This window comes from Arthrobacter sp. MYb23 (assembly GCF_002979775.1).
Classification (GTDB): domain Bacteria; phylum Actinomycetota; class Actinomycetes; order Actinomycetales; family Micrococcaceae; genus Arthrobacter.
Window position 1 is genome coordinate 173,015 of record NZ_PCPR01000003.1, and the last position, 115,343, is coordinate 288,357.

Genomic DNA, 115,343 nt, shown 5'->3' on the forward strand with positions numbered 1-115,343 from the left:
TCCGCGCAGCCAAGGAAGCCGGGATCGCCGAACCAACGTTGCTCCGGGTTCCGGGCAGCTTTGAGCTTCCGGTTGCCGCGGCCAGGCTCGCGCCGCACTTTGACGCCGTCGTAGCCCTCGGTGTGGTCATCCGTGGTGGAACGCCTCACTTCGACTACGTCTGCCAGGCTGCGACGTCGGGCCTTACCGACGTTAGCGTCCGCACCGGCGTGCCGGTTGGTTTCGGCGTCCTCACTTGCGACACCGAACAGCAGGGGATTGACCGGGCCGGCCTTCCGGGTTCCAAAGAAGACAAGGGCCACGAAGCAGTGACCGCTGCCCTTGCCACAGCTGTGACACTCAAGCACTTCAGCTAGACGCCCTTGGTGTCCAAGGGGATGTGAGTGTGTCTTCACTCACATCCCCTTCGTCATGCAACGCCCCAACAAGCGGTGGTCGCCCCGGAGCAAGTAGTCTGGAGGGCGTGAAGAATTTCGAGACGCTGTTCGCAGAACTGAGTGAGAAAGCAGCGACCCGCCCGGCAGGTTCGCGCACGGTTGCCGAACTGGACTCCGGAATCCATGGCATCGGCAAGAAGGTGGTCGAAGAGGCCGCCGAAGTCTGGATGGCCGCGGAGTACGAATCGGACGAAGCCGCCGCTGAGGAGATCTCCCAGTTGCTGTACCACCTGCAGGTCCTCATGCTCGCCAAGGGCCTCACCCTGGAAGACGTTTACAAGCATCTTTAGCCACGCCACTCCGCATGCCTGTTGCGGAGCCCCCTGCGTGGCCAAGGTGCCTGAAAACTTCCATTCCAACAAGAAAGTCTCCCAATGCTCCGTGTAGCAGTCCCCAACAAGGGATCCCTGTCCGAAGCCGCCTCGGCAATGTTGTCCGAGGCCGGTTACCGCCAGCGCCGCGACACCCGCGAACTGGTCATGGTTGATCCGGACAATGAAATTGAGTTCTTCTTCCTCCGTCCCCGCGACATCGCCGTCTATGTAGGCCAGGGCACCCTGGACGTAGGCATCACCGGCCGCGACCTCTTGCTGGACGCAAAGGTGGAAGCCGAAGAACTGCTTCCCCTGGGCTTCGCGCCCTCCACGTTCCGTTTCGCAGGCCCCGTAGGTGACTTCACCGGCGTCGAGCAGCTCGAAGGCAAGCGCCTCGCCACCAGTTACGACGGACTTCTTCGGGACTACCTTTCCGAGCGGGGCGTGAACGCCACAGTGGTCCGCTTGGACGGTGCCGTGGAATCTTCGGTCCGTCTCGGCGTGGCGGATGCAATCGCCGACGTCGTTGAAACGGGTAACACCCTCAAGGCTGCCGGTATGGAGATCTTTGGCGATCCCATCCTGAAGTCCGAGGCCGTGCTGATCCGGCGCTCCGGCTCAGGTGGAGCCGCCAACGGAACTGCCAAGGAAATTGAGATTCTCATCCGACGCCTGCAGGGTGTCCTCGTGGCACGCCAGTACGTCCTGATGGACTATGACATCCGCAAGGACCTGGTGGAAGACGCGGCAGCACTGACTCCGGGCCTTGAATCGCCCACGGTTTCACCGCTGCGGGATTCCGAGTGGGTTGCCGTGCGGTCCATGGTTCCCAAGAAGGAAACCAACCGCATCATGGACGAGCTGTACGATCTCGGTGCGCGCGCCATCCTGGTCAGCAGCATCCACGCCTGCCGTATCTGATCCGGCGCAGCACCTTCACGCCGCGCATCAAACTGCAGAGTTCAGAAATGTTTAGGAGCAGCACATGGCCGTAGCCGTACGCGTCATCCCTTGCCTGGATGTCGATGCAGGCCGCGTCGTCAAGGGCGTCAACTTTGAAGGCCTCCGCGACGCCGGTGATCCGGTGGAACTGGCGCACCGGTACGACAATGGCGGGGCCGACGAACTGACGTTCCTGGACGTCACTGCGTCGTCCGGTAACCGGGAAACCACGTTCGACGTCGTTCGCCGCACCGCGGAGGAAGTATTCATTCCCCTCACCGTGGGCGGAGGCGTCCGAGGTGTTGCCGAGGTGGACAAGCTCCTGCGTTTCGGTGCGGACAAGGCGTCCATCAATACCGCAGCCGTTGCCCGGCCTGATGTCATTGATGAGATCACCCGTCACTTTGGCTCGCAGGTGCTGGTGCTCTCCGTGGATGCGCGCCGGACCCGCGAAGGTGACGTCCCGACGTCGTCCGGTTTTGAAGTCACCACCCATGGTGGCCGCACAGGGACCGGGATCGATGCCATCGCCTGGGCCAAAGAAGCCGCCGACCGGGGCGTGGGAGAAATCCTGCTCAACTCCATTGATGCCGACGGCACCAAGGACGGGTTCGATCTCGAGCTGATCCGCCTGGTTCGTGCCGCCGTGAACATTCCGATCATCGCTTCAGGCGGGGCCGGGGTGCCTGCGCATTTCCCGCCCGCCGTACAGGCAGGCGCAGATGCCGTACTGGCGGCGTCGGTGTTCCACTTCGGGCCGGACGACATGATCGCCCAGGTCAAGACCGCGATCCGCGAGGCGGGCTTCGAGGTTCGCTAGCAACTACGCCTTTAAAGCAGTAATGGAGGGTCACCGCGCGGTGGCTCTCCATTACTGATTAAAGGCATCTGAAAGAGTTACAGCCCGATGTCCGCTGACTGCAACAGCGCGACGGCGTCCGGCTGGCCTTCGAAGGTGACGAGGGCCTGGCTGGTGCGGCCATGCGCGTGCATGAGCAGCTCGCCGGGCTCACCGACGATTGCCACTGAAACGGGGGCGCGCTTGGCTACGTGCCGAGGGCCTGTGGGCCGCACAAGCACTATGCCGAGGTCCACGCCACGGTAAAGGAAGGCAGCTCGTTTGATGAGTTCGTCCCAGAGGGCGTCCGAATAGGCCTCATCCAGGGCGCGGGGCGCCCAACGGTCACCTGCGCGGCGAATGTCCTCGGTGTGCACGAAGTACTCAATGAGGTTTGACGTCTCATCCAAGGCTTTGATCTTCAAGGGGGACAGGGCCGGTGGGCCGCCGCGGAAGGTTCTGACGAGCTCCGCGTAGGCGTCCGAGCTCTTCAGCTTCTCTGCCAGCTTGGCGGTGGCCTTTTCGGAGGCCTTGCCCAAACTGGGAATCAGGAGGCCCAAGCCCACCGCGATCTTCCGTTCCCGCAGGTATAAGTGCGCGGCAAGATCCCGGGTCAACCACCCTTCGCAGAGCGTGGGGGAGTCAGGCCCGGCCGCCAAGAGGGTTTCGGCCAGTACTTCTCGGGAAGGATCGACGAAATGCATCACTTGTGAAACTAGCACGATCGGAGCACTCTTGCGCACTGGAACCGCCGCAGAATCCGGCTCCCGTCAAAGGCACTAGACTTGATCTGATGTCAGAGCAGTCCGCCCCCAGCCCAACTCCTGCCGCGGAGCTCTCAAGCGACCCCGCGAGCCCCTTGCCGCAGGAGATCGCCAGCGCCCTGAAGCGGGATTCTTCCGGCCTCGTTGCAGCTATCGTGCAACAACACGATACCAACGAGGTCCTCATGCTCGGCTGGATGGATGACGAGGCGCTCCACCGCACCATGACATCCGGCAGGGTCACGTTCTACTCCCGCTCCCGCCAGGAGTACTGGCGCAAGGGCGACACCTCCGGACACGTACAGTTCGTGAAGTCTGTTGCCCTTGACTGCGACGGCGATGCCCTTTTGATCCGTGTGGACCAGATTGGCGCAGCCTGCCACACCGGAACCCGGACCTGCTTCGATGGTCGCGACTTCGCCGTCGTCACGGGTCACCGCGACTAAGGCACCCACTACTTTCCACTGACGCACCACCTCAGACAATAAGGCGGAGAACATAGCCATGCAGGACCTTGGAATCATCAGCCCGGGCCTGGAAGAGTTCCGCGAACTCGCCGTCCACAGCCGTGTCATCCCTGTCCGACTCAAGGTTTTGGCGGACGCCGAGACTCCTATCGGCTTGTACCGGAAGCTGGCCAAAGGACAACCGGGCACCTTCCTCCTGGAATCAGCAGCGGTTGGCGGTGCCTGGTCCCGCTATTCCTTCATTGGTTCGAAGTCCCGCGCAACGCTGACCACCAAGGACGGGGAAGCTCACTGGATTGGTGAGCCGCCCGTGGGGGTTCCCGTCTCGGGTAACCCCGTTGACGCGGTGCGGGACACCATTGCGGCACTCCAAACTGACCGCTTTGATGGGTTGCCGCCGTTCACGTCCGGCTTGGTTGGTTTCCTTGGCTGGGAAGCGGTCCGTCACTGGGAGCGGCTGACGTCCCCGCCAGAGGATGATCTGCAGCTGCCCGAAATGGCACTGAACCTGGTCACGGACATGGCCGTGCACGACAACATGGACGGCACGGTCCTCCTCATCGCCAATGCCATCAACTTTGATGACAGCTCTGAGCGCGTGGACGATGCCTGGCACGACGCCGTGGCCCGCGTGAAGGGCTTGCTGGACCAGATCAGCACACCGGTTGCCCAACCCGTGTCCGTACTTGAAACGGCTGCCCTGGACTTCGCCTCCAGCGTCCAGGAACGCTGGGACGAGGCCAAGTACTTGGAGGCAATCGACCGCGGCAAGGAAGCCATTGTTGACGGCGAAGTTTTCCAGGTAGTCATCTCCCGGCGATTCGAGATGGAGTGCGCCGCGGACCCCTTGGATGTTTACCGCGTCCTGCGCAACACCAACCCCAGCCCGTACATGTACCTCTTCAGCCTGGAGGACGCAGACGGCCGCGAGTACTCGATCGTAGGCTCTTCGCCGGAAGCTCTGGTCACCGTCACCGGTGAGGAAGTCATCACCCACCCCATTGCCGGTTCGCGGCCCCGTGGCAAGACCGTGGAGGGGGATAAGGCGTTGGCAACCGAGCTGCTGGCCGACCAGAAAGAACGCGCAGAGCACCTGATGCTGGTGGATCTTTCACGCAACGACCTCTCCAAGGTCTGCGTGGCCGGAACCGTGGACGTTACACAGTTCATGGAAGTGGAGAGGTTTAGCCACATCATGCACCTGGTGTCCACCGTGGTCGGCGAGCTGGCACCCCACGCCAAGGCCTATGACGTCCTCAAAGCCACGTTCCCGGCAGGCACCCTATCCGGTGCGCCCAAGCCGCGTGCGCTGAGGCTGCTCGATGAACTCGAACCGCACAGGCGCGGCATCTACGGTGGCGTGGTTGGCTACCTGGACTTCGCCGGAGACATGGACATGGCTATTGCCATCCGGTCCGCACTTCTCCGCGAGGGACGCGCCTACGTACAGGCCGGCGGTGGAATTGTGGCTGATTCCCATAAGCCCTCGGAAGCTCTGGAGACGGTGAACAAGGCCGCTGCGCCCCTCCGTGCCGTGCACACAGCCGGGTCGCTGCAGAACATTTCCGCGAACGCCCTGCGGAACGTGGACGGATCCGACGACGGGACGTCGGCCTCATGAGCACGCCATCATCAGCGCCTTCCGTCAGGCAGTCGCCGCGTTGGGCACGAAAGTCCACTCTTGTCCTGGCCACCACCATCCTTGCCCTGGCAGTTTTTGGAGCGACCACTCAGACCTGGATCGAGGTCCGGCTGGACCCCACGGGTGCCTCGAACAGCGACCTCCATGTCCAAGGAAGCAAAGCGGCCACTGCGGTCACGGCACTGGCCGTCGTCGCTCTGGCGGGCGGCTTGGCTGCATCCATCGCCGGAAAGATAGCGCGCTGGATCATCGCAGTGCTCATCGTTTTGTCCGCTGCGGGGATCATCCTCGCGGCCGTCACCGTTTTGCTTGATCCTCTGGGAGCCGCACAAGGTTCCATCGCTGCCGCCACGGGAGTCTCGGGCGGGCAGGCTGATGCAGCAGTAACTGCGTTCCCGGTGATTGCCATCATTGCCGGGTCACTCTTGGCCGTCTGTGCTGTTGTTTTGCCGTTGGCGGGGCGTCATTGGACCTCGCGAACCAAGTATGACGCCGGCTCGCGGGGCAGGAAGAGCAGCAACGAACCGGTTGACGAGATCGACAGCTGGGACAGCCTCTCGCGCGGTGAAGACCCCACGTAAGCAGTCATGGCGGACTTTTGGGTGGGCCCGGTGCAAGAAACCCGGTGCAAGAAAGCCGGACACCACGTGTCCTGAGGTCCGGCGATGTCCCGGCCGTCGTCAATAAATGGCAGAATGTAAGCAGTATTCATCCTGAGGAGATTTCACATGAGCAAAACCACAGTGTCCGCAAACCAAACTGAATCCACCATGGCCAGCCACGCTGACGCCATTGGCCACGGAAACAGCCCGGCTGCCTGGACCTGCGTACTTGTGATGCTGGTCGGCGCCCTGATTTCCTCCATTGCTTTTGTCATCGCCAGCACCCCGATCTTCGTCGGTGGACTGGTGGTCATGGTTATCGGCCTGATCGTGGGCTTCGTCATGCGCAAGGCAGGCTACGGAGTTGGCGGCAGCAAGCTGCAGAACAACGGTCACTAATCGTGACCGTTCTTGATGACATTATTGTTGGCGTCAAGGAGGACATGGAGGTCCGCCGCGGCCTCGTGTCCCTCGCGGAGCTGAAGGAGCGCGCCGCAAACGCTGCTCCTGCTCGTGATGCATGGGCAGCCCTTGGTGGCCCGTCATCCATCCGCAACGACCTCAAAGTCATCGCCGAAATCAAGCGTCGCAGCCCTTCGAAGGGTGATCTCGCGTCCATCGCCGATCCCGCATCGCTTGCGGTGCAGTATTCCGACGGCGGGGCTTCCGTCATCAGCGTCCTCACCGAACAGCGCCGTTTCGGCGGTTCGTTGGCGGACCTCGACGCCGTGCGTGCCGCCGTCGAAACGCCGTTGTTGCGCAAGGACTTCACTGTTGACGAGTACCAGATCTGGGAAGCCCGTGCGCATGGTGCTGACCTCATTCTGTTGATCGTCGCGGCGCTTTCCGACTCGGAGCTTGCTGACTTCAGTGCATTGAGCCACGAGCTCGGCATGAACGTCCTGGTGGAAACGCACACTGAAGAAGAAATCGAACGCGCAGTGGCAGCGCAGGCCAAGATCATTGGCATTAACGTCCGCAACCTCAAAACGCTCGACGTCGATCGCTCCGTTTTCGGATCATTGGCCGGTTTGATTCCGGCTGAGTCCGTGATCGTGGCCGAATCCGGCGTCAGGGGTCCCGCGGACGTCTCGCATTACGCCGAGGGCGGCGCCAACGCCATCCTGGTGGGGGAGGCGCTGGTCAGCGACTCCACGCCGCGCGAACGCATCACTGAATTCAAGGCAGCCGGAGCTGCCGCCATCGCCGTCAGGAACTGAGGCAGTCACTGAATCACGGCGAATAGTTGCAAGGCAGCCCAGGCATTGGCCTGCGGCTGCCTTGTGGCACGTGGAACTACCCAAATGAACTAACTGGAACAGGACGGTGAGACTGATGGTCGACGCGCCAACAGCCGGCTCAGAAGAGAATGCGGCGGACGCATTCCTCCAAGGTGGCCCTTCGCTGCGGAATGCATCGGGGCCCTACTTTGGCAGCTATGGCGGACGCTGGATGCCCGAGTCGCTCATTGCCGCCCTTGACGAAGTCCAGGACACCTTTGAGAAAGCCAAAGCTGATCCCGATTTCATCGCGCAGCTCAAGGATCTCAACAAGAACTACTCCGGCAGGCCTTCCCTGCTGACCGAAGCCAAGCGCTTCTCGGAGCATGCCGGCGGGGCGCGCATCTTCCTCAAGCGCGAGGACCTCAACCACACTGGCTCCCACAAGATCAATAACGTCCTTGGCCAGGCACTCCTCGCCAAGCGCATGGGCAAGACCCGCGTCATCGCTGAGACTGGTGCCGGACAGCATGGCGTAGCCAGCGCCACGGCCGCAGCCCTGCTGGGCCTCGAGTGCGTGGTCTACATGGGTGCCGAGGACTGCCGGCGGCAGGCCTTGAACGTGGCCCGCATGCAGCTGCTGGGTGCAACGGTGGTTCCCGTGACCAATGGCAGCCAGACACTTAAGGACGCCATCAACGATGCCCTTCGGGATTGGGTCTCCAATGTGGAGCACACCCACTACCTGCTGGGTACCGCAGCCGGGGCGCATCCGTTCCCTGCCATGGTGCGCTACTTCCACGAAGTGATCGGTGCAGAGGCCCGCAGCCAGATCCTCGAGCAAACCGGTAAGCTCCCGGACGCCATTGCTGCCTGTATCGGTGGCGGTTCCAACGCGATCGGCCTCTTCCACGCTTTCCTCGATGACGCGTCAGTGAAGATCTACGGCTTTGAAGCCGGAGGCGAAGGCGTCGAAACCGGCCGCCACGCCGCCGCCATCTCCCTGGGCCGCCCCGGCGTGCTTCACGGAGCCCGTTCGTACCTGATGCAGGACGAAGACGGCCAGACCATCGAGTCCCACTCCATCTCGGCGGGGCTGGACTACCCAAGCGTCGGTCCGGAGCACTCCTACCTGGCAGACATTGGGCGTGTTACCTACGAGGCCGTGACGGACACCGAGGCCATGGACGCGTTCAGCCTCCTGTGCCGGACTGAAGGCATCATCCCCGCCATTGAGTCCTCTCACGCCTTGGCCGGTGCCATCAAGATCGGTAAGCGGCTCACGGAGGGCAAGGAAAACCCTTCGGACGTCACAGTGATCGTCAACCTGTCCGGACGCGGCGATAAAGACGTGGAGACTGCTGCCGCCTGGTTCAACATGTTGGACGAGGAAGGGCACGTCAAGGGCACCACGCTGTCCACACGGAAGCCGAAGGGGCCCACCGAGCGTACGTCTGAAGCAGCCGTGGATGTCAACGAGGACCAGAACTGATGACTGAAGAATTTGCCAGCAAATCCGCTGCCGCCATTGACCGCGCCAAAGCAGAAGGCCGCGCCGCCCTGGTGGGCTACCTTCCCGCGGGTTACCCCACGGTCCAGGAGAGCATCGAGGCCGGCATAGCCCTGGCCCGCAACGGCGCTGACCTCATCGAAATCGGAATCCCGTACTCGGATCCCGTGATGGACGGCCCGGTCATCCAAGCCGCCACCACCGAAGCGATTTCCAACGGATTCCGCGTTGCCAACGTGTTTGACGTGGTTGCCGGTATCACTGCCGCCACTGATGCGGCAGTCCTGGTCATGACGTACTGGAACCCTGTCATGCGCATGGGTGTGGATGAATTCGCGCGCCGCCTGGCAGAAGCCGGGGGAGCAGGCCTCATTACACCGGACCTGGTTCCTGACGAGGCTCATGAGTGGTTCGAAGCTTCGGATAGGTACGGCTTGGATCGAGTGTTCCTTGTGGCGCCTTCCTCCACCCCGGAGCGGCTGGACATGACAGTCAAGGCAAGCCGTGGATTCGTCTACGCTGTCTCCATCATGGGCGTCACCGGAACACGCACCTCCGTCAGCAGCAGTGCTGAGGACGTGGTGGCCAGGGCACATGCCGCCGGTGCCGAGCGTGTATGTGTCGGATTGGGTGTGTCCAACCCGGATCACGTCCGTGAAATCGCTGCCTATGCGGACGGCGTGATCGTCGGCACTGCTTTGGTGGCGGCCCTCCGCGATGGCGGCGTGGACGCCGTCGGACAACTCACCAAGAACCTCAGCGCCGGCCTGGGCCGCGCAGCTGCAGAAGCCTAGGAAAAGGAAACAGCGAAGCGAATGCAGACCGTCCTCCACGCTGCGGCAATGGTCCCCTTGAGTATCCCGAGCCCATCGTGGTCCGGTTTCGACATTCCGCTGCCGTGGGGGACGTTGCGCATCCACGCTTACGCCCTCTGCATCCTGGCGGGCATCATCGTTGGCCTGTGGCTGACCTCGGCACGTTGGAAGCGCCGCGGGGCGCCTGAAGGCAGTCTGTGGGACATCGCCATCTGGGCGATTCCGTTCGGCATCATCGGTGGCCGCCTCTACCACGTGTTCTCTTCCCCGGATGCGTACTTCGGCCCCGGTTTTGACGGCACCGGGGACTTGTCGCTGATTCCGCAGATCCAGCGTGGCGGCTTGGGTATTTGGGGTGCCGTGATCCTCGGCGCCGTGGGTGCGTGGATTGGTTGCCGCCGTGCTGGCCTGAAGCTGACAGCCTTCCTCGACGCAGCTGCCCCCGGGCTCTTGCTGGCCCAGGCCATTGGGCGCCTGGGAAACTGGTTCAACCAGGAACTTTTCGGGGCACCCACCACGTTGCCTTGGGGACTCGAAATCGATCCCGCCAACGCCAATTTCCCCCCGGACATGGCTGCGGGCACGCTCTTCCACCCGACGTTCCTCTACGAGATGCTGTGGAACCTGGTTGGTGTGGCCATCCTCCTGCTGCTGGATAAGAAGTTCGCTTTCCGCTGGGGCCGGCTCTTCTGGCTGTACGCCGTGTACTACACCCTGGGCCGCGTCTGGATTGAGGCGCTGCGCATCGATGACGCCGAGCAGATCAACCTGTTTGGCATCACCACCAGACTCAATGTTTGGACCAGTATTTTCGTCTTCATTGCGGCGCTGGCTATCTTCCTCCTCCTCGGCATGAAGGGTCGCCCAGTCCCTGACACCCCTTATTTGGCGGGGCGTGAGCCGGAAGAAACCAAGGAAAAAGTGCCTGCTTCGGTGACCAGCGTCACCAGTCATGATGTGGACGCATCTGTCTCAGATAGTGGTTCGCGTGGTAATCTCCCTGATAACCAAAGCGATTCGGGCCACGTTGACGAGCCGCGGGAAACAGCAGGGAAACCGGAAAAGGACAGCGTGTCCTCCACGGATTCAACTTCTGCTGAACCTGCCGCAAGGAAGGCCCCCGAATCCACACCGAAGGCAGACGACACCAAGTAGTCGCCTTCGGTAAAGGGGCAACAGAGTCACCGCTCGTAGGGCCCAGTCCACAGCGTCGTGGCACCCCGGAAACCGGACCGCAGCATACCGATGTTCACTGGTCAAGCCGGGGCCAGAGGTCTGCGTAACTGTTCGTTGCGCTGGATCGGCTGGCCTACAATTCCAATTACTAGCGCTTTGTTGTGCCCGTCACAGGGCAGGCAAGGTGGGGCCAACGTTGTCCCTTCCATACGCACGATTCCGAGGAAGGACGTCTCCCATGACCCATCTTCATAACCCCGGTTGGTCCGAAAATATCGAACCTCAGGGTGCCATGTCTCCATTCAAGCGCTTTGCCGCGCTCCCGGAGGCTCAGGGTCTTTACAACCCTGACAAGGAGAAGGACGCCTGCGGCCTGGCCATTATTGCCACGCTCCGCGGGGAACCGGGATACGACATCGTGGAAGCGGCCTTGACCGCCCTCCGCAATCTCGAACACCGCGGCGCCGTGGGCGCCGACGAAGGAACCGGCGACGGTGCGGGCCTGCTCATGCAGGTTCCGGACGAGTTCTTCCGGGCCGTCACCGAATTCGAACTCCCTGCTCCGGGCCAGTATGTGGTGGGCACCGCCTTCCTTCCCGCTGAGTCCCGCGAAGCAGAGACGGCCAAGGCCGGCATTGAAGCGCTTGCAGCTGACGAGGGCCTGACGGTTCTTGGCTGGCGTGAGGTTCCCGTGGTCGCAGACCTCGTGGGTGCCATGGCCCGGGCGTGCATGCCGTACTTCTCCCAGCCGTTCTTTGCCTCCGCTACCGGTGAGCAGCTTGAGCACAACGAGCTGGACTCCCGCGCCTGGCGCATCCGCAAGCGCGCCCAGAACAAGTTCGGCGTGTACTTCCCGTCGCTGTCCTCCCGCACCATTGTGTACAAGGGCATGCTGACCACCGCTCAGTTGGAGCCGTTCTACCCGGACCTCTCGGACAAGCGCTTCAAGACGAAGCTCGCAATCGTCCACTCCCGCTTCTCCACCAATACGTTCCCGTCCTGGCCGTTGGCGCAGCCTTTCCGCACCATCGCCCACAACGGTGAGATCAACACGGTCAAGGGCAACCGCAACTGGATGCGTGCCCGTCAGTCGCAGCTGGCCAGCCCGCTGCTGGGCCCAGTCCCCGAAGAGCTGTACCCCATCTGCACCCCTGGTGCCTCGGACTCAGCTTCCTTCGACGAAGTAGCTGAGCTCCTTTGGCTCTCCGGCCGGCCCATCACGCACTCCATCATGATGATGATCCCGGAAGCGTGGGAGAACCACGCCACCATGGATCCCGCACGCCGCGCGTTCTACGAATACCACTCCCTGCTCATGGAGCCGTGGGATGGTCCTGCAGCTGTTTCCTTCACTGACGGCAACCTCGTTGGCGCCACGCTGGACCGCAACGGCCTGCGCCCTGGACGTTACTGGATCACCGAAGACGGCCTCATCATCTTCGCCTCCGAAGTTGGCGTGATCGAGGTTGAGCCTTCCAACGTGGTCAAGAAGGGCCGCGTTGCCCCGGGCAAGATGTTCCTGGTGGACACCGAAGCGGGCCGCATCATTGACGACGCCGAGGTCAAGGCCGAGGTGGCTGCTGCCAATCCCTGGGCTGAATGGCTCAAAGAGAACCTGATCGACATCAACGAGCTCCCCGAGCGCGAGCACGTGGTTCACACGGCAGCATCGGTGAACATCCGTCAGCGCACGTTTGGTTACACCACTGAAGAACTGAAGATCCTGCTGGGGCCGATGTCCCGCACAGGTGCCGAGCCTCTGGGCGCTATGGGATCGGATACTCCGGTGGCTGTGCTCTCCAAGCGCCCGCGTCTCTTGTTCGACTACTTCGTGCAGTCCTTCGCGCAGGTCACCAACCCGCCGCTGGACGCTATCCGCGAAGAGCTGGTCACTTCGCTGACGTGTGCCATCGGTCCCAACGGCAACCTCCTGGATGGCAAGCAGGTCCGCCAGCCGCAGATCTCCCTGCCGTTCCCGGTGATCAACAACGATCAGCTCGCCAAGATCGCCAACATCGAAACGCCCGACGGCGATCGCATCGCCATGAAGGTCCGTGGCCTTTACCGCCCCGAAGGTGGAGAAGCGGCACTGCGTGCACGCCTGACCGAGATCTGCGAGCAGGTCTCCGGTGCGATCAACCGCGGCGTGCAGTACGTTGTGCTGTCAGACCGTGACTCGAACGCGCAGTGGGCTCCCATTCCGTCGCTCCTGCTGGTCAGCGCAGTCCACCACCACCTGCTCCGCAGTGCCAACCGCACCAAGACAGCCCTCGTGGTTGAAGCCGGCGACGTCCGCGAGACGCACCACGTCGCAGTGCTCATCGGTTACGGTGCATCTGCCGTCAACCCGTACCTGGCCATGGAATCGGTGGAACAGCTGATCTCCAACGGCGACGTCACAGGCGTTACCGCTGAAGACGGCGTGTACAACCTCATCAAGGGCCTCGGCAAGGGTGTCCTGAAGATCATGTCCAAGATGGGCATTTCCACTGTGGCTTCCTACACAGGCGCCCAGACCTTCGAGGCCCTTGGCTTGTCCCAGGAGCTCGTGGACGAATTCTTCTCCGGCACGCACTCCCAGTTGGGCGGCGTAGGCCTGGATGTCATCGCGGCCGAGGTTTCGGCACGCCACCAGATGGCGTACCCGGAAGGCGGCATCGAGCATCCGCACCAGCCGTTGCTCGGTGGCGGCGAGTACCAATGGCGCCGCGATGGCGAACCGCACCTCTTCAACCCGGAGACGGTGTTCCGCCTGCAGCACGCCACGCGTGAACGCCGCTACGACATCTTCAAGTCCTACACCAAGGGCATTGACGATCAGTCCGAGAACCTGATGACCCTCCGCGGGCTCCTCAAGTTCAAGGACGGCGTCCGTCCGGCCGTTCCGCTTGAAGAAGTGGAACCCGTCTCCAGCATCGTCAAGCGTTTCTCCACGGGTGCCATGAGCTATGGCTCCATCTCCAAGGAAGCCCACGAGACCCTCGCAATCGCCATGAACCGGCTGGGCGCCAAGTCCAACACAGGTGAAGGTGGCGAGGACGTTGACCGCCTGCTGGATCCGGAGCGCCGCTCTGCCATCAAGCAGATCGCATCCGGCCGCTTCGGTGTCACCAGCTTGTACCTGACCAACGCCGACGACATCCAGATCAAGATGGCCCAAGGTGCCAAGCCCGGCGAGGGTGGCCAGCTGATGGCGCAGAAGGTCTACCCCTGGGTAGCCCGGACACGGCACTCGACCCCCGGCGTCGGACTTATTTCGCCGCCTCCGCACCACGACATCTACTCGATCGAAGACCTTGCGCAGCTCATCTATGATGCCAAGCGCGCCAACCCTTCGGCCCGTGTTCATGTGAAGCTGGTTTCGGAAGTCGGGATCGGCACGGTGGCGTCCGGCGTCACCAAGGCGAAGGCCGACGTCGTGCTTGTTTCAGGTCACGACGGCGGTACCGGCGCCTCGCCGCTGAACTCCCTCAAGCATGCGGGTGTGCCGTGGGAACTTGGCCTCGCCGAGACCCAGCAGACCCTGATGCTCAATGGTCTCCGCGACCGTGTGGTGGTTCAGGTTGATGGCCAGCTCAAGACCGGCCGCGACGTTGTCATTGCTGCCCTCCTGGGTGGCGAGGAATACGGTTTCGCTACTGCTCCGCTGGTGGTTTCGGGCTGCATCATGATGCGCGTCTGCCACCTGGACACCTGTCCGGTGGGTGTTGCAACGCAGAACCCTGAACTCCGCTCACGGTTCAACGGCAAGCCCGAGTTCGTGGTCAACTTCTTCGAGTTCCTGGCAGAAGAAGTCCGCGAAATCCTGGCCGAGCTTGGCTTCCGCACCTTGGAAGAGGCAATCGGTCACGCTGAGGTTCTGGACACCCGCGAAGCGATCAATCACTGGAAGGCCGAAGGGCTGGACCTGGACCCCATCCTGCACGGGCTGGAGTTCGACGACGACGTGCCGCTGCGCAACATGACCGGCCAGAACCACGAGCTGGACAAGCACTTCGACCAGCGCCTGATCACCATGGCACAGGAAGCGCTCAGCGACCGCATGCCGGTCAAGATCACCCTGGACGTCATCAACACGGACCGTTCCGTGGGTACGATGCTCGGCCACGTGGTGACCAAGACCTTTGGCATCGATGTTCTGGCCACAGACACCATCGATGTCACCCTCAATGGCACCGCGGGCCAGTCCCTGGGCGCGTTCCTGCCTGCCGGCATTACGCTGCGCATGTTCGGCGATTCCAACGACTACGTTGGCAAGGGTCTCTCCGGCGGACGCATCATCGTCCGCCCGGACCGCACCAACGTGTTCCAGGCTGAGCGCAACGTCATAGCCGGCAACGTCATTGGGTACGGCGCCACCAGCGGTGAAATGTTCCTGCGTGGGCAGGTGGGCGAACGCTTCCTGGTCCGTAACTCCGGTGCGACCGCCGTCGTCGAAGGTATTGGCGATCACGGTTGCGAGTACATGACAGGTGGCCAGACGCTGATCATCGGCCGCACCGGCCGCAACTTCGGTGCCGGCATGTCCGGTGGAACCGCTTACGTGCTGGACCTGCAGCCTGAGCGCGTCAACAAGATGGCCCTTGATACCGGTGAACTCCAGCTCCTGGAGCTCGACGCCGAGGACCGCGACATTGTTCACGGCCTGCTCACCAAGCACGTCGAGGAAACCGAATCCGTCCTGGCCGGCCGTCTGCTCGAGAACTTCGACGACACCGCCGCCCGCATCACCAAAGTACTGCCGCGCGATTACGCCGCAGTCCTGCAAACCCGTCTCGACGCCATCGAAGAGGGCCTTGACCCCGATGGCGAAGAAGTATGGTCTCGAATCCTGGAGGTAACCGGTGGCTGATCCACGCGGATTTTTGAAAGTCCGGCAGCGCGAGACGCAGCCACGCCGTCCCGTTCCCGTCCGCATCATGGACTGGAAAGAAGTTTACGAAGCCCAGGAAAAGGGCGTCCTGAAGAGCCAGGCCGGTCGCTGCATGGATTGCGGCGTTCCGTTCTGTCACCAGGGCTGCCCGCTGGGTAACCTGATTCCCGAGTGGAACGACCTCGTGTGGCGGGACAAGGGTGAAGAAGCGATTGAGCGCCTTCACGCTACAAACAACTTCCCGGAGTTCACAGGGCGCCTGTGCCCTGCACCCTGCGAGGCGTCCTGCGTGCTGGGCATCAACCAGCCTGCCGTGACCATCAAGCAGGTTGAAGTTTCGATCATCGACCAAGCCTTTGACAACGACTGGGTCCAGCCTCTGCCTCCGACGCGCCTCACCGGCAAGACGGTAGCTGTAGTGGGTTCCGGTCCCGCAGGCCTGGCCGTGGCACAGCAGTTGACCCGTGTGGGCCACACCGTTGCCGTGTACGAGCGCGACGACAAGATTGGCGGACTGCTCCGCTACGGCATCCCCGACTTCAAGATGGAGAAGGAACAGGTTGACCGCCGCCTCGAGCAGATGAAGGCCGAAGGCACCCGCTTCCGGACCGGCGTCGCTGTTGGTACGGATGTCACCTGGGAGCAGCTGCGTCGCCGTTACGACGCCGTTGTTGTCGCCACCGGAGCCACCGTACCGCGCGACCTGCCCATCCCGGGCCGTGATCTTGAGGGCGTCCATTTCGCCATGGATTACCTGGTGCCTTCAAACCGTATGGTGGCGGGGGAGAACCCCGAAAACCACATTGATGCCCGCGGTAAGCACGTGGTTATCCTCGGTGGTGGCGATACCGGTGCTGACTGCATCGGCACCGCACACCGCCACCAGGCCGCGTCAGTGACCACGCTCGCGATCGGCCAGCAGCCGCCCGCCGAACGTGCCACCCACCAGCCGTGGCCGACGTTCCCCACCTTGTTCGAGGTCGCCAGCGCCCACGAAGAAGGCGGCGAGCGTACCTACCTTGCATCAACGGTTGAGTTCGTTGGAGAAAACGGCAAACTCACCGGCGTCAAAGTTGCTGAAACCGAGTTCGTGGACGGCAAACGCCTGCCCAAGGCCGGTACAGAACGAATCATTCCAGCTGACCTTGTGTTCTTGAGCCTTGGCTTTACCGGTGCTGAGCCGGCGGGTATCACGGAGCAGGTCAGTGCAGAATTCGACGGTCGGGGCAACGTTGCCCGCGACGGCTACTACATGACAAACACTGAGGGAGTGTTTGTTGCCGGTGATGCCGGGCGTGGCCAGTCACTGATTGTGTGGGCCATTGCGGAAGGCCGTGCTTGCGCGGCTGCAGTGGACAGGTTCCTGATGGGAAGCACCATCCTCCCGGCACCGGTCGCCCCCACCGACCGGGCGATAGCGGTCTTATAGCGCCGGCAGGAACACTTCTTTTACTCAATCAGCATGACTACTTAGGGTAGGTATATGAGACGCGCGAAAATTGTGGCAACTTTCGGCCCGGCTATCTCCAGCTTCGAGAACACCCTCGCGGTGCTGGAGGCCGGCGTCGACGTTGCTCGCATGAACATGAGCCACGGCGACTACTCCGTGCATGACATCACCTACGAAAATGTCCGCAAGGCTGCCGCCCAGCTCGGCAAGCCTGTGGCCATCATGGCCGACCTCCAGGGACCCAAGATCCGTCTTGGCCGTTTTGTTGACGGACCCCACGAGTTGGCCGTCGGTGACACCTTCACCATCACCACCGAAGATGTCCCCGGCACCAAGGACATCTGCTCCACCACACTCAAGAGCCTTACCGAAGACGTCAACGTGGGCGACGCCCTGCTCATTGATGACGGCAAGGTGGCACTGCGTGCCGTAGAAGTAGACGACGTCAAGGTGGTCACTGTCGTGACCGTCGGCGGCAAGGTCTCCAACAACAAGGGCATCAACCTGCCCGGTGTTGCCGTCAACGTCCCCGCCTTGAGCGAAAAGGATGAGGACGACCTCCGTTGGGCCCTCAAGCGTGGCGCTGACCTCATCGCCCTCTCGTTCGTGCGTGATGCTTCAGACATCAAGCGCGTCCACGAGATCATGGATGAAGAAGGCCGCCGCGTACCGGTGATCGCCAAGATCGAGAAGCCACAGGCCGTGGAGCAGCTCCACGAAATCATCGACGCCTTCGATGCCATCATGGTTGCCCGTGGCGACCTCGGTGTGGAACTGCCGCTTGAAGAGGTCCCGATCGTCCAGAAGCGCGCCATTGAACTGGCACGCCGCTGGGCCAAGCCCGTCATCGTGGCCACCCAGGTCCTCGAATCCATGATCGACAACCCGCGTCCGACACGCGCCGAGGCTTCCGACTGCGCCAACGCAGTCCTCGACGGCGCCGACGCAGTCATGCTGTCCGGCGAAACCTCTGTGGGCCAGTACCCCATTGAGACCGTCAAGGTCATGGCCAGGATCATCGAGTCCACCGAAGTGCACGGTCTTGAGCGCGTACCCCCGCTGGGCACCAAGCCCAAGACCCGTGGTGGCGCCATCACCCGTGCCGCCGTCGAAATCGCCGACCAGCTGGACGCGAAGTACATCTGTACTTTCACCCAGTCCGGCGACTCGGCACGACGCCTCTCGCGTCTGCGTCCCGTCAAGCCCGTCTTCGCCTTCACTCCGGTGGAGCACGTCTGGAACCAGCTGGCACTCACCTGGGGCATTCAGCCGGTACTGGTCCCCACCGTGGGCCACACCGACGAAATGACCGCGCAGGTTGACCGCAGCCTTCTGGACATGAAGCTTGTGGAGGAAGGCGACCTGGTGGTCATCGCAGCCGGTTCGCCTCCAGGACAGGCCGGTTCCACCAACTCGCTGAAGGTCCACAAGGTAGGCGACCTCGCCGACACGTCCACCGTGGACTCGTCGCGCAAGGAGCCTGTTGGCCCGTGGCCTGAAAAGAAGTCCAAGACCAAGGCATAGTCTTCCGGTCTTAAACGGAACGGGTCCCGCCGGTTGGTGGGGCCCGTTTTGCTTTGTTCAGTTTTTGAGTGAGTACGACGGCGGCCGCCCACCTCGCGTGAGGTGAGCGGCCGCCGTCGTTTGTTGCTTGGTGTCAGTTGACCTGGTTGATGATGGTTTCGGCAACCTCACGCATGCTGAGGCGACGGTCCATGGAGGTCTTCTGGATCCAGCGGAAAGCCTCAGGCTCCGTCAGGCCCATCTTGGTGGTCAGGAGGCTCTTGGCGCGCTCTACAAGCTTGCGCGTAGCGAACTGCTCCTGAAGATCGGAAACCTCGTTCTCAAGAGCCTTGATTTCCTCGTGGCGGGACAACGCGATCTCAATGGCCGGGATCAGGTCCGCGGGGGAGAACGGCTTGACGACGTAAGCCATGGCACCGGCGTCGCGTGCGCGCTCCACCAATTCCTTCTGGCTGAAAGCGGTCAGCAGGACAACAGGTGCAATGCGTGCTTTGACGATCTTCTCAGCCGCCGAGATGCCGTCCATGACGGGCATCTTCACATCCATGAGGACAAGGTCAGGCTTGAGCTCTTCAGCCAGCTGCACAGCTTTCTCGCCGTTGTCTGCCTCGCCGACGACGTCGTACCCCTCGCCCTTCAAAATCTCGATAATGTCCAGGCGGATGAGGGTCTCATCCTCGGCTACGACAACGCGTCGGGCCGGCTGGGCTGTGGACGTGGACTCCGTCTGTTCGGTCACGGGATCTCCTTGAAAAGGTTCGGCGGGTTCATGTCCATCTTAGTGTGGACTCTTTGATGGCTGGTTTTTGTTGCATCAGCGTGCCCGGTTCTTTGAATCAGCCTATCTGCATGTAGAGTAGTTTCGCGTGCTGGGAAAGGATCGCGTTGCTCACAGAAATGAGAGCAGTCAGCGAGAATTAACTTCCCGGTAATCCGCGCCCGAGTGGCGGAATTGGCAGACGCGCTGCACTCAAAATGCAGTATCGAAAGGTGTGTGGGTTCGAGTCCCACCTCGGGCACCGTGTTGTCGCAGGTCAGGGGCCTATATGGCCCCTGACTGTTGACAAAACCCCCAAATCTGTTGACACGGAACTAGCATTTTTATGTGGCTAGTATCCGGAAACGCGTCAAAAAGGACGGCTCTTCGTCCTTCATGGTGGTCTGGCGCGACCCCAAGATCCGGAAGCAGCAGGGCATCACTGTCGACTCCGCGCATGAGGCTGAAACGCTCAAGCGGTTACTCGATGCGAACGGCCAATCATTCGAGATTGCCCAGCAGGCGCTTCTGGACAATAGGGCGAAGATACCCACGGTTGGCGAAGTCATTCAGGAGCACATCGACCTCCTGATCCGGCCGTCGAGCGGGACCGTCAAGACATATCAGACAATGCTTGATCTTCATGTGAAGAAGGTCATCGGGCACGTCCCTGTCGACAAGCTGGATTACCGGATGATTGCCTATTGGGTGAAGTCGATGATGGCCAAGGGCCGCTCACCGAAGACGATCAAGAACGTGCACGGCCTGATTTCCGCGTCGATGAACACTGCCGAGATGCTCGGCTACATCACGCGCAATCCATGCCGCGGCGTGCAGCTGCCGAGCGTCGAGAAGGCTGAGGATGAAATGATGTTCCTCACCCATGCTGAGTTTGGGTTGATCATGGACGGCATGGGGGAGCGGTACAAGGACTTCACTAACTTCCTGGTCATGACCGGGACCCGCTTTGGGGAAGCCACGGCGCTGACCGTCGCGGACATTGATCTGCTGGGCAAACCGGCGACCGCTCGGATCAATAAGGCGTGGAAACGGGACGGGCAGAACCAGTTCTACATAGGGCCGACGAAGACCGGCGCAGGCAAGAGGACTATTGGGCTGAACCCTGGACTGGTGGACCTCTTGATTCCCTTGGTAGCTGGCCGCCTTGGTGGTGACTTGCTTTTCACAACACCCAAAGGTGAGCGGATTGTTCACAAGCTGTACTGGCACCACTACTGGATGCCGGCGGTCAAAGCTGCCCAGGAACGCGGCCTGAGGAAGAATCCACGAATTCACGATCTACGGCACACGCATGCCTCGTGGTTGATTCAGGACGGCGTCCCTATCTTCACGATCTCGCGTCGGCTGGGGCACGCTTCGACGAGGACTACAGAGGGCGTTTATGGCCACCTGATGCCGGAAGCGCTGCAGGCTGGTGCGGATGCGACCGAGCGCTCGGTGTCGGCGTTTATGCGGTGAGCGGCTTGGCTTCTCGTGGTGCCTACGATGCCATGCGGTTGCGGGCTCTAGTCCCAATGATCCGAGTGTTGGTGCTGCTTCGCTCACGGACATCGGGTGCCTGGTGGCACCCGGGCAATATCTCGCTAATCCTGGCGATCTCCGCGATGTGCTCGGACGTAAAGACGATCTTCCCCTTGCCCCAGCAGGCGTGTGGGAAGCGCCCCGCAGCAGCGCCGTCACGAAGCCACCCTTCGCTACAGCGCATCAGCGCCGCAGCTTCAGCAGGTTCGAAAAATTCCAAGTCCATGGTCTGTCCGATCGTGGTCGTTCGGGCTTTCTATTTCATGCAATGGCATGTCCTTGGGGACATGACAGATGCTCTTTTCGCGATCGCCAGATTTCGAGCAAACTTGCTGCTTTCACGACGGGGCGGCTGATTAATCCAGCATCCACAAAACCTCTGAAACCGCATCTTCCCCAACGGCCGGCCTCGGCTACGGGCCGATGAGACTCTACTCGGTGGAGACATCCTCACTCAGCCTCAGCGGAACGCGGAGGACGATGCACATCTCAGTCTGGGGCAAGGCGCGGATGTATCCACCGCGTTTGCGTGTGGAAACTAGAGTCTGGCACCAGCGCGTTTCGAGACATTCTGATCGCTCATGTGACACCCGTTGGCGACCTAGGTAAAGGCACCATCCCAATTCAGCTCGTACGCGCCGTGGAGGTTGCACCGAGCGCATGGATCTTCCCGGCCACCCACCCTCCAGCCTAGAACGGTCCGTCCGACTGGAGATACGCCAGCAGGGTAATCTGCACTTCTACTGGCCTGGGGCGGATCGCCAGAGGCGCGGGATAACGCGGCGTCTACCGAGCGATGCGGAACAATAGAGTGGAAGATGACCCGAGACTTTATTCGCGCGTCGGGGGGCGAACGGTGCAGTGTGATCTGGGGCAGGCTTCGGGCTTGGAATCCCGTCACCCTGAGGGCTGGAAGGAGGAAAATAGTGTCGCTAGCGGCTACGTCACCGATTCTTCGGGAACTGCAGTCCCGCGGGGGATTCGGCCCTGAGGCACTCAAGCTCCTTCTTCGCCTGGCCGGTGAAGAACTTCAGCGATTTCCTGCGCTGCGAGCGGACCGCGCGATGTCCGAGGAGGACTATGCTTTGGAGTTCTTCGCTGACCGCGGCAATGCCCTCACAGCTAAACTGGTCGCCACCGCCGCATCGGATGAATCAGTGGGGAAGATCGTTAGGCAGTGGCTGAGGAACTGGCTGATCAATGCTAATGACCAGACCGCTATGGGTGCCCTCCGTGACCGGGTGGAAAAGCGTCTCCAGCGGGACAAGCGTTTTGAAAAGTGCTCCCCAGCCCATTTCTGGAAGCTCACGCACGGCCCTTCCGAAGCTGCGGGTGTTGACGTAAATGAACTCAAGCGGGTCGCCAATAAGGTCTACGTTACGTTCTTTGTTGCGACGAACAGTACTGTGAAACGAGTTCAGCTTGGAAGGGCCGGCGAACTTGAGCTCCTTCTTGAGGAACTCTTCCTCGCCGCAGGCGGCGGCTTACATGTCAGCGTGATTGTGCAGGTACTGGCGCATCGTTTTCCGCACATTCTCGACCCTCAACGTGTGGAGCCGCCTGACTCAGACGAGGTTCAATATGATGATGAGGCCTTTTCGGTTCCCTCCGACATGCTTCTGCCCGAGGAGCAGATTGAGCAACGCCAAACCATGATGGATCATTCGCGGCTGGCAGCCGAGATCTACGGATCGCTCTCGTCGGTCGATCGGCGATTGCTGCTAGTGCTGGACGATCCCCCTGCCGCCGCGGCAATTCTCGGGTGTGGCCGCAGCTCCGCTTATGTGCGGCTTCGGGAACTGAGGGTCAAGCTCCTTGAAAGGGCAGGGAATGAGCCGGAAGCACGTTTAGTGCTTGCTGAAGTTCTGGACTTGAGCGGCATACATGAAGGCACCAGCGTGGACGACGAGGGGCTTGTCCTGTCTGACTCAGATGGAGGTCAAAGTACATGAACGTGGATAGAAACACATGGGACCGATTGCTCGCACTGGCGGGGGAAGCAACAGCACCCGAGAGTCTCAGGCGAGTGCGTGGAAATGCGCCAGACATCGATTCGGATGATTTTGAGGTTAGATCCGGTCAGATTTGGTCGGCTGAGTGGGCCGGGGAAGTTACATGCGTTCTCATTCTCCCGTCTGAGTTCCCTTCCCGGTGGGTATCGGTGGTACCTGTCTTGTTCGAACCGGAAGCCCGTGAAGAATCGGGAATCTTCCTTGGCACTGCGGAAACTTCTCTTGGTGTCCCATTGACCGTCTGGCCAGATATGGTGATGGAGCTCCCCTTGAAGACACTTGATCGTCCGTTGGGATCGGCGGTGAATGACGTCCTGGAATCAATACTGAGTTGTGGGCAGGGCCATCAGACCGGACTTGCTCCTATGGACACCGGACAAGATCCGAACGATTTCATCTCTCCGACGGCAAGGGATTGGTTACGGGCCGAAGTCCAAGATTCGCTGGAGACCCTAAAAAGTGCCGTGCAGGCGACACATGAAAAATCCACTGAACAAGCAAAAGGCCCAGTCGGCGAGACGCCCTTGAGCTTCAAAGTTGTCATGCAGGCCCTTGGCATTTCCCAGCAGCAGGCAATGGCCATAGTTCGAGGTAAACACCCGATCGGGCCCGACGAAGCAAAGCTGATCGCAGATCACACGGGCAACAGCATTGAACAGGTACAGTCCATAGCCTCGCCCCTTCCTGAGGATTTGATGGTGGAGCTCGATCAGCCTCGATGGCGGGCACTGATCCGTGACGAAGTGAGGAAGCAACACCTAGATGACGACGCCGCACGGCTATCCCTTGGATATGAAGCTTTCGGCTTGGCTGCCCGTCAAAAAGGAAATGGCCCGGACGTCTGGCGACATCGGTTCCGCACGATAGCCCGTGGCAGACAGCAACTTGGCAGGGAAGGCGACTGATTTAGTGTCCCGAATATTCGAGAAGACCGAGACCCACGTTCAGAACATGCTGCACGTGCTGGAGTCGCGTCGCCCCGGTTCTGTCGAGGTCCTTGCTCACGATGCATTCGCAGAGATCGATTCCTGGGACGAGGTACAGATTAGAAGGGTATCCGAAGCTGCCAGGGTACCGGACGAAGCTATCTTGGGCTGTTCACTCGCTGGTGGTTATCTCTGGAAGTCCGCACCGCCGACACTGGTTGTGGCTGAGTCCGTTTCCGTCCGCAGGCAACACTTCACCTTGCTGCATGAACTTGGTCACCATTTGCAGCAGACCGACCCCGACCTTGGCGAGGCAGTTTTTTCGGCTGAGGATACGGAAGCTTTCGAAGACGCAGCCTGCGATGCGTTTGCTGCTCGGGTCCTCATACCCGAGGACCTGGTCACCGAGTCGATTGATTCGGAAGGTCTTACCGTCCGGAGTGCCTTGGCCTTGCATCGCCAGACCAAGGCCTCCCGTGCAGCCATTTGTGTGCGGTTGGCTGCCGAACTTTCGGCCCCGGGCGTATTTATGGTGCTTGCCCCGGATGGAACGGTTAACTTCGCTGCTTCCCGCGGCGGTATTTTTCCCCCAGCCCGAGGATCGGACCAGTCTCGGAACCCTCTCATAACTGCAGCGCTCGAGGCCCCGGGGTCGGATCAGGTCATCGCCCGAGACAATACGACGATATGGTACTCAACCGGGCATTCCTCGAATCGGCTATATGGGCAGGCTGCGTGGTGCGATGGGTTACTTCTAGCACTAGCGGTCGAACACGGTGCCGCATGGAAGAAATTTTCCCCGCCCCAGGCCAACACCAGCCACCGTGCCACCGATGCCTGGGACCGATGCGAGGAATGCAATCTCGGATTTCGGGCCAAGGTCATCTGCCAAAAATGCGGGGAGGCGCGCTGTCCGAACGGCCATTGTCAATGTAGGTTCGCCAAGGACAGGTTGTGCCAGGAATGTTTCTTGCTCAAGGCCAGATCTCAGTTTGAGAGCGAGAACTCAGTCTGTAGGGATTGTGCCGAATAATCTACTGACGAGAAGTTTGGACAGTTTCCCTGTTGTCCTGTCAGCCCCCAATGAAGGCGGTGAAGAGACCGCTTTGAAAGGGAACTACTGACAGGAGCTTTCCCGTGGGAATTACAGCAGATGTCCTCAATGACGTCAGAACACAGATCGATGCCGACCCGGAAGCGCTAGGTGAAGCACGGAACCGCCTAAGGCTCGTCCGCGATGCGGCGGCGGGTCTTTACGGCAGCCTACGCACCTACGCAAGCGGCTCGTTGGCTGCCCACACTATGATCAATCCCGTCTCTGATGGAGACGGTGGTGTTGTTCTCGACCGCCGTTTCTATCCGGCTCTTGGCCCGGAAGGCGGCAACGAACCGCCGTTCGAGATCGTCGAAGACTTGTGTGAACTAATTGGTCCCCGTATTCGCGTACAGTATCCAAACGCACGCATCTACACCTCCAAACGGGGTCCAAAGGTCACGTTCGGGGCGCCGGTATGCGATCAGAATCCTACTGTCGACCTGGTTGTTGCCTTAACCCGTAAAGAAGGCAGCGGGCTCTGGATTCCTAACCTGAAAAAGAACACTTGGGAGCCTTCTGACCCTGAGGGACATGTCGCCCTGCTCAACTCCATTGATCCGTCGCCACGGTCCATTCGCAGGAAAGTCATCCGTCTGGCCAAGGCCTGGAATATGCAATTTGTGTTCCCGGGCGTTTCTTCATTCCAGTTGAGTGTATGGGCGCACCAATTCGTCAATCCGGGCATGGGAGTGGCCGTCGGCCTCCACTCCCTTTTCAGTGGCGCAGCGAGCATGCTGGAATCCCACCAGGCCACGCCGGATCCTCTCGGTGTCTCTGCCAACCTCAAACTTCTCCGTCCCGTCGACGACGTTCGGCGGCGCCTGCGGAAAGCCGCTGATGGGCTTGCAGCGGCGCTCGAAAACGACACGAGTGCAACCGAGGTGCGTGCAGCCCTGAACCGGGTCTTTTGGAACTACGTCGACGCGGAAGAGTCGCGGGGGTTGGCGGCGGCCGCCCAGTCACTCGCTCGGCGCCAACCAGTTGCGGCAGCAACACTCGGCCTTATCGGCAGCACTGCCGTCATTCCTGCCACCCGCTCCTATGGGGAACAACCACGATGACCGCCAAGCAGCCTTGGCGTCAGCCGCCGTGGTTTGCAGCACCGGCTAAAAGGATTAGTTTTCTCCGTGCGATTAGCCGAATCGACCCCACAGCGCGTAGCATCCGGCCGCAATACCCCTACCGAGGCGGGTTTGGCCTTCAGCTGTCGATCCAACCGCCAGATCTACCCTTGACGCGTGTAGAAATCTTCTTTTCTCCCGCATCACCCGGCGTGCCCAGGGTATTCGCCGATGGCCCGCAAGAATCCCCTCACCGATATGCGGATCAAAGTTTGTGTATGTGGTATCCCTACGATCCGCCAGGTGCGCGATGGTGGCCAACGGACGGCGCGGAAATTCTCCTCGGCCACATCGCCGCCCATCTCGTCAAAGAGGAATGGTGTCGACGCACCGGGGAATGGCCTGGTGATGGAATCACGCACGCCCCGTTCTAGGCAGGAACTAACAGAAAGTATCAAACCGGCTCCCATGTTTAGCATTAGCCCTTCCCTCCTTCTCACCAGTGCAGTCATCGCCGCTCTCCTGACGGCAACGATCAACATCGTCCTCGCCCGTCGCAGGAGCCGGGAAGAAGAAAGAGCGCGTGTGCGCACAGTCTTCGCGGAAGCCTTTGCCGCGTATGCGCAGTACAAGGAGTACCCCTACGTCATCCGTCGGCGGAATGCCGATAAGCCGGCCGAGGAACGGGTGCGGATTTCCGAACAGATCCGCGCAACCCAGGAGAAGCTCAGCTACTACCTTGCCTGGACGGCAGCGGAATCATCTGTGGTGGGGAGTAAGTACGCCGACCTGGTACACCAGATGCGCGCTGTGGCGGGTACAGCTATGAAGGACGCTTGGCGAGTAGCCCCGATCACCGAAGATTCGAGCATGGTGATCCCAACCTCCGAAGTAAACCTCTCTGGGCTAAAGGGTGCCGAAGAAGCCTATAGGGCCGCGGTCGCGGTGCACCTTGCTAAACTTAGTCCTTGGTGGGCACATTAGATGAACAGCGCTCGGCGTTTTGAAGCCCGCAGCCACTTCGGGATGGCAAGGCGCAGCGGCTGTGGGCTACAGGAGTCAATGGCGTGGTCCGTCAGTGACGATCGCAATGAAAGGCCAACCTTAGGCTCAGCACTCGCCGACGTCCTACAAGCACTTCCCGCCAAATGGTTCCTGCCCGCCGAAGCTCCACGGCCTCGCAGAGTTCTCATGGCTCTTAGCGTCTCCGTAGCCGTATCTGAGTCAGTTGGAACACACGATGTGTGTCCCGGAGGGTGTACTCGTTCCAGCCACCGATGATTCGTCTTCCCTCGCCAGATAGCAGGCTCCATCTTCGCTCTGGACATGTCCAGAGCGAAGGCGTTCAATGGAATTGAGGGCTCGTGAGACGCATAAGGCCATTGTGCTGGGTCACCACGAGCCGAGGTTGAACGCATCACTGGGGATGCTCATGGACGACTACACATATTCCTCAGGCCAGTCGCCGGCAGAACGCGCCGCTAACGCCTTTGACTCTTTGGCGCTCCCGAACCATCTGAACCTGGAACGACTCGTCGAAGTGGTCGAAGGTGTCAGGCGTCGGCCCATACAGATCGAAGCTGCCGGAGTACTGAATGGTGGATCGGTCTGTGGTTTGTGGCTGTCCACGGACGACGTCGACATAATCTTGCACGCCGTCAGTCCATCTGGGCTGCACCGGCAACAGTTTGTCCTGCACGAACTCGGGCACATGGTCTTGAGGCACGACGAGCTAGTCGTGCCAGCCGACTACATGAAAGTTCTGTTCCCGAACCTTTCCGTGGGTCTCGTCTCACGCGTCCTTGCCAGGAGCAGCTTCGCTGATGACTTGGAAGCCGCTGCGGAATCGCTCGCGGATCTCTTCGCAGCAGCAATCAGGAACAGCGCTATGGAACCAAGATCGTTCGAGGCGGTTTTCGAATGATCCAGGTTGCGGCCGCAATTTTGATTTGGCTGCTCGTCATTTGTCTACTCCCTGGAATCCGGGTTCGCCGCGATCAGAGCGTGCTGACGGCCGCGATCACGATTTCAGTCGCGCTGACGCTGAATATCGATCAGGTCTATGTAGGCGTCGATTCCTTATTGGGCGGTCGAAACTTCGTTGACCTCGCCGCGAATGTATCCATGGTCGTTGGAATCTACTTCCTCTCGAGAGCAATCATTCGGGCGGCAACGCCCGACGGAACGGCCGAGAAACGAGACGGTGGCGGCATGATTCTCTTGGCCGGGGTGATCGTTGGCCTTGCAGCCAGTTTCAGTGCCATCGTCACTCAGGGTAGTTCCACTCGTTTCATGGCGGATTACGGGGATCAGTGGCCTGCCGCCTTCTATTCATCCGTCCAGTTCCTGTACATCGGCTTCGTGGTAAGTGTTACCGGCATTACATGTTTCCGGTTCCGCGGCGACATGTTTAGGCCGTACTTCCGCGCATCGTTCACTCTCATCGGAGTTGGCTGTGTCTTTGCCGTTTTCCTGGTAATCCTGGTTCTGGTGATGGACGTTCTGCACCTGCAGGGCCGCTTGAATGCTATGCGTTCTGTCTCGACTATTTATGATGCGGCATTCGTTGCTGCCATGGTTTTCTTGTGCGTAGGTCTGGCCATCCCGCCTGTGGCGCGTCGAGTTCTCCGCCGTCAGCAATCCGCGACCGAAGTGGAGCTCGTTAGCGACCTCACGAGAATCTGGGAAAAGACGACCAAGAAACGGCAAGACGTTCGGCTCGTGCGAGGCACTGAGATGATCACGCAACTGGACCGGGCCCAAAGACTCCATAGGATGCTTGTTGAAGTACAGGACGCACTCTTAATTGAGCCCGGATTAGGCAGCTCCTTGGACATTCACGACCTCAAGGTCTTGAACGCTGTTGAGAACTATCTGGCGGGACCTTTCATGCGTCAAGGTTCCGTTCGCAGGCGGAAGGGGGAACGCGCGATATGACGGATGATGACGGTTCGTCCGAAACCCCTCAGATCAGATTGGCAAGAAAGCTCAACCTCCTTCTTGACCTCTATGAGGCTGAGGGATCGGAAGCATTGACTTACCCCGAGATCAACAGGCACATGACCAAGCGTGGAACGCCACTTTCCCGCTCCCGGTGGGCCTACATGCGAAGCGGAGATAGCTCCCTGGCAACCGATCCCGTGCTGCTTCGTAACCTGGCAGAGTTCTTTGGAGTGGACCGTCACTACCTCTTGGATGATGCCGGCGAGATACCAAAGCTTGTAGAGGCTCAGCTGGAACTTCTTCGTGCCCTGCGTGAGTCACGTGTGCGGAACTTCGCCGCTCGTCAGTTGCAGGGTATCTCTCCGGAAACCCTGGTGAAGCTCCGCCAAGTGATCGACGAACGCCTGAGAGCCCAGGAGGCGGACGATGCCGACAGCAACCAGTCGTAGGACTTTAGGAGTTGGAGTTATTGCTTCCGCTGTAGCTTTGCTTGCAGGCGTCGCCGGTGCAGCGTACTTCGCTCGTCAAGTTGTAGTGCCTAAAGACAGCCGTCGTGAGTATCTGGATGTTCTGGCCGTGCACACCAATGGAGACGGATCGCTGGAAATCGAACTTCCCGCTTCGGAACAAACGAGAGCGGCGGGACGATACAGCTTTTGGTTTCAGCAGGGGACAGGCCACGCATGCCTCGGTCCGGTCGTTGAGTCCCACCCCGAGCGAAGGGCTGTAATCCGCGTGGTTGAACGAGTGGACTCTGGGGACATCCAACAAGCCGCGGCAGGTATCTGGAGTGGGTACGTTTACTCGAAACCGGAGCAACTTGGTCTGCCTTACCAAGACGTAGAGATTCCAGTCGCCAATGGTGTCGCCCCGGCCTGGAGATTTGACCCGTCCGCCGCTGCCACAGTTCCTGGAACGTGGGCTGTCCATATACACGGTATGGGCGGTAAGCGGGCAGGCACTCTTCGCGGAATACCGGTCGCGAGACGTCTCGGACTGACGTCGCTGGTAGTCTCGTTCCGCAACGACGGCGACGCCCCGCCGTCGTACGATGGCCGCTACAACCTCGGTCAAGGCGAGTGGCACGACGTCGAGGCCGGCATCAACTATGCCATCTCAAATGGCGCCGAACGTATCGTCCTTTTTGGGTGGTCGGTCGGGGCTGCCATCGCCCTTCAAGCGGCGGCCCTGTCGCAGGGTTCGTCACGAATAGCCGGGATGGTTCTCGACGCGCCAGTCTTCGACTGGCGAACAACCCTGGCAGCGAATGCCAAGGCGGCGGGACTTCCTAGGCCACTTGTGCACCTGGGCTTCACCATTCTTGGATCCAAAACCCTCCGGTGGGTGACTGGTCTTGCTGAACCCATATGTCTCGATTCCCTGGATTGGCTGGCGCGAGCAACTGAATTGAACAAACCGATTCTCGTACTCCATGGAGAGAAGGACGACACAACGCCCTTCGAAGCATCCAGCAAAGCTGCCAGTCTGAGGCCGGACCTAGTCAGATTGGTGGAGTTTGGATCTGAGGGCCACTCTCTGGAGTGGAATGTCGACCCAGAAAAGTGGGAGCGATCGGTCGAGGAGTGGTTCTACGGTCTCCCGCTGACTGGCTCTAGTCCTGAACAAGCGGGAGCGCAGTCGTAGGAGGCATTTGCACTGAGTACTGGGCCGCTAGGTCAATGAGCTGACACTCGACGAGTGAAGCGTGAGCGGAGTAACGCTCGTCGGCCAAAGCCTGGATGAAACCAGCCGACTCTAGGACGAGGAGATGGCGCCGAACCGTCGCGCGGGAAGCCCGTAGTCCTGACGCCAAGACGCCAGGGGTCGATGGCCCACTTCTGATAAGGAAGCGAAGGATCTGGCTCCGTGTTCGGTTCATCAAGATGGATGTCGACATTCAAACCACGGCTCAGGTTTGTGGGGGATAGTTGCTGTAGACGGGTCTACAGCAACAGGATACGCCTTATGTAGATCGCGGAAAAGATTCAATGCAGCTGATTGTCTAGCCTCGGCGCTCGCGGAATACTGGTGGCAACGCAGCAGTATCTCAAATCGAACGAGGCAGTCGAAAGGTGGAGCATGTCGGCAAAAGACGCTAGCCGCAACGACGACTTGTCACCGCAGGCGACCCTTGCCCGCCGACTTAACCTGCTGCTCGATGTCGTTGTAGCCGAGAGGGGTTCGCCGGTCACTTTTAGAGAGATTGAGGCCGGCCTCCGAGCTCGGGGAATCAAGATCTCCCGAGCGAGATGGTTTTACATGAAGGATGGAACAGGGCGACTGGTTAGTGATCCGCACCTGCTTGGCGCTATCTGCGAGATGTTCGACGTCGACCCGTCCTATTTGCTGAACGGCGTCGAAGGTGACGTTCCCGAACGTATCGACTCACAGCTGGAGTTTGTGAAGTCTCTGAGGGCAGCCCGGGTGAAGTCATTCGCCGCTAGGACGCTAGGGGACGTGTCGCCGGAAACGCTGCGCGCGATCTCCGAGTATCTGAACAAAGACATCGACTTGCACCCTAACGGCGAGCGTGCCGCAGCTACTCCTCCAAGACATACCGGAGATGGGCGTCCAGCAACTCCTTGATGCGGGCAGGATTCGCTGAGTAGCGAGGGGAACGGCCGTGGCGCCGTCCTGCTTCCACATCGACCTCAATCGCGCCGACCTGTTCCAACGCGATGAGGTGTTTGGCGACGCTGGGCTCGCCGGCGCTGACCGCCGCGACGATGTCCCCTCTGGACGCAGGACCATTTGCCGTCAGGAACCTCAGAATTTCATTGCGGGAGCGGTTGCCGAAGGTTGCCACGGCGTCTTCAACGTCAGGCGACCAGGCGTCGTCGTGAGGCTGCGTGATCCGTGGCATGGCTCCATTCTTGCTGAACCACATGCAAAAAGTAAGAACTAGGGTCTTGACGATACTTTAATTATCTTTGACAATAATTTTTAGAAGCTTGTGTTGTGGTCGTTCGTTACCAGCCACGTTGAGTCGCCACATCTGGTGGCGCTGGAGATATAAGAATCCGTTAGTCGAAGCGGTGAGAGCCATGAGCCTGGAACACCTGACGGGCAACGCTGAAACAGAGAACTCAACCCCGTCCCCGGTGGATATTTCGCTGCTGAGTCCGGTGGCGCCGACGCTGACTGTACCCGTTGACCAAATGATGGGAGCAGTCGAAGGCGTGCGCCGCTACGTCATCTCGCACTTGGCTCGAATCGGCCGCTCGTGCGATGTGGATGATGTCATGCAAGACATCAGGATGGCTGCCTGGGACGGGGTGGCACGCGGTAACTACCGGCAGATCCCTGGAGTTCCATTTGAGGCGTGGGTGCAAGGAGTAGCGGGAAATGTCTGTGCTGCGCACGTCCGTAAGGAACTCGGCCACAAGACCTTGCCCCTGCTTGTAGATCCGGGTGAGGGGGAGAGCTCGGAATTTCTGCAGAAGCTAACGGTGCTAGTCGTGTCCCGTGACTACCGCGATGCCGACGAGATCATCGATCAAGAATGGGCGCATATGGTTCTTGGGCTGACTCGGGCCGCTGTGGCAGCTCCGGTATGGCACCTCGCAGTGGGAAGCCTCACCGAGCCGCGACGTCACGCCCCTCCATCGCCGCAAGACCGTCGCCGCTGGAATGCAGTCACCGCGGTTCGGCAGACTGCAAAGACAATAAGCCAAGCGTTGGATGTAGATCCTGAAGCTGTACACGACATGCCCGGTCTGTGCCGGCACGCCGTTGGTTGTCTGCCAAGTCCGCTTCTGCGGGGAGTGGCCGAAGCAATCGTTTTGCCCGAACATCACGGCGTCCAACGGCAGGTTGCCATCACCGCGGTTGCCGAGGAGTTCGAAGTCACTGATCGATACGTGGCGGTTCAAATCGGCACGGCTCGTCGGCTGTATCAAACGGCATGGAGAGTCATTCGCAGTTCCATGACTTCGGCTGTCTGAGTCGTGTTGCACATTGGCGAGGTGAGTCATGAATAGGCTTGGAGGCAAACATGATGGGATCATTTTGGCGCGGGCGAACAACTCGACGGTGGGTGTTCGGCCTAGCACTGGCGGCCATTCTAGGCGCCCTCATCCTCGTTCTGGTCGCGCCGAGGGAGTCTCCTTCTACGAATGGGACGAGTGCCCCGTCGGCTGATTCTTCGACGCCGCGGACTCTGCCGAGCGTTTCCCCGACGCCTACGCCGAAGCCAACGAAGTCAGCTCCACTCTCTAAAGTGCCGGCGTCTGTTCCGCCTGTCACGGCCGATTTTCGGGCGCTTGCTTCCGCAGCCGCCGTGGCTATCTATAGCTGGGACACACGAAGTTCGTCCTATTCGGATGTGTACGCTCGAATTCGGGGTTGGTGGTTTGTCCTCCCTGACGGATCAAATCCGTTGGCCGTCCTCGTTCAGGAGTTTGAGGCAACGGGCGTAAACGCGGGGACCTTCGCTTCGCTTGCGGGCCAAGGTGCCTACAGGGCAGCAACGTTTGAATCCATGGCATGCGACAACGAACTCGTAAAAGTTCGCGAACGCCCCGCTCCGTGGGTGGGGCTTCATGTCTGCACGGTTCGACTCAAGGTCGTTGACCAAACAGTCAGTAGCAGCAACTCATACACAGCGCCGGTCAGCGTGATGGCCAATTGCCCGCCGGCAGCTACCGCCCCGCCTGATCGATGCCAAATGGTCGGCTTTTATGCGTCGACTAGCCGGATCGTCTACTGATGCCGCATCCGGCATTGGCGAAGGCCGTAGTCAGGCGCCGAGCCCTAGTACGGGCTGCAACCGCCGTCGTTCTCGTCATCGTGCTTTCTTTGGGTGTTATCCTCAGTGCCGTCGCTTTAGCCTTCTCGGGCGAGAAGCCGGAATCCCCTGTCGGGTGTGTGTCCCGCAGCGTTGCGGTCACACAGGGCGCCCTCGAGAACAGCGGATCGCTGCCGGACGGACAAGCCGTTGGACTCTCCGCAGGGCAGATTGCTGTGGCACAGGGGTACATTTCCGTTGGGAAGCAACTTGGCGTTCCTCGGGAGGCGATGGTAATCGCCGTAATGATGTCTCTCCAGGAGTCGACCCTCCGGATGCTCGCCAACGCGAATGTCCCTGCGTCATTTCAGTTTCCACATGACGGGGTTGGGAGTGACCACGACTCAGTAGGTTCGGCACAGCAGCGTCCAGCGGCGGGATGGGGATCTGTTGCAGAGCTGATGGATCTTTCTTACAACGCACGGGCATTCTATGGAGGGCCGTCTGGACCGAATCAGGGTAGTCCTCGAGGTCTGCTGGATGTGCCAGGCTGGTCTGCCATGAGCAAAGGGCAGGCGGCCCAAGCAGTCCAAGTCTCGGCGTTTCCCGAGCTCTATGCTCGATGGGAACCACAGGCCACAGCCATCGTGGACCTGCTCCAAGGTGTCACCACCGTCCCGACGTGCCGCGCGGGGGAGAGCGAACGGTTAGATCCGGTCTTGGCGAAAGGTTTGTCGCAAATCCGACAAGACATTTTGCACTACACGCAGATGGGTGTGGGTGGTGCCTACGTCTGGGGTGGGACGGCTTTCAAGGCCTGGGACTGCTCGGGATTCGTGCAGTGGATCTATCGGCAGGTTGGGATCGACCTGCCGCGTGTGGAGCAGTGGCGGGTCGGGCGAATGACCGACAGCCCACAGATTGGAGACCTTGTCGTGCAGAACCCGCAAGGTCCATACAACTGGGGGCATGTGGGGATCTACGCTGGGGACGGAATGATGTATAGCGCGCTCAACCCGTCCGCTGGGACGCTGCTGCATCCAATTGAATGGAACCCTGGCGCCGCCTACTTCAACTTGCTTGAATAGTGCCTACGCGTTCGTTCTGAGTAGAAATTTGGCCGCCTCAATGTTCCGCCCGAGTGACAGAGGCATCTAGTCAGGGCGCACTTCAGAGGAAAGATCTGATGGTCGAATCAAGTTCAAGGCAAAGACAGACAGCTCGCCTGTCGGGGACGAGTTAGAGATGCGTCGATGACAACAACTTCTACGCGACGACCCGCTTGCATCTGTAGCACGGACTTCTCCTGAAGAACGGACAGCAGGGCTTCGCGGCTTCCGAACGCTGCGGCCTTCCGTCGCCGGTGGTCCTGATTCGTCCAACTTTCGAGACCGAACCAAACTGCAATGTAGATGCCGTAATTTGTGTTCAGGTCGGCCATGTACCGGTCAACTAGTTGGCTCTGGAGGGAGTCTTCTATCTGAGGGTTCCAGCAACCTTTTACTTCCGCAACGATAGTGAACAAATTGGGAGTGTTTGACTCGGTCACGTCAACTGCATCTACACGTATATCTGTGCGCTCGCCGACACCAGTGTTGACCCTTCGAACCTGAACCTCACGGTTCACAACAGCACCGCGAGCGAGGAGCACGCTGAGTAGTTCAGTTCTGAGGTAGTCTGACACGTCGTCTTCTGACTTCGGCCTCTTCGAATAGGTGTCCCAGAGCAATGGCGACGACGGAGTGTCCCCCTGCAGTCTGTCCTGAATCGTTTGCAGAGCCTCCAAACAGGCCGCAAACAACTCGGCTTCAGAACGAACAAGTCTTGACCCGTTGCCTGCGGCCAATTGGTCAATCTGTGCCGGTTTCAGCGGCCCCCAGCTTCGGTCCAGATAAGCCTGCTCGGCACGGACTAGTGCATATCTAAGAGCTGGTAGTTCCGGGTGAGCAGTTGCGATGCGCTGAACACTAGACACTGAGTCTGCGCTTCCTCGCATCACGAGGGCATCGAGCACGCTCTCACGCCAAGTCGCCACTGTTTCCATGGGACCAACCAAGCCGTTTCCTTGGTTCCACGAATCCGATTCTGGTGGAAAGTTATTGACTAGCCACTCGTAGAGAGCGACCATTTCGGCATCGCCAAGGTGGGGAGCTTTGCGTCTGCCTGTCGGGCTCATTGCAAGAAGGACTTCTTTGAAGAAGTCCGGAACGTTTTGCATAAGTTCAGAAATTATTGGCCAGGAGACGGCGGCATCAGCGAATAGCAACCGTAGCCCCGCTTCGCGGGCGCGTTCAGGGTTCTCGGCGCGCTGTTCTGGCAGCAGCCACTGGACCAGTAGCGGAAAAACCAAGTCAGAATGGTTGATCAGCAAAGCATCAACTAGATCTGTAAGTGGACTAGTTGGAACTTCCGTCGTCTCGAGCGTGTTTATGAGGGCCGCCGCCAATTCATTGCTGAGGAGAAGTCTCATCTCTTCTCTGAGGAAGATGCTCGAGCCTTCTGTGATTGCAACGTTGACTAGCTGTAGCAGCGTTTGGGTGAGCTCTGCCCGGGCGTTGGGCAACGCGAACCCCATGATCACTCGCTTGTCTTCGTCGCCTTCAGCATCGGCCATCGGCCCCCAATCTAGAATGATTGGAGCCCATTCTCGCCACACGTACGGATCTAGCTCCGAAAGCAGTTGCGGCATCTTCCGTAGTAGAAGTATCAAGCTGCAGTAGCCAGCTGTCGCCGGGTAGTACCGGAGCCTCTTTCCGACCCAATCATTCGATGAGCACTGGCCATGTCGAACGTAAATGGCTGCCGCCGCGACAATTTCCGCCTGTGTTCCGGAGTCAAGAGCTTGCCAGCGAGGGTGCTTGGTCAGATCGGGTTGATGCTCGTTCCGATAGTGATCGTCTTCTGGTGGGACTGTGAGGTAACGCGTTAACTTCCAAAACGCGGTTGTATCACCAGCCCTTGCCAGGGGGATCAGCTTCGAAATTTCTGATTGTACTTGCGCATCAGCTGCATCGATCTTCTGCTTTCGCTCTGCTCGCTTTTTCTCAAGCTTTCTTGTGAGCCGAAGGATTTCCCGCTCGGCATCGGCCTTTGGGGAATCGAGTTCAACCGGCTCTCGCCACGCGGCAAAGACCTGGGCCACGGGATGTTCGCCCGGCAGATCAAGCACCCGATCCACCTGTGCGCGGTCCGCGGAGTTGACTACGAGTTGCAAGGCCCTCCCGAGATTTTCCCTAAGCGCCCCGGTCGAGACTACGTACTTATCCATCAACCAATCAAAGTCTTCAGCAGAGAGCAGAACAGGTCCGTTGATTCCCAATCTGTCGGTTATTGCGGCAGGAATGGTCGGATCGTCATCGTCCAACACCGAGAGGACGAGTGAGAGGCGAGTCGCGCGTGGCAACTCCAAGTGTTCTATGTCACTCTCCCTGAATAGGGGCTCAAATTCTCGTGCTCGATGTCTGACCACGAGCGTTGCCGCCGCGAGAGCGGAGCTTTGATCTAACTGCAACAAACACATAGCAAGAATTGCTTCGACAACTGGTGCAAACGCTGAGTCTCCAATTACGTGGGGTTTCGAAAGCAGCCAATCGCAAGCTATTTGCAAATCGATTGAGCTAAGAGAGTGTGCGATCTCAGTGATGGCCACGGCATACATGCCAAAGGACTTCTTCGTGTACTGCAAGTCAAGAATCCCGAAAACCTCTGCGGTGCTCACCGCGTGGGGCCAGGAAGTCATCAGGGCCGCAGCTAGCAGCTCCTGAGTTTGGCTAGGATCGCGCTCGCCCTTGAGGGGTGCCCTTAGGATGGGCAGAAGCATGTTGGTGCGGGCTTCCTTGCACAAATCATGGATCGCCCAAGCCGCTGGCACGCGAAGAGTCAGCTCGGCATCTTCATTGAGCGCAATTGCTTCCAACTCTGGCAAGGATGCTCGGAGCCTACATTGGCGGGCGACCTCAATTGCCAAACGGCGTAGATCATGCGAGTCCGATAAGAATGCTTCTCGAATTTGGTGAGTTAGTTTCGGATGGTCTAGCCCGGAGAGGTCGCGTTGATAATCATACTGAATTCGGCCAGATCGAGCTTCTACTAGGAGTGCTGCGACGACGCGCTCTTTAAGAGAGTCCTCCGACACTCTGACATTCAATAGAAATGCTTCGGGATCTGCTTCGATTAGCCACGCATATTCCGCGGATGTTGCAACGAGCCATGCCGCCAGCTGCCTGACCTGCGTATGGATTCTTCCAGAAGGTGACCTTAAGAGCGAGGTAATCTGTGAATGGTTGAGCTTAGAACTTGATATCCATTGTGCAGCCAAATAGTCCGCAAAGGTCGCATGAGCCCACGTTAGACGACCGCTGCCGCCCCCTGTGAAAATGCCGGACTGAAGGGCATCATGATTGACCTCAGCGGAGAATTTAGTCTTTGTAGTTTCGGGATGGAATAGCTCCGCAGTGCACTCCTCCACCGTTAGGTCCTCAACTTCTGCCTCACTTGCAGGGCCTAGCCAGAAGCTCGGTCGACCTCCGAAAATAGACAAGGCCGCTAAGCGACTCGCAGCTTCGTAGCGAGAGGTGCCGTTGTAAAGCGATCCGCCGAAGGAATCACGTCGACCATGATTCCTTTCTTCGCACAAAGCAAGCAGACCGCTTCTGTAGAGCTCGGTCGGTTTGATGGCCAGGCTACCCTCCTTCTTGAACGTAGTCGCAAGCAGCCTGAGCGTAAGGGGCCGAGAAGCAAGCGGCACCGCATGAGCATTTTCAATTGCCGACAGAAATGTTTCAGAGTCGACACCGTATGAGTTGGCCAAACCGGCAGCATCAAGCCTGCGCAAGGGAAGCAGCTCGTAAGGCACGACGCCCGGATAGTGCTTTCTCAGGCGCTGCTCTAGGGAGATCGGCCACTCCGCTGTTCTGCTGACTATTCTTAAAATAAGTCGAGAGCAATCCCAAGAGTCCAGATATTCAGCAATGAGTAGATGAAGAGCCTCGATGCGGGTGTGTGCTTCGTCGAAACTGTCCAACGTTAGACAGAGCATGTGGTCGCCATCCAACCAGGCTGTTATCTCTTTGCCTTCCAATACCTTGCGTACCAGCCGATCTTCACTTGAATAGGAAGCTAGGTCGACCCTGAGTGCATGGGAGGCTCCTCGAGTCACTAGTGGCGAGTCCTTTGATATCGCAGTCGACTTGCCAATGCCGGGCTCACCCAGCAAGATCAGACACCGGTTCCCCGCCAGATCTTCGGTTGCGAGCATGTCAGAGTTCGTAGTGATATAAGGGCCGTCGCGTCGCTCCAAGAGCCAGCCCGACCTATCCGTCGAGTAGGCGCGGTTCGTGGGCAGCCAGAAGCGTTCAATGCGAGCTGTGGGTGCGTCGACGCTACCTGGAACCATAGGTTCATCCTAGGCGGACTATTCCGCACCGCCACCGCGCGAACATTGATCCTGCGATGGTCCGGTCAAACACGCCACCTGGTGGATGACGTTGGTGTGTTTGCAAGCTTTTGACTGTCTAAGGGCAAAAGGGTCGGTGCGATCCTTTAAAGCCCTCCAGGCACAAACATAATCTGTGGCAGGGAATGGTGGCTGTCGTACGTCTAGAAGTGCGCACCATAGAATACTGGGCTAGGGAGTCCGGTGGGGGCTCGTCATCGTAGGTCCGTCGAAGCAGAGAAGAAAGATCATATGAAGCCAGGTATAGCCGAAGTAAAGAGAGGTCAAAGTCTGCTTCGACATAGCCGGCATCTTGGGCTCGAATCGGGGGCAGATCTCGCCCTTTCCCTGATTTTTCTGCGGTGGGAGCTAGCTGCCAAGCCTGGTGAGTGGGGCCAGTTGATGCAATACCTAGACACAGGAACTTCGCCCCAAACGCTGAGCGAAGTCGATCTGAATGGACGGTTTCGCGAGCAGCTGGGATCTGCTCTTGACGCTAGAAACCTTTCCGACATGTACCACGTATTTGACTACCTAGCGTATGAAATACCCCAGTCCGAGGAACTTCGTGTGGAACTGCATGCGTTGTTCGAAACGGTTCTGGCTTTGAAAGCGGAATCCGTAAGTAGGGCTGGCCAGGAATTCTCGACGCAAAGGGACGCAGCTGCTCTGATGGCCCGGCTCGTTGCGGGTGCAGAATCAGTTCTTGATCCTGCGTGCGGGGAGGCATCGGTTCTAACCCAAGCTGTGGCAAATGGCGTTACGCGAGTGCACGGTGTCGAAATCGAGCCAAGTGTCGCCCGACTGGCCATGATGCGCCTAGCCTTGGCGGGCGGCAAGGCGAGAATAGAAGTCCGTGACTCATTCCAAGATGGGATACACGACTATGACGTCGATGCCGTCGTTCTCGAACCCCCATTTGGCGTGGATTTGGCTAGTGAATCCCGGCGACGCTCCGGGACCCCAGGTGCGGACGCATTCGGGCCCCCATCCGAGCAGTCTTGGATGCATAGGGCTCTCCACTCGTTTACTCGCCCGGGGATAGCAGTTGTTCTGATGCCAATCTCAAGTACGTATGGCAAGCAGGGAGAATTCAATCTGAGGACTCTGCATTCTGCAGGACATGTCGTCGCTGTTATCAAGCTTCCACCAGGATTATTGCGACATACGGGTATCTCAACTTGTATCTGGGTACTTTCGAATCGGCCTACACGGGATGGCAGTGTGCTGATGATAGACACTTCGCCTGCCGCAGGAAGAGCTAACGACGGTGGAACGGTTCTGGAGGAGTCGTTTATTGCCGACGTGGCCGATTGCGTCCGCGACTGGCGAATATCAGGTGCAACACCGCAGTTACCGGAATACGTAGCCAAAGTCGCTGTAGAACGTGATATCCGTGCGGCAAAGCTCCTTGAGCCGTCCAGCTTTCTCAGTTCTCCACCGACGGACGAGGAGTTACGCCCCCAGGCACCGGTGCACCTCCTCTCTGAAGTTCGACTGAAGAACTACAAATCCTTCGGTCCATCCCAATCGGTGCCCCTCGCACCGTTAACCCTCATTTATGGAAAAAATTCTTCCGGTAAATCGTCAATAATTCAATCACTGCTTTTGCTAAAGCAGTCGCAGTCGGGTAGTCAGCTTGTTACTCAAGGTGCATGGACAGATGCGGGTAGTTTTGCTACGGCGGTTCACCGCCACGACACGATGAGGTCTATTGACATTGGGGTATCCTTTGGAAGCCCTCCAGGGGCGGTTCCGCCGCCTCTCGCCGCTTCTAGCGCTCTATTGCGAAGGGTTGACTTTTCATTCGTCGAGGATGAAATCAGCCATGATCTCGGCTGCATTACCGGTGTCGGATTTGGGAGACACTATGCCGCCTTTTCTTCTACAGGTGACCACACATCAAAGGATCAGGGCTTTAGCCTCCGACTCGACGGCCTCACGGCATTACTCGAGGCTGCGGCCGAGCCCGGAGTGCACTACCCTCCAACCAAAAAACCCATAACCAAAGCAAGCCTATCGGTGGTCAATCTGGCATTGAAGCGGAATAGGAAGAGCTCAGTATTAGTGAGGGGAAGGGGCATATTTCCTACTGGCGAAATGCTTACCGTCCTTGATCATCCAGAAAGCCGACTGCAAGGTATTGCTAAGACCTACGTTCAACGAGGGCTAACCCTAACATCATCGGTAACAGATGAGCTCAGTCATATCCTTGAGAATATGTCATACCTTGGGCCTTTGCGGCAGCCACCCATGCGGTATTATGCAAGGTCGACGGCACTTAAGCAGGCTACCGAACTGAATGTTGCTATAACTTTGTTTGATAATATTTCCGAGCAAAAGCACATCTCTTATTGGCTAAAGCGCCTTGGGATTCAGTATGAACTTGACGTGATCGCAGTGAGTTCTGGTGCCAGTCGTGAGATTGTTGGAGACCTAGTTGCTATCTCACTTACCGACATTAGATCAGGCGTCCGATCGAGCCCTGCCGACGTGGGATTCGGTATCAGTCAGGTGCTGCCGATTCTGGTTGAACTTTCAGCTCGTCAACAAAGCATTGTTTGCATCGAGCAGCCAGAAATCCATCTTCACCCCGCGCTACAAGCTGAGATAGCAGATGTCCTGATTGAGTCCGCGGACCCTGCGGGACGAGGCAACCAAGTCATAGTTGAAACCCACAGTGAGCACCTCATCTTGAGAATCCAAAGGAGGGTCAGGGAGGGCTCGCTGGATCCAAACCAGGTCGCTGTAGTCTATGTGGATCAGACTCCGAGTGGCGAGGCGACAGTCCAACGACTCAGGATTGATTCCAACGGAGACTTCCTTGATGAGTGGCCAAACGGTTTCTTTGATGATCGCCTTGAAGAAATATTTGGCGGCATGTAGTGATAACAAGATTGGGAATTTGCGGCTCTGCTGTTGAAGAGATTTCAGTTCAAGCAGGAGGCCCCTATGCAAACATCATCCACAAAGCGCTAGCGGAATTTTTGGCCGCTCACGGCCATCTAGTTATGGGCAACTCTAGGGAAATGCTAGAGCTGGTGAGAGTTGCCAACAGATCTCCGTTGGTTGATCAACGCGCACGTCAAATTTGGAGTATCCTGATACAGGAGATGCGCAAGCAGCGGCGTATTCAGGTTCTAGAACCCGGCTCTGATCATACCTTGAGTGAAATTAGTACCGCTGTTCAATTAGCTAACAGTTGGCCCGATCAAGAAGCACCAGAAATTGCCATGATTCCCAGCGCAATTATTCGTCTTCTTTTTCCTGCTGAGGAAAGTGGAATTACTGATCCGGGCACTGGTGTGTTACTCACGAGTCCGGCGGAATTCCTAGAAAGTGAGCCAGTCCAACGCTTGAAGACCCTGCGCCATGATTCTAGGCTCTCCTTCGGGGAAACGCGGATTTCTTTTTGGCAGCGAGTTCTGAAGCCATTAGTAGCATCGTCACGTGAGATTAATATCTATGATCGCTATCTCTTTTCGGAGCTAATGCGACGGAGTCAGTTGCCTCCGAGTCCCACACAGGCCCCTGAGGCATTGGTGTGGCTATTGAGACAGTTGGATGCCGAGGCTCCAGACGGTCTTGTCGTGCGATTGTTTGGTGGGACCGCAGCGCCGCCTCAATACGGTAGTGCTCAGCATCCCGATTCAGCCGAGTGTGCGCACCGAATTTTAGTAAATTCCTGGGTTCGCTCGACGCATGGCGCAGTAGCGCGTGTGGAAATTCTGGCCGGTGACTGGAAGCAGAGGGGGGTGCTGATGCCGCACGACAGACATATTAGGTTTAGTGAGAGTCGTGCGATCTCAATCCCAGCGGGTTTGGACCGCCTCAAAGCCCCTACTGTTACGGAGACAGCGGGAATGGCCTGGCGGTATCACTGGACATCTTCGACGGTCGCGCCGTTTGTCGCGAGCGAAAAGGAACTCGAAGCAGGTTCCCTTACGAACCAGGTTGTCTTGTAGGCAATGTCTTTGCGTGGAGAGGCTGGCGATCTTTCCGGCGGGTCTCTGCCGTATACATACTTCGCTCGAACCCGTCGTTGCATGTCGTAAGCGGAGCAGTCGCTTTGGGAGGCTTTACTGTGGTGACTACGGTTGCCAACGTCTGCAGCGGCTCGTCACCCTGCTACATCGGGAGTCATGTCGTACCCGCCCACCACATCCATGAAGTCGTGAGCTCAATCAGCTCATTCCATTGGAAGACGACTGGATGGAGCACCAGATGGAACTGGCAGCGGTGGATCCTGGGATCACACCAAACGCGAACTTTCCTTTTCTTGAGTCACTCAAGCAGATTGGCGGCGGCATCCTCGTCGGCGCTTTCATCGTCATAGCGATCGTGGCGATCATTGGAGCTGCGATGTTGTTGGCCGGCAAGTTGAGCCAATCGTCGCGGCTTGCCTCAGGGGGCGGGGTGATCCTGCTGTGGACGGGCCCAGTTGCAGCAATCCTTGGCGGCATCAACGGCTACATATTGTGGTCGCAGACGGCATTTCCGTTGGGCTTCTAGCCGCCCGCGATCATGCCTATCGAGTGTGACCTCAATGGTTGGTGGCCGCCGGGCTGCGGACTGGTTTCCCAAGCCAACGACGGCGTCCAAGGTCAAATTACTTCAATCTTCGCCAACGTCCTTCAGAACATCGCGTCGTGGATGTGGGGGTTCATCACTGGTGCTTTCAGCGTTTCCGAAGTCGACGATTCGCAGTGGGCTGCCATCGGCGGACTGACCAATTGGTGGGTCATTGTGATGATGACTCCGCTGGTGGTTGTGATGATCCTTCAACTCCTCTCCGGACTGATTAGCCAGCAGCCTCGCCGACTGATTAGAGCGTTGGTCGGGGGAGCAGCCGCGGTGCCTTTGGTTGCCGCGGCGGTCTACCTTGTCCAACAGCTCACGCGAGTAACGGACTCTGCGTCGACCGCTCTCCTGGAGTCGATCGGGACCGACCCGTACGTCGTGTTCATGCGGCTCTTCGGCTTCGAACGAGCTCCCGAAGGCTCTGAGCGCGAATGGAACGTCATCTCCCTGGCGCCCGGCAACCAAGGCGGAGCCGTCGGCGGCGCGATAGTGACAGTAATGGCAGTCATCGTCGTGTGGATCCTGGCGTTCATCCTCATGTGCTCCATGATCTTCAGAACGTTCGCCCTCGCCGTCCTCGCGGCTGTCGCACCGGTCGCCCTCATGATGATGCCCTGGGAGAAGTCAAAGGCCTGGGCCGGGCGGTGGTGCGAAGTCGTCGTGGCGCTCTTGCTGGCGAAACCTCTGGCCGCGACGGTTCTTGCAGCGGCGATCAAACTATTCGCGGACTCGACGTCCTTTGCAGGGCTGGCCGCCGGCACTGTCGGAATGGTTCTGGCCTGCGGTGCACCATTGATGGCGCTGAGGCTGGTGAGCTTTGCGGGTGGCGAACTGGCAGCTGCGGCTCAAACCGCTGGCGGCGGCCACGTTCTTGCTCGCAGCAGCAGCGTTGCCTCCAGGCAGTTCAGCCGGCAACTCGGTGGCCGCATGACGATTGCATCAATGCTGGGGAGATCGTCACTGGCTCGACCAATTCCCTCAAGTCGCAGAGACACCCCCACGCGCACGCTGGCACCTTCGCTGCCCCTGCCGCGTAGCCTGACGAGCACGACGCCGATACTCACCTCAGGTGAAAACGCTTCGGCATCGTATGGAGCAAACTCTGCCCGCGGAGTCGCCGCCAGGCAGGACGACGTGGTGAGTGGAGAAGTCGTCACCGAGCAGAGCAAACAAGCTTCGTCTGCGACGCCCTCGCCGATAGCCCGGAACCCGGCCGCCGGACCGCCAAAGTCAAACCACACCAGCACCATTCGGCTGCCCGACGTGCGAAGTCCCGGCAGCACGCTGCCCGCGTCCCAATTGCCGCCCATCAGGCCCAAGGCTTCTGAGGGGCATTTCCCTCCGGAGAAACCCCATGACTGAAGATTCCCGGGCCCTTGAGGCCGTCAAATTTCCCCGATACGAGCGCCGCGGCATTTTTATGGGGTTTAAATGGTACCAGCTTGTGTTGCTGGCCCTCGGCATCCTGACGGCGATTATCGCCTCTGCAACGGGAGGCCCGGTCGGACTGACGACGATGAGTCCCATCTGGCTGCTGCTCATGCTCTTGGGGGTGCTCCAACACGCTCGTATCCCGTATCCCATATGGGTCAGCCTCATCACGCTGTTCTTCGTTCGAGTGATCCTGGGGCAAACCCGATACCTCGCCCGCCCTGAGAAGGCATTGAAAGCAGGGAAGCTTGCGCTGCCAGGTGGACTCGGCAGTCTCAAGCTTCAGATGACCCGACGTGGAGAGTGCTTCATCGTCGACCCTCAGGGTAAGGAAGCGACAGTCGTCTTGCGTTGTACCACCAGGTCCTTCGCTCTCCTCGACGACGATGACAAAGCGTGGGCTGCCCAGGCATGGTCACGGGTACAAGCCGGGCTCGCGCAACGATCGGACATAGCAAGAATCGCCGTTCAGGATTACACGGTTCCGTACCCTTCGTCGGCACTCCAAGACTTCTACGACCACACCATCGTGCAAATTGGCGGCCGACCCGGTGGCAAATCTTGGGGTGAGGTGGCTTACCAGGACTTGATAGCCGCAGCTGGATCCGCCATGAGTCACGACGTGTTGTTGTCCGTTGTGGTGGATACGGCCAAGTCGAGGAGGCGCATCAAGGAATCTGGCGGAGGCACAGGCGGACTGGAGCGTGTTCTGCGCTTGGAGGTGCAGGCCATCACTACATCCCTGGCAACTCATGGAGTCCGGGTGGACGAGTGGCTTTCGGAATCCCGACTACTTGAGGTATTCAGGGGTTCCTTTGATCCTGAAACGGTCTCCCGCGGGTCGGTGAAGAATGACAGTGAGCCGCAGGATTCCCAACCGAGCAAGCAACGGCGACTGAGTTCAAGTCCAATGGCCCTCGAGGAACACTGGACGTACCTCCGCACAGACTCCGGATTCCACCAGACTTTCTGGGTCGCAGAATGGCCGCGGCAAAAGGTGTATCCCGGCTTCCTGCACCCGCTGGTTTACGTCGGGGACTTCCGGCATACAGTCACGCAGGTGATTCGCGCTGTGCCGACCCTGGAGGCGCTGCGCGACATCCGATCAGCCCAGGAAGCCCACGAAACGCGCCGAAGGATCAACGCCCGCTTCGATCGACCCACCACGAGGGAGCAGCGAGCCGAGGAAGAAGAAGTATCGCAACGGGAAGAAGAGATCGTTGCCGGACATGGCGATGTACGTCCGACCGCCTTCGTGACCATTACCGCAGCGTCCTTGGAGGATCTGGCCCGACACCGCCACGAACTCGAGTCCGCAGCAGCCGGCGCGTTCGTCGAACTTCGATTGCTGGCGGGGCAGCAGTGGGCAGCCTTCATTGCCGGTGGGTTGCCTCTCGGGAGGGGATTGCGATGAGCCTCAAGAACCAAGAGGTGACCTATACGCCGTCGGGCACTCGCGCCGAACGCAAGAGTCTCAGAAAGGCGGCAACCGCTGAGTCGTTGCCGCAGCGGCGCAAACTCGGCCAGCGGATCGACGAAGCCTTGGAGCGACGCGGCGACCGCGAGCGCCTTGTCGGTGACTGGGGGAGCAGGGAACCGCAGTCACTATGGGGACCGCATAGACTGCGGCCGGCACCTCACCGCGCCTCGACAATGACCTTCGCTGCGGCCTACCCCTTCATCACGGAGTCAGGACTTGGCCACGAGGGAACCTACATAGGAACTGACGTCTTCGGTTCGGGAGCCTTTTCTTACGATCCGTGGATCCTCTACGACAAGGGAATTATCAGCGGTCCTTCGATCGTAGTGATTGGCACAGTTGGCACCGGTAAATCCATGTGTGGGAAGTCCCTGGTTGCCCGCTCCATCACGTTGGGACGGAAAGCGGCTGTGGCGTCGGATCCAAAGGGTGAATGGGTTTCAGTGGCCAATGCCGTCGGCGGCAAGGTCATTTCCGTCGGCCCAGGGCGCACGGCACGTGTCAATCCTCTGGATGCAGGTCCACGGCCGAGCTCGCTATCGGACACTCAGTGGAAGGCTGTCGTCCGGCAGCGGCGTCGGCAACTGATTGTGGCCCTGGTGTCTCTCATGCGTCAGGGCACTCCGTTGCATCCCGTTGAGCACACCGCTCTGGACATGGCGCTTATGGAAACCACCGCGGAAAACTCGACGCCGACCCTCCCTATGGTGCTGGACCACCTCCTGAGCCCTTCCGCGGAAACGCTCGCCCTTGTCGGTAAAGATGGCGGAGCATCGGTCAGTCACTCGCTGCGGCGCACAGTATCAGGCGACTTGGAGGGCATGTTCGATGCGCCGTCCACGGTGGCCTTCGACGCCGACGCGCCAATGATGGTCATGGACACTTCCGCGCTCATCGGTGCGTCCGAGCAAGCGTTGTCGCTCGCCGCGGCTTGCAGTGCCACCTGGTTGGAAGCTGCAGTGACAAACCCCGACGGCGGCAAGCGGCTTGTGGTGTACGACGAGGGTTGGCGGATGCTCGCCGATCCTTACATGTTGGCCAAGATGAGCGAGCAATGGCGTCTTGCTCGAACCTACGGGATTGCGAACCTCCTCATCATGCACAAAGTGGCTGACCTCAATGAGATTGGAGACAGCACCAGCGGTCACCGTCAGAAAGCCTTAGGGCTGCTGACGGAAGCCGACACACGCATTATCTATCGCCAGAAGCATGATGCCATGCGCCTGACCAAGGAAGCCCTGGGCCTTACTGAAGCTGAGTGCGAGCACGTTGAGAACCTTCCCAAGGGCGTTGGGCTATGGAAGGTGGGAAACCGCTCGTTCATAGTCGCGAACAGAGTGACCACGGACGAGCTAGAAGTCTTTGGCACTGACGACCGGATGCACCTGTGAGGACGAGATCGGGTAACAGTAGTCCTTTGGTCTCGGCCGGACTATGGGCGTTGACCGGATACATGGCTTTCTGCCTCTTGGTCCAAGCAGCCGCGCAGCTTGCCGGCGCCGGGCGCTGTGGCGGGAGGCCGCAGTCGTACTTCAACCCCGCTGCCGGCGTAGGTCTGATCGCCGGCCGACAGGACTGGATTCTAGGTACCTCCCGAAACTGCACCTTGGACATGGCTGCAGTCTGGTGGATTGTGGGAGTCGTCCTCACGTTGCTTGCGGCGCTCGCAGCCACCGCGGCCTTCGTATGGAGAACCTGGAAACAGTCCGGCGCATGGCTACGCCAGGACATCCTGAGCAGGGACGGCGTGGCCGGTCGGGCAGAGATACTTCGGGATTTCGGAGCCAGGGCGGTTCGCAAGCGTGGGCAATTCACTCGGCCAGGCCTCAGCAAGCCGAGCATTCACGATGTGTCATGGACACTTGGGCGTTCCCGTGGAGTGACCATCCATGTTTCCACCGAAGAGTCGATGGTCATTCAAGGGGCTCCTCGCTCGGGCAAGGGGCTATACGTGGTCATCAACGCGATTCTCGACGCGCCCGGTGCTGTTGTCACCACATCCACGCGAGCCGACAACCTGGTGGTCACTATGCGAGCGCGGATGTCTGATGGGCGGCCGGTCACAGTCTTTGATCCTCAGGGAATGTCGGGTCTGCCGTCGACTCTGCGCTGGTCACCGGTACGTGGTTGCGGTGACCCGGATATCGCAACCCGAAGGGCTCTTGTCATCACCGCAGATACAGAGATGAAGGGTGAGAATGCCGCGTGGCAAAAGCGCTCGCTGATCGTGCTGCAGTGCCTGCTCCATGCGGCTGCGCTATCCGGGGAAGGAATCGCAGCATTCCGTCGATGGTCGTCCAGTCCGGTGTTGGCCAGAGAGGCGCTGGATATTCTGGGGCGTCCCGGTGCTGCGCTGGGCTGGCAGGCAGATCTGATGGGGATCTTGGAAGACGACCCACGGAACACCTCCAACTCCTGGATTGGGGTCTCAGCCGCAGTGGCTCCACTCTCGTCTCCGAGGGTATTAGCGGCGCTGAACCCACAAGACGAAGCTCAAGAGTTTGATCCCAAAGCCTTCATCAGGCAACGGGGGACGCTCTACCTTATTGGCACACGCTCTGGGGCGGCGGCCGCTGGCCCCTACCTGTCCGCTCTAATCGACGACATCGACAACGCCGCGCGAGAGCTGGCCTTCGTCGCACCTGGAGGCCGACTCGATCCACCGCTTTCCCTCATCCTCGACGAAATAGCGAATCTGTCGCCGTGGCCCGGTCTGCCTGTGGTGCTCTCTGATGGTGGCGGTATTGGCATCTCCACTCTTGTGGTTCTGCAATCCCTTTCACAGGCACGGAGTGGATGGTCCATCGAGGAGGCAGCCACCATCTGGGATTCCGCGATCATCAAGGTGATCTTCGGCGGAGGTTCGGATGAGCGTGACCTGCGCTCGTTGGAGGGTCTGCTGGGGGAGCGGAGCCTGATCCTCAACACTCGTTCCTGGTCTTCTCAAGGACGCCAGGACGGCGAACAGATTCGAGAGAGTCCGGTGATCCGTCTGGATGAGATCCGGCGCCTTCCTGTTGGTACGGCGCTCATGCTCGGCCGACGAACTCGTCCGATCCTCTTGGACTTGCGTGACTGGCATAGACGCAAGGACGCCGCTGAGCTAGGGCGATCGAAGCTGGAGACCGAGCGAGAGCTGGCTGCTGGCCACCTGAGTCGGCAGGAAGCGAACAGCGAGGCTGATTCATGAGTACCCAGGCCGACGATTCTGACTTCGAGGTTGGGCGGGTATCAGACTTAGATGACGAACTAACCGCAGAACTGTTCCGGTCTTCATTCCAGTCGTCGCCGCACAGCGTCGGCGTGACCCATCGATGGCGGGACATGTCATCGGCGCAGGCAGAGGTGGTGTGGCAGAGCCTCTTCGACTGGGTTCGCTGGTTCGTTGCGACGTATCAGCTGACGACGTCGGTGGTACCGGACTGTTGGTGGCGGCACTCGGAGATCGTGGCCGAACTGTATGCGCTTCAGCGTGCGGAAGCGGCTTCCTTCACGTCAGATGACTCGGGATTCGGTCCGCTGGCGTTCCACGAGAGGCTGCCCCACGGCGTCGAACGTCTCCGAACCCACACGCGGACGGCCGGGTGCGTCGGGTTGCAGAGTCACAAGGAACCCGTCGTGAGGCTCGTGCCGGCAGTGCCGGACTTCGAGGACTGGAAGCTGGGCACCCACCAGGCCCGCAGCTGATTTCGTCATGCCGTTGCTACGTTCGCTCGACATGAATAGGTGATCCCTTTTTAGGGCTGTCTAGAAGCACGAAGGATGGCTGTCGTGGCCTCTGCATCTGAACTGAATCCTGACTCAAGCGGGGCTGAAGAAGCCGCCGCGCCGCCGTCGAACGTTCGCCTGTCACCTGAGGAGCGCATAGCCGACCTGACCAGGGGACTTCACACAGCCCTTGAGGAAGCCATTGAGTCGCCCATGCGCTGGCAGGTTCTACTCGACGCCTCAGCAACCCTGTGGCGCTATTCAGGAGGTAACGTCGCCCTGCTGATGATGCAGATGGCGCAGCGCGGTACCCAAGAGCCGACTCTAGTGGCGGGCTACAAAGAGTGGGCCCGGCATGGGCGAACGGTTCTACGAGGAGAGCACGCGCTCTGGGTGATCGCGCCGCGGACGGCCTCGATGCAGGAGCTGATTCTGGCCGACGGGCAGCGCAAGCTCGTGCCAGCGAATCAGACTGCACCTGATGATGCTGTCAGCAGAGGTAAGAAGAACGTGATCACAGGGTGGCGCGGGCAGGCTGTCTTCGATGTCACCCAAACGGAGGGCACGCCGCTGCTGGTGCCTCGCGCGGATGCTCAAGGTGGGGCGGACGTGGGTGATCTGTGGAGTTCCCTGCGAGACGTTGCGAAGGAACACGACTTCCGGGTTGAGGTGTCGGGATTTCAGCAGGGCTACACCAGTGGCTTTACCGACTTTGATGCCCGTCGAATTCAAGTTGGTGCCTGGATGAACGACGAGGAGCGGGTAGCGGTTCTTGCCCACGAACTCGGACACGTCCTTTTGCACGGACCAGACGACCGCTTGGGACGGCTGTATGGAAGCAGCGCCAACCATCGCGGCTTGGCGGAAGTGGAAGCCGAATCGGTTGCTTATACCGTCCTGCGGGCCCACGGCATCGATCGTGGACCGCAATCAGCGTCCTATCTTGCTGGCTGGGCAGACGCTGTGATCCGTGCGGAGAAGGACTTGAAGCACGATTCCTCGGAAGGCTGGATGCCGACGTCGCGTGTTGACATAGCCAAATCAGTGCTGGGCCGGGTGACCGCGGCAACCAAGGGGATCCTGGCAGTCTCGGATCCTCCGGGGTTCGGAGGGAAGTTCGCTACCGCCAGTGCTGACCGGTCCGTTGCGCACAATCCGACGTACGCCGGCGTCCCTGGACCGAATGCTTCATTGAACGGTCCTGAGATAGCTGGTCCCTGAAAGCGCAGATGTCCGTCGGGAGAGGCCCGTCGACTAAGGAAGGTAACCCATCATGAATACAAAGATCCCGATCACTATCGCGGGGAACCTGGTCGCAGATCCCGAACTGACCATCGGGGAATCCGGTACTCCGCACGCGAAACTCCGCGTTGCCGTGAACCAGCGGATTCAGAATCCTGACGGTACCTGGCGCGACGGCGAACCGGTCTTTCACAACGTGTCTGCGTTCCGGATGCTCGCGGAGAACGCTTCTACTTCTCTGAAGAAGGGCGACCCAGTGACTGTATCGGGGGAGCTTGAGTTCCGTTCGTACGACAAGGACGGCGAACGGCGCGAAGCCCGGCGGATCATCGCTGACACTATCGGTCCCGACCTACGCTTTGGCACGGCGACGTATCAACGCTCCGCACGGACAGTTGCCGAGCCCGAGGCGGCCGTAGAGGCTACAGGGCCACAAGCGACGACGGCGACTGGCTGGCCCGCGTACAACGTGACCACGAAGGGGCCGGTGGTGGCGTCCCCTTTAGGCGGAGCTCCGGTGAATGACATGACGGTCTGACCGGTTTTCGCGGTTTCTGGCCCACGTCTCGATTGTTGAGACGTGGGCTCCTACTTGTGCTCAGGATGCGCGTTCGAATATATGTTCTAGTCTTGTTGCTATGAGACCGAAGCAAGACTCCACCGCTTTCGCCCGGATGATGGCGCAGATTGACGCCGACAATAGCCACCCCAAGCCTGACGACGGCAAGATCACTGAGCTGGAGCCTGGAAGGCAGCCGCTGGTTCGGGTGGGGGAGATCTATGGTCGGGCCATCAAATACACGAGGACCTTTGGGCTGGTCGAGTGGGTGGACGACAGGCGCGTCTATCACGTTGAGTGGTTCCCGGCTGGGCAGGTGAGGCGCGTGGACCAAGAGTCTTGGCGGGGACGGCCGCTGTAGGAGAATGCGACGATGCTGCCTTAAGCCGGCCCTGCCTTAGACTAACGCCGCACCGATAAGGGGCTAAGTGAGTCGTGTGCATGTCCGACGAGGCTCCCCTCCCAACCTGCCATCCGGGCAAGGAAACAAACTGACTTAGAAGATCAGTCTCGTTCCTGGATTTCCCTTGAACGAGCGATTGAAGCAGCCTGCCGAAGAAGGGTGGCATTGCCGCCCGTGTGGGCCGGAAACAAGTGGTTGCTTCATTTAGCCTCTCCTGCCGCGGTTCAGTTTGAGGTTTTGATGCGCGTCTATTAGTGCTTCTTTTTCACGATTTCGGACAGGAAGCTCGCGTCTTGTAGCGGGAAGGCCCCGACAGCAACCTTCAGGTTCGGGTCGAGCACTGCCCAAAGTTCTGACACTATGGACTCCCACCCGGACTCGACCCTTACCACCACGGGGTTTCCATTTGGTTGGGGAGAGTCCAAATCGCCGACGTAGGTGGTGACGAGCTGCCCTTGCCCTGGGGCCGGGCTCTCGATGTGTAAGGTCCTGTGCTGGGTGATGCGTGGCCAGTGCGGGTCTGATACAGCGCCGGCCGTCACGAAACCTTGAGCGCCCTTGCGAGTCAAGGCCGCTGTTGCTGAGATGCGTGGGGTGTAAATCCGGGGATCGGGTTCGTAGTCGATTTTTCGATGGGCCTCTTCAAAGGTGGTGTCCGTCTGAACGTCATCCCAGATTTCTTCAACGTGGCTTCCGTTTCCCAGTATCACCGCGTGAGAGTCCCGAACGGCCGCTGTGTAGTGCCGAAGCTCGTCCGTCGGACCGCCAGTTAGATCCTGGACGACGACTGAGCTCTCGTTCAGCTGGATCCGCCGCTGTTGGGATGCAGAGCTCCTGCCTGTCAGCCAGTAGAGTCCGAACGCTACGCCTTGAACATCGAGCCCGAGGACGAGACCCCGACCTGGGTATTTACGCGCAGAACATATTGCTTGTTAACTGCACTTTGTGTTGGTCTTTTGGCCATCAATGGCAGGGAAGCTGGATCCATGACAGGTCACTTGGGTAGGGTCATCAAATCGAAATCTGGCTTGCCGTACCGTGTGATTTTCCCGGAGACGGAACACGAAGTCGCTTCGTCATTTCTGCGCGATCTGTTGGCCTCTGATTGTTCGCAGGCAACGTTGCGCAGTTACGCCTACGACTTGCTTCGTTGGTTCAGGTTTCTTCATGAAAGGTATGTGGCGTGGGAGAGGGCTGAGCGGCTGGATGTCCGGGCGCTTGTGGAGTACATGAGGTCTTCCCCGACAGCCAACGCGCTGCGCAGGGGTACTGAGAATCCTGCTGCGATGAATTCTGTGACGCGGAAACGAGGAGTTGGGATGACGTTCTCGGCGAACTCGATTAACCATCAGCTCACGGTTCTGTCGAGTTTCTACGACTTCGCCCTGGAGATGAATCTCGGGCCGTTGGTGAATCCCGTGCCCCGACGGAAAAGTGCCCGGTCACGGCCCTACTCTCATCACAATCCCATGGATCAGTTCCGCCAGTCCAGACGGGGGACCTATCGGCAGCGCGTGCCGAAGCCGGCTTGGCGTGGGATCCCTGAGGATGCTGCTGCCTCGATTTTCGGCGGGCTGAAACACCACCGTGACCGGGCTCTGCTGTCATTTTGGTTGAGCAGCGGAGTCAGGGCCGAAGAACTCCTGGGCCTGCGCCACGGTGACTATGACTTTGGTGAGCACACCTTTGTTGTAACGAGTAAAGGCACCCGGAACCGCGATGTTGTCCCTGCCAGTTCAGATTCGTTCGTGTGGCTTGCGCTGTATATGCAGGAAGGCCAGCCGGCTTCACCGGGAGAACCTGTCTGGTGGACCTTGCATCCGAAGAACCGCAGGCCACTGACCTATGGTGCTGCACGCCGGATGTTCGCCCGGGCCCAAGAAGGACTCGGCTCAAATTGGACGTTGCACGACCTGCGACACACAGCAGCTGAGCGAATGATCGCGGACCCGGCCTTCACACTGGTGGACGTTCAAACTGTGCTGAGGCACGTCAACGTAACCACCACAACGATCTACACTCAGCCACGGATGGAGGACGTGTTGCAAAAGGTTCTCGAACACTACGCCCGACCTAAACCCACATCGCCGGGCATCGAGCCCGAGTACGACAGCGCGGCTCTGCGCGAACTGCTGGGACTGGCCGAATGACCGGTTCCGGCACAGTCAAGGATTCCCGATCCCCGGCCCAAATCGCTGCCACCCAAACATACAACACTGCAAAAGGACTCCGGGTGGCCGCCGATAACCCCTTCAGGAAGGACAACCGGATACGGGCACGCCAAGCATTCGACGGCGGAACACTTGGCCCGCAGGACCAACAATGGCAATTTCGAGAGCTGCAGACACTCGCCGCCAACGACGCATTTGCCTGGGTTGTGAGCACAAGTATGAACTACGGCAAGAGCCCGGCCTTCAAGAAGAAATGCCGGCAGGCCGCCAAATCCTTACTGAACTGGCTCTTAGACTTCCCTGGTGAAACCTGGGACGAACGATGGTTCGCCTCAGGGCTGGATGAGGCGCCAAAGACTGGCCTTGACGAACTGAGCAAGCGCCTACGGCTGCGCCGACAGCTCATCAGTCTGGGCATGACAAGCCTTGTCCGAGCGCGACTCGTCCGCCCCTCCTATGAATGGTTGTTCTCAGCGCAGCAGTGGCAAAACAGCCGCGGCGCAGGCACGTTCCTCGACGTTGCCGAACCTGAGCAAACAGCCCGGATGCGGGCCCTGCCCCAGTACCGCGCCGCTCACGAACTGGTCCGCCGCAACGCTGAAAACGCCATAGCTCGAATTCTGGTGAGGACTGGAAAGAGGATCGGTCAGCTCACAGGGGAGGACATACTGGCCTATTCGCATACGGCTCGGATGAATCAGCGTCATGCCAAGGAGCACCTGGCATGGGAACTATTGGTTGCGCTCGGACCCTTGGCCGGGGAGCTACCCACCTTGCGGGCGGCTTGGCATGCCAACGTCGCCAACCGCCGTCATACCGTGGAAACCTTGGTCGGGCGGTATGGGATCCCAGAGTCAGGGGTTCGGAAATTATTGATCGACTACCTCGAAGAACTCAAACCCAACATGGACTACAGCTCCTTGGAAGGCCTTGCCTACCGGCTCGTCAGGCTGTTCTGGGCCGAAGTTCTCGCGATCAACCCCGCCCAGGAAAACCTTCGCTTGACTCCGCAGGTCGCCGCCGAGTGGCGTGAGCGTGTGAAAGTCACCTTGGAGGGGTTGCCACGACGCGAAACCGACTCAACGTACTTTGCTGTCCGGGCCCTCTATAGAGATCTTGCCGAATGGTCCCATGAGCAACCGGAACGCTGGGCGGTTTGGGTCGCTCCCATCCCACTTCCGCGGGCGGACTCAAAAGCAGCGTCTAAGCAAAGACGGCAAGTTGTGGCGCGCATGCAACAACGCACCAGGGCTCTGACACCGTTGCTGCCAGCCTTCATGCGTTCGGCCGAAGACCTCCGCGAGAAAGGCGCCAAACTGCTGGAACGCGCGCTTTCTGCGACCCACGGTGAAGTCTTTACCGTTGATGGTGTGACTTACCGCCGTCATGACCCTCCGGTGCGCACGAAAATCGACGTCAGAGTACGAACTTGGGCTGAGGTGCTTGCAGCGGATGACGAGGCCACACCTCCGGTTCCTGTCGGAAAACGTGCCGACATCACGGCGGTGGAAGCTGACGGTTTTTGGGGGTGGGCTGTGGCTGCGACGTTCAAAGAGACGGGGTGCGGATCGAAGAGTTACTCGAACTCACGCAGTTGTCCCTGCATCATTATGTGGCTCCGACCACCAACACCATAGTGCCGCTCCTGCACATCGTCCCGTCCAAGAACGACCAGGAACGCCTGATCCCTATGTCACCGGAACTCGTGAAAATCTTGGTTGAGGCTCAACGCCGAGCCCGCGGAACAAGCAAGGCGGTTCCCCTGTCCAGCCGCTACGACCCCAATGACAAGACCTTCAGTGAAATGCTGCCCCACTTATTCGCCAGACTCGTTGGACCGACCCAGAACGTCCTGTCCTATCAATATGTCCGGAGGTTGCTCGTCGACATTGCATCCCATGCCTGACTAAACGATGGCGGGTCGCCCATAACGTTCACCCCCCACGATTTCAGGCGATTGTTCGCCACCGAAATGGTCGGGTCCGGTCTGCCGCTGCACATCGTGTCAACCCTGCTAGGGCACCTCAACCTGGAAACCACCCGTGGCTATACAGCGGTCTTTCCCGAACACGTCATCCAAGCCCATCACGCCTTTATTGAACGGCGACGGCAGACGCGGCCTGGGCACGAAATCAGGCACGCCTCCGTGAACGAATGGGAAGAGTTCGAGCAACACTTCCTCCTGCGACGCGTTGCTCTGGGCACCTGTCACCGACCCTATGCCACGCCCTGCGTGCACGAACATGCCTGCGTCAAATGCCGCTTCCTGCAAGTCGATCCTGCCCAGGCCGGCCGTCTGGAGGACATGACCAACAACGCCCAAGAGCGCCTCGTCGAAGCTCGCGATCATCACTGGCTCGGGGAAGTCAGTGCGCTAGAGGAAAGCCTCGTCCACCTTCGCCGTCGCCGGGACGAGGCGAAAGCCAAAATCGCTGAAGGAAGCCAAGCCCACAGCTAGGCGCCGCATCGTCCCAGGACGGCAACTGAGAAGCGCCATCGTCCGTCCGCCGCGAGACGCAGCACATCGCCGACATAGAAGGACGAATGCCGGAGCTTACCCCTTTGCATCCATTGGACTTCGTGCGTGGCGCTGACGAATGAGCCCGGCAGGTACGTCACGATCGGCCTGTACGACGTATTTGCCTACGTCCACACGGGTTACCATGACTCCCGTTCTGTATTCCGTGGCGGCTTCGAGTACAAGCGCAACGGCATCATTGAGCGCATCGTCCAATTCCGCTGCATTGTCGACGCACACTTCAACCACCCCGGAAGGGTCGTTTGTATTGTCGCTCTGACGTAAGGGGGTTCGCCTCCCTGGCGGTCCGGAGTCCAACGCAGTTTTCATCATTTCTTACCTTCCACTCTTGTCGCTGGGACGCCCCGGGCGGCATGCATCGGCCCGAGAAGGCTCTTGCCAGATGAGGCATCTCGCGGTATGCGTGGACCGCGCTCAGTCTTTCGTTGCGGACCCAGCCCGATTTCCGTTCAGCCTGTTGCTCCCAGAACGAGTGCCTGAATAGGAGTCAAGGTCTTCAGCGATGCGGTCCCAAACCTTGAAGAGATCATCAGAATGCTCCCGACCGGGCAATTGAACGATTCTGTGCGGATCAAACTCTGGAATTCCTTCCCACCTCGCCGTCGCCGACAGCATGGAGATCCGAGGGTGGTCGTGGCGGATGTCGCTATTCACTTTGACGAGCAATCCTAGTTCGCTCGACAAGGTTTGCTGCTGTACGTTGCCGGCCCCCCGCATTCTGGAACCAGCGGCATCAGTCGAGGCAGTCGGGCCAGATGTGGCAGTCCCATTTCTGGACTACCACATCTGTCATTTCTGCTCTACGGGTGGAGGCCCGTCGCCAGGGTGCCGGTGCCGTGAGGAGGCGTTGGACTTCTGGGCTCCGGCCAGCCATCTTTCTGCCCATTTCCTTGCCGTCCAACCTGCCGATACTTTGAGATGCTGCTATCCGCTTCATTGCTGGGCCTGATCTCTGGAAAATTGACTAACGTTTGTTTGGCTAACAGACGTTAGCCTACTCTTGAAGATCCGGAAGTCAAGGCTTTCTTCAGAGGCGCCCGACGCTAGCCCAATACGCTGATCCTGCGGTCCGGGGCTACCTTGGCCAAAAGTGTCCTTTCGGTGAGTTCAGCAATTCGCCGCGCTGCAGGCGACAGATAGGAGGACTCCCGCTGGATCAGGGCCAGAGTGTCGTAAAGCGGCTCAGAAAAGGGCACGGTTTTGAGGTTTTTTGGGAACGCCGGACCCTCGGCTATTGTGCGGCACACGATGGTGTCCGCAGCCCCGGACCCGGCCAAGGCCAGGGCTGTCTCTACATGCTCGACCTCGATGGCAGGATCGATCTTTAGCCCGCGTAACTGTGCCCGCTCCTGGATCTGCTTGCGGGTCGGATCGTTCCATCCGGCGTAGGCGTCGTATAAAACAATCTTCGACTGTGAGAATTCGTCGATGGTCATTGCCCCGCGCCTCGGGCTTCGGCTAGAGGACACGTAAAGGACTTCGTCACGAAACAGGGGCTTTACGATCAGACCCTTCTCGGCGACTGGCAACACAACCAATCCCGCCTCGATCTCCCCATTCGCTACGGACTCCGCGACCAGCGAGGAGTTCAGGCCCACAAGCCGAACCTTTACTTTGGGGTACCGCTTGTGGAACCGCTGCACCAGATCTGACAGGTCATAGTAGCCGGCGTTCCGAAGAACGCCGAACGTACAGACTCCTCCCTCCAGAGAAGAGATGGAATTCAAAGCCTGCAACCCGTTGTCGAATGACGTGACGGTTTGTCGGGCATGGTCCCGCAGTTCTATCGCGGCATTCGTCGGAATCAGGCGGCGTCCGCCTCTGGTAAACAGGCTAAGCCCTATCTCCTGTTCCAAGCGGCTCATGAGCTCCGAGACCGACGCCTGGGACGTTTCCAGCAGCGCCGCAGCGGCGGTGAAGGATCCAAGATCGTAGGCAGCTAGAAATGCCCGAAGTTGAGTAAGAGTCATAAGGGAAGCCTATGACTCAGCCTTTACATATGGGGTCCGCGAGAGAAAGTTCTTGAAAAATCTCACGTCCGCTTGTAGATAGCGACTCAGCTAGCGGCAGCCAAGTGATGCCAGAATTTCGCTAGAGATCAAGGATGAAGGCCCTAAAGCTGATTCAGACACATAGGGCCCTCCTATGCCTCTGATCGTAGAATATAAGGTTGCGCGATATGCGGCGGCTCCCTAACGTTTGTTCAATGCAGATCAACGAGGCCGACAAGGCCTACATCCACGGAACTTTCACAGCCCTCAAGGAACCGGCCGTTGGAGGGGTGCCGGCACAGCGTCTTCCCGCTGTCATTGAAACGGTTTCGACCATGCTCAGCGACATCGAGAAGAACGGCGTTGACGCCGTCATTAAGTACTCCCAGAAGCTGGACGGCTGGGAAGGATCGGACATCGAGATCAGCGGTGCTGATCTAGCCAAGACCGGAGACAAGCTATCCCCGGGGCTCCGTGAGGCACTCGCTGCGGGCGCTGAGCGTACCCGCCTTTTCGCCATCGAACAGCGTGAGCACCTCACCGATTTTGACACGGAGATCCTTCCCGGCGTTTTCGCCGGCCAGCGGTACATTCCGGTGCCCCGCGTTGGGGCCTACCTGCCCGCCGGCCAGTTCCCCATCCTGGCCAGCGCCTTTATGACCGTTGGAGTAGCGAAAGCAGCAGGCGTTCCCACGGTTATCGCCTGCACCCCGCCGACCAGCGCCACGGCCGGTCACCCCGCCGTTCTCCACGCCGCATACCTCTCTGGCGTCGACCGTGCCTTCGCAGTCGGGGGCGTTCAGGCCTTGGCCGCGATGGCCTTCGGTCTTCTGGGCGAGCAGCCCGTTGACATCCTCGTCGGAGCGGGGAACGCGTACGTCACCGAAGCCAAGCGCCAGCTCTTTGGCCGCGTCGGGATCGATCTCCTCGCTGGCCCCTCGGAAGTTGCCGTCATCGCTGACGAAACCGCGGATCCGGAGATTGTCGCCGCCGACCTTCTCGGCCAGGCCGAACACGGTCCCCTGTCCCCGGCCTCCCTGGTAACCACGTCACGCTCCTTCGGTGAGGACGTCATCCGTCACATCGACAAGCAGTTGGAGACGCTGGCGACCAAGCACATCGCAGGTCCAGCGTGGAGGGACTACGGCACCGTCTATGTTGCCGAGAACCGCGAAACCGCCATCGAAATCATGGACACCTTGGCGCCTGAACATCTGGAAATCCAGACCAAGGAAGACAGCTACTACCACGAAAACCTGAAGAACTACGGTTCCATCTTCATCGGCCCCTGGTCCACCGTGGCCTACTCGGACAAGGGTATCGCGGGAACCAACCACGTCCTGCCCACCGGGGGAGGCGCACGTTCATCGGCCGGATTGTCTGTTTCGCGCTTCCTTAAGCCGCTCACCTACCAGCGTATTGAGAAGGAAGCTACGCCGCGGCTTGCGAACTACGTTGCTACGATCTCCGAGTTCGAAGGCATGGAGGCGCATCGGGCAACAGCTACGTTGCGCTTGGACCGCTTTAACCGCTAACGCCCGCTAGAAAAAAGGCACCGAGGTGGTGCTCTTTACGAGCACACCCCGGCACTTGATCCTGAACTGTTGGTGAAGTCCCTGTGTGTCGAAGGATTGGACAGCGGGAAAACAACGCTGCTGATCGGCACTCATGACACTTAGCTCACGCGTGAAACCGCTAACGATATCGGCGGGATGGACCAAGGGCATCATCGTCGATCAGGTTCGGCCCGCGACAATCCTTAACCACCCGCTACACGCCGCATGGGCCCCGTCGAGGCTGCTCCGGATCAATCCGCTCGCCTGAACCTACAGAGGCGGCCAGGACCTCTAACAGGAGAGAACACCATGCAGCCATGGAGCGTTCGCGACTTCCACGCTGACGATCTCGACCAGGTCATCAGCGTCTGGCAGGCGTCACGCACGGACAGCGTTCATCCCGTTTACACCCTCTCCGAGATCATCCGTACATGTTCCGATGATCTGGCCGTCGTCGCGGTTGTTCGCGACGAAGTTATCGGCGCTGTCACCTGCATGATACAAGAGGATCGGGCCTGGATACTGATGTTGGCCCAAGCGTCGGCCTGGCGCGGGCAGGGCCTGGGAAGTGCCCTGCTCGCAGGCCTCGAACGCCGCCTTGCAGACCAAGGAATCCGGAGGATTTCGGCATTGCTGCCCGCTTCCGAAACCCGGGTCAAGGCGTTCCGCAACAGCGAATACCGCTTTGAAGAAGACCTGCACTACTTTGAACGGATTCTTCCCGTCCAACCTCAGGAAATGCCGCCACTGACGCATTTGGGTGGCCGGATCCTTCCCCGCGGGTTGTGGGACGGACTGGCCGGGATGCAACACGAGAAAGAACTGATAGAGCAAAGGCTCATCCTTCCTCTGGCGCGCCCGGACCTTGCAAACTCGCTCGGTGTCGTTCCTCCGCAGGCGGTCGTCCTCTTCGGTCCCCCCGGAACAGGCAAAACGACTTTTGCCAAGGCTGTGGCGTCCCGCCTCGACTGGCCCTTTGTCGAAGTCTTTCCTTCGCGGCTGGCAGCAGACCCCCAGGGTCTGGCCGCCGCGCTGCGTCAAACATTCTTGGATATTTCCGGCCTCGACCATGTCGTTGTCTTCATCGATGAAGTAGAAGAAATTGCCTCCGCAAGAAACGGAGAAAGAGCATCGGTGCTGCAGGGAGTGACAAACGAACTGCTCAAAATCATTCCGGCTTTCCGCGAGCAGCCGGGGGGCATCCTCATTTGTGCCACGAATTTCATCAGATCCCTGGACCTGGCATTCCTCCGTCATGGGCGGTTCGACTACGTCATTCCCATCGGCGCCCCCGACGCGGCGGCACGGGCAGCCATCTGGCGCCGCTACATACCTGGCACCGCCACGGAAGTGGACATAGACCTGCTGGCCGCGGCCTCCGAGCGTTTCTCCCCCGCAGATATCGAGTTTGCCGCACGGAAGACCTCGCAAAACGCTTTCGAGCAAGCCGTCCTGCCCTGCCGTCAGGAGCAACCTGAAGCGGAGCTTTCCACCGATGCGTACCTCACCGCAATCACCGAAACCAGGGCGACAGTAACAGAAGCCACCGTTAAGGAATTCCTTGAGGACATCGAAAGAATTGCCAGAATTTAGCATGCCTAGCCGACGGGCCGCGAAGGTGAACAGGACGATAAACATGAAGAAACGTATCGGGAACAAGCACGCCCACAACCGCGATCTTGCTCTGGGTGAAGGGCCCAAAACAGGGGACCACTGTCCACACAACGGCTGGTGGTCCCCGGGCTACGGTGCCGAAGTGTGCTTCATCACCGAGGGCAGTCTGATGCCAACCCACGAAGGGGTCGCAGTAACCTGGGCCCTGGTTAGCAAAGATCCAGCACGCCCGCCCAGGCATGACCACCCCGCGTTAGAGGTCTCCCTTGACAGCCTCTAACACGACTCGCAAACCCAAAGGATTACAAACAGGGGAGCGTTCCGGCCGGAACAGCAGCAAACTGGAGGATAGCCGGACCCCGGCCTCCCCTTTCGTTATTTCCCCGTCACTTGGGAAACCGGACGCCTGTGAGGACGGCTGCCACTACTGCGACGGTCCGGAAACGGACTAGGATCCCGGTTCCGCAACGGCCACTGCACGGCCGGGCGGACAATCCAAATGAAAGGAAACCGTGGCAACCTAGCGATGCGATGACTGGAGTCAACTTCTTGGCTCCAGAGTCGAGATCCGGCAGCATCGGAAGATGATCCGAACGGGCGTCATCGCTGACGTTATGCCGGATTCTTCCATGCTTTGGCTCGCGGCCGACCAGAATGAACGACGGACAATCTACGAAGCGGCCGAAGGCTACGAGATCTGGATTGATCCCGTTGATATGCCGGATAGGGTTTATCTGAAAATGATATGCAACATGCCCCATATGCCGCTCTAGGCTTAGGAACTACGGGTAGGCCGGAAAGACGTGTCAAACGAGCCCCGTGATGAGTGAGTAGGGCAACCGAACTGCGCCGATTACCGCGACCTGTCGGCACCGCTGGACCAGTTTGATCAAGCTGAATCTCCCCCGTTGGGCGTACCTGTCATCAAGTCCCCAGTTTGCAGAAGGTTACCTCCGGGCGCCGTTCAATTTCGCCCCGTCATTGCCCGAGGGCGAATGGGGTTGGCTTTTGGCAATTGCCATGCAGACGTTGAATGCGAACTGGTCAAGCTCTTCACGCTTCGTTCCGGAAGGAACGTGCCCGGCCAATGTGATGGCCTCGTTGAGGAAGTTAATGACGCCCCATGCCCTGGCGGTGTCGAAGCCATCTCCTTCGATTTCCGTCACAATCGCCCGAACGTAGTTCAGGTACAGCTCCCTGCGGCGCCGAACCTGCTCCCGAGTGGCCTCCGAAAGGAAGTTGCCTGCCCTGTCTGCGGCGATGAGGGTCTCGAAAAGATTCTGCCAGGACGAGGAGAGCTGAAAGTCGATGTGTCCGCGAACGACTCCGCGAAGCTGCTCTTCCGGGGTTCCGCCCTCGGGCAGTGCCCGAAGAATTGAAAGGAAAAACTCGTTGTAATTCCAGCGAAGTGTCTCCCCGATCAGTTCGTCCTTCCCACCCTCGAAATGTGAGTACAGGCTTCCCGCCTTGATGTCCACCTCCTTGGCAATGCCCCTCATGGTAACTCCAGAGATGCCCTTGCCCACGGCGACCGCCAAAACGGCCTGCATAATTTTCCGACGTCCTTCGGTCTCGGCCTCCAAGTTCTGGGCCTCAAGGTAATCACGGATAGCGTCAAGAGCCGCCGTCGATCGCGTTGTACTTTGCATAGGGACACCCTATACGCGGAACGGCAGACTTACTAACAGTTGTTATCTGCAGGTTTCCCAAGGTTTCCGGGAGGAAAAACATTCGGGAAACTCTTGATTCCGCGCCCTCGGCACGCCACACTGAATCTCAGCCTAACTAACAACTGTTAGCCAAGCCACGACCGTCTGTTTGTGGACCCCATGGAGGATCTAAATGCGTAAATTCATCGCCGGCACCGCGGCCGGCCTTATTGCTCTTTCGCTGGCCGCCTGTTCGGGGGGAACAGCTGCCTCGTCCGGGAATGGTGAGGCCGTGGACGTTGCCAAGTACCAGACCGCCGCCGAGCAGGCAATGAATCCAGAGTCTGTCTGGAAGGGGCCCGCCACAGGGCCTGCCGCTAAGGCAGGTGCGAAGGTCATGTTCATTTCCTGCGGCTTTGCAGCAGAAGGGTGTAAAGGACCCGCTGACGCAGCAAGAGAGGCTGGTACAGCCATTGGCTGGGATGTGACGGTGGTTGACGGCAAGTTCGATCCCCAGATCTATTCCCGGTCCATCAGCCAGGCAATCGACCAGAAGTACGATGCCATTATCCTCAATGCCATCTCGGCAGACGCTGTCGCTGAACCGCTGAAGGCTGCGCGGGCGGCAGGCATTGTGGTCGGAAGCTGGGACGGGGCCAACAAGCCCAGCGATACCGGAGTGAGCTTCGAAGTTGACGAACCGCTGGAACAGCAGGGCATCAACATGGCCAACTACATGATCTGGAAAACGGGTGGCAAGGCCAACGTCAGCCTTCTGAACGCACCGGAATTCAATGTCGTCAACACCTGGGTAACAGCCGCGAAGAAAACGTTCGAGGAATGCGGAACCTGCACGATTGCCAAGGATGACCAGTTCGTCTCAAGCGACGCCGCTACACGCATCCCGACGCTCATCAGCTCCAACCTTCGGCAGAACCCGAACATCAACGTCGTTATCGGAGGCTACGATGCCGCGCTGATCTCCGCAGTCCCTACCCTGACTCCTACACCCGAGAAGCCCGTCATGATCGGGGGGTTCAATGGCATCAGCGCCATGCTCCAGTTCATCCGTGACGGAAAAGCTTCCGCTACGTCGGCCGTAGCGATCAAATGGGGCACCTGGGCAGCTTTTGACAACGTCAATCGCCTCCTCCAGGACCAGCCGATCGTAGAACAGAAAATCCCCACCCGCCTGATCACGACCGAAAATGTCAAGGACATCACCCCTGGTTCCCAATGGGACGGAGACGCCGACTACAAGAGCACCTTCAAGACCATCTGGGCCGGCAAGTGACCGACATTGCCCATCCACGGCCGGCGCTGAAACTAACCAACGTCACCAAAAGGTTCGGCGCCAATACCGCCCTGAACGGTGCCAGTCTCACGCTGTATGCCGGTCAGATCCACGCCTTGGTAGGCATGAACGGTTCCGGCAAATCCACGATGGTAAAGCTGCTGTCCGGATTCCACACAGCCGATGAAGGAACCATCGAGCTGCTCGGCGCCAACCCCGGGGTCGGCTTTGTTCACCAGGACCTGGCCCTGATTGACAACATGACCGTCCTGGAGAACATGACCCTAGGCCGGAAACCCAACATGAAGCGCGGTGTTATTGACTGGAGACAAGAATCCACCCGGGCAGAAGGGCTGCTCAGGAGGTTCGGCATCCAGCACCTCCTCTACAGCCCGGTCGGCGAGATCACCAAAGCCGAGGCCACGATCGTGGCCATTGCACGAGCGTTGGGAGAGCACGACGGGAACACCACCGTCCTTGTCCTTGATGAGCCAACGTCGACACTGCCCGCAGCCCAGACCGAACAACTCCTGAAAGTCATGCAGGCCTGCGCGGAGGACGGAATCGCTGTCTTGTTCATCTCGCACAGGCTTCAGGAAGTCCTGTCCATTGCCCCGGACGTCACCGTCCTCTACAACGGCAAGGTCGTCTACAGCGGATCAACGACGGGTATGGACGTCGCCTCACTTGCAGCCCGAATCGGCAGCGTCTCGGCCTCTTCAGAAATTGGGCCGGCCGGGACGCAATCAGCTCCAGCACACGGGATACTGGCTGATGCGGACGCAAAAGTCATCCTGAGCGCTGAGTCAGTGAGCGGGCTGATCCTCACTGACTGCTGGTTCAACGTCCGACGGGGTGAAGTCCTCGGCATCATTGGCATGCTCGGCAGCGGAGTCGAAGAAATTGGACGCTATATCAGCGGCCGTTCGGCACCCTTATCGGGCACAGTCCGCCTGGCATCGTCCCCCACGGGGCGTATTGACCTCCAAAAGGTCGGTTATGTCCCCTCCGACCGTGCGCGCAATGCTGTCCTGAGTGGTCTTTCCGCACGCGAAAACGCGTCGATCACCGGCCTGAAGCGGTTCCTCCGGACCGGCGCCATCAACGTCCGCGCAGAACGGGAAGCGATGAAGGCCTCGTTTGAAGCCATGACTGTCTACCCTCCGGACACCGAGGCACCGATGCTGAGCTTCAGCGGTGGGAACCAGCAGAAAATCCTCTTTGCCCGTTGGCTACATACAGAACCGGAGGTTCTTGTGGCCGAGGAACCAACCCAAGGAGTTGACGTCCACGCGAAGGCCCAGATCCTGGAGAACCTTCACGAGTACGCCCGCAGCGGACGAAGCGTTGTCCTCATTACCGGGGAGCCTGAAGAGATCTACGCCTACTGTGACCGGATCATCGTTGTCGACGGTGGACGGATCATCAGCGAACTTGGGGCGCCTATCACCGGTGCCGAAATCCTAAAAGCAATGCACGAAAGGGAAGTTCATGTTGACTGACGAAGCACGCGGCAGCAATCTCGCCGCCCAAAGGGCCCAAGAAGGAGGTGTTGTCCAGCGTCCGAAAAGGACCTACGGCGGCTACGCCATGCTTGCACTGCTCCTGGGCCTGTTCGCCCTCTTCTCAGCCATCCTCCCCGGCACCTTCGCCACCTCAGCCAACACGTCAACCATTCTGGCCGAAAACGCCATCCTGGGGTTGCTGGCACTGTCAGTGATGCTGCCACTGATCGTCAACGAATACGATTTGTCCCTGGCATCCGTCATGGGTTTTTGCGCCATGCTCGCAGCGGGGCTGCCAGCGCGCCAAGGCATGCCCTGGACCGTCACAGCCCTGGTCGTACTGGCCGTCGGACTCACTGTGGGCATCACCCACGCTGTCCTGGTCATCCGGTTCAAGCTGCCCTCGTTCGTTGTTTCCCTCGGCACCAACTCAGTTCTCACCGGCCTGATCCTGCTGTACTCCAACGGTTCAGTGATTTATGACGCCATCGCCCCGGAGTTCACCTTCATCGGCACCACCCGGATCTTCGGAATCGGGCTGCCCGTCTACATCCTCGCCTTCGTCACCGCTGTTCTCTGGTTTGTCTTGGAAAAACGGCCCCTGGGACGAAAGTTCTACGCAATTGGGGCCAACGAAACCGCTGCCAAACTGGCAGGTATTCCCACAGGCAGGCTCCGTGCAGCACTTATCATCGCCGCCCCGGTCCTGGCGTCCCTGGCCGGAATCATCATCGTTGGACGGGTGGGGTCCGCAAGCCCCACCTCGTTCTCCGCATATTTCCTTCCCGCGTTTGCCGCAGCGTTCCTGAGCCTTGCCGGGTACAAGCTCGGCCACTACAACGCCCTGGGCGTCATCACTGCCGTGTATCTGATCGCTGTCGGAGTGTCCGGACTGAGCCTTCTCGGAGCACCTTCCTGGGTCGAACCCATCTTTAACGGCATCGCCCTTGTTGTCGCCATTGGACTGGCCCATCTCCTCACCAGACCCCGCAAAACCAAACACAAAGTGACGTCTTAAACCATTAGCCCCTAGCTAGGAGATTTACCTGTGAGTTACAGAATCGCCGTCGACACTGGCGGCACCTTCACCGACGTTGTTGTCGCAGACGAAGAAGGACGGTTGGTCTTCAACAAGGCACTCACCACGTTGGATCGAATGTTCGACGGTGCACGCGAAGCCCTGCGCTTTATCGCAGCCGATATGGGGATTACGTTTGAACACCTCATGTCCAACTCGAGCCTGTTCATCTATGGAACGACCCGCGCCACCAACGCCATAGTTGAGAAAAAGACCGCACCGACAGCGTTCTTCACCACCGAGGGCCACCCTGACATCCTGCGGCTCAAGGAAGGGGGCAAGCACGAGCCCTTTAATTTCCGCATGGCCTACCCGGAACCCTATATTCCAGCACGCCTGACATTTGAAATCCCGGGGCGCATCGGCTCCGAGGGCCAAGAAATACGTCCCCTGGACGAGTCGGCTGTACGCTCCGCCGTCCGAGCTGCCCGCGACGGCCAGGCAGAAGCAATCGCAGTGTGCCTACTGTGGTCCATCGCCAACAGCGACCACGAGCTGCGCATCCGGGAGATCATTCTTGACGAATGGCCCGGCGTTCCCGTAACGCTCTCCCACGAGCTGAACCCAACCATCCGGGAATACCGACGAGCCTCATCCGCCGCAATTGACGCCTCATTGAAGCCCCTGATGCAGTCACACCTTGGCGCCATCCGGACCGACCTCGCAGACGCCGGCTTCGGCGGGGAACTGGTCATCGTAACTTCCTTCGGAGGAGCCCTTCACGTTGAAGAAGTCTTCAAACGGCCCATCTACACCGTAGGATCCGGGCCCTCCATGGCACCTGTCGCAGCCGACGCCTACGGGTCCCAGGAAGTCGACCACGGTAATTTCATCGTCGGCGACTCCGGCGGAACCACCTTCGACGTCAGCCTCGTCGAAGGCAGACAAATCAAGAAAACCCGTGAAACCTGGCTTGGGCCGCAATGGACCGGCGACATCACAGGACTGTCATCGGTTGAGGTCACCAGCATCGGCGCAGGCGGAGGGTCAATCGCCTGGATCGACAAAGGCGGACTGCTGCGCGTAGGCCCGCACAGCTCCGGGTCCACCCCCGGCCCGGCATGCTACGGCCGGGGCGGTGACAAACCGACCGTGACAGATGCCGCCGCCGTACTCGGATACTTCAACCCCGACTACTTCCTCGGCGGGCGAATGACCCTCGATCTTGAATCAGCCCAGGAAGCCATCCGTTCCCAGGTCGCCGAACCCCTCGGCATCGAACTCCGCCCTGCCGCATGGGCAATCCTCGCGGTAGCAAACGAAGCGATGGTCAGCGCGGTCCGCGAGATCACCATCAACCAGGGCGTTGACCCCCGGGAATCCATATTCGTAGCTGGCGGCGGCGCCGGCGGACTCAACGCCGTCATGCTCGCCAAGGAACTAGGCTGCAAGCAGGTACTGGTGCCCAAAACGGCTGGCGCACTCAGCGCAGCCGGCGCCCAATTCGCCGACATCGTCGCCGAAGTACAGGCGACAAAGTACATGACAACAGCGCTTTTTGATGCAGACGCCTCTGCCAAGACTCTGGCGAAACTGGACGCTGACCTGGACAAGTTCGCCGCCAACCTTCCTCCCGCACTGTCCGCTCAGCAGAGCCGGGATTACTCAGTCGAGGCACGGTACCCGAACCAGGTCTGGGACCTACCCATCCCGATCGCAGAGGGTCACCTCAAAACACCCGATGCGGTAGCAATCCTTCAGGAGACTTTCCACGCCGCCCACGAACGCAGCTTCGCTGTGAAGGAAGAGGGACAAGACGTGGAGTGGGATCTTTGGGCCGCCCGCATGACTGTGCCACTCTCCCCGCCGGACCTGGCCGCGCAGCGAGAGGACCAAAGCGGGGCAACCCTGCGTGCCGTCAACACAAGGAGCGCCTACTTTGGCGCGACCCAAGATGTAAATGTTCCTTGTTATGACGGGGACTCCCTTGGCATCGGCGCCATCATCGAAGGACCGGCAATCATCGAGGAACGGACCACCACCATCGTCCTTCCACCCGGCTCCCGTGCATGTGTGACTCCGCTCCGCAGCCTGTTGATAGACCTTGACGAGAACTGAATCGAGAAAGCCATGACCATCACCGAAACCCCCGCCGACGAAGTCCGAAACGATTTCGACCCGGTGCTTCTCGCTGTTCTCGCCAACAGGCTCGACGGGATCGTCCGGGAAATGACCAACACGCTGCTGAGGACAGGCCGCTCGGCAATCCTCAACACCGCCCGGGACTTCTCATGCTCCATCGTCACAGCCGACAACGAGCTCCTCTCAGCCGCCGAAGGGCTTCCGATTCACGTCATCGGAAGCCAGCTCCTGACGAGATCCATGGAACGGCACCATCCCGTCATAAACGAGGGCGACGCCTTCCTGCACAATGACCCCTATGACGGCAACACCCATCATGCCGATCACTCAATCCTGGTACCGGTGTTCTTCGACGGAGAGCACCTCTTCACAGCCGTCGCCAAAGCCCACCAGGCTGACTGCGGCAACAGCCGCCCCACAACCTACGCAGGGTACGCCAAGGACATCTACGACGAGGGTGCCATCAACTACCCCTGCGTAAAAATTCAAAGCAACTACGACGATGTTCAAGACATCATCCGCATGAGCAAGAGGAGGATCCGTGTGCCCGAACAATGGTACGGCGACTACCTTGCCTCACTCGGAGCCGCACGTATTGGCGAACGGCGACTGAAGGAAGTCGTCGCCAAGTACGGCGTCGACACCATCAAGACGTTCATCACGGAATGGTTCAACTATTCCGAGCGGCTGATGATTGAACAGATCCGCCAATGGCCGGCAGCGACCCTGACTGCTACCACCAACCACGACCCCATCCCCCAGCTGGATCAGGAGATCCCGCTGAACGTAACAGTGACCATCGATCCCAAAGAAGCCCGGGTACTGGTGGATCTGCGCGACAACATCGACTGCGTGCCGGCCGGTTACAACATGTCTGAAGCAACCGCTCTAGCTAGCGGAATGACCGGCATCTTTAACCAGCTGACCGAATCCATTCCATACAACGAAGGCAGCTTCCGGCGGGTCACGGTGGCCCTACGTCAGAACAGCATCGCTGGCATACCCGCCCACCCCTCATCAGCATCAGTCGCCACGACCAACGTCGCAGACCGGGTCATTAACATGACCCAGGCTGCCTTTGCAGGGCTCGGCGAAGGCTACGGCATCGCTGAAGGGGCCATCGGCCAAGGACCTGGTATGGGAGTCATCTCCGGCCACGACAACCGCCGTGGGAACTCGGAGTACATCAACCAGCTATACCTTGCTTCCTCCGGCGGTCCTGCGAGCCCCACAACAGACGGGTGGGGCTTCTTCGGTATCCCCGTCACCGCTGGCATCATGTACCGGGACTCCGTAGAGATTGACGAACGGAAGTACCCCGTCCTGATCGATGAGTGCAGGATGCTGCCTGACTCCGAAGGCGCGGGCAAATTCCGTGGAGCACCGGCCGGACGGGTGACGTACGGTCCAACAGACACCCCAATGAACGTCATCTATGTCGCAGACGGATCGGTCTACCCGCCGCAAGGTGTGCGTGGCGGCCTCCCAGGGCATGCCCAGACCGTGGAAAAGCTCGGCATCGACGGATCCGTTGAATCACTCCAGTCTGCTGGAAACGTCATCCTGCAGCCAGGAGAGAGAATCGTGAATATCACCAACGGAGGCGGAGGCTACGGTGACCCCAAGTCGCGCGACCCCGAAAAAGTCCGCCTAGACGTCGAAGATGGGCTCGTTTCCTTGGAACGGGCAAAATTCGTTTACGGATTGGACATCGAGATTAACTCCTCCGGCCGCGCGGCGTTGAAGTCCGACTAACACAAACCGAAAAGCTCGGAGACAAAAAGGAAGGCTCGCCAGTCAAGTGACTGGCGGGCCTTCGTTGTCTTCCGCCAAACCAGAGCGCAGTGCTTCTAAAGAGCGACACAAACGCAAGACCTCTGCCGAAAGTTTCTGGCCATCTGCACCCGAAGGGATCACCAGAGTGAATTCATGACCTATCGGAAGCCTGGCAGGCGAATGTTCCAGGAACCCGGCAGCTCTCCAGATCCCTGAAAAACCAAGGGTGGCCTTGGCTATTGGATTTTCGCGAAGGGTCCACAACGGTGAGCGAAACCTGTCGTGCGGCATTTCCCGCCAAGGAAATATCCGGTCGAGTCCCTTACCCTGACAGAACCAAAGAGTCCTGTCATCGCGGAAAATAACTAGCCGACAGCCATCAATTTTGGTTCAAAGAGCATCGTCCCGGCAATGCAGCTCCGCAGAAATGTCTTTGACGGCCCTCGTCAAGGCAGCCTCTACCGGCTTCCTGAGAATACCGCGGCACCTCAGCAAACCTGGGCTGCCCCAAGAGTCGGCCCGGCACATCATTGACTGAGCGACCTTGACAAAGTCCAGTGAAGGAAAGAAGTGAACTCGAGCCAGACATGGCTCAATAGTTGCACGCGCAAGCAGCATCCCTAATTTCACCATCGACAGATGAATCCGAGTGACGAATCGTGGCAAAACAAAGTCCTTACGTTCCTGCGGACTACACAGCGCCCCGCTTCATAGTGAGCCCAGATAAGCACGCTCGCCGGGGCCAGAAAGCTTGAGATAGGCAATCCTCGGGGGCTGGGCGCAGGTTCTAGCGATCGACCAGCGGCGCCCACGCCAGGACATGTTCGCCGCTGATCCGGTACGTCCCGGGCCACGGAACTCCCGGTCGAACCTGCGTTGGATCCGGCCGGATCAGCAGAACAGCCCCAGGCCAGATGGGCTCCGGGAGTGCTTCTATCCATGCTGGATGGATGTAATTGAAGCGATTCCACCTGATGGTGACCCACGCGCCTGTCGGCTCAGGGGCGTCGACGGTTAGCACCGTGATTTCAGTTGTAGTCCCGCTGGCCTCTTTTAGACCCTCGAGACGCTTCCATTGAGCGTCGGTCTCCGATTGCCACCGCTGTAGACCGCGAAGGCGCCGACTCCAGACGACAATGAGTAGGACGCTTAGGGCGGCGATGGTCAGCAGTAGCCAAGTGGTACCGGTAACCGTAAAGGCCAGGGCGGCCAGAATTGGGGCAAGCACCAGCGTCATTGCGCTCGCAATGATAAGAGCGGGTGTTGATACTCTCGGCTTGAGGACTGGGTTCATCTGCATACTTGCTCCAGCTTCCAGTTTAAAGCTGCCACCCCGCGCTTGTCAGGCTTATTGGGGAGTCGAACCCATACAAGTTGCTGACATCTGTTAGCCCTGGCTCTGGTGTGGCAGCTTGGGTGATTTCTTGCCGTAGGTGGTCCCACTGCGCTCGCTGTTCCCATTCCCAGTCCGCCGGAGTCGGACCAAGGGCGAGTGCCGCGCTATTGAGGCCCCACCGATCTCGATACACGGCCACCTCGCGAATCAACGCAGCCCACTCGAAAGGATCTGTCCTTACCCCGATGTCCTGGCTCAATTCTGTGGTCCATTCAGGCTCCTCAAGTAGTGCCGCATTGGCGACGCGTTCGGCACGGTTCCCAATGCGCCGTCGTACTTGGTCCAGCGATTCTGCGAGGTCTTGTCGGTCCATCGTCAGCCTCTCAATCAACGGATCGAGGGGCGTTTGGGGCATCGCCGAGCAGAACCTGCATAGCCGGGCGTGGGCTACTGCGGTTAGGTCCCGTGCATTGGCTTCTGAGCCCAGAGCCTCATTCAAGGTCCGCAGGGCTCCGGGGCGATTGACGTTGCTGGCTCGTCGCCAGGCAGCGACGGCGGCGCCCCAAGCTGGAGATTCGCGCATCTCCTCAGAACAGCCGGGCATTACACGGTCGATAGCCTTTATGAGATCCAACCCCGCAGCGATTTGAGCCAAGTAGTCGTACTCGCGACTCAGACGCTCGAGGCTGTCGGCGTGCTGCCGTTCGAAGTCCCGTACCTCGTGAGCCGTTCGCTCCGCACCTTCGGCAGCAAGGACCTCGCCAAGGATCACCCGCCAGCTCGAGCGGGCAGTCGGGTCCAGGATTTCGTCCTCGTCCGGGTCGTTCTCGCTGACGTAGGCCGTGTTGGAGTGCCGGCCCCGCGTCATGCTGACGTACAGCAGTTCCCGCGTAAGGCGGCCGGGGGTCACGACGGTGTGGCCAGTGTCGACGGTGAGGCCTTGACTGCGATGGGCCGTTGTGGCGTAGCCCAGCTCCAGGGATGACTCCACATAACTGCTCGGCAAGAGTAGGGCAGCTCCGGTGTCTTTGCGTATTGCGTTTAGAACGCCGTGGCGTCTATCGAATCCCGTGACTTCGAGGAGCGTCCCATTGCGAAGGAACTCACCTCGATCGTCGCGAATGGATCGGTCATTCCGACGGGCGATAACGATGTCGCCACGACCGGCTCGAAGCCCGTCCCGAAGGAGCAAGGCACGTTCCGCGTCCACATCGCCCAGACTTACCCTGTCGGCTTGAGCACGTTCATTGAGCATTTGCACGGTCTCGTTATCAGGAGCTATCAAGACCGAAAGTCGACCAGCCAAGACATCCGAGTGCCACGCGGAGTAGGCACGGTCGACCATGTCCGAGTAGTGGCCATGCCTGATACGACCGTGGTCCTCATACTCTGCGAGCACAGACGGACGTCCCTCACGCAGCCCGAGGGAGGCTGACCGTTCCCACGGATCCATGAAGCGCCAGATCGTGCTCAACCGAGCTGCCTTCCCTTGCCGATCAAGCCAACCAAGCACACCGCCGGCATCGATCGAATCGAGCTGGGCTGGATCGCCAACGAGGAGGATCTTGGCACCCGTTTCGTTGGCTTGGCGGACCAGTGCTGCGAGCTGGAATGTTGAGACCATGGAGGCTTCATCCACTATTACCAGCTGGTTTTGCCGGAACAGCCATTGGTTCTCCTCGGCGGCCAGACGAGCGACCTCTTGTTGAAGGCGACAAACGATGGGGCGGCTGGGCGTGGCGGCCGTGCGGAGTCGATTGTCCGCACGGAAGAATCGCGCTGCCCGTTCGGCTGCACCAGACCCAACAGATTCATGCAGCCACTTAGCGATGTTCTCAGTGACCATTCGCAGCTCCGAGCCGAGAACCTCGGCGCTCGCAGCGGCCGGCGCCAGACCGACAACACTGCCCATCCCATACGCTGCCTCCCAAGCTGCTTTGACCGCGCCAAGGGTCGTCGTCTTCCCGGTCCCAGCCGGCCCGACGATGGCGTTGAGCCGGCTGGAGCTCAGCAGGACATCCGACGCTGCCGTCAGTTGGTCATCGTGCAGGGATGACCCTCCGCGGTTTCTGTATGAGGTGAGCGTCTGGAAGGCGAGCTCGACCGGCACGGCCGGGCCGCCGTCGTCGTTCTTCGCCGCCATGACTTGGTGCTCAAAGGTAAGTGTCGACTCATCCGTGTAGAGGCGCGATCCAGGGAAATCGAAGACACTGCGCCCGGCGAATCGCAGGTCATCAGCAGCATCCGCGGGGACGCTGTACCTGTACTCGTTGAGCGGCACGGATTGGCGCTCTGCAGAGGAAGCTACCGCTTCAATCAACGCGTTGCGGTCGGCAGGGGAAGCGCAACGGATCTCAGCGCACACACGCTCACCCTCGGCGATCAGGTTCCAGCGATTCCACGTTGAGCGCTTGGCCGCCACACGCTGCCGGGTGATAAGCCCGACGGCGGCAATCCAGCCCGGGGCGAAGTCGCCAATGCGGAACGGACGTGAGAGGGAGCGCCGAATGGTGGAAGCGACGACGGATTCGGGATCAAAACCCCTGGCCGTTGCTCTGTCTCGCCACTGTGCGGACAGTGTTCGTAACGGGGACGGCTCGACATTCTTGGGAGTTCGAGTCGAGAGAGTGGCTTGCTGGCGCAATCTCACGATGGTCGTCGCTGTCGGGCGAGCTCCGTGGTCTGTGGTCCAGTGTTCGACCAGGCGATCGGTTTCGACGTCGATGAGCCTTGAACGATTGGAGAATTCACGGACAAGGGCTTCAGCGATGCCAGTCAGTTGTTGGCTCGGGTTATGAGTGTTTTGCGCTGGGGCTCGGATGTCAGTGTCCGTGCCGAGGCTCGTGTGCAATGCATCAAAGAGGAGGCCGTTGTAGTGTTCGCTGGCCGCGACAACGGCTTTGTATAGCGAACGAGAGTCCAAAGTGACCCATGCGCCGTCCGTGACGCGCTGGACGCGGTTCGCGATGACAAGGTGGGTGTGGAGCTGAGGGTCGCCAGCGCGGGATTCCCAGTGGTCGAATGCTGCGGCGATGGCGCCTCTAGTGCCGACGTGTGCAACTCCGTTCCGACCGGACCTGGTGTTGATGACCTGCTCTTCCATCCAGGCCAGTGTTGCTTCGATGGCCTCGTGGTGGGTGTCTAGTATTTGCTCTTGGACAGGGCGGGGGCTGAGGGCCCACAGCGTGGAGACGGACTTCGGGACGCTGAACGTGAGGTCGAACCCGGCGACGGCGTGCTTCGCCGCATTGTGGTTACTGGCCTCTTGGCCGATCGGTAGCTGCCCGTGGGCCCTCCCCAGCGGCTCGTTGCTGTCAGGGTGGGTCGCGTCTTGGAAGATGGAACGTGCATCGGATTCCGTGACCTTATCTCCGGCTTCTCTGGCGATCCCTTGGAGGCCGTTGCCCAACCAACGACCTTGGGGCGTTCCCGTCTTCATGTAATAGCTGATGGTGTCTGGGGGAGTAGGGGAGAAGTCGTCCAACATCGTTGACTTGAACAGGTACTTGAGGCCTGACCGTACTGAGAGCCTGGCGATGGACATCGTCATGGCCGTGCTCCCGTGCGGTTTCTCGCCGGGAGCCAGCCGCGCCGGCGGAGGATGTCGAGCGTCACTGGGTCGAGGGCGATGCCTTTAGCGCGCGAAATCTGGAGCAAAATGGCTGCTACACGGGCGAGGTCTTGGACGTTCGTTCGCTGAGCGCGCTTCAGCCGCAAAACTTCGTTGTGGAGGAGGCCGTTTCTGGTTTCCAGTTCGCCGTAGATGGCATGGAGCCGTTCGAGCTCGGAGGACTGCGACCGCAGCTCGGTCAGGAGTCGGTCCACAGGATGGGCGCCATCTTCAGGTTCGGTGTGTGCCTGCTGACCAGAGCTGTGCTTGTTCACACCAGTTCATGCGTTCCGCCCGCACCGCCCGCATGATTTCCCGGCTGATGGCCCTTGGATGCCAGAGGTGTGAAGGAAGTGGGGCGGAGCCGCCGGTGGGGGCAGCGGCTCCGAGAGAATCTGAGTGATGGCAATGGGTACGGGTGGCTGTCGGTAGCGCGGCCTGCGGACAGGAATGCAGGCAGGAAAACAGCAACAGATGCAATCCGTTTTGGCGGCACAGTTGGCTGAGGTCAGGTACGGGCCAAATGGGCCACAGGCTGCGGCCCATTTGGGTATCGGACATTACTTCCAAGCTCTCAATGGTCAACTGCTTTCTACGCCCGATCGTCCAGACGCGCTCTGGACGATCGGGCAACAAAGAGAGCCGTTCGTACAAGGAACCGTGGCTCCTTGTCCCGGGATCCAGTCTGGACGGTTAGCCCATCAGATGGTGGCGCAAGGATTCGAGGGTCAGCATCAGAGGACGTTCGCGGCGAATGATCTCCTGAGTAGGGTGCGCAACAAGTTGTTGCGCAATCGCATAAATACCCACGGCTTCGAAAGGGCGGAAGCGTGCCCAGCCGGTTGAAACCTCAAGCGAACTAGGCCAAACGCCGATAATGCACCATATGTCGTCCTGCGAGGTTTTTACGTACTGACAAAGGTGCAAAGACCTGGCTGGTTTCCTCGCTAGGACGTGGCCGAGAGAGCGGCACTCATGTACTCAATGATTACTTTTTGAGAAATTGCCGCGTCAAGCACGAATACACCGTCTTCATCCCGGGCTAGCCAGTCAACGAGAACCTTCAGGTCTGCAAGTGAGTGCGCTTTGGTTCCGTGTGCACCCATCGCCCGGCCGAGTGCTGAGAAATCTACTTCATCGATCAGCATCGCAGTGGCGTCGAGCCCTTTGGACGCGTACTGGTGTAATTCGGCACCGTATGCCGAGTCGTTCAAAACGATGATCACTCCTCGTTTTGTTACCCGGAGGAAAGTCTCCATGTCAGCCAGGCCCATGAGTCCGCCGCCATCCCCTGTGACAAAGACTGTCAGTCGGTCCGGTTTCGCGACCGAAACACCGGAGGCCGAGCCAAATCCCAGGCCAATCGACTGGAATGCGGTGCCCACCAGGATCATTGCGTGGGGGTCTTGGGCTGACAGGTACATCGGGGCCCACCCCATGAAGTGGCCACCGTCCATGACGATGGAGCGGTCGGCAGGAAGGATATTTTCAAGTGCGGCCACCACGGCCCGCGGATTCAGGCGTCCGTCAGGACCGAACTCCAGTGGATCCTCGACAGGTGCTGCATCCCGGAATCCATTGGTGGTAACTAACTGCGCTGAGGAGCGCCATGTCTCTTCTGCGCGGGGTTGGGGTATGCGTTGGGTTAGTTCCTCCAGCCCCTGGCGTAGCTCGGTTCGTAGGTATTCGGATACCTGTGGGTGTGTTGTCTCGGGTTCGTTGTCGAGCCTGATTACTTGTGTATTGGCACCGAACAGAGTCCCGTAGCGTGTTTGGAATGAGTTGAGCGAAGCACCGGCGACCAGCACGACATCGGCTTCCTGGGCCACTGCCAGGCGGTGGGTTCGTGTGAAGCCGCCAGCAATGCCCAGATTCCAAGGGGAGTCAATGACGTTAGTGGCCATCACAGAAGTCATGAACAGAGCCCCGAGCCGGTCTCCCAGATCGGTGAGCGCTTGCGCGGCGTCGTCCAGCAGGACCCCCCGGCCTGCCAGGATGAGAGGTCTTTTCGCTGTAGACAAAGTCGCCGCCGCGCGGTCGAGCTCATCGGGGGAGGGACTCCAGCGAGGCTTTATTGGCAATTCGATGGGTGCAGCGGCGTTGACGGCCAGCCCGCTATTTGCCAGGTCGTAGGGAATCGCGAGGACAACGGGCTGGAAGTTGCGCAGTGCCAGATCAAACGCATGGTGCGTCATTGCTGCTGCGTTGGTGTCGGAGACCGTCAGGGTTGTGACACCAGCGGCCGCAGAGGCAGCGGTTTGGTCAATATCAAAGACTCGTCGCCCGGTGGTGGGCGCGTCCCCGACAATCAGAACGAGTGGAATCCTTGCGAGCCGGGCTTCAGTGAGGGCTGTATATGCATTGGCGAATCCAGCCCCATAGGTCGTTGTTGCTGCAGCGGCAATACCGGTGGCCCTGTAGTAGGCGTCTGCCATGGCGACAGTGGCGGTCTCGTGGCGTGCGCTCGTGAAACCTATGCCTGCTTCGGTGAGGTGGCTGACCAGATGGGCGTTTCCGTTGCCCATTAGCCCGAAGACGTGACCGGCCCGTGAAGCGACGATTGCTGCCACTGTGGAAGAGACGGTTGTCTGCGGGATGAGTGTCGGGGATTCGAGGTATGTCATGGTGGTCCCTAAGTCTTTGAAAGGAAGATTGGTTTGGTCATCGTTTGTCGAAGGTGGCCCGGTCTCCCAGCACTTCGAGGACACGGTCATTAGTTGTAGCGTCGGCGAGGGTAACGCGCACCCCATCTTCGACGTAGCCGCGAACAAGGATGTCGGCACGGTCGAAAGCGTCCAACAGTTGCTTCTTCAGTTCTTCATCCGCGCGGAGCCAGATGAAGTTGGCCTGGCTGTCGGGTAGGTGCCAACCCACTGACCGGAGGTGCTGGATTACTCGGGAGCGTTCTTCAATGACGGCGGCGGCTCGTTCTTGTATTTCCCGGGTCGCATTGAGGGAGGCAATCGCGGCGGTTTGGGCAAGGGTGCTAACGCCAAAAGGCAAAGCGACACGACGAAGACCTTGGGCCAGGGTTTTGTGCGCGGCAGCATAACCCACACGCAATCCGGCCAAACCGTAGGCCTTGGAGAAAGTCCTGAGAACGCACACGTTTGCGTGAGTGCGGAATATCCCCAGGCTGTCGATTCCGTGAGGTCCGACGTATTCCACGTATGCCTCATCAATCACGACGAGCACGTGCGAGGGCACTGCCGCGACGAAGCGTTCGAGCTGGCTTTGGCCCACAGTTGTGCCGGTCGGATTATTGGGCGTGCAGATGATGACGACCCGTGTTCGGTCATTGATGGCTGCCAGCATCCCGTCGAGGTCATGGTTCTCGTCCTGGTCCAAGGGCACTGGAACAGGAGTGGCCCCGGTCAGAGTCACCAGGATGGGGTATGCCTCGAAAGAACGCCATGCAAAGACGACTTCATCTCCGGGACCACACGTGGCGGCCATGATTTGTTGGAGCACACCGACACTGCCTGGTCCAACAGCAACTTCTTCCGGGGAGACTTTGAGGAACAGCGCCAAACGCTCCCGCAGTGCGGATGCTGCCATGTCGGGGTACCGGTTGATCCGGCTGATGCTCTCACGCACCACCCTCTCCACTGAAGGCAGCGGGACTTCGTGACTCTCATTCGAGGCCAGAGCGGCGACCTTGGCATCGGTGGCCCGCCGACCGGCCACATAGTCGGGCAGCCCTTCAACAGTCGCACGCAGCGATGGTCCAGCGGTCTGTCCTGAGATGCGTGGGGCTGTGGATGACACTGATTTTCCTTTTGTTTGAAAGGGGGTCCTCGGACCCCGGAGGTCCGGTCGGGGCCAACTGATTGAGGCTGCCAGCACCCATAGTGGCCACGCGCTTTTATTAATGGCAATAGAATCCAAAAAGATTGAGACAAATGCTCTGATAACCATAAAATCCATGTCAAAATGCTCAATATGCATGCACTCGACCCTTTGGACGCGCAGATCATCCTGGCGTTGGATCAGGACCCGTCAGCGACCATACTGTCCCTGTCACAGCGTCTTGGGGTAGCCAGAAACACCATTCACAGCAGGATCCGGCGGTTGGAAGCCGAAGCCCTGGGGGCTTTCAGTCGCCGCCTTAACGCCCGCGCATTAGGCTTGGATCTCATGGCATTTGTTGAGCTTTCCATTCGCCAAGGCGCAGGTGGGGAAGCGTTGTCTGCCCTTGCTGACATTCCGGAGATCATCGAAATACACTCCACCACAGGCAATGCAGACGTTCTTCTAAAGGTTGTAGCTAAGGACACCGCTGATCTTCACCGGATCACAAACCTCATATTGGAGACTGCCGGCGTGCTGAGGACCAACACATCCATAGCCTTGCTGGAAGTCATGCCGCTGCGCCTTGAGTCGCTGCTGCGACGGGTGGCAGATGGGGCGCTGCCGTAGCTTCAGCGGGTCTGCGAGAAGAACCTGCGCACGCTACCGGCTTGGAGCGGCGTGACACGTTCTCTGTGCTTCGCCGCTCCGCCGGGAACTTAGCTGCGGACGTGGTCAGGGATCCGCGGAGCCGTTGCGAAGGGCTTTATGCCCATGTCCTGGTAAATCCGCTCGGGAGCAAACAGCGCCCCTGAGACCGCGACCAAGGCAACCTGGCGCACGGCCGAGATGTCCTGGAGTGGATCTCCGTCGACCAGGATGACATCCGCGTCGTAGCCTTCCTTGATGCGGCCTCGGGTTAGACCGTGCCCGAGATGGTCGGCGCAGTCCGCGGTGGCCCGGCGGAGGACTTCCTGTGGCGACATTCCTGCTTGCACGTATAGTTCGAGTTCCCGGTGCAGGGGAAAACCTGTTCCGTCGTCCGTTCCGGGCCACAGCTTTATGCCTTCGCGATGCATCAAGCCCATGATTTCCAAGAGCCTCAAGAACGCTTTCCGATATGTCTCCAGCTCTTCAGGGCCGGAGGCGGGTACATAGGTGCGGCGCCGATCACGCTGGTATGCGAGGGGCATATGGTCAAGGAACGGGGCATCTGCTTCGATGGTCTCCCGGGAGCGGCTCATCATGAGACGTTCGATGATGAAGGCGGTGGTGTCAACGCCGATGCTTCGGGACTTGAACAGCTCGAGGGTACGACATATTCGCGGATCATCGAGCTCCAGCTCCGATGCTCGTTTCAGAGCAGTGAGACGAAGTGGGGTTCTGCTGTCTTCGCCCGGTTCGAGCAGCCAGCCAAGGGCCAGCTGGTTCAAGTGGGTTATTTCGTCGTAGCCATCAAGTACTGACTGCTCCGCGGTTGAGAATGCCGGTACATGGCCGAGAACCCGCATCCCCAGGGAATGCGCGGCTTGTGCTGTCTCCGCGACCCACTCGGGATGCATCGAGTTATAGAGCTTGATCATGATGTACCCATGATCCGCGTACCAGTGAACAGCTTCGATGGCTTCGTCTTGGCTGGAAACGATGCGTCCGATCTTCGCTGAATAGGGGCTCCTGCCCTCGATCAGTCCGGCTGGTGTAATGGCAGGTCCGAGCAGCTCTCCTGATTTTATGGCGGCGGTCAGGTCAGCGAGCCGCTGGGGGTGGTTTCCCATGTCACGGACGTTCGTGACACCGGCAGCGATGTTGAGTAGGGCGTCGGGCCCGAAAACATGTGAGTGCATATCGTGCAGACCCGGCATCAAGGTCTTTCCTTGGCAATCAATTTCCACGGCCTCTGGGGAGTCGGTGCTGGCGCCGATCGAGGAAATCTTGCCGTGGCTGATCAGGATGTGCGTGCTCGGAAGCAGTGTCCCTGCTTCGACGTCGAGTATCCGCACGTTTGCCAGGCGCACCACCGGGGCGTCAGTTAGCCGGGCCCGGTCGCTGATTTTGGTTAGTCTTTCCAGTGCCAGCCGCTCTCGGATTTCGCTAAGCCGCTGTGCTGCGTCTTCGAGCCGTGGCGAGACCAGCAGCATGTGCTCGTCCATCAGCCCGTCAAGGGACCCATCATCATGCTGGAGTATGTATTTGGGGTTCAAGGTGACCCCGCTGAGCTCGATGATGCGGACGCCGTCTTCCTTCAGGGTGTCCACGATCGTCGTGGTTGCCTGTCCAGAAGGCAAAAGCGGCAGGTGGCCGCCGTTGTGGACGGTTGCCTGGGCAAGCAAAATCCAGGACCACCCAGTTCCATCCGAGGGAACATAGGCAGTGTGCCCGTCCCACGGGATGTCCCCATTGTCAGCCTGACTGGTCCATATTGCCCGTCCAGCGGTGGTCTGGAGGGATTCGTTGACGCTTCCTCCCATCAGGGAGGTGCCATGGATAGTCCAGCGCCGAGGTATCCACGCAGCGTCGACGCTGACCTGCTCCTCCAGTCGGGCCCCGCGTCCGTTGTCGTCGACGTGCCAGCGCACTGTGAAGTCCTTGTCACTTCCACGGTCTTCGGCCGTGACTGTCATCCACCCGATCTTTTCAGTGGCGGCGAAGAGGGAAAACTCCTGGGTCATGCGAATGATCCTTTCAAAATGCCTGTTTTCGATGCGATCCCGGAGATGGCATCGATGAGTTGGTCTGCCTGAAGACTGGTCGTGTTGAACGACGGTGATATGCGGACGCGGCCCGCTCGTTCGGCGACTACGACATTCCCCTCAGCAAGGACAGTGACGATTGCCTCCGCGTTTGCGGCGCCGACACTGATGATCCCCGCGCCTTCGGTCAGGTTGGTCAGCCCGATCAACCGAAGCTCGGTGCCCAGCTGATGCACCATTGACTGAAGCTGGGAGTAAGTCTCCCTGAAGCCGATCGCCATCCGGACTTTACTGGCGGCTTCAAGGGCCGCAGCCCCGGCCAGGTTCCGGTGGCCTGTCCGCAGTCCTGCGTCTAGGTTTGCATATCCCCGGAGCCGGCCGGCGGAATTGTCGTCAAAGCGTTCCGAACGGGACACAGCCGCAATTCCGAAGCCGGCCAGCAACCACTTATAGCCGGTGGCGACGTAGATGTCAGCGCGGGAGGCGTCGACTTCGATTGCTCCAGCAGCTTGGGAGCCATCGACCACCAGGTAGGATCCGTTCTCGGCGCAGGCAGAACCCAAGCGGTCCAGATCGATCGTGGCTCCAGTGTTTGCATGCACGTGAGTCAGGCTGACAACACTTATAGCCGGGTCCAGAGCACTTATGAAGTCTTCTGTGCGGTCGCATCCCGGCTTTGTCTGCGGAATTCTCACCACCTCGATGTGGGGGATCGATTCGAAGGGTAGGACGCTCTGCGGGAAATCCTCGTCCTCTACAAGGACGCGGGATCCTGCTGGCAAACTTAGCGCACGAGCCGCGGCGTTGAGCGCTTCTCCGGCACTGGCCATCAGATCGATCTGGTGCGCTTTGACCGACCATTCAGCGGCGATCAAATCAGCGGCTTGGGCTCCAATTTCCTCGGCGGCGCGGAACCCGCGGGTTCCGAGGGCAAGATGCCGCAGTACGTCGTCGACTGCTGTCCGTACGGGAGTCGGCACGGTGCCGATAGAGGCGTGATCGAAGTAGGCGAAGTCGAGCGAGGTGAACTGGTCCGCGGTTGATGACGCCATCAACGGCTCCTCACCCTTCCAGGAACTCGCGCAGATCCCGGGCCAATTCCTCGCGCGCATCATCCCCGATATAGGGCATGTGTCCCGACTCGTATGAACGCAGTATCGCCCGCTTCGAGTCGTCGGAGATCTGAGCAATGGCATAGGAAGCAGAGCCAATGGGAGTGACGAGGTCATAGAGGCCGGCAGCGACGAAAAGACGGAAGGTTGAGTCGATTTCCATTGCACGGCGCAGCGGGGCAATGGTGCTCACCGGGTACATCTTGCCCGCACCGTGACCCCAATCGAAGCGGCCGTTGACGGTCGCGAAGTCGATGAGGCGATAATCTGACAAATCGTCCACGCCGGCACGCCGAAGCAGTTCCCGTGAGGCCCATGCAAATGCAGGGGAGTACTGCCCCATGGCGCTGTCATCTGCAACCGGATCCGCAGGAGGTGCAAGAGGTGCTCGTTGATAGGCCGGTGCTACAAACCGAGAGTCGTACGCACCCACGGTGTGACCGTTGGTTGATAACAGTGTGGATGCGTAGAAACCCGAATCGATCCGGAAATTCTTATCAAGAATGATCTCCGGGCTGAGTCCGATGAGCTTAGACATCTTTGCAGCCGCAGTTTGCTTCTCGCCTGGGCTCAAACGCTGGCCTTTGTACAGCAGGGATGGCATCTCGTTGACCGCGAATTCGTCTGCTGCCTCCACATGGCGGGACAGTGTCGTATCCTGCCCGGCCTTCTTGTGGTGCCAAGCCGTGGCCGCGTGGGCGGTGAAGGCGTAAAGGAACTGGTTCTCGCCAAAGAAGACTGCGCTCATGTCAAATGATCCACCGAGAATGATCGCGCCGGCAAAGGACATTCCATGCATCTCACCCACCTTGGTTGGCCCGCCCAGCGCGCGGGAAAGAATGGAGGCGAGCCGGACTGCCCCAAAACTTTCGCCGAGAAGATACGTCGGTGCGCCGTCCCGTGCGTGCCGCTGCAACCAGGCCCGGATGACCACTAGCGCAGTGTCGGCGTCCTGGTTGATGCCTAGGAAGTCGGCCACGGCGGAGTCTTCCACCCGGTTCATCCCCGTGCCTGGAGGATCGATGAGGACCACATCAGCTTCGGCGAGGAGGCTTTCGTTGTTGTCTACGAGCCTAAAGGGTCCGTGCACCGGTGGCTTGGTCGCTTCAGGAAGGTCGATGCGCCATGGAGCCAGCAGCCCCGAACCCAGGAATCCGGACGAGGATCCCGGACCGCCATTGAACGCCATAATGACAGGACGCCGCCCAATCCCGGTATCAGGGCGGGTATAGCTGGTGGTGGTGACATCAGTCGTAGCGCCCGAGGGGCCGCTTACAGTCCATTGCTCGATTGTGGTGTCGACGGGACCGCTTGGTGCGTCGGCATCCGAACGTGTCCCGAGGACTTTGGAATCTTTTATTCTGTAGGCCACTTGTTATTCCCTTCAGTGCAGAGTGTCGACGGACCAGGGCTCGGCGTCGACGGGTGGCACGGCGTCGATGCCGTCACCGTCAATGTTGTGTTGCACCCGTCCTCGGACCAGTGACTTGACGTCTTGTGAAAGCAGCCGGGCGCTTTCAGGGTCTGTGTACATCATGTGACCTCCGGGGTAGGTGCGGCGAAGGACCCGGCCGATGGGAAGGTTGGCGGTCGCGAGCAGAATGTCGGCAGCACCGATGGTGGTGAGCGTGTCGTACAAGCCGGTGCCGATCAGCAGGCGGGACGTGTTCCCGCGGTGCATCCATTTGATGAGGGAGCCCACGTGGTCAAAGCGTGCGAAGGGCCCGCCTGTGGCATCCAGGGGTTCCAAGGACCAGTCCCATTTTCCTGCGAGACCCTCGTCGTGCCTGAGATATTCGCGGTCTGTTTCGACTCCAACGATCTCTGTAAGTACTTGTTCCAGGCATGCCTGGAAGATCGGTGCGAAGGTTTCTGTGTCCGGGTCAAGAGGCAGGTCACCCCGGTCCGCGTCCCAGCTGGCCGTTGCATAGCGGGCGTCATACTTTCCTAGGCGCAGCCCCTTGGAACGAAGGAGTTCATCACGGAACAGTTCCTTGGTGATGCGGAGCTTCCGCCTGAGCCACTCTGCCGCAGCAAGCCCTGTCACTACTTCCAGTTTGCTGGCAAGTTCTTCTCGCTGTTGGTCCGTGGTCTGATGCCAGTTCAGTAGCGTGTGTGCGTACTGACCTCGTCCGAGTTCAGCAGCGGCTGATACGGCGTCCTCTACAGTGGGCGCGTCGACGAGGCCGTGGTGCCAGCCGGCGGCTGCCAGGAGTTCCATGTTGGCAATGTATCCGAGCGGGTTGCCGGGCCGCTGGGCGGTGTCCATGACATTCAATGCCTGGCCGAGCAGACCGACGCCTTCGACCATGATTGATTCCTCGGATCGCAGCAAGTCAGCAAGAACAGCGGCGCGCAACGTCCCATAGCTCTCGCCCAGAAGGTGCACAGGGCATCCGAGTCGCTTTGAGGCCAGGAGCCAGGCCCGGATTATCGCTGCGAACGATTTGGAATCGGCTGAAGTGCCGGCAGTTTCCTTAAGGTCTGTATCTTCGGCGCGGCGCCCGTAGCCTGCGCCGAGAGGATCAATGAAGACAATGTCCGCCACATCCAAGACGGAGTTTTCCGTAGCCTGCACCCGAGGGTTAAGTGGGGCAGCAATGTCTGCAGGATCTCCTACGGGCGCGGTGAAGGCCGCCAGTCCACTCAGGTGAAGCCACATGGACGAAGATCCCGGCCCTCCATTGAAAACGAAGAGCACCGGGCGCTCGGACGCTTGGGTTTCACTGGAATTGGCCACGTACGAGAAAACAGAGGCGTCTCCGAGAATTTCTGTGGCGCTTGAGACCTCGAAAAGGTCCACGGCGAGGGTGACGGGCAGGGCGTCCTGGGTTTCGGTCCGGACTGTGAGATCTGTCCGGCCCAGGCATTGGGTGTGGCGGGAATGCATTCTGTGATGGGCCTTTCGGGATGACGGGATGACCGGATGACGGGAGGACGGTGCCAGGCACCGTCCTCCCGTCCGTCTAGCGGGATTCGAGCGAAGTGGCGATGAGGCTGGCGGCGACGGTTGAATCGCCCAGGTTCCAGGTTGGGGAAACGAAAACCAGAGATGAGGTCGTCAGCGGGTTCAGATCAGCTTGGTCAAGCAAGGCCTGCTCGGCGGCATTCCACAAGGAACAATCCCCGCCCGTTCCGGTGGTGATGGCCTTGGTCACAGCATCATCGAATTTTTGGTTCTTGATGGCACCGAAGTTTGAACCCTTCGGAGGGATGAGCCCCTGAAGCAGAGTCAGCGGTGGAGTGCTCGATCCCGTTGACATGAGAACGCCCTCCCACTCCTCTCCGGACCGCAGAGCGGCTACGGCTTCTGCTCCGGATCGCGTATCCAGCTTTGCGTCGATGCCGAATTCGGAAAGGACGGTGGAAAGGTATTGCGCTCCGGCCGGCGGCTCGCCGGCGTTGAGAAGACGGAAGGTCAACGGTTTGCCGTCTTTCATCCATTTTCCATCGGTTTTCGTCCAACCGGCCTTCTCGAGAGTTTTCGTCGCTGCCTCGGCCCCGCCTTCGGCAAGCTTCGCGACGTCAGCCGCGGAGCATTGCCCGCCTGCGGCGGTGAGGGATGTCGACGGTTTCCCGACGCCGTTGGCACTGGTCTGGAGGTACCCATTTCGGTCGATGAGTTGGGACACGGCTATGCGGACATCCGTGGATTCCGCTTGAGAGCTTGGCCGGTGGTTATAGAGGAGATAGGTGTTGCCGGTTTCGGCGACGACGGTGGATTTCACGTCGGAGACCCTTTTTGCGGCGCTTTCGGATGTCAGGAGAGCATCCGCGCGGCCGCTGTTGATCAGGTTGATGGCGGTGTCATTGTCCTTGAGCAACCGTACGGTGATCTTCTTGGGCATTTTGTCAGTGATCTTGGCGCCGTTCACCCCCCAGGTATATGCGCTGGCATCGTCGCGGAGACGAAGCTGGTAGGTGTCGGCCGCCGTGGCTGATTCCAGGACGTATGGTCCGGTGCCGAAGGAGCTCTTTTCCAAAGCTGCGGGGTCGGCCAAGCCTGCATCACAGACCATGGTTATGTAGTCCGAAACCCGACGTTCCGGGAACGGGATCGGCTTCGCAAAGGTCAGCTTGACGGAGTTGCCCTCAGCGCTTGCTTCGTAGGCGGTCCCGGAGAACGCGGAATTGGACTTGGGTGAGGGCTTCGCCGGGTCTTTCATGCGCTCAAAGTTCTTCAGGGCTGTCTGCGCAGTGAAGCTGCTGCCGTCTGCGCACTTGGCGTCCTTGGCGATATCAAACCGGGCTGAGGTTGGCGTGATCTCCCAGGAACTGGCCAGCTGCGGTTGGATCTTGCCGCTCTTGTTATCTACGGCGACCAGGCGGTCGTACATCAGGTCGACGATCACCTTCGTCGAGGAGTCATTTACGAAGGCGGGGTCAAGGCTGGTGAAGGTGTTTGGGACCAGCAGTGTCAGCGAATCGCTGGCAGTAGACGAAGGAGCGCTGGAACCGCCTCCACAGCCGGCAACAGCGAGGGCCATGGTCGCGGCCAAGGCCGTGGTCGCCAAGTGTTTCTTAGTGTTTTTCATTTGGGTTCTCCGGTGGGTGCTACTCGGATCCAAGAGGTGGGATCCGATGCGTGGTCTTGAACGGAATTACACGCTTTTCAACTCTTTTGAAGCAACTTCAACAGTGATACTATCCTTCTTAGTGCTGTACGTCACTACCTGAAGTGGGAAGATTTCGCTTCATCTGGCTCCAACTCACCCTGGATATTCCCAAAGATTGTGGCGACGGAGTCTCTTTCAACCCGGCAGTACCGCGGAACTCTACTCATAACTTCCGCATAAAAATATCTACATCGATTGGCAGGAAGTTGATGACTTCAACAACTACTGAAGTCGCGGTTCGAGAACCGGGACGAGGGGCCAGCAATGGCATTAGTCCTTGGGTGCCCTTCATCGGACGGCGCCTGGCATCATTCGTTGTATCTCTGTGGATGATCGTCACGCTGGTGTTTCTCATGGCCCGGTCATTGAGCGGGGACGCGGTGACGGCCTCCCTTGGCCTGGACGCTTCGCCGGAGATGATCGCAGCCCGGAGAGCGGAGCTCGGACTCGATGCTCCGCTCTGGAACCAATATCTGACGTTTCTTGGCCAGCTCCCCACGCTGAACTTCGGCGAGTCCATAACGTTGCGCGCGGACCCCCTCCAGGTAATTGCCGAACGCCTGCCCAACACAGTACAACTGGGCCTGACAGCCTTCATCCTGTCCGTAGTCCTGGCGCTGCCTCTGGGTGTTTTTGTTGCTGTCAGGGCCAACGGCCGACCCGGCAGGGGCTCATCGGTCTTCCACGGCGTCACAGGGTTTATCGTCGCTGTTCCGGACTTCCTGCTCGCCGTGGGTCTCATCACAGTGTTTGCGATCACGCTGAAGTGGTTGCCGCCCGCTGGTGGTAGCGGTTTCGAAGCATTCATCTTGCCTGTTATTACACTGACGACCGGCATCACGGCCACGCTCAGCCGGCTTGTGGCTACGGAAACGGGACGCGTGCTCAATGAGGAGTACATTCGGACAGCGCAATCCATGCGGCTCTCACCGGCTGTGCTCTACCTGCGCCATGTGCTGCCGAATGTTCTGACGTCCGTCATCACATCAGCTGGATTGATTCTGGCGTCCCTATTAGGCGGAACACTGATTACTGAGACCGTCTTCGCGTGGCCCGGTGTCGGCGCACTGACGATTGATTCCATCCTTCAGCGTGACTATCCGATGCTGCAATCTGCCGTAGCGGTGATAGCTGCAGTGTCGCTTCTGGTGACCTTGATGGTGGATGTCCTCGTCGCCAAACTAGATCCTCGTTCCCTCATCGTGAAGAGCTGACATGACCATTAATCTTCAAGCAACCGTGGACCAGCCACGAACCAAGTCCAAGAGTTGGGGCTCACCCACCCTCATCATTGCCGTTCTGATAATTGTGTTCTTCGTACTCTCAGCACTTCTGGGCCCTTGGCTTTTCGCACAACAAGCGGGAACCGTGAACCCAGCCGTCGGGCGCCAAGGCCCGAGCGCAGCACATCTTCTCGGAACAGACCAACTCGGACGCGACATCCTGGCACGAACCATCGTCGGCTCCCGGGCATCTCTTGGCTACGCCTTCGGCGCCACCGCTCTGACAGCGCTAATTGGCGTCGGTTTAGGCCTGTTGGCAGCCGCCCTGGGAAGCCGGGCGCGCCAAGTGATGTTCCAGCTCTCGGCGACCGCCACGGCCTTTCCCGCCATTCTGCTGGCCGTTATCCTTGCAACTCTCTTTGGTCGTTCAGGCACTGCCGCGATGCTGGGGCTTGCGATAGCAGCCGTGCCAACAACCGCACGAATAACAATGACTCTGGCAGTCGGAGCTGCAGGTAGCGACCAAGTCGCGGCTGCCCGCGTTGTCGGTGTTGGCACGCTGCGGATCCTGCTGCGCTATATTCTTCCCCAGATATCGCAGCCACTGGCCACTTTCACCATTCTTGCCGCTGCATCAAACCTCGTCGCCCTGTCAGCCCTTAGCTTCGTCGGGTTGGGGGTACAGCCACCAGAATGGGACTGGGGGGCGATGCTCAACAGCGCTTTGAAGGAGATCTACACCAGCCCCTTCGGTGTTGTGGGCCCAGGCGTTGCCATTGTGCTCGCAGGCATTGTTCTTAACATCGCAGGGGAACACCTGGCCCGCCTGCTGGACCCCCGGAACCGCGTACTCCGCGCAGCGTCTGCGGCCCCCACAGCTGGCTCCCGACCTGTGACCGATCCGGCTTCCCCAGAAGCATTGCGTCCCGTTGACATCGCCGATCCCGTCCTCAGAGTGCAGGACCTGAGAGTGGCAACGAGCACAGAACCACACCTCGAACTCGTTCATGGTGTCGATATCACCGTGGGCCGCGGTCAACGAGTAGGCATCGTTGGCGAGTCCGGATCCGGCAAGAGTCTGACTCTTTCCGCCATGGCGCATCTGATGCCCCCGGGCCTTGGCAGCACCGCTGCCCACCACCAATTCAACGGAACAGAACTGGCCGACAAAGACGCCCGCACCCGCCGTCGTGTCTTGGGGGACCAGGTCGCCCTGGTCTTCCAAGACCCTATGTCGTCGCTGAATCCCTCCCTCACCATCGGATCGATCTTGTCCGACAAGCTCAAAGCCCACTCCAATCTGAGCCGTTCGGAGGTCCGGCGTCGAGTGGTCGCCGCGTTGGACGAAGTCAGCATCCCTGATCCCTCACGCACAGTTGACCGCTTCCCCCACCAGCTCTCCGGCGGTCAGCGGCAGCGCGTCATGATTGCCTTGGCTTTGCTGGGACGGACCGAACTTCTGCTCGCCGACGAGCCGACCACTGCCCTGGACGTCTCCGTTCAGCGACAAATCGCGAACCTCCTGGTGAGGGTGAATGAGGAACGAGGTATCAGCGTCGTTCTGGTCTCACACGACATCGCGCTAGTCAGCGAAATTTGCGACCGGATAATCGTCATGCGCAACGGATGGGTGGTCGAACAAGGAACCACCGTGGAAGTCCTGACCGATCCCCGACACCCCTATACGCGTGCGTTGCTGGCGGCGCTGCCCCAGACGCTTACCGCAGTCTCATCGGGACACGGTGCGGACAAACAAACAAGGAGTCTGGCATGACCCGCATAGAAGCGCTCGGAATCAAAGTGACCTACGGCTACGGCCGGCATGCCGTGGACGCTCTAAAGGGTATTGACATCGACTTTGACGATGTACGGTCCCTTGGCATCGCAGGTGAATCCGGAAGCGGAAAATCGACTCTGGCCAAGGTGCTGTTGGGAATGGTCACTCCCAATGAAGGCCGCGTCCTTATTGACGGCCGCCCCATGGAATCCCTTCCCAAAAAGGGCGCGGGATCCCGTTCCCGGCAAGTGCAGATGGTCTTCCAGGACCCGACCAGTTCATTGAACCCCCGCACTAACGTCGGGTCAACGATCGCCGAAGCCATCATCGTGAACGACATAGACTGCGACCGTCCCAAGGAAGTACGCCGACTTCTGGGCCTTGTCGGTCTTGATGAAGCCTTCGCGGTCCGATACCCGTATCAACTCTCGGGTGGACAAAAACAGCGTGTCGCCATCGCCAGGGCGTTGGCCTGCCGGCCATCGGTACTGGTGTGCGATGAACCAACCAGTGCTCTTGATGTCTCTGTCCAAGGAGCAATGCTTGAGCTGCTTGCCAAGGTTCGGGATGAGGAAAACCTGGCATTGGCTGTTATTACCCACAATCTCGACGTAGTACGAGCTCTCTGTGACGACGTCGTTGTGCTCAACGCCGGGGACATTGTGGAGAGAGGCTCGACGGCCGCAGTGTTTGACAATCCACAACACCCCTACACACGGACCCTCCTCGATGCTGTGCCTCGACTGCGCTATCAGCCCTTCAGCGCCCAGCCACGACCCCTCCCTGACGCCTTGTTGAAGTGACTCGAAGCGCAGAAACTACCAACGAAAGGAACGCGAAAGTTGACGACGATCGAAAACCCCTCCGCAAAACCTGAATTAATCCAGCCCCGGGGACCTTACTCAAGCGCCATCCATGCAGGAAACGTCATTTATCTCTCCGGGCAGGGCGGACTTGATTCGGCGGGGCAGGTGGTAACCGGAGGAATCGCCGCGGAAACCACACAGACACTCGCCAACATCGAGGCCAACCTCAAGGCATGCGGGGCAGGCCTCGGAGACCTGGTTAACGCCACCTGCTTCCTCACCGACATAGGGGACTTGGATGCATTCAACTCGGCTTGGCGTGATTATTTTGGGGAAGTTCGGTCGCCGGCCCGGACAACCGTTGCCGTCGCTTCCTTACCTTTCGGGTTGAACCTCGAGATCTCCTGCCAAGCTGCTCTCGAGCAACCATGAGCTCCTACATCGAAAACCAGCAAACTCACCCAGCTACACGAAATCTTGGAGCGATCGATCACAATGGAGCCATGAGTTCTAACTATTTGGGATCAGCGTTACGGTTCACCGACGAGGACCGCGCTTATGCCAAGACGGCCTCTTCCGTCTTGAGCCAAGTGATTCCCACGCTGGCCCAGACTCTAGGCCCACGCACGGAAGTGCTGGTCCACGACCTGACCCTCGCTCCCGCCAGCATCGTCGCCATTGCCCAGCCCATAACTGGTCGTGATGTCGGTGGGCCTCCAACGGACCTAAGCCTGCTGATGCTCGCCAGTCAACGAGGAGAAGGTCTGGTTGGATACGCATCAAGATTCAATGGTCAGACCCTCCGTTCCACAAGCGCTTTTATTCGCACCCCTTCCGGGCAAGCGGTAGTGGCCCTCTGCATCAACTCCGACGTCGACGACCTCACTAAAGCGCGGGAGGCATTGGAACACTTGACGTCCATGAGTCCGTTGTTCTTCGAGGGCGCCGATCAGCCGCTGCCCACTGAGACGTTCCCTTCGTCTGTCGAGTCACTAACCGACGGCATGATTCGTGAACAAATAGTGGCGGCCGGCGTTCCTGTGGAACTGATGAAGAAGAAGCACAAGCTGGACGTCGTTAGACGCTTGCGCGCCAGGGGATTCTTTGAGCTCAAGGAATCCGTTGACTTATGTGCCAAGGCCTTGGACGTAACCCGCTACACGATCTATAACTACCTAAACCAAATTAGTCAGGAAGAAGAGGCCCTGAATGCTGATGCGGAACTCGGGCGAAACGTTGGATAAGACCGCGAGCACGGTCCCGTTCTCAGCGTTCCGGTACGCAACTGAGGGTCCTCTCCTTCGAAGGCAAGTGATGGGCCCCCTTGGCCGAGCCGGTGTTCACGCTCATCGTCTAGACCCCGGTGCGCCTGCGGCACCGGCTCCACCAGGAGCCTGAGATAGGGCTGGACCTGCCGCACACGCAGGAAAAGGTCCTCCAGGCGTTGGATGGGCTGCCGTACGAGATCACCCTAGGCAAAAACACGACGTCAATTACTGCCGTGTTCCATGGCACCGCCCCGGATTCCGGAGCCACCACTGCCCGGCGGCCGGTCGTGTTGCTGCGGTGACATGGACGGACTTCCGGTCCAGAAAGCCACCATCCCGGACTACATTCACGTATTGACGGCGCGATGCACACCGCCGCCACGACCTGCACACAGCAATGCTCGCTGGAGCCGCAACGCTCTTGGCCGAGCGTCGCCATCAACTCGCCGGGGGACGTCTGACGTCGGCGACGGAGCCGAACGGGATGGTCTTCACCAAGCCAGGCATCCTTGTGTCCGCCTCGGAAGGCTCGTGGTCACGGTCCACGGAGCAGACGGGCACGGATCAGCACCAGCCAAGGACCCGTAACGGCCATCTCCGAGATCATCACCACCTTTCAGGTAATGATTACCCGCCAGTTCAATATGTTCGATCCCGTCATGCCCAGCGTGGGCCTGCTGCAGGCAGGGACCAAACACAACACAATCCCAAACTCAGCCCGCTTCGAAGCCACCATACGAACCTTCTCCGAAGCCAGCCGCGAGAAGATGATGACTGTAACGCCGTGGCTGCTCAAAGGCATCGCCGCTGCCCACGGGTTGGAGGCCGCGGTGGACTAGTAAACCGAATACCCGATGACCGTTACCAACGACGCTGAAACGGAGATCGCAGAACGAGTCATCACTGAACTCTTCGACGGATGCCGCTATACCCGCCTCGGACAACCCATCCGTGGACTCTTAACAGGTAATGTGCAATTACTGCGCCCAACTGTCAGCGGCATTCCTCAGACGCGCAGCAGCAAGAGAGTGTCTCGTTCCAAGGAAATGGGACGTTGCCGTGCAACGCTTGGCCGCCTTCATGGGTGTTTGGTAGGCGGGCCTTTAGGGGATGTGGTGGCCCCGCAATGTTGGGGGTTGATGATCGCTCCGTAGGAGTGAACAGCGGGCGGTGGAAGATCGGCGAGCGGGGCGGGGCGGTCTCGAAACGGAAGCCTCAGGGCTCAGCGGAACGGCCAATACGTTGTGTGACCTCTACAGGAGGGGACCAGAGCCGATGCTGCAACATGCCGCTCCCTGAACCGCCGAAGTGTCGGGGAAGTGCAAAGTCTTCTGCAACCATGCAACCAGGCCCCCATAGCGATCATGGAAGGGCCTGGTGGTTTGATGCAGGTGGTTCGTGTCCTTTTTTGCCTCACCTGATCCGGCGGAACATCGGTCAGGCCTCTACTCCTCGTAGTTCACGAATGCTTTCCTCAGGCGTTCATGTACGGTTCAGGTGCTGACCCGTCCATTGGGCAGACCAGGGCCTCCCACGTTGCGAAATGGGAGACCCTGGTGGTCATTTGGATTCGCAGATATTGCCCGTACTGATTGGCAATGAGTGTGCCGAGTAATCAGTTCCTGCAACACGAGAGGTTCGGCTGTGTTGATTGCTGTCATCGAGTGCGAACGGAGGTCCAGGAATTGCCTCCGCTGAAAAGCTGTATTCCGCTTTGTGGTACGAACCCTCAGAAGGCCGCTGCTCCGGCTTCGGCTACGGTTTGATCTTGTTCGCCGGAACCTCCGCTGACTCCGATGGCGCCCACTACCTTGCCGTTCCGGTTCAGGGGCACTCCGCCGGCAAAGATCATGATGCGTCCGTCGTTGCTCGCGTGAATTCCGTAGAACTGGTCTCCCGGCTGCGAATTGTCTGCGAGGTCCTTCGTTTGTATGTCGAAAGCGCGTGATGTGAAAGCCTTCTTGATGGATATATCGACGCTTCCGATCCATGCACCGTCCATGCGGGCGTGCGAAACAAGGTTTCCGCCCTCGTCGACAACAGCAATGTTCATTGGTTGGCCGATTTCATTTGCGCATTTTTCGGCTGCCGCGATGATGCTACGGACTTCGGAAAGCGTGGGTGAGGTCATCTTTTTCTCCTTGTTGTGTGAAAGATATAAGTCGCCTGTGGTGTCACGGTTCAGGTCTGGACGTATCGGTTGGGTTTGGAGGACCTGCTTGGTAGCGGCGCCTGGGTTTTGATTCGGCAAAACCGCGGGGCTCAACTTTCCCGGGGGCCTAAATGTCAGCGGCTATTGCGATCTGGGCTTTTCGCAGCGTGGTTATCGCCATCAGCTGCCTGACTACTTCTTGGCCGCACGTTTCGGACGACACCAGGACACAGGAGTGTCTCCGGTTAGAGCGCAGTATTGCGTTCAGACCTTGACCTCGCGTCTCGGTGGTCTGGCGCGGGTGAGACTTGTAGAGAAACAACCCATCGCGAGCAGGAGTTTAAACGGACCTCAAAAGATCACCGCTCGTTTGGCCCGATGGCCCCGACGAGCTCGATTTCCACAGGTGCGTCGCTTGGCAGTGAGGTCACTCCGACAGCAGAACGAGCTCCGATTGCTTCGTGCCCGAGTTGCTCCATGACGTACGTCGACGCCACGTCCGCGAAACGCGAATGTTGGGTGAAGCCTTTTTCTGCCGCGATAAAGACAGTCATTTTGAGAATCCGTGAGATTCTTTCCCCGGTGTTGCACGCCGATTCGAGTGCGGCCAGCGCGTTGGCGCAGGAGAGGCGAATGGCATCCTCATATGTCTCCGGGCTTTCCTCCACCGGGACGATTCCACTCAGCGTAAGGGCGCCGTCCTTTCGTGGGGTCATGCCTGCAGTGAAGGCGATGTCTCCAAAGCGTGTCACAGGAACATAGGTTCCTTGGGGTACGGGTATCTTCATGTGGCCGCCGTCCTTATCGGGTGTATCGCTTGGCGAGTTCGATAAGGCGTTCTACTGCCGCCACGGCGTTGTTGCGGTCTTGCGAGTAATTCAACCGGATGCTGTGTCCGTGCAGGGGGCTGAATTCGGCTCCTGGTGTGACTGTCACATTGGTCTGGAGCCTGGCAAGCTTGACGAACTCTTCAGTGCCCACGTTCAGGTCCGGCAGACGCGGGAACAGGTAGCTTCCTGCCTCCGGGACGCGCGTGGCGTATCCGGCTTCAGTGAAGAGCCGCACCAAGTCGTCGCGGATGGCCTGATGGCCGAGGATTCGCTCGTCCAGCCAGCCTTCCGGTTCGTTGAAGTACGTGTCCAGAACGGCTTGGTTGTATCCGGGGGCGCGGAGGGAGACGATTGCCTGGGTTTTTTCCATTCGTGAAATGACGCTGGCGGAGCCGAAAGCAACGCCGAGCCTGTACCCGCTGAGCGATTCCGTTTTGGATGGACCCATGATGGTGAGGCAGTTATCCGGGTTGATCCCGGAAGCGCGTAGGTGGGTGTATTGGGTTCCTTCGTAGCGGAGGCGGGAGTAGAGCTGGTCGACGATGACCGTCGCGTCGTAGGTGTTGGCGAGTTCGGCGATCGAACGGATTTGTTCTGCGGTGTAGACAACGCCTGTGGGGTTGTTTGGGTTTGAGAAGACGAAGGTTTTGACGCCGCTGTGGAATGCTTCCTCCAGTTGGTCGAGGTTGAGCATGGCCGGGCTCTTGTCCTCGTAGTCAAGGCGGACGGGGCGGACGACGCCGCCGAAGAATTCGACGAGCTTGCGGTTTGCGAAGTAGTCCGGTTGGACGATTGCGACGTGGTCGCCGGCGCCCACGCACGCAGCCATGGCGAGGAAGAGTGCCCCTTGGGTGCCGGGCGTAATGATCATTTCCGGGCTTGGGGCGATGCTGGCGCCGGTGAAGTTGGTCAGGCGTTGGGCGAGAACTTCTCTGATGGAAAGGCGTCCGCTGTACTCCGTGTAGGCCTGCTGGCCGCCTTCCTGCACACCGCGCTGGAACGCCTCGAATGCTCCGGGCGAAGGTGTAAAGGCGTCGACGTCCCCATGCGAAAAATCGACTGGGGCGCCGGGGATGTTCCCGCCGACGGCGAGGGCGGAGATTTTGTCTTCAAGGGATCCTTCTTGCCCAGGGGCGAAGTCGATCCCCAGGTTGATGAACCGTTCACGTATGTCCTGCATGAGTAAACCTCGTTTTTTCTGGCCGTCCGTACTTTCACTTTTGGCATGGGCTGGTTTGACTTTGACTCTGTCACTACTCGGCTTAAGTGTCTACAGTTTATTCTAAACTGTCAACAGATTGCTTGGTCTCTTGAAACCGGTGTTTCAGTCGGTTTCGGGTCCGCAGCAGTAGACGCAACCGCTGTTGTGGCGCATAACCGTGTCAGTATCCGAGGAAGGCCGCAGCAGAGGAGAGGAGCTTGCGTGGCGGACGGTGAGGTCACTTCGGAACCATGCCACCGGCGACGAAGAGTTCGACCCCGGAGTCCTGGTCCGACTCTTGTCGTTGATGGATACGCCGTAGGGAGTGTCTGCTTCCAACGTACTCAGCTGCCCGCGTGGCTTCCGGGCCCGACTTGGGCGAACTCTGGCGGCGCGGGCAAGCCGATGGGGATGGGGGATCCGTCGTTTTTAAGGCTTTGGACGGTGGCGTTTAGAACCTCGATCCCGGCTGTGACGTCTGGCAGTGGAACGGGATAGGGGTGGTTTCTGTCCTTTATGGCCTTTGCGAATTCTTGGAGTTCGTCCCGTTCAGCGTTGATCGCGGGGAACTCCTCCTGTCGCTTCCCGGATGCGTCGCAGACAGCGAGGTGCTGCTGGTCGGTCATTTGGGCCCAGCCTTCTGTTCCGAAGAGTTGGAGCCGCCAGTGTGAGGCAGTCGCGGTGAGGGTGCTGACGTATCCTGTGGTTCCGTTGGCGAAGTCGAGTGAGACATCGGTGGTGTCGTCGATATCGACTTTGAGGTATTGCCGGCGTGATCTGGCCCGGACCGCTGTAACGTTCCCGAGGAGGCCGATCATGCAGTCGATGGTGTGCACGCCCATGAGTGTCAGTCCGCCGGCAGGTGTTTCGCTGGACTGGGCATGCCAAACACCGTTTGTGTAGGTGTGTCCGAAGGGGCCGGAGAAGTTTCCCTCGATATGGAGCGGCCGTCCGATCGTGCCGGATTCGACGATGTGCTTCATTTTCTGGTAGGCCGGAAGGAAACGGCGGTTGAAGCCCACGGCCAGCACGCGGTCCGTGCTTTCGGAGAGTTGGACGAGGTCTTTGGCTGTGTCGGCGTCCAGGGCGAGTGGTTTCTCAACGAACACATGAAGGCCTGCCTCCAGGGCAAGGCGGACGTGGTTCGGGTGTCGGCTGTGGGGCGATGCGATCACCACGGCGTCGACGAGTCCTGCGTCGATCAGGTCCTCATAGGACTCGAACAATTGAAGTTTCTGTTCGTCAGCGAAGGGCTTCGCTTTCTGCAGTGATCCCGTGGTCCCTGCGGTGAAGTGAAGCAGTGCCCCGTGTGGCTTGCCGCTGGTCTGCACGGAGTTCACCAGCCGCTGCCCCCAGCGGCCCATTCCGACGATGGCTGTCTTGATCATGATGCACCTTCCTGAGGTTTAGTTGACTGCTCCGCCGTCGATGATGACCGTGCTGCCGGTCATGTAACTGGACTCTTCCGAGGCCAGGTACACGGCTAGGGATGCGATGTCCTCCGGGGTGCCCATGCGGCCCACCGGCTGCCGGGCTGAAAAGTCAGCCATGGCTTGGGCTGGATCCGGCATTGCGTCGATGCGTTGCCTCATGGACGGTGTGTCAACCGCAGAGGGACAGATGGCGTTGCAGCGGATGCCTTGGTTGGCGTAATCAGCGGCAACGGATTTGGTGAGCCCGATGACCGCTGCCTTGGAGGTTGCATAGGCGAACCGTTGCGGAAAACCCCGTACTGAGGACTGGACGGAGGACATGTTGATGATGCTTCCATTTCCGGACTCGAGCATGCCGGGAAGGAATGCCTTGATGACGCCGAACATTGATATCACGTTGACACGAAGGGCGGCCTCGAATTCATCGTCGGTGCAGTTCATGATGTCCCCTACGTGGACCATGCCCACGCCGTTGAACAGGACATCCACGGGACCGGTCCTCGTCGCCAGCTCCGAAAGAGCATTTCGATCGAGCACGTTCAGTCCTACGGCGTTAAGTCCGTCCTGCCCCTCCAAGTCGGCGAGGAGTTCGGCGTTGAGATCCAGGGCCCATACTTCCGCACCCTCAGCCACGAACATTTCCGCTGTTCTGCGGCCGATTCCTTGCCCCGCGGCTGTTACGACAGCGGTCTTTCCCTTGAGTCTGTTCACTTGAGGGCCTTCTTTTCGGTCCGTGAGCGGCGGCGCAGCTTTCATTCAGGGCTGCGCCGCCGCGGGGTTTGATCTGTCGAAGTGGATCTATTTGGACGGCGTCGTTGTCGGTGTTCGGATAGCGATCTCGTCCTGTCCGGCTGTGGGAGTCTTTGCAGCCCTTCCCTCGTGGGTTTCCACCAGGAAAACGGTGCACCCGACGGTGATGACGGCCGCGAGGATCACGTAGTACGCGGGAATCCCGGGGTTGCCGGTACTGGCGATAAGGGCGGTAACGATGAGCGGGCCGCCGCCGCCGAAGATGGCCAGGCCTATGTTGTAACCGATCGAGTAGGACGTGGTCCGAACGGCCGCCGGGAACAGTTCCATGAGGACGGTGTGGATGACGCCGGTGTGCCCGGCGAAGATGAGCGCTAGGATCACAATGCCTAGGAAGGCCAGTGCGAATCCTTGCTGCATGATGAGGTAGGCGGGGAAGGCGAGCACGGCCATGGCGATTCCGGAACCGACCAGCAGAGGTCGCCGTCCGTACCGGTCGGCGAGGCGGGCTGCGAACGGAATCGTGATGATCAGGGCGACCAAGCCCAGGGATGTGATGGCGAAGCCCTCGCCGCTACTGAATTTGAGCTGTTTGGTGAGGTAGGTGGGCAGGTAGTTGAAGATGACGTAGTAGCCAACGCTGTTCAACAGGGGCAGCGCGGCGGCCATCAGCATACGACGCCGGTTGGCCCGGGTTCGGAAGGCTTCCTTCAGAGGGCTGGTAACGATTTCGTCCTGCTCGCGCATGTGTTGGAATACGGGAGGTTCGGCTACCTTGCGTCGGATCCAGAGCCCGGCAAGGCCCAGGGGAAGCGCCATGAGGAAGGGGATGCGCCAACCCCAACTTTGAAGGTCAGCCTCGCTCAGGCTGCGGGTGAGGATGAGGCCGAGCAGGGTGCCTATCAGTAAGGCCAGGAAGCTTGATGCCTGAACGAAGGAGACGTAGAAGGCCCGCTTGCCGGCAGGAGCATGTTCACCGACCAAAGTGACGGCGGCGGAAACTTCGCCGCCTGCAGAGAAACCTTGGGCCAGGCGGAAGAGCAGCAGCAGGATGGGGGCTGCTACTCCGATCCATGCGTAGCCCGGAAGCAACCCGATCAGTGTGGTTGCGACGGTGATGATTGTCAGGGACAGGAGCAGCGCTGTCCGTCGGCCCAGCCGGTCTCCGAGGACGCCAAGGACGATGCCGCCCAGGGGACGGAAGAGGAAAGTAACAGCGAAGATGCCGTAGGTGAGAAGGAGCCCTACGAAGCCTTGGGCTTGGGGGAAAAAGACCAAGGCGATAACGGGGGCGAAGGACCCGTATATGCCGTATTCGTAAAACTCTATAAACATTCCGACGCTCCCGGCTACGGCCGTGCGTCGAACGCTGGGGGCTGAGCCTCCGTGGGGAGTTTTTGTTGAGGCCATTGAATTGACTCTCTGTGAGAAGGAGTTGTTGCGAGAGGGAACGGGCTCTTTGATGCGGTTCGGTGCTGCGACCGGTCCTCGTGGGACCGATCGCAGCAGTTAGGAGTGGGAGGTGAGGGCGAACCGGGGGTGCGGTTCATCGATGCCGAGGGCGATGTCACTGATCATGTCGCCCAACACAGGCGCGAATTTGGCGCCCATGCCGGAACAGGGTGAGGCGATGGTGATCGCCCCTCGCCGGTCCATGAGGAAATCTTCGGTGCGGGTCCTGGTGTAGAGGCAGGTGTCTTCGCGGAGGGGCTGGTTTTCCAGGCCGGGCATCCAGTTCTCCACGAATTCCTGGATGAGATCGCGCGTGTGCGCGTTGGGAACCCTGGAGCGGGTGGAGGGTGTGGTCGAGGCCCCGGGGTCATGCCGTCCGATTTTCACTGCCTGGCGGTCGCCGGCATCGCTGCCGGACGCCAGTCCAAAGAACTGCGTGTCGTGTTTGCACACCAGCACCGGCCATGTCTTTCCCTCGTGGGTTCTGCCGAAGTGGAAGACATTCTGCTCTGTCACGGTGAGGTCTGGGGGAGCAACATCCGGAAGAACCTGCGGCAGCAGTTCAGGAAGCCACGCACCAGCCGCCAAGACGGCCTGCCGTGCACTGAATGTCCCGTTTGGAGTGGTCACGATCACCCCACTTCCACGGCGTTCCAGTGCTTCCACCGGTATTCCGATGCGCAGCTCCGCTCCGTCCTTTTCGGCGACGGCCAGGGCCGCCCGGATGGACGCTTCCGGGTCCAAATAGCCGGCGTCCGGGTGGTACAGGGCATCGGTGGGAAATCGCATCCCGGGGAACCGCTCGGCTGCCTCTTCAGGGCTAAGCAGTTCCGACGGCGTTCCGCTGGCCTGGACGGTTTCGAACAGCTCGCCGACGTGGCGGTCTTTTCCGTAGTCCAGGCCCCCGGTGGTGGTCAGCAGTGTCGTTCCGGATTCAGATTCCAGGTCCCGCCACTGGTCGAGTGCCCGGGCGGCCATGCCGGCATAGAGCGGATCGGCGTACGCGCGACGGAAGATCCGGGATGACCCGTGGGAGCTGCCGTCGTTGTGGCCGAGCGGCCGGGCATCCAGCAGTACGACGGAGAGGCCGCGTGCTGCCATGGATCGCGCAGTGAACGCACCGGTCAGTCCGCCGCCGACGATTACGACGTCACAGGTGGTAGCCATCCCTGAACTCATTTTCCGGTGGTTTCCTTGTAGGCTGAGCCGTACCCGCCGCCGCCTGCTGTTTGGATGCCGAGGCTTGCTCCCTCCGTCAGTGCTACCTGACCCATGGACGGCAGCTCACGTTGTCCTGACTGGTTTGTGGTCCAGCTGTGCGAAGGGGCGCCGTCTTGACCGCCGTGCAGCCCCCAGGGCTGGGTGGTGGTCCGGCTGGTGGCGATGACTGCGATGGCAGTGCCCCGCGTTAAGGTGAGCTCGCGGATCATGCCGTTGCCGCCACTGTGCTGTCCTTCCCCGCCGGTGCCTCGTGCTATTGCATAATGTTCGACGCGGAGCGGGTATTCGCGCTCAATGACTTCGCAGGGGGTGTTTCGCGTGTTGGTCATGTGCGTGTGTGTGGCGTCTGCCCCGGACATTGAGGCGGTGGCACCCTGGCCGCCGCCGTAGGTTTCCACGTAGGAGTATGGGATTCCGGTGGCAGGATCGGTCCCACCAATGGTGAGCAGGTTTTGGCTGCCGCAAGAGGCGGCGGGTGCCATGCCCGGAGAGAGCTTGTCGAAGGCTCCAAAGAGTGCATCGACGATGCGCATGGAGGTTTGGGTGTTGCCGTTGGCAACGGGTGCCGGGAACTCAGCAGACACCACCGATCCCGGCCGCGTGATGACGGTAATTGGTCTCATGAGCCCGGCGTTGGAAGGCAAGGTGGGATCGGCGAGGACCTTGACGACGTAGGCGACGCAGGCATCGCTGATGGCTGAGGAGCAGTTGACGGCACCAGCGACTTGGTCGGCGCTGCCGGTGAGGTCCACGGTGAGTTCGTCACCGCGTTTGATCACCTTGACGGCAATAGGAATCCGTTGCTCGGTGGCCCCATTGTGTTCGAGGTAGTCGGTGAACTCGCCTTCGCCGTCCGGGAGGGCGGCGATGGCCGAACGGGTGCGGCGTTCGGAGTAGTCCACCAATGCTTCGCAGGCTGTATGGAAGTACTCGATGCCGCGTTCCTCGATGACTTCGAGGACGCGCCGGACGCCGATCATGTTGGCTGAGACTTGGGCCATGAGGTCACCGCGGGTTTTGTCCGGGGTGCGGATGTTCGTCAGCAGAAGTGCCACGAGGTCCTTGGCGAGTTCACCAGCGTTGTAGAGGCGCAATGGGGGGATCCTGATGCCCTCTTGGAAGATTTCTGTGGCATGCGTTGCCATCGAGCCAGGCGTGATGCCTCCGATGTCGACGTGGTGTGCCATGTTGGCGACCACGGCAACGATCTCTTCACCGACGAAAACGGGGGTGATGATGCAGGTATCGGGCAGGTGCGAGCCCCCGATGTAGGGGTTGTTGGTGATCAACACATCACCTGGCTGCAGCTTCTCCCGCCCGATTTCGTCAAGTGCGCGGCGAACAAGAGTAGGCATCAATCCCAGATGGAGTGGGATGTGTTCGGCCTGGGCAATCAGTTCGCCGCTTGGCCGGTAAACGCCGGCAGAACAGTCCCGCCGGTCCTTAATGTTCGGAGAATACGAGGTGCGGATCAGCGTGGTGCCTATTTCTTCGGCAATTGACTCCATCCGGTTCCGGGCAATCTCCAGATCAACAGGGTCCAGGGCGACAGGATTTGCGGGCGTGGTGGTTGTAAGCGTCATCAGTTGTCCTTGGGGGCGATGTAGAGGAATCCGGAGCCATCGATCCAGCAGGTCTGGTCGGGTGCGACCACAACGGTCGAGTCAAGCTGCTCCGCGACGAGGGGTCCGGGGATGCGCGGTCCGGCCGGGAGCGCTTCGCGAAGGTAGATCGGCGTATCATGCCAGGAACCCTCGAAATAGACTGGACGGGTGGATAGCGGCACGGGAAGCTCGTCGGGGCGATCCATTACCGCCTCGCTCGTGGCCGGGACCGGGATAGTGGCGACACAGCGGGCGGCGACGATTTCGAGCCGGGCATCGGGATCATCGAAGCCGTAGCGTTCACGGTGCGCGAAGTCGAACGCCTCCCGAAGGAACGCCGGGTCTGAGTTCCATGGGACGGTGAGCTCATAGCTTTGGCCCAGATACCGCAGGTCAACCAGACGCTCGATCTGAGTGTCCGTTCCCGATTCACTGCTCTCCACGGCGATGAATTTCTCGGCACGTTCGGTGAGTTCATCCAAGGCGGTTTGGATTTGCTCGGTATCCGTTGCGTCCGTGGTGGCCACCGATGCGACGAAGTCGCTGCGGATCGGTGCGTCCAGCATGCCGATGGCAGAGGCAACGCCAGGATGAGGCGGGATCACTGCCGATCGAAGACCCAGTTCACGTACCAAGTCAGATGCGTGAAGAGGTCCGGCACCGCCAAATGCCATCAGCGTGCAATCGCGAATGTCGATGCCGCGTTCGACGCTGACTTTGCGGACGCCGCGGGCCATGGTCGCCGTGATCACGCGCAGTACCCCTTCAGCTGTCTTCTCTTCGTCCATGCCCAGCTCTGCAGAGAATTCCTGCAGCCGGGTACGGGCAGACGGGGCGTCAAGGGTCAGCCGACCGCCGAGCAGTGACTCGCCGAGGCGACCAAGGAGCAAGTGCGCATCGGTAACCGTGATGTCCTGACCGCCACGGCCGTAGCAGATGGGGCCGGGCGTAGCGCCGGCGCTCTGCGGTCCCACGCGAAGGCCGCCGCCGCTGTCTTGCCAGGCAATGGATCCGCCGCCTGCACCGATGGTGTGCACGTCAACGGTGGGCATCCGCAGCGGGTATCCTTCGATCTCGCTGGCGGTCATTTCGTCTGGCTGGCCTGCGCGGATCAGGGCGATGTCGGTGCTGGTGCCGCCAATATCAAAGCTGACAACCTTGTCCAGACCAAGCTGCCCTGCCCAGCGCGCCGCTCCGATGACACCGCCGGCAAGGCCCGACAGCAGAGTGCGGACGCTTTGCTCGCGTGCGGTTTTACCGCTGATCAGTCCACCATTGGACTGCATCACCCACAGTTTCGCGGGGACGGCGAGTTCAGCCAGACGATCCTCGAGCCGCTGCAGGTAGGAGGCGACTTTCGGCTGAACGTACCCGTTCAGGACGGCAGTGCTCGTCCTTTCGAACTCACGCATTTCAGCAGAGACCTCGGTGGCGGAGACGATGGCGGGCGCTGCTCCGGCTTCAAGGAGCAATTCAACCACCCGGCGTTCGTGCTTGGGGTTGATGTAGGCATTGAGGAAAGAGACGACAACAACGTCGACTGACTGGGCCGCGACTTGGGCACCGAGGGCGCGGACCGCGTCCTCGTCGAGTTCGCGCACCTCGCTGCCGTCCGCTGCGGTCCGCTCGGTGACCTCCCACGTGAGTTCAGCCGGGGCGAGAGGCTCCGGTCGGCGTGAGTCGGCCGAGTACAGGTGGGGTCGTGACTGGTATCCGATAGCGAGGAGGTCCCTGAAGCCTTTTGTGGTAACCAGACCCACTCTTCCGCCGGTCCGGGTGATAAGCGCGTTGGTGGCCACGGTCGTGCCATGAACGAACCGCTCCACGGAAGCCGGATTCTCAGACAGCTCCTGCAGCGCCCCGACGACACCTTCGATGACTGCCTCATCCGGTGAGCTGGGCGAAGAGGAAACCTTCCAGATGAAAAGAGACCCATCGGGCTTGGCCACAGCAATGTCTGTGAATGTCCCCCCGGTGTCAACTGCTATCCGGAGACCACTCGTTCCGGGTGTCGAGCCGCTAACCGGGCCCGATTCTGGCTGCATGTCCATGTGTTTTCTCCGTGGCGTTGTGATGCGTGACACGTCAATACTCGCCCGCAGCACTAAAAGTGTCAACACTTTTTTTATATCTGCTAACAATTTTTCCGTTTTGATTGCACCTGGACTCCAAGTGCTTACACTTTGGGTATGGCGATAAGTTTGGAAGAGGGCACAACCTCCCGCGCACAGCCTTTGCGGGAGCGGGTCATAGCCGACATCCGCGAGATGATTCTTAGCGGACGCGTTGGACAGGGAACCGTCCTACCGGAGACGGATCTAGCCGAGCAGCTGGGGGTAAGCCGTGGTCCAGTCCGCGATGCGTTGGCTGCGCTTCAACGCGAGGGCCTAGTGACATTGCGTCCCAACCGGCGCGCCCGCGTTGTCTCCCTCGGCTTGCGCGATGTGGAGGAAATCTACAGTCTGCGTGGCCAGTTAGAGCGGCTCGCGGTACAAAGGGCTGCGCTGAATGTCACCGACATTGATCTGGCTGCCATGCGCAAGATCCTAAACCGAATGGACAGTGCCCTTGAGCGTCAAGACCTCATTGAACTAAGCCAGCTCGACACAGGATTTCATGATCGCATCTACGAAGCATCCAGGCATGACCGTCTATACAGATCCTGGGCGGACCTACGCTCCCAAGTAACCTTGTTCCTCATATCCCGCAACACCACTGCGGTCACTAGCAGGGACGTCGTTGTAGGCGAGCATGAGGCACTCTTGGAAGCGTTGACCGCCAGGGATACAGCCCTTTTGGTTCGTCTGATGGACGACCATCTCCTGGGCGCATATGAGCGGCTCCGCGATGCAATGATCCTCGCATCGCCGAACGGCATCTAGAACTGCCCGGCGGGCCTCTGGTTTCCCCATTTCATCAGAGGAATTACACGCGAGCATCAGTTTCGCCTTCCCTGGGGTACCCTATTGGAAAACCCCGGAGGGGTCTGGGGTAGCTGGTCGGAAATCCAGTCGCTTCCACGAGCTGGTTGGAATTGAATTTGTAGCCTGGGCAATCGCTCATGGTTCAGGAACGGTTGAATGAAACAACGGAAGCCACTCCATAGGCTGTGCCGCCGGGCCGTCGGAATGCGGGTCATCGCCTGGTAGTGGCTATGGGTGATTCCATACGAACGAACTGCTTGCCACCATTGGAACCATGCCCTCTCGGGAAGTCGTTAGGTGGGTCTGCCGTATCCGGCTCGGCTGGGACGGTCACCCTTGTCGAGGGATCGTCCTTCTGCATCGGTTCGCAGAACGGGGACATTCATCCTGACATGCCACAGGGCCTTTTCGTTCAGGACACCCGCATCCTCTCGGGGTGGCGACTCACGATTAACGGGCTGACAGTTGAACCGCTGGGAGCGGCGATCAAAGAACCGTACAGGGCGCTGTTCGCTGGCCGAGTGTCCCGCCCGGACGCCTATGCGGACAGTCCTTTGATCGTGGAGCGTCTTTGCGAGGTAGGGGACGGTTTCCAGGAGCAGATCAGCGTTCGCAACTATTCCCTGGCGACAGCCGAATGCGTCATCGCCTTGGACATCGAGGCGGATTTTGCGACCTCTTCGAGGTGAAAGAGGCACGGATCCAGCGACGATGGGTTGAAACCCGCTTGGTCGAGGGCGATGCGCTCAGCATCCGGGCCCTCTGGCAGGATGTCAAGAAGGATGTAGTGGTGCGCGCCCCAGGTGCACACATTTCGACTGGGGCGGTGGCATTCCGGGTTTCTGTCCCGCCCCACGGTCAATGGAGCAGTATCCTGACCGTGATGCCCGGCATCGAGGCAGCCCACCGGAAAGCGGCGTTCGTCCACTTTGGCGGGGACGGCTTGTCTCCGAGTGACCGGCGCTGGCAGGAATGCGTAGCCAAGATTCCGATGGTTCAGATGGGAAACCGGTCTATCGAACGGACTCTACGCCGCAGTTACGATGACCTGGGCTCGCTCCGCATCGAGGACCCCGAGCACCCGGATCGTGTCGTGGTGGCCGCCGGGGCGCCCTGGTTCATGACGCTGTTCGGCAGGGACTCGCTGCTTGCCTCGGAAATGGCACTGCCGGTGGACCCATCACTGGCCTTGGGCACGCTGCAGACGCTCGCGGACCGTCAGGGCACGGTGGTTGACCCGATGAGCGAGGAGGAGCCGGGCAAGATCCTGCACGAAGTCAGACTGGATGTTTCAAGTGGGCTGTCGCTGGGCGGCAAATCGGCCTACTACGGTAGCGTCGACGCCACGCCCCTATTCGTACTGGTGCTCGGATCGGTCAGCCGCTGGGGGTTCGCCAAAGAGACCATCACCGCATTGCTGCCCCACGCCGACCGCGCACTGGACTGGATCCGGGACTACGGGGACAAGGACGGCGACGGGTTCGTCGAGTATCAGCGCCTCAATCCCAGCGGACTTAGGAACCAAAGTTGGAAGGACTCCTGGGACGGGATCAACTTCGCCGACGGTACGCTGGCCGAGCCGCCGATCGCCGCTCTGCGAAGTCCAAGCCTACGTCTACCCCACGCGTACATGGCGCGCGCCTGGATGGCTTATGACGCCGGCGATGCCGGTTTAGCGGAGAACCTTTCTGGACGGGCCGCGCAACTGAAGAAACGGTTCAACGAGCAGTTTTGGATTCCTGATCGCGGATACTATGCCGTTGCCCTGGACAAAAACAAGCGCCAGGTTGATGCGTGTGCTTCGAACATGGGCCATTGCCTCTGGCTCGGTCTCGTAGATGAGGACAAAGTACCCCAGGTGGCCGAACGGCTGATGTCCCCGGAGATGTTCAGCGGCTGGGGCGTGTGGACTTTGGCCAGCGATATGGGTGCCTACAATCCCGCGAGCTACCACAACGGCTCCGTGTGGCCTCACGACAACGCCATTATTGCCGATGGCCTGCTCCGCTACGGTTTCACGGCCGAGGCACAGCGGATCTCCACCGCCCTGCTGGAGGCTGCCGAATTCTCCAACGGCCGATTGCCGGAGCTCTTTTGCGGCTTCAGCCGGGACCAGTTCCCCGAACCTGTGCCGTGTCCGACGGCGTGCTCGCCCCAGGCATGGGCCGCCACCACACCAATTCGGCTGCTGACGAGCCTGATGCGGTACGACACCCATATATCCCTCGGGGGCCTGTGGATGGACCCGGCACTACCCAATTCCTACGGTGACCTGCACGTCACCAACGCTCCTCTGGCCGAGGGCAGAATCACCATCGATATAACCAACTCCGTCCCAACCGTTCAAGGACTGCCCAAAACATGGAGTTACGCAAGGGGCATAGGCCCTGGATGACAGAACTCGTGGAGAAAGCGCGTAGTCAGCCACGTCCTTAATTGGGTCCGTCTGAGCTTATGGAGCCCGCTTCGTCCATCGGGTCCGCAGCCCAGTCGGCACCCGCGGGTGACGTTCCAGCTCGGTCCTGGAGGCCTGCCTTCAACTTCCTTGGCCTCAAAGTGGCTCAGGAAGGTCGCTCGGCGCTTTGGACATTACTTATCTGACACACACGGACGTGATCCCACTCTGCCCACAAAACCGTCAATGCGCAGGCCGCTGGTGATGCTTTAGGTTCTCGGTACCCACTGCCGTGATTCACTCCATCCCGGGGACGTCCACTCCTTGAACGACCGCGTCAGTTATCAGTGTCCGCGGTCTGCCGCGGCTATCCCGAGTGGTCTCCTATACGGCTGCGATCCCAAGATTGAGTGGGCTCAAATTAGGTTGACATTCTCAAACAGGGAGCGTTCCGGCATGCTTTGCTGAAGTCTTCCTTCGAATCAGCGAGGCGCCCTGAGCCGCTCGTGGTCCCAGAAGCGCTGGCTTTAGGTGCGCGCATTCATCGATCATTCCGAAGGCATGCCCGAGAAGAGCTCGCAAAGCCAGCTCTATCGGAGTGAGAGCGGCGACGGTTCCTGTTCGTAGGTTCGCATCGAAGCTGTAAAGACGGACGATATCGGCGAATTAAGTTCCGGCTGAAAAGGCATCCTCACGGTCCGAGGTTCCCGGGCGTCTGAATGAATACCAGTACCCGCTCAGGCGGTAGTAGTTGATGTGCTGCAGCTGCCTAATAGCAGCTTTACGGACGCGGGCAACTGACCTCCGCTTAGAGAAAGTGAAGACCGGCCCTGGACCTACCGAAGTAGGCGGAACCGGTCTTAGTGCTTCGACTGTATCCGATTTTAGTATGCAGCTCCAGCCGACCGGCAGCCCTGGGCCATCTCGATAGCCAACACGGCAATAACCCATTCCCTTGAAAAGGAGTCGGACGCCGCTGGGCCCTAATCACTCAGAGCTTGCCTGACCATCCCTGCAGTCCCTACTACGCTCGCTGAGTCAACGCCGATAAGAGCCCACACGTCGCCCAGTGAAACCAGCGCTACGGCCACCTTAAAGATGCTATTGAAGGCGTCCTAAAGGGCTGAGCGACATCTATTCCGACGGCGGGTCCAAAAGTCATCTCGGGGGTGTTGCGGAATCGGCGATCAAAATCTGTCCGCCGTCCGGCCTGAATCGGCATGTCTGAGCCTTCGATAAGAAACTCTGTTCCAGTGGCCTCCCGAGGGGCGGCCGACATCCGGTGATTGACTTTTGCCCGGCGCAGGCCGATTAAGTCTTTTCATGATGTATCACCTTAACGGAGATCGGTGTCGGGATTATTGTCTGTCAACTTCCAAAAGACTGCCTTACCCAAACCGACCAGTCCGCGCGCTGGATCCACACGTAAGACGAGGCCCTGCGGGTCTGCCGGTAGGGGGTCCAGATCTACCAAGGGGTCGTCGATCCAAATCCACGGTCTCGATCCGGCGAAGCGCTGAATTCTACTGAGTTTGTTGAACTGCGCCGGTAAATAGGGCCACGGTTTTGGAGGAAGGCCAAGCACACCGGCGAAGGCAACGTGGGCATTTGCGCCCCATTCCGAGACCCAAACAATGTCATAGCTTTCGGTAAGCTCTGCGATCAATTCTTTGGTGCCCACGGGCACTAGGACCTCCCTTGACCATTTTCCGGACGCGGTGACATGCTCGCTCACCGTGGGAAGAGTAGCCGCCTGCTCCAGAGCTATGACGCCGTCTACGCCCAGCATCAGCAGAGGGCGTGTATTGCCGCTTTTGCGGTTGATCAGGCTTGTGTTTTCTGTCATGTCCGACTTCCTAGGTACCTGAAGAAGTTGTCGGTACCAAGAAGTTGCCGCCGGTGATGGAAACAGTTTCCGATTCAGCGTCCCTAATAATTCCTGCGGGATCGGAACCGGCTTCGACGGCGCGGATCTGTTTGGCCATCATTCGACGGATCATCGCGACGCCTTGATCGGTCGTAGAGAGGTGGTCGTCGGCGTGGAATGAGACATTACCTTGGCTCTTTTGCGCCTCGTAATCACCGGGCATTCTCTGGTGTTCGTCCTCGGAGAGTGTGGCCCACGGTTTTCCACCGTGCGTCGACCGCAGTTTCGACAGGAATTCAGGGTCTTCACTGACAGCCACCGTAAAGATTCGGAAGTTCGTGTCATCACCTGGCACAACCCAGCCGATCATGTTCGTCGTGCCTTCGGACAGTTTCGGGCTGGGGACGACTCGAATGTTAGGGAACATGACTTCTGTGACACGACGGAGAACACGCGATTCATCCAGGACTCGCAGTTGGGTCGACCGCACGCCGTTGGAGGTGTACTCGTAGGCAACTTCGGGCATGAGCGCCATTTCGGCCGTGAACTGTTCTCCGCTGAATCGTGCATGCAGGATCGGTACGTGGAAAGGGTCCATTACGTTTTCCCAGTGCTGAAGCCAATTGAAGTCCAGATCCGCGGGTCCACCGCCGCCGACGCCTGCGTCGTTGACCATTAAGTGGTGTCCGTCTGGAATGTTCTCAAAAGGGTCGTAGCGAGGAAGAAGGGGCTTCAATTCTGGGGGGCCCATGTATGCCCAGATGAGCCCGTATCGTTCCTGCAAGGGGTACCAAGGTTGACGGACCTTCTCACGGTGGAGTCCGAGTCCTGGCTCACAGGGTTGTTCGAGGCATTGCCCCTCAGGGGAAAAGACCCATCCGTGATAGCAGCAGCGGATGCCGTCGTCTTCAACCGCACCGTAGAATAGGGACGCACCACGGTGGACGCATCGGGGGTGTAGAAGAGCAGCCGTTCCGTCCTTTCGAGTGCGGAAAAGAATTAACTCTTCCCCGAGCAGTTTGATCTTGCGGGGCCTTGACGTCGCATCGCTTGAACGGCCGACAGGATGCCAGTAGCGTCGCAGGACCTCACCGTATGGTGTTCCTGGCCCAACTTCGGCCAAATGACGCAACGGACCGTTGGGCTTCAGCCCATAGCCGGTGCCAGTGTCGATTTTCTCCTCAAGTGCTTCAGACATCGAGTTCCAACTCCTCAGACACGGCCCGCGAGACGCAGACCATCATGGTTTCGTTTGCTTGCTTTTCCTCAGGCGAAAGGATGGAGTCACGGTGGTCGACTTCGCCGTGAAGCACTGTCAGTTCGCAAGTGCCGCAGGCGCCTTCCCGACACGAGGAAACTACGGGGATCCCGTTTGCTTCCAATGCATCCAGCACGCTGTCATCCGGATTGACGGTGACGGTTTTGGCCGAGCGTGCGCACCTCACCTCGAAGGCACCTTCGCGACGGGCCGGGGCCAGTTTTGCCCCCCTGAACCGCTCCGTTCGAACACGCTGACCGACCGCTGATGCGATCTGTTCGGCCTCGTCGATCATGCGTTCCGGTCCGCAACAGTAAATTGCGGTCGAAGTGTCGGTGTTGCGGATGTGATCGAAGAGACTCAGCCGGCTTCCTTCGTCGGAAGCGTAGACACCCACAGTGCTGCCGTACAGGCCCAGTTCGTGGCTGAAAGGCATAACATCTCGTGAGGGAACAGCGTACGACAATCGCCATGGTCGTCCACGGGCCTCAGCCAAGGTGATCATGGGCAGTAGAGGTGTGATCCCGATGCCGCCGGCGAGAAACAGATAGGCCTCTGCATCCACGAACTCAAAATTCGATTTGGGACAGCTGATGGTGAGGACATCACCTGCGTGGACGGACTGGTGAACGAAGGCTGATCCTCCCCGCCCAGCGTCTTCGAGGCCCACACTGATCCGGTAAGACAGTCGGTTGCGCGGGTCTCCGCTCAAGGAATAGGAGCGGGATAGGTCGGTTGAAAGCTGCACGTCCACGTGCGCACCTGGCTGCCATTCCGGCAGGGTACCGCCGTGCAGGGAAATCAGCACCAGACTGACGACTGAATCGGCTTCCCACTGGATGGCCCGAACGCGCACGTCGAGCTGCTCGGATGCTTGGCCTGATTTCACTTCGTTGTTCCTCAGCAAAGTTGTGGTGGGTGTTCTCATTCGAGCCTCCTCGCCTCGTGCCGCCCCGGAAACTGTTGTGCTACGTCGTTCATGGGAGGTTCACCTTGGCGTGTTGAGCAATAAGTACAAATGGTTATAATCAATATGTCACTATAGATTTATCGTCGTGTCAACCGATGCGGCGAGAACCACAAATGAAGGGTCATGACGTGGGTGAACTGCGGGTACGGAAAGAACTGAGTGCGATTCCCGACTACAAGGCAGGAAAGACGGCACCGTCAGCTATAGGCGTCAAGGACATGTTTAAACTGTCCTCCAACGAGAATCCGTTCGGGCCGCTGCCGTCTGTGGTGGATGCCATAGCGGGGCATCTGGGCTCAATCAACCGGTATCCCGAGATGGCTGCCTCAGCTCTCACTGCTGCTGTGGCCGAGCGCTATGAGGTCGACCCGGCAGCCGTGGTATTCGGAAGTGGCTCTGTTGAAGTGGTATCGCAGCTGATCCGCGCGACGGCTGGCAGCGGTGACGAAGTGCTCTTCGCCTGGCGCTCGTTTGAAGCCTATCCACTACTGGTACTGGCAGCTGGTGCAACTCCTGTCCGCGTTCCCTTGAACGACGACTTCGGACATGACCTGGAAGGTTTTCTAGAGCGGATCACCGACCGCACGAGACTGATCCTCCTGTGCAATCCCAACAACCCTACGGGGACGACCCTGGGACACGAAGAGGTAGAACGTTTCCTCGACCGCGTCCCCAGCGATATCGCGGTGGTCATTGATGAAGCTTACGTGCAATTTAACCGTCGTCCAGACACTGCCGATGGGATCCGCCTCTATCGGAAGTTCCCAAACGTAGCCGTGGCGCACACCTTCTCCAAAGCCTACGGTTTGGCCGGGCTTCGGGTTGGATATGCTATCGCGCCCGTGGGGCTGGCAAGCGCCTTGCGTAAAGTTGCCCTTCCCTTTGGCGTGACACAACTTGCCCAGATTGCAGCCCTTGCATCCTTGAAGGCTGAGTCCGAACTGGGGGAGCGGGTCGATTGGCTGGTGGGCGAAAGGATTGCCGTTGTCGATGCCCTGAGGAGGAAGGGATGGAGGGTGCCTGAGACGGAGGGAAACTTCCTCTGGCTTCCTTTGGGTGCGGCCACGTCCGAAGCGGCGCAGATTCTCGAAGAACAGGGAATCCTCATTCGGCCATTCCCCGGGGAGGGTTTGCGGATCTCCATTGGAGGACCAGGCGCTGCAGAGCTGATAGTCGATGCAGTTGAGGTTCTAGTCGAGAAAGGACACACGGGGGGAGCCTTCGAGCATGCCGCGAAAGAAGGCTTACAGCGCTGAGCTTTCGAGAAGGTCAGAATGGTTCTGCGAAATCTCACCGAGGAAGAAAACGCAGAATCATTCCGACAACCTA

Annotated in this window: 94 protein-coding genes, 1 tRNA gene and 2 pseudogenes (2 of these 97 running past the window's edge); 65 read left to right on the forward strand and 32 right to left on the reverse strand. The window is 59.6% G+C overall.

Features of this window, described 5'->3' with window-relative positions; genetic code table 11:
- The 4 genes from ribH to hisF all read left to right on the forward strand — a co-directional run.
- Window positions 1-356 carry the 3' portion of a 6,7-dimethyl-8-ribityllumazine synthase gene (ribH, locus tag CQ020_RS05575; RefSeq protein ID WP_105690917.1) on the forward strand. Its footprint begins 130 nt before the window's first position, so only the last 356 of its 486 coding nucleotides appear in the window; its start codon lies beyond the left edge, outside the window; the stop codon is at window positions 354-356.
- A 107-nt stretch (window positions 357-463) separates the two neighbouring features.
- A complete protein-coding gene (locus CQ020_RS05580; RefSeq protein ID WP_024820576.1) occupies window positions 464-727 on the forward strand; it encodes a phosphoribosyl-ATP diphosphatase in 264 nt (87 codons plus the stop codon).
- An 84-nt stretch (window positions 728-811) separates the two neighbouring features.
- Window positions 812-1,672, forward strand: a complete 861-nt coding sequence (gene hisG / locus CQ020_RS05585; protein WP_105690918.1) for an ATP phosphoribosyltransferase — start codon at window positions 812-814, stop codon at window positions 1,670-1,672.
- Between the two features lie 64 nt (window positions 1,673-1,736).
- Complete coding sequence (gene hisF / locus CQ020_RS05590; protein WP_024820578.1) at window positions 1,737-2,513, forward strand: imidazole glycerol phosphate synthase subunit HisF; 777 nt, start codon at window positions 1,737-1,739, stop codon at window positions 2,511-2,513.
- 77 nt (window positions 2,514-2,590) lie between these two features.
- On the opposite strand, the gene CQ020_RS05595 is transcribed toward hisF, so the two are convergent.
- Window positions 2,591-3,235: a TIGR03085 family metal-binding protein gene (locus CQ020_RS05595; protein WP_024820579.1), complete on the reverse strand. Its 645-nt coding sequence runs from the start codon at window positions 3,233-3,235 to the stop codon at window positions 2,591-2,593.
- A gap of 89 nt (window positions 3,236-3,324) precedes the next feature.
- Between CQ020_RS05595 and hisI the strand changes: the two genes are divergently transcribed.
- From hisI to pyk, 11 genes are all read left to right on the forward strand, one after another.
- Window positions 3,325-3,741, forward strand: coding sequence for a phosphoribosyl-AMP cyclohydrolase (hisI, locus tag CQ020_RS05600; RefSeq protein WP_105690919.1), 417 nt, complete (start codon window positions 3,325-3,327; stop codon window positions 3,739-3,741).
- Between the two features lie 58 nt (window positions 3,742-3,799).
- Entirely contained in the window at window positions 3,800-5,383 is a 1,584-nt protein-coding gene (locus CQ020_RS05605; protein ID WP_105690920.1) for an anthranilate synthase component I, read from the forward strand.
- Entirely contained in the window at window positions 5,380-5,985 is a 606-nt protein-coding gene (locus tag CQ020_RS05610) for a Trp biosynthesis-associated membrane protein (protein ID WP_105690921.1), read from the forward strand. The genes CQ020_RS05605 and CQ020_RS05610 overlap by 4 nt, the downstream gene beginning before the upstream one ends.
- Window positions 5,986-6,132: 147 nt before the next feature.
- The gene (locus CQ020_RS05615) at window positions 6,133-6,405 is read left to right on the forward strand and encodes an HGxxPAAW family protein (protein ID WP_105690922.1); all 273 of its coding nucleotides are present in this window, start codon (window positions 6,133-6,135) and stop codon (window positions 6,403-6,405) included.
- 2 nt (window positions 6,406-6,407) lie between these two features.
- Window positions 6,408-7,226 carry an indole-3-glycerol phosphate synthase TrpC gene (gene trpC / locus CQ020_RS05620; protein WP_181151766.1) on the forward strand — a complete coding sequence of 273 codons (819 nt, stop codon included), beginning with the start codon at window positions 6,408-6,410 and terminating at the stop codon, window positions 7,224-7,226.
- 115 nt (window positions 7,227-7,341) lie between these two features.
- Window positions 7,342-8,718, forward strand: coding sequence for a tryptophan synthase subunit beta (trpB, locus tag CQ020_RS05625; RefSeq protein WP_105690924.1), 1,377 nt, complete (start codon window positions 7,342-7,344; stop codon window positions 8,716-8,718).
- Complete coding sequence (gene trpA / locus CQ020_RS05630; protein ID WP_043457198.1) at window positions 8,718-9,530, forward strand: tryptophan synthase subunit alpha; 813 nt, start codon at window positions 8,718-8,720, stop codon at window positions 9,528-9,530. Before trpB ends, trpA begins: the two co-directional genes overlap by 1 nt.
- 21 nt (window positions 9,531-9,551) lie before the next feature.
- Entirely contained in the window at window positions 9,552-10,706 is a 1,155-nt protein-coding gene (gene lgt, locus CQ020_RS05635) for a prolipoprotein diacylglyceryl transferase (RefSeq protein WP_105690925.1), read from the forward strand.
- Between the two features lie 259 nt (window positions 10,707-10,965).
- Complete coding sequence (gene gltB / locus CQ020_RS05640) at window positions 10,966-15,579, forward strand: glutamate synthase large subunit (RefSeq protein ID WP_105690926.1); 4,614 nt, start codon at window positions 10,966-10,968, stop codon at window positions 15,577-15,579.
- Window positions 15,572-17,029 carry a glutamate synthase subunit beta gene (locus tag CQ020_RS05645; RefSeq protein WP_105690927.1) on the forward strand — a complete coding sequence of 486 codons (1,458 nt, stop codon included), beginning with the start codon at window positions 15,572-15,574 and terminating at the stop codon, window positions 17,027-17,029. The genes gltB and CQ020_RS05645 overlap by 8 nt, the downstream gene beginning before the upstream one ends.
- A gap of 54 nt (window positions 17,030-17,083) precedes the next feature.
- A complete protein-coding gene (gene pyk, locus CQ020_RS05650) occupies window positions 17,084-18,574 on the forward strand; it encodes a pyruvate kinase (RefSeq protein ID WP_105690928.1) in 1,491 nt (496 codons plus the stop codon).
- A 133-nt stretch (window positions 18,575-18,707) separates the two neighbouring features.
- Here the strand turns inward: pyk and CQ020_RS05655 are convergent, their stop codons facing one another.
- The gene (locus tag CQ020_RS05655) at window positions 18,708-19,313 is read right to left on the reverse strand and encodes an ANTAR domain-containing response regulator (RefSeq protein ID WP_011774540.1); all 606 of its coding nucleotides are present in this window, start codon (window positions 19,311-19,313) and stop codon (window positions 18,708-18,710) included.
- Window positions 19,314-19,511: 198 nt separating this feature from the next.
- Between CQ020_RS05655 and CQ020_RS05660 the strand changes: the two genes are divergently transcribed.
- Window positions 19,512-19,593, forward strand: a tRNA-Leu gene (locus CQ020_RS05660).
- Window positions 19,594-19,727: 134 nt separating this feature from the next.
- Window positions 19,728-20,810, forward strand: coding sequence for a site-specific integrase (locus tag CQ020_RS05665; protein WP_258141722.1), 1,083 nt, complete (start codon window positions 19,728-19,730; stop codon window positions 20,808-20,810).
- 22 nt (window positions 20,811-20,832) lie between these two features.
- On the opposite strand, the gene CQ020_RS05670 is transcribed toward CQ020_RS05665, so the two are convergent.
- Window positions 20,833-21,099 carry a hypothetical protein gene (locus CQ020_RS05670; protein WP_105690930.1) on the reverse strand — a complete coding sequence of 89 codons (267 nt, stop codon included), beginning with the start codon at window positions 21,097-21,099 and terminating at the stop codon, window positions 20,833-20,835.
- An 838-nt stretch (window positions 21,100-21,937) separates the two neighbouring features.
- Between CQ020_RS05670 and CQ020_RS05675 the strand changes: the two genes are divergently transcribed.
- From CQ020_RS05675 to CQ020_RS05715, 9 genes are all read left to right on the forward strand, one after another.
- Window positions 21,938-22,825, forward strand: coding sequence for a hypothetical protein (locus tag CQ020_RS05675; RefSeq protein ID WP_146116624.1), 888 nt, complete (start codon window positions 21,938-21,940; stop codon window positions 22,823-22,825).
- Window positions 22,826-23,154: 329 nt separating this feature from the next.
- Window positions 23,155-23,790, forward strand: a complete 636-nt coding sequence (locus CQ020_RS05680; protein WP_146116625.1) for a hypothetical protein — start codon at window positions 23,155-23,157, stop codon at window positions 23,788-23,790.
- Window positions 23,791-23,836: 46 nt separating this feature from the next.
- Complete coding sequence (locus tag CQ020_RS24715) at window positions 23,837-24,844, forward strand: ImmA/IrrE family metallo-endopeptidase (RefSeq protein ID WP_105691070.1); 1,008 nt, start codon at window positions 23,837-23,839, stop codon at window positions 24,842-24,844.
- A 104-nt stretch (window positions 24,845-24,948) separates the two neighbouring features.
- Entirely contained in the window at window positions 24,949-25,968 is a 1,020-nt protein-coding gene (locus tag CQ020_RS05690) for a hypothetical protein (protein WP_105690933.1), read from the forward strand.
- A gap of 468 nt (window positions 25,969-26,436) precedes the next feature.
- Window positions 26,437-26,952 (forward strand): hypothetical protein, encoded by a 516-nt coding sequence (locus tag CQ020_RS05695; RefSeq protein ID WP_105690934.1) that lies wholly within the window; start codon window positions 26,437-26,439, stop codon window positions 26,950-26,952.
- 364 nt (window positions 26,953-27,316) lie between these two features.
- On the forward strand, window positions 27,317-27,892 hold the full coding sequence (locus tag CQ020_RS05700) for a hypothetical protein (protein ID WP_105690935.1): 576 nt from the start codon (window positions 27,317-27,319) through the stop codon (window positions 27,890-27,892).
- Window positions 27,889-28,905 (forward strand): hypothetical protein, encoded by a 1,017-nt coding sequence (locus CQ020_RS05705; protein ID WP_105690936.1) that lies wholly within the window; start codon window positions 27,889-27,891, stop codon window positions 28,903-28,905. Before CQ020_RS05700 ends, CQ020_RS05705 begins: the two co-directional genes overlap by 4 nt.
- Window positions 28,902-29,360, forward strand: coding sequence for a hypothetical protein (locus tag CQ020_RS05710; RefSeq protein ID WP_105690937.1), 459 nt, complete (start codon window positions 28,902-28,904; stop codon window positions 29,358-29,360). The genes CQ020_RS05705 and CQ020_RS05710 overlap by 4 nt, the downstream gene beginning before the upstream one ends.
- Window positions 29,361-29,646: 286 nt before the next feature.
- Window positions 29,647-30,555 (forward strand): S9 family peptidase, encoded by a 909-nt coding sequence (locus CQ020_RS05715; protein WP_181151767.1) that lies wholly within the window; start codon window positions 29,647-29,649, stop codon window positions 30,553-30,555.
- Here CQ020_RS05715 and CQ020_RS24720 read toward each other — a convergent pair.
- Entirely contained in the window at window positions 30,524-30,808 is a 285-nt protein-coding gene (locus CQ020_RS24720) for a helix-turn-helix domain-containing protein (RefSeq protein WP_105690939.1), read from the reverse strand. The two genes, CQ020_RS05715 and CQ020_RS24720, sit on opposite strands and share 32 nt — an antisense overlap.
- Before the next feature lie 131 nt (window positions 30,809-30,939).
- Between CQ020_RS24720 and CQ020_RS05725 the strand changes: the two genes are divergently transcribed.
- Window positions 30,940-31,497 (forward strand): hypothetical protein, encoded by a 558-nt coding sequence (locus CQ020_RS05725; RefSeq protein WP_181151769.1) that lies wholly within the window; start codon window positions 30,940-30,942, stop codon window positions 31,495-31,497.
- Here the strand turns inward: CQ020_RS05725 and CQ020_RS05730 are convergent.
- A complete protein-coding gene (locus CQ020_RS05730; protein ID WP_091466822.1) occupies window positions 31,451-31,774 on the reverse strand; it encodes a helix-turn-helix transcriptional regulator in 324 nt (107 codons plus the stop codon). The genes CQ020_RS05725 and CQ020_RS05730 overlap by 47 nt on opposite strands.
- Window positions 31,775-31,955: 181 nt before the next feature.
- Here CQ020_RS05730 and CQ020_RS05735 point away from each other — a divergent pair, with 181 nt between their 5' ends.
- Window positions 31,956-32,855 (forward strand): sigma factor, encoded by a 900-nt coding sequence (locus CQ020_RS05735; RefSeq protein ID WP_105690940.1) that lies wholly within the window; start codon window positions 31,956-31,958, stop codon window positions 32,853-32,855.
- A 1,342-nt stretch (window positions 32,856-34,197) separates the two neighbouring features.
- The gene (locus CQ020_RS23985) at window positions 34,198-34,725 is read left to right on the forward strand and encodes a C40 family peptidase (protein ID WP_146116627.1); all 528 of its coding nucleotides are present in this window, start codon (window positions 34,198-34,200) and stop codon (window positions 34,723-34,725) included.
- Window positions 34,726-34,838: 113 nt separating this feature from the next.
- Here CQ020_RS23985 and CQ020_RS05745 read toward each other — a convergent pair whose 3' ends face one another.
- A complete protein-coding gene (locus CQ020_RS05745) occupies window positions 34,839-38,717 on the reverse strand; it encodes an NACHT domain-containing NTPase (protein WP_146116628.1) in 3,879 nt (1,292 codons plus the stop codon).
- Between the two features lie 606 nt (window positions 38,718-39,323).
- Here CQ020_RS05745 and CQ020_RS05750 point away from each other — a divergent pair.
- The 11 genes from CQ020_RS05750 (at window position 39,324) to CQ020_RS05795 (ending at window position 52,433) form a co-directional block, all read left to right on the forward strand.
- Window positions 39,324-41,957, forward strand: coding sequence for a DUF3696 domain-containing protein (locus CQ020_RS05750; protein WP_105690943.1), 2,634 nt, complete (start codon window positions 39,324-39,326; stop codon window positions 41,955-41,957).
- Entirely contained in the window at window positions 41,957-43,036 is a 1,080-nt protein-coding gene (locus CQ020_RS23990; protein ID WP_146116629.1) for a hypothetical protein, read from the forward strand. Before CQ020_RS05750 ends, CQ020_RS23990 begins: the two co-directional genes overlap by 1 nt.
- Window positions 43,037-43,295: 259 nt before the next feature.
- A complete protein-coding gene (locus CQ020_RS05755) occupies window positions 43,296-43,583 on the forward strand; it encodes a hypothetical protein (RefSeq protein WP_146116630.1) in 288 nt (95 codons plus the stop codon).
- A 12-nt stretch (window positions 43,584-43,595) separates the two neighbouring features.
- A complete protein-coding gene (locus CQ020_RS05760) occupies window positions 43,596-45,014 on the forward strand; it encodes a type IV secretion system protein (RefSeq protein WP_105690945.1) in 1,419 nt (472 codons plus the stop codon).
- Window positions 45,007-46,497: an SCO6880 family protein gene (locus CQ020_RS05765; protein ID WP_105690946.1), complete on the forward strand. Its 1,491-nt coding sequence runs from the start codon at window positions 45,007-45,009 to the stop codon at window positions 46,495-46,497. Before CQ020_RS05760 ends, CQ020_RS05765 begins: the two co-directional genes overlap by 8 nt.
- Window positions 46,494-47,954: an ATP-binding protein gene (locus tag CQ020_RS05770; RefSeq protein ID WP_105690947.1), complete on the forward strand. Its 1,461-nt coding sequence runs from the start codon at window positions 46,494-46,496 to the stop codon at window positions 47,952-47,954. Before CQ020_RS05765 ends, CQ020_RS05770 begins: the two co-directional genes overlap by 4 nt.
- A gap of 62 nt (window positions 47,955-48,016) precedes the next feature.
- The gene (locus tag CQ020_RS05775; protein WP_105690948.1) at window positions 48,017-49,753 is read left to right on the forward strand and encodes a type IV secretory system conjugative DNA transfer family protein; all 1,737 of its coding nucleotides are present in this window, start codon (window positions 48,017-48,019) and stop codon (window positions 49,751-49,753) included.
- A complete protein-coding gene (locus CQ020_RS05780; RefSeq protein WP_105690949.1) occupies window positions 49,750-50,250 on the forward strand; it encodes a hypothetical protein in 501 nt (166 codons plus the stop codon). The genes CQ020_RS05775 and CQ020_RS05780 overlap by 4 nt, the downstream gene beginning before the upstream one ends.
- An 84-nt stretch (window positions 50,251-50,334) precedes the next feature.
- Window positions 50,335-51,492: an ImmA/IrrE family metallo-endopeptidase gene (locus tag CQ020_RS05785; RefSeq protein WP_181151770.1), complete on the forward strand. Its 1,158-nt coding sequence runs from the start codon at window positions 50,335-50,337 to the stop codon at window positions 51,490-51,492.
- 52 nt (window positions 51,493-51,544) lie between these two features.
- Window positions 51,545-52,051, forward strand: coding sequence for a single-stranded DNA-binding protein (locus CQ020_RS05790; protein WP_105690951.1), 507 nt, complete (start codon window positions 51,545-51,547; stop codon window positions 52,049-52,051).
- Between the two features lie 100 nt (window positions 52,052-52,151).
- Window positions 52,152-52,433, forward strand: coding sequence for a hypothetical protein (locus tag CQ020_RS05795; protein WP_181151771.1), 282 nt, complete (start codon window positions 52,152-52,154; stop codon window positions 52,431-52,433).
- Window positions 52,434-52,726: 293 nt separating this feature from the next.
- Here the strand turns inward: CQ020_RS05795 and CQ020_RS05800 are convergent, their stop codons facing one another.
- Entirely contained in the window at window positions 52,727-53,401 is a 675-nt protein-coding gene (locus tag CQ020_RS05800) for an IMP cyclohydrolase (protein ID WP_105690952.1), read from the reverse strand.
- A gap of 60 nt (window positions 53,402-53,461) precedes the next feature.
- Here CQ020_RS05800 and CQ020_RS24725 point away from each other — a divergent pair.
- From CQ020_RS24725 to CQ020_RS05825, 6 genes and pseudogenes are all read left to right on the forward strand, one after another.
- Window positions 53,462-53,713 (forward strand): annotated as a pseudogene (locus CQ020_RS24725) (site-specific integrase); the annotation flags it as partial.
- Window positions 53,714-53,794: 81 nt separating this feature from the next.
- Window positions 53,795-54,625: a tyrosine-type recombinase/integrase gene (locus tag CQ020_RS05805; RefSeq protein ID WP_374955185.1), complete on the forward strand. Its 831-nt coding sequence runs from the start codon at window positions 53,795-53,797 to the stop codon at window positions 54,623-54,625.
- Window positions 54,622-56,283, forward strand: a complete 1,662-nt coding sequence (locus CQ020_RS05810; protein ID WP_105690954.1) for a hypothetical protein — start codon at window positions 54,622-54,624, stop codon at window positions 56,281-56,283. The genes CQ020_RS05805 and CQ020_RS05810 overlap by 4 nt, the downstream gene beginning before the upstream one ends.
- A complete protein-coding gene (locus tag CQ020_RS05815) occupies window positions 56,259-56,552 on the forward strand; it encodes a hypothetical protein (protein ID WP_105690955.1) in 294 nt (97 codons plus the stop codon). The genes CQ020_RS05810 and CQ020_RS05815 overlap by 25 nt, the downstream gene beginning before the upstream one ends.
- Window positions 56,553-56,573: 21 nt before the next feature.
- Window positions 56,574-57,104, forward strand: a complete 531-nt coding sequence (locus CQ020_RS05820; RefSeq protein WP_258141736.1) for a tyrosine-type recombinase/integrase — start codon at window positions 56,574-56,576, stop codon at window positions 57,102-57,104.
- Window positions 57,105-57,230: 126 nt separating this feature from the next.
- The gene (locus CQ020_RS05825; RefSeq protein ID WP_105690957.1) at window positions 57,231-57,449 is read left to right on the forward strand and encodes a hypothetical protein; all 219 of its coding nucleotides are present in this window, start codon (window positions 57,231-57,233) and stop codon (window positions 57,447-57,449) included.
- A 779-nt stretch (window positions 57,450-58,228) separates the two neighbouring features.
- Here the strand turns inward: CQ020_RS05825 and CQ020_RS05835 are convergent.
- Window positions 58,229-59,155: a LysR family transcriptional regulator gene (locus CQ020_RS05835; RefSeq protein ID WP_105690959.1), complete on the reverse strand. Its 927-nt coding sequence runs from the start codon at window positions 59,153-59,155 to the stop codon at window positions 58,229-58,231.
- A 236-nt stretch (window positions 59,156-59,391) separates the two neighbouring features.
- Between CQ020_RS05835 and hisD the strand changes: the two genes are divergently transcribed.
- Window positions 59,392-60,711 (forward strand): histidinol dehydrogenase, encoded by a 1,320-nt coding sequence (gene hisD, locus CQ020_RS05840; protein ID WP_105690960.1) that lies wholly within the window; start codon window positions 59,392-59,394, stop codon window positions 60,709-60,711.
- A 330-nt stretch (window positions 60,712-61,041) separates the two neighbouring features.
- Window positions 61,042-62,325, forward strand: a complete 1,284-nt coding sequence (locus CQ020_RS05850; protein ID WP_105690962.1) for an ATP-binding protein — start codon at window positions 61,042-61,044, stop codon at window positions 62,323-62,325.
- Between the two features lie 968 nt (window positions 62,326-63,293).
- On the opposite strand, the gene CQ020_RS05865 is transcribed toward CQ020_RS05850, so the two are convergent.
- Complete coding sequence (locus tag CQ020_RS05865) at window positions 63,294-63,995, reverse strand: TetR/AcrR family transcriptional regulator (RefSeq protein WP_105690965.1); 702 nt, start codon at window positions 63,993-63,995, stop codon at window positions 63,294-63,296.
- A gap of 193 nt (window positions 63,996-64,188) precedes the next feature.
- Here CQ020_RS05865 and CQ020_RS05870 point away from each other — a divergent pair, with 193 nt between their 5' ends.
- From CQ020_RS05870 to CQ020_RS05890, 5 genes are read left to right on the forward strand one after another with little or no spacing between them, the layout of a single operon-like run.
- The gene (locus CQ020_RS05870) at window positions 64,189-65,289 is read left to right on the forward strand and encodes a sugar ABC transporter substrate-binding protein (protein ID WP_105690966.1); all 1,101 of its coding nucleotides are present in this window, start codon (window positions 64,189-64,191) and stop codon (window positions 65,287-65,289) included.
- Entirely contained in the window at window positions 65,286-66,791 is a 1,506-nt protein-coding gene (locus CQ020_RS05875) for a sugar ABC transporter ATP-binding protein (protein ID WP_181151772.1), read from the forward strand. The genes CQ020_RS05870 and CQ020_RS05875 overlap by 4 nt, the downstream gene beginning before the upstream one ends.
- A complete protein-coding gene (locus CQ020_RS05880; RefSeq protein WP_105690968.1) occupies window positions 66,781-67,812 on the forward strand; it encodes an ABC transporter permease in 1,032 nt (343 codons plus the stop codon). Before CQ020_RS05875 ends, CQ020_RS05880 begins: the two co-directional genes overlap by 11 nt.
- Before the next feature lie 30 nt (window positions 67,813-67,842).
- Window positions 67,843-69,930: a hydantoinase/oxoprolinase family protein gene (locus tag CQ020_RS05885; protein WP_105690969.1), complete on the forward strand. Its 2,088-nt coding sequence runs from the start codon at window positions 67,843-67,845 to the stop codon at window positions 69,928-69,930.
- 12 nt (window positions 69,931-69,942) lie between these two features.
- Complete coding sequence (locus CQ020_RS05890) at window positions 69,943-71,709, forward strand: hydantoinase B/oxoprolinase family protein (RefSeq protein WP_105690970.1); 1,767 nt, start codon at window positions 69,943-69,945, stop codon at window positions 71,707-71,709.
- 1,340 nt (window positions 71,710-73,049) lie between these two features.
- Here the strand turns inward: CQ020_RS05890 and mobF are convergent.
- From mobF to hisC (CQ020_RS05920), 4 genes are all read right to left on the reverse strand, one after another.
- Window positions 73,050-76,616 carry a MobF family relaxase gene (mobF, locus tag CQ020_RS05900; RefSeq protein WP_105690972.1) on the reverse strand — a complete coding sequence of 1,189 codons (3,567 nt, stop codon included), beginning with the start codon at window positions 76,614-76,616 and terminating at the stop codon, window positions 73,050-73,052.
- The gene (locus CQ020_RS05905) at window positions 76,613-76,951 is read right to left on the reverse strand and encodes a hypothetical protein (protein ID WP_258141723.1); all 339 of its coding nucleotides are present in this window, start codon (window positions 76,949-76,951) and stop codon (window positions 76,613-76,615) included. Before CQ020_RS05905 ends, mobF begins: the two co-directional genes overlap by 4 nt.
- A gap of 672 nt (window positions 76,952-77,623) precedes the next feature.
- Complete coding sequence (locus CQ020_RS05915) at window positions 77,624-79,300, reverse strand: thiamine pyrophosphate-binding protein (RefSeq protein WP_105690974.1); 1,677 nt, start codon at window positions 79,298-79,300, stop codon at window positions 77,624-77,626.
- Window positions 79,301-79,337: 37 nt separating this feature from the next.
- Window positions 79,338-80,444, reverse strand: coding sequence for a histidinol-phosphate transaminase (gene hisC, locus CQ020_RS05920; protein WP_258141725.1), 1,107 nt, complete (start codon window positions 80,442-80,444; stop codon window positions 79,338-79,340).
- 165 nt (window positions 80,445-80,609) lie between these two features.
- On the opposite strand from hisC (CQ020_RS05920), the gene CQ020_RS05925 reads away from it, so the two are divergent.
- Window positions 80,610-81,095 carry an Lrp/AsnC family transcriptional regulator gene (locus tag CQ020_RS05925; protein WP_105690975.1) on the forward strand — a complete coding sequence of 162 codons (486 nt, stop codon included), beginning with the start codon at window positions 80,610-80,612 and terminating at the stop codon, window positions 81,093-81,095.
- Window positions 81,096-81,184: 89 nt separating this feature from the next.
- On the opposite strand, the gene CQ020_RS05930 is transcribed toward CQ020_RS05925, so the two are convergent.
- The 5 genes from CQ020_RS05930 to CQ020_RS05945 all read right to left on the reverse strand — a co-directional run bounded on the left by CQ020_RS05930 (window position 81,185) and on the right by CQ020_RS05945 (window position 88,802).
- Window positions 81,185-83,134: an amidohydrolase family protein gene (locus CQ020_RS05930; protein ID WP_105690976.1), complete on the reverse strand. Its 1,950-nt coding sequence runs from the start codon at window positions 83,132-83,134 to the stop codon at window positions 81,185-81,187.
- On the reverse strand, window positions 83,131-84,207 hold the full coding sequence (locus tag CQ020_RS05935; RefSeq protein ID WP_181151773.1) for an aminotransferase class V-fold PLP-dependent enzyme: 1,077 nt from the start codon (window positions 84,205-84,207) through the stop codon (window positions 83,131-83,133). The genes CQ020_RS05930 and CQ020_RS05935 overlap by 4 nt, the downstream gene beginning before the upstream one ends.
- 10 nt (window positions 84,208-84,217) lie before the next feature.
- Window positions 84,218-85,639: a peptidase S10 gene (locus tag CQ020_RS23995; protein WP_146116631.1), complete on the reverse strand. Its 1,422-nt coding sequence runs from the start codon at window positions 85,637-85,639 to the stop codon at window positions 84,218-84,220.
- Window positions 85,640-85,651: 12 nt separating this feature from the next.
- A complete protein-coding gene (locus tag CQ020_RS05940) occupies window positions 85,652-87,157 on the reverse strand; it encodes a hypothetical protein (protein WP_105690978.1) in 1,506 nt (501 codons plus the stop codon).
- Between the two features lie 76 nt (window positions 87,158-87,233).
- On the reverse strand, window positions 87,234-88,802 hold the full coding sequence (locus CQ020_RS05945; RefSeq protein WP_105690979.1) for an ABC transporter substrate-binding protein: 1,569 nt from the start codon (window positions 88,800-88,802) through the stop codon (window positions 87,234-87,236).
- Window positions 88,803-89,092: 290 nt separating this feature from the next.
- On the opposite strand from CQ020_RS05945, the gene CQ020_RS05950 reads away from it, so the two are divergent.
- The 7 genes from CQ020_RS05950 to CQ020_RS24735 all read left to right on the forward strand — a co-directional run bounded on the left by CQ020_RS05950 (window position 89,093) and on the right by CQ020_RS24735 (window position 94,796).
- Window positions 89,093-90,097 carry an ABC transporter permease gene (locus CQ020_RS05950; RefSeq protein ID WP_105690980.1) on the forward strand — a complete coding sequence of 335 codons (1,005 nt, stop codon included), beginning with the start codon at window positions 89,093-89,095 and terminating at the stop codon, window positions 90,095-90,097.
- A 1-nt stretch (window position 90,098) separates the two neighbouring features.
- Window positions 90,099-91,880 carry a dipeptide/oligopeptide/nickel ABC transporter permease/ATP-binding protein gene (locus tag CQ020_RS05955; protein WP_105690981.1) on the forward strand — a complete coding sequence of 594 codons (1,782 nt, stop codon included), beginning with the start codon at window positions 90,099-90,101 and terminating at the stop codon, window positions 91,878-91,880.
- On the forward strand, window positions 91,877-92,686 hold the full coding sequence (locus CQ020_RS05960; protein WP_181151774.1) for an ABC transporter ATP-binding protein: 810 nt from the start codon (window positions 91,877-91,879) through the stop codon (window positions 92,684-92,686). The genes CQ020_RS05955 and CQ020_RS05960 overlap by 4 nt, the downstream gene beginning before the upstream one ends.
- Before the next feature lie 39 nt (window positions 92,687-92,725).
- Window positions 92,726-93,121, forward strand: a complete 396-nt coding sequence (locus CQ020_RS05965; protein WP_219844493.1) for a RidA family protein — start codon at window positions 92,726-92,728, stop codon at window positions 93,119-93,121.
- Window positions 93,122-93,192: 71 nt separating this feature from the next.
- Window positions 93,193-93,933: a transcriptional regulator gene (locus CQ020_RS05970; protein ID WP_181151775.1), complete on the forward strand. Its 741-nt coding sequence runs from the start codon at window positions 93,193-93,195 to the stop codon at window positions 93,931-93,933.
- A gap of 119 nt (window positions 93,934-94,052) precedes the next feature.
- Entirely contained in the window at window positions 94,053-94,259 is a 207-nt protein-coding gene (locus tag CQ020_RS24730) for a hypothetical protein (protein ID WP_181151776.1), read from the forward strand.
- 321 nt (window positions 94,260-94,580) lie between these two features.
- Window positions 94,581-94,796, forward strand: coding sequence for a hypothetical protein (locus tag CQ020_RS24735; protein ID WP_181151777.1), 216 nt, complete (start codon window positions 94,581-94,583; stop codon window positions 94,794-94,796).
- 890 nt (window positions 94,797-95,686) lie between these two features.
- On the opposite strand, the gene CQ020_RS05980 is transcribed toward CQ020_RS24735, so the two are convergent.
- From CQ020_RS05980 to CQ020_RS05990, 3 genes are all read right to left on the reverse strand, one after another.
- A complete protein-coding gene (locus CQ020_RS05980; RefSeq protein WP_105690984.1) occupies window positions 95,687-96,088 on the reverse strand; it encodes a heme-binding protein in 402 nt (133 codons plus the stop codon).
- A 380-nt stretch (window positions 96,089-96,468) separates the two neighbouring features.
- Window positions 96,469-96,897 carry a RidA family protein gene (locus CQ020_RS05985; RefSeq protein ID WP_105690985.1) on the reverse strand — a complete coding sequence of 143 codons (429 nt, stop codon included), beginning with the start codon at window positions 96,895-96,897 and terminating at the stop codon, window positions 96,469-96,471.
- Between the two features lie 13 nt (window positions 96,898-96,910).
- Entirely contained in the window at window positions 96,911-98,119 is a 1,209-nt protein-coding gene (locus tag CQ020_RS05990; RefSeq protein ID WP_105690986.1) for a pyridoxal phosphate-dependent aminotransferase, read from the reverse strand.
- Between the two features lie 199 nt (window positions 98,120-98,318).
- Here CQ020_RS05990 and CQ020_RS24115 point away from each other — a divergent pair, with 199 nt between their 5' ends.
- Window positions 98,319-98,462: a hypothetical protein gene (locus CQ020_RS24115; RefSeq protein WP_181151778.1), complete on the forward strand. Its 144-nt coding sequence runs from the start codon at window positions 98,319-98,321 to the stop codon at window positions 98,460-98,462.
- Window positions 98,463-98,484: 22 nt separating this feature from the next.
- Here the strand turns inward: CQ020_RS24115 and CQ020_RS05995 are convergent, their stop codons facing one another.
- The 6 genes from CQ020_RS05995 to CQ020_RS06020 form a co-directional block, all read right to left on the reverse strand.
- Window positions 98,485-99,528, reverse strand: coding sequence for a Gfo/Idh/MocA family protein (locus CQ020_RS05995; RefSeq protein ID WP_105690987.1), 1,044 nt, complete (start codon window positions 99,526-99,528; stop codon window positions 98,485-98,487).
- Between the two features lie 18 nt (window positions 99,529-99,546).
- Window positions 99,547-100,284 (reverse strand): SDR family oxidoreductase, encoded by a 738-nt coding sequence (locus CQ020_RS06000; protein WP_219844494.1) that lies wholly within the window; start codon window positions 100,282-100,284, stop codon window positions 99,547-99,549.
- Window positions 100,285-100,371: 87 nt separating this feature from the next.
- Window positions 100,372-101,733: an MFS transporter gene (locus CQ020_RS06005; protein WP_219844495.1), complete on the reverse strand. Its 1,362-nt coding sequence runs from the start codon at window positions 101,731-101,733 to the stop codon at window positions 100,372-100,374.
- Between the two features lie 99 nt (window positions 101,734-101,832).
- Window positions 101,833-102,942: an FAD-dependent oxidoreductase gene (locus tag CQ020_RS06010; RefSeq protein ID WP_105691075.1), complete on the reverse strand. Its 1,110-nt coding sequence runs from the start codon at window positions 102,940-102,942 to the stop codon at window positions 101,833-101,835.
- Window positions 102,943-102,950: 8 nt separating this feature from the next.
- Complete coding sequence (locus CQ020_RS06015; protein WP_105690990.1) at window positions 102,951-104,579, reverse strand: hydantoinase B/oxoprolinase family protein; 1,629 nt, start codon at window positions 104,577-104,579, stop codon at window positions 102,951-102,953.
- Window positions 104,579-106,651 (reverse strand): hydantoinase/oxoprolinase family protein, encoded by a 2,073-nt coding sequence (locus CQ020_RS06020; protein WP_105690991.1) that lies wholly within the window; start codon window positions 106,649-106,651, stop codon window positions 104,579-104,581. The genes CQ020_RS06015 and CQ020_RS06020 overlap by 1 nt, the downstream gene beginning before the upstream one ends.
- Before the next feature lie 138 nt (window positions 106,652-106,789).
- Between CQ020_RS06020 and CQ020_RS06025 the strand changes: the two genes are divergently transcribed.
- Both CQ020_RS06025 and CQ020_RS06030 read left to right on the forward strand, forming a co-directional pair.
- Window positions 106,790-107,482, forward strand: coding sequence for a GntR family transcriptional regulator (locus CQ020_RS06025; RefSeq protein ID WP_105690992.1), 693 nt, complete (start codon window positions 106,790-106,792; stop codon window positions 107,480-107,482).
- 308 nt (window positions 107,483-107,790) lie between these two features.
- Window positions 107,791-109,960: pseudogene (locus tag CQ020_RS06030) on the forward strand (glycogen debranching N-terminal domain-containing protein).
- 394 nt (window positions 109,961-110,354) lie between these two features.
- On the opposite strand, the gene CQ020_RS24740 reads toward CQ020_RS06030, so the two are convergent.
- The 4 genes from CQ020_RS24740 to CQ020_RS06045 all read right to left on the reverse strand — a co-directional run bounded on the left by CQ020_RS24740 (window position 110,355) and on the right by CQ020_RS06045 (window position 113,972).
- On the reverse strand, window positions 110,355-110,576 hold the full coding sequence (locus CQ020_RS24740; protein WP_146116638.1) for an Abi family protein: 222 nt from the start codon (window positions 110,574-110,576) through the stop codon (window positions 110,355-110,357).
- A 679-nt stretch (window positions 110,577-111,255) separates the two neighbouring features.
- The gene (locus CQ020_RS06035) at window positions 111,256-111,765 is read right to left on the reverse strand and encodes a hypothetical protein (RefSeq protein WP_105690993.1); all 510 of its coding nucleotides are present in this window, start codon (window positions 111,763-111,765) and stop codon (window positions 111,256-111,258) included.
- Window positions 111,766-111,775: 10 nt separating this feature from the next.
- Window positions 111,776-112,984, reverse strand: coding sequence for an aromatic ring-hydroxylating dioxygenase subunit alpha (locus CQ020_RS06040; RefSeq protein ID WP_105690994.1), 1,209 nt, complete (start codon window positions 112,982-112,984; stop codon window positions 111,776-111,778).
- Window positions 112,977-113,972, reverse strand: a complete 996-nt coding sequence (locus CQ020_RS06045; RefSeq protein WP_105690995.1) for a PDR/VanB family oxidoreductase — start codon at window positions 113,970-113,972, stop codon at window positions 112,977-112,979. The genes CQ020_RS06040 and CQ020_RS06045 overlap by 8 nt, the downstream gene beginning before the upstream one ends.
- A gap of 170 nt (window positions 113,973-114,142) precedes the next feature.
- Here CQ020_RS06045 and hisC (CQ020_RS06050) point away from each other — a divergent pair, with 170 nt between their 5' ends.
- The gene (gene hisC / locus CQ020_RS06050; protein WP_258141726.1) at window positions 114,143-115,270 is read left to right on the forward strand and encodes a histidinol-phosphate transaminase; all 1,128 of its coding nucleotides are present in this window, start codon (window positions 114,143-114,145) and stop codon (window positions 115,268-115,270) included.
- Between the two features lie 70 nt (window positions 115,271-115,340).
- Here the strand turns inward: hisC (CQ020_RS06050) and CQ020_RS06055 are convergent, their stop codons facing one another.
- Window positions 115,341-115,343, reverse strand: partial view of a FadR/GntR family transcriptional regulator gene (locus tag CQ020_RS06055; RefSeq protein ID WP_181151779.1) — the 3' portion only. The gene runs 744 nt beyond the window's last position; the window shows 3 of its 747 coding nt (coding positions 745-747); the start codon falls outside the window, past its right edge; its stop codon occupies window positions 115,341-115,343.

What these genes read in the sequence shown, in the direction of transcription:
- hisD (WP_105690960.1), top strand. Translation starts at nt 59,392, where the DNA reads ATGCAGATCAACGAGGCCGACAAGGCCTACATCCACGGAACTTTCACA.
- CQ020_RS06010 (WP_105691075.1), bottom strand. Translation starts at nt 102,942, where the DNA reads ATGGCTACCACCTGTGACGTCGTAATCGTCGGCGGCGGACTGACCGGT.
- CQ020_RS05795 (WP_181151771.1), top strand. Translation starts at nt 52,152, where the DNA reads ATGAGACCGAAGCAAGACTCCACCGCTTTCGCCCGGATGATGGCGCAG.
- trpB (WP_105690924.1), top strand. Translation starts at nt 7,342, where the DNA reads ATGGTCGACGCGCCAACAGCCGGCTCAGAAGAGAATGCGGCGGACGCA.
- CQ020_RS05700 (WP_105690935.1), top strand. Translation starts at nt 27,317, where the DNA reads ATGGAATTGAGGGCTCGTGAGACGCATAAGGCCATTGTGCTGGGTCAC.
- CQ020_RS05695 (WP_105690934.1), top strand. Translation starts at nt 26,437, where the DNA reads ATGTTTAGCATTAGCCCTTCCCTCCTTCTCACCAGTGCAGTCATCGCC.
- CQ020_RS24720 (WP_105690939.1), bottom strand. Translation starts at nt 30,808, where the DNA reads ATGTCGACATCCATCTTGATGAACCGAACACGGAGCCAGATCCTTCGC.
- mobF (WP_105690972.1), bottom strand. Translation starts at nt 76,616, where the DNA reads ATGACGATGTCCATCGCCAGGCTCTCAGTACGGTCAGGCCTCAAGTAC.
- CQ020_RS05835 (WP_105690959.1), bottom strand. Translation starts at nt 59,155, where the DNA reads ATGACTCTTACTCAACTTCGGGCATTTCTAGCTGCCTACGATCTTGGA.
- CQ020_RS05760 (WP_105690945.1), top strand. Translation starts at nt 43,596, where the DNA reads ATGCCTATCGAGTGTGACCTCAATGGTTGGTGGCCGCCGGGCTGCGGA.
- CQ020_RS24735 (WP_181151777.1), top strand. Translation starts at nt 94,581, where the DNA reads ATGATTACCCGCCAGTTCAATATGTTCGATCCCGTCATGCCCAGCGTG.
- CQ020_RS24715 (WP_105691070.1), top strand. Translation starts at nt 23,837, where the DNA reads ATGCTGCACGTGCTGGAGTCGCGTCGCCCCGGTTCTGTCGAGGTCCTT.
- CQ020_RS05735 (WP_105690940.1), top strand. Translation starts at nt 31,956, where the DNA reads ATGAGCCTGGAACACCTGACGGGCAACGCTGAAACAGAGAACTCAACC.
- CQ020_RS05595 (WP_024820579.1), bottom strand. Translation starts at nt 3,235, where the DNA reads ATGCATTTCGTCGATCCTTCCCGAGAAGTACTGGCCGAAACCCTCTTG.
- CQ020_RS05960 (WP_181151774.1), top strand. Translation starts at nt 91,877, where the DNA reads ATGACCCGCATAGAAGCGCTCGGAATCAAAGTGACCTACGGCTACGGC.
- CQ020_RS05980 (WP_105690984.1), bottom strand. Translation starts at nt 96,088, where the DNA reads ATGACCTCACCCACGCTTTCCGAAGTCCGTAGCATCATCGCGGCAGCC.
- CQ020_RS05710 (WP_105690937.1), top strand. Translation starts at nt 28,902, where the DNA reads ATGACGGATGATGACGGTTCGTCCGAAACCCCTCAGATCAGATTGGCA.
- CQ020_RS05945 (WP_105690979.1), bottom strand. Translation starts at nt 88,802, where the DNA reads ATGAAAAACACTAAGAAACACTTGGCGACCACGGCCTTGGCCGCGACC.
- CQ020_RS05605 (WP_105690920.1), top strand. Translation starts at nt 3,800, where the DNA reads ATGCAGGACCTTGGAATCATCAGCCCGGGCCTGGAAGAGTTCCGCGAA.
- CQ020_RS05790 (WP_105690951.1), top strand. Translation starts at nt 51,545, where the DNA reads ATGAATACAAAGATCCCGATCACTATCGCGGGGAACCTGGTCGCAGAT.
- CQ020_RS06005 (WP_219844495.1), bottom strand. Translation starts at nt 101,733, where the DNA reads ATGGCCTCAACAAAAACTCCCCACGGAGGCTCAGCCCCCAGCGTTCGA.
- CQ020_RS05780 (WP_105690949.1), top strand. Translation starts at nt 49,750, where the DNA reads ATGAGTACCCAGGCCGACGATTCTGACTTCGAGGTTGGGCGGGTATCA.
- trpA (WP_043457198.1), top strand. Translation starts at nt 8,718, where the DNA reads ATGACTGAAGAATTTGCCAGCAAATCCGCTGCCGCCATTGACCGCGCC.
- CQ020_RS05990 (WP_105690986.1), bottom strand. Translation starts at nt 98,119, where the DNA reads ATGCAGGACATACGTGAACGGTTCATCAACCTGGGGATCGACTTCGCC.
- CQ020_RS05865 (WP_105690965.1), bottom strand. Translation starts at nt 63,995, where the DNA reads ATGCAAAGTACAACGCGATCGACGGCGGCTCTTGACGCTATCCGTGAT.
- CQ020_RS06035 (WP_105690993.1), bottom strand. Translation starts at nt 111,765, where the DNA reads ATGACAGAAAACACAAGCCTGATCAACCGCAAAAGCGGCAATACACGC.
- CQ020_RS05730 (WP_091466822.1), bottom strand. Translation starts at nt 31,774, where the DNA reads ATGCCACGGATCACGCAGCCTCACGACGACGCCTGGTCGCCTGACGTT.
- CQ020_RS06020 (WP_105690991.1), bottom strand. Translation starts at nt 106,651, where the DNA reads ATGGACATGCAGCCAGAATCGGGCCCGGTTAGCGGCTCGACACCCGGA.
- CQ020_RS05870 (WP_105690966.1), top strand. Translation starts at nt 64,189, where the DNA reads ATGCGTAAATTCATCGCCGGCACCGCGGCCGGCCTTATTGCTCTTTCG.
- CQ020_RS05995 (WP_105690987.1), bottom strand. Translation starts at nt 99,528, where the DNA reads ATGATCAAGACAGCCATCGTCGGAATGGGCCGCTGGGGGCAGCGGCTG.
- CQ020_RS05925 (WP_105690975.1), top strand. Translation starts at nt 80,610, where the DNA reads ATGCTCAATATGCATGCACTCGACCCTTTGGACGCGCAGATCATCCTG.
- CQ020_RS05615 (WP_105690922.1), top strand. Translation starts at nt 6,133, where the DNA reads ATGAGCAAAACCACAGTGTCCGCAAACCAAACTGAATCCACCATGGCC.
- CQ020_RS06015 (WP_105690990.1), bottom strand. Translation starts at nt 104,579, where the DNA reads ATGACGCTTACAACCACCACGCCCGCAAATCCTGTCGCCCTGGACCCT.
- CQ020_RS05665 (WP_258141722.1), top strand. Translation starts at nt 19,728, where the DNA reads ATGGTGGTCTGGCGCGACCCCAAGATCCGGAAGCAGCAGGGCATCACT.
- CQ020_RS05755 (WP_146116630.1), top strand. Translation starts at nt 43,296, where the DNA reads ATGGAACTGGCAGCGGTGGATCCTGGGATCACACCAAACGCGAACTTT.
- CQ020_RS05970 (WP_181151775.1), top strand. Translation starts at nt 93,193, where the DNA reads ATGAGTTCTAACTATTTGGGATCAGCGTTACGGTTCACCGACGAGGAC.
- pyk (WP_105690928.1), top strand. Translation starts at nt 17,084, where the DNA reads ATGAGACGCGCGAAAATTGTGGCAACTTTCGGCCCGGCTATCTCCAGC.
- CQ020_RS05880 (WP_105690968.1), top strand. Translation starts at nt 66,781, where the DNA reads ATGTTGACTGACGAAGCACGCGGCAGCAATCTCGCCGCCCAAAGGGCC.
- CQ020_RS05850 (WP_105690962.1), top strand. Translation starts at nt 61,042, where the DNA reads ATGCAGCCATGGAGCGTTCGCGACTTCCACGCTGACGATCTCGACCAG.
- CQ020_RS05750 (WP_105690943.1), top strand. Translation starts at nt 39,324, where the DNA reads ATGAAGCCAGGTATAGCCGAAGTAAAGAGAGGTCAAAGTCTGCTTCGA.
- CQ020_RS05890 (WP_105690970.1), top strand. Translation starts at nt 69,943, where the DNA reads ATGACCATCACCGAAACCCCCGCCGACGAAGTCCGAAACGATTTCGAC.
- CQ020_RS05930 (WP_105690976.1), bottom strand. Translation starts at nt 83,134, where the DNA reads ATGACCCAGGAGTTTTCCCTCTTCGCCGCCACTGAAAAGATCGGGTGG.
- CQ020_RS05805 (WP_374955185.1), top strand. Translation starts at nt 53,795, where the DNA reads ATGACGTTCTCGGCGAACTCGATTAACCATCAGCTCACGGTTCTGTCG.
- hisG (WP_105690918.1), top strand. Translation starts at nt 812, where the DNA reads ATGCTCCGTGTAGCAGTCCCCAACAAGGGATCCCTGTCCGAAGCCGCC.
- CQ020_RS06025 (WP_105690992.1), top strand. Translation starts at nt 106,790, where the DNA reads ATGGCGATAAGTTTGGAAGAGGGCACAACCTCCCGCGCACAGCCTTTG.
- CQ020_RS05950 (WP_105690980.1), top strand. Translation starts at nt 89,093, where the DNA reads ATGACTTCAACAACTACTGAAGTCGCGGTTCGAGAACCGGGACGAGGG.
- CQ020_RS06045 (WP_105690995.1), bottom strand. Translation starts at nt 113,972, where the DNA reads ATGAGAACACCCACCACAACTTTGCTGAGGAACAACGAAGTGAAATCA.
- CQ020_RS05765 (WP_105690946.1), top strand. Translation starts at nt 45,007, where the DNA reads ATGACTGAAGATTCCCGGGCCCTTGAGGCCGTCAAATTTCCCCGATAC.
- CQ020_RS23985 (WP_146116627.1), top strand. Translation starts at nt 34,198, where the DNA reads ATGAGCAAAGGGCAGGCGGCCCAAGCAGTCCAAGTCTCGGCGTTTCCC.
- CQ020_RS05610 (WP_105690921.1), top strand. Translation starts at nt 5,380, where the DNA reads ATGAGCACGCCATCATCAGCGCCTTCCGTCAGGCAGTCGCCGCGTTGG.
- CQ020_RS05810 (WP_105690954.1), top strand. Translation starts at nt 54,622, where the DNA reads ATGACCGGTTCCGGCACAGTCAAGGATTCCCGATCCCCGGCCCAAATC.
- CQ020_RS05940 (WP_105690978.1), bottom strand. Translation starts at nt 87,157, where the DNA reads ATGCATTCCCGCCACACCCAATGCCTGGGCCGGACAGATCTCACAGTC.
- CQ020_RS05915 (WP_105690974.1), bottom strand. Translation starts at nt 79,300, where the DNA reads ATGACATACCTCGAATCCCCGACACTCATCCCGCAGACAACCGTCTCT.
- lgt (WP_105690925.1), top strand. Translation starts at nt 9,552, where the DNA reads ATGCAGACCGTCCTCCACGCTGCGGCAATGGTCCCCTTGAGTATCCCG.
- hisI (WP_105690919.1), top strand. Translation starts at nt 3,325, where the DNA reads ATGTCAGAGCAGTCCGCCCCCAGCCCAACTCCTGCCGCGGAGCTCTCA.
- CQ020_RS05955 (WP_105690981.1), top strand. Translation starts at nt 90,099, where the DNA reads ATGACCATTAATCTTCAAGCAACCGTGGACCAGCCACGAACCAAGTCC.
- gltB (WP_105690926.1), top strand. Translation starts at nt 10,966, where the DNA reads ATGACCCATCTTCATAACCCCGGTTGGTCCGAAAATATCGAACCTCAG.
- CQ020_RS05705 (WP_105690936.1), top strand. Translation starts at nt 27,889, where the DNA reads ATGATCCAGGTTGCGGCCGCAATTTTGATTTGGCTGCTCGTCATTTGT.
- hisF (WP_024820578.1), top strand. Translation starts at nt 1,737, where the DNA reads ATGGCCGTAGCCGTACGCGTCATCCCTTGCCTGGATGTCGATGCAGGC.
- CQ020_RS05770 (WP_105690947.1), top strand. Translation starts at nt 46,494, where the DNA reads ATGAGCCTCAAGAACCAAGAGGTGACCTATACGCCGTCGGGCACTCGC.
- CQ020_RS06040 (WP_105690994.1), bottom strand. Translation starts at nt 112,984, where the DNA reads ATGTCTGAAGCACTTGAGGAGAAAATCGACACTGGCACCGGCTATGGG.
- CQ020_RS05935 (WP_181151773.1), bottom strand. Translation starts at nt 84,207, where the DNA reads ATGGCGTCATCAACCGCGGACCAGTTCACCTCGCTCGACTTCGCCTAC.
- CQ020_RS05775 (WP_105690948.1), top strand. Translation starts at nt 48,017, where the DNA reads ATGGCTTTCTGCCTCTTGGTCCAAGCAGCCGCGCAGCTTGCCGGCGCC.
- CQ020_RS05985 (WP_105690985.1), bottom strand. Translation starts at nt 96,897, where the DNA reads ATGAAGATACCCGTACCCCAAGGAACCTATGTTCCTGTGACACGCTTT.
- CQ020_RS05675 (WP_146116624.1), top strand. Translation starts at nt 21,938, where the DNA reads ATGTCCGAGGAGGACTATGCTTTGGAGTTCTTCGCTGACCGCGGCAAT.
- CQ020_RS05670 (WP_105690930.1), bottom strand. Translation starts at nt 21,099, where the DNA reads ATGGACTTGGAATTTTTCGAACCTGCTGAAGCTGCGGCGCTGATGCGC.